This window comes from Micromonospora phaseoli (assembly GCF_900109115.1).
Lineage (GTDB): Bacteria > Actinomycetota > Actinomycetes > Mycobacteriales > Micromonosporaceae > Micromonospora > Micromonospora phaseoli.
This window is the reverse complement of record NZ_FNYV01000001.1, coordinates 1-115,104: the sequence shown is the minus strand read 5'-3', so window position 1 is coordinate 115,104 and position 115,104 is coordinate 1. Positions and strand designations below refer to the sequence as shown.

Genomic DNA, 115,104 nt, shown 5'->3' with positions numbered 1-115,104 from the left:
GACCTCCAGCACCAGTCGCTGCGGCGGGACGTGGTGAGCGCGCAGCGCCTCGGCGACCTGCACCACGTACTCGGGGGCGTGCAGCTCACGCGGGGACACGTTCACCGAGACCCAGACGTCGTGCCCCTCGGCCAGCCAACGGGACAGCTGGTAGCAGGCCTGGTGCAGCACCCAGGCACCGAGTTTGGCGATCATCCCGCACTCCTCGGCGAGGGGGATGAACTCGTCCGGGCGGACGTTGCCCAGCTCGGGATGGCGCCAGCGCAGCAGGGCCTCCGCGCCGACCGGGCGCACCGACGGCAGCGAGGCCACCGGCTGGAAGACCAGCCGCAGTTCGTCGCGCTCGATCGCGCCGCGCAGTTCGTGCTCCAGCGTGGTGCGCCGGCGCAGCAACTGGTCGTACGCGCCGTCGTACCGCTCGATCCGGTTCTTGCCGCGCTGCTTGGCGTAGCGCAGCGCGAGATCCGCGTGGCGCTGCAACAGCTCGACATCCGGTTCGTCCGCCCAGCCGGCGAGACCGATGCTGACCGAGAGGAAAACCGGTGCTTCGGGCTGCCCGTAGGAGCCGCCGAGCACTCGCAGCAGCCGCTCGGCGACCACCCCGGCCTCGGCCGGACCACCGTGCATGAGCACCGCGAACTCGTCGCCGCCGAGACGGGCGGCGAGGTCGCCGGGGCGCAGGTTGCCCCGCAACCGCTGGCCCACCTCGGCCAGCACCGCGTCACCCACGTCGTGGCCGCGCATGTCGTTGACGTTCTTGAAGCCGTCGAGGTCCAGGCCGAGCAGGACACAGGGCACCCGGGCCTCGGCGCACTGATGCAGCGCCTGTAGCAGCCCACGCCGGTTGGCCAGGCCGGTGAGCGCGTCGGTGTGCGCGAGCTGGCGGAAGTGCGACTCCCGCTCGGACAACCGCCGGGCGTACGCCCGGACGTCGTGCAGGGTGAGGTACTGCCGGGCCACCAGGGCGAACCCTTCGACGCTGCCGGCGGCGATGGCCAGCCCGTCGAAGCGGCCGTCCTGCAGGAGGTGATACATCGCCGAGGCGACCAGCGCGACCATCGGCACGAAGGCGTACTCGCCGTCACGCCGGATCACGTCGATGGCGAGCTGGCCCGGCGGGTCGATCCGGTAGGCCGCCACCGCGGCTACCAGCAGCCCCACGGCGAGCACCGCCGCGCCGGCCATCACCAGGCCCGGCCCGGCCTGGCAGAGCCCCGCCGCGACACCCAGCCCGCCGAACGACGAGGCGGTGATCCCGAAGCCCAGCACGGCGAGACAACGTCGGGGCGCGGGAGCGCGAAGGACCAGGATGGCGGAGAGGCCGGCGCTCAACGCCGCGCTGACCGAGGCGAGCAGGATCGACGGGCAGGCCGTCGGGGTCGCGTCCCCGAGCAGCCGGGTCGGCTCGGAGACCAGCACCCAGCCGACGAACCAGAGCGCCGTGCCCACGATCACCCCGTCGAGGGCGAGCCGCGCGGCCGAGGGCACCGAGCCGGTCACCCCGGGCAGGCGGAGCAGACCGAAGCAGAAGAGCAGGCCGCTGGTCGCCGTACCGAGCGAGATCAGGGTGGCCCACCCGGTGCGCTGCTGCTGCTCGTGTGCCCAGTGCGCGTTCGCGCTCACCGCGACGGCCACCCCGGCCAGCATGGTCACCAGCGCGACGGCACCGGCCACGGCCAGCACCGCGTACGCCTGGCGGTGGGCTGCGGTCCGGCGGCGGACGGCGGCGGCCAGCAGCACGCCGGCCGTGAGGGCGATCAGCGCGCTCAGCACCGCAACGCCGATCATGGCCGGGGGTGTGTGCACCCCTCAACTCTGCCGGATCGATGCCCGACGTGGGGATCTGGTGTGCATCTGTTGGGACACGGTGCGTGCGCCTGTCCGCTGCCCGGTCGACGGTGCCAGACTGGAGGCATGCCTGAGCTGCGGTCGAAGACCTCCACGCACGGTCGGACGATGGCCGGCGCCCGGGCCCTCTGGCGGGCCACCGGGATGACCGACGACGATTTCGGCAAGCCGATCGTCGCCATCGCGAACAGTTTCACCCAGTTCGTGCCGGGCCACGTACATCTCAAGGACATGGGTGGCCTGGTCGCCGACGCGGTGGCCGCCGCCGGCGGGGTGGGCCGGGAGTTCAACACGATCGCGGTCGACGACGGCATCGCCATGGGCCACGGCGGCATGCTCTACTCCCTGCCCAGCCGGGAGCTGATCGCCGACGCGGTGGAGTACATGGTCAACGCGCACTGCGCGGACGCCCTGGTCTGCATCTCCAACTGCGACAAGATCACGCCGGGGATGCTGCTGGCCGCGCTGCGACTGAACATCCCGACCGTGTTCGTCTCCGGTGGGCCGATGGAGGCCGGCAAGACGGTGGCGATCGAGGGGATCGTGCACAGCAAGATCGACCTGATCGACGCGATGATCGCTTCCTCGAACGAGGCGGTCACCGACGACCAGCTCGGCGCGATCGAGCGGTCCGCCTGCCCCACCTGCGGCTCCTGCTCGGGCATGTTCACCGCGAACTCGATGAACTGCCTCACCGAGGCGATCGGGCTGGCGCTGCCGGGCAACGGTTCGACGCTGGCCACCCACGCCGCGCGGCGGTCGCTCTTCGTCGAGGCCGGCAGCACCGTCGTGGAGATCGCCAAGCGGTGGTACGACGGCGACGACGCCTCGGTGCTGCCGCGGGCGTTGGCGTCCCGGGCCGCGTTCGAGAACGCCGTCGCCCTGGATGTGGCGATGGGCGGGTCGACGAACACGATCCTGCACCTGCTGGCCGCCGCCCGCGAGGCCGAGCTGGACTTCACGGTCGCCGACATCGACGCCATCTCCCGCCGGGTGCCGTGCCTGGCCAAGGTCGCCCCGAACTCCCCGCAGTACCACATGGAGGACGTGCACCGGGCCGGCGGCATCCCGGCCATCCTCGGCGAACTGGACCGCGCCGGCCTGCTGCACCGGGACGTGCGCGCGGTGCACTCCCCCTCGCTGGAGCGCTGGCTGGCCGACTGGGACGTGCGCGGCGGCTCGGCCACCGCCGAGGCGATCGAGTTGTTCCACGCCGCGCCGGGCGGGGTGCGTACCGTCGAGCCGTTCTCCACCACCAACCGCTGGTCGTCGCTGGACACCGACGCGGCCGGTGGCTGCATCCGGGACGGCGAGCACGCGTACACCGCCGACGGTGGGCTGGCCATCCTGCACGGCAACCTCGCGCCGGACGGCTGCGTGGTGAAGACCGCCGGAGTACCCGAGGAGTGCCTGACCTTCCGCGGCCCGGCGAAGGTCTACGAGTCGCAGGACGACGCCGTGACCGCCATCCTGGCCAAGGAGATCGTCGCCGGGGACGTGGTGGTGATCCGCTACGAGGGCCCGAAGGGCGGCCCGGGCATGCAGGAGATGCTCTACCCCACCTCGTTCCTCAAGGGCCGAGGGCTGGGCCGGGCCTGCGCGCTGCTCACCGACGGCCGGTTCTCCGGCGGCACCTCCGGGCTGTCCATCGGGCACGTCTCCCCCGAGGCCGCCTCCGGTGGGCTGATCGCGCTGGTCGAGCCCGGCGACGAGATCGTCATCGACATTCCGGCGCGCTCCATCGAGCTGAACGTGCCGGCCGACGTGCTGGACGCCCGCCGGGTCGCGCAGGAGAAGCGGGACCGCCCCTACACCCCGGTCGACCGGCAGCGTCCGGTCTCCGCCGCACTGCGCGCGTACGCCTCGATGGCCACCTCGGCCAGCGACGGCGCCTACCGCCGTGTCCCGGAGTGATCCGGTGAGGGACCACCTTCGGAAGGGTTGATCGATTCCGTTCCGCCGAAGTGGCGGGGTCCTCTGCTTGGTGATACCCCCATCCCGCCGTCCTGGCGTTCAGGAGCGCTGATCACCTCTTGGACTGTGGAGCGGACGGCCGCTGACTACCTGTAGTCAGCGGCCTACGAGTCGCACTCACCTCCGATAGTGTCCGTCCGACGACGCCACCATCGACCGCCCGCACGATGGTTCGTGGCGACCATGCCGCAAACGACGCGGTCGAGGCCCGACTTGACGCCGAAGGTTGGGACGGGCTCCCGCGCTTCCTCGCGGCGGTCTTCTTCCTCGCCGTCGATCGCCGCTTCGGCGAGACCGCCGGCCGTCCAGAGGTCATCGCGTTCGTCGGTGAACTGCCCGCCGGGCTCGCTGACGGCGGCCCGGAGATCAACGCCGAAGCCGCCGAACAGCTCATCATGTCGATGCACGTCTTTCTGCCAACGCGGGGCGACGCACCGACGACGAGCAGGGAACCTGTCGACCAGGGTTCACCCGGCCGCCATGCCGGCCCCGGTAACGTGGCGCTGGTCGATCGATGATCGGGAGGGTGTCGATGGGTACGATGCGGACGGTCCTCGCCGGGCTCACGGCGGCGCTGCTCGCCACGACGGCGACGATGACAGCGGCCGCCCCGGCCGGTGCCGGCGGGCAGCGACCCGACACGGTGCGGGTGGCGACCTTCAACGCCTCACTGAACCGGGGCACCGCCGGTGGGCTGGTCGCCGACCTGTCCCGGCGGGACAACGCCCAGGCCGGCAACGTCGCCGAGGTGATCCAGCGGGTACGCCCGGACGTGCTGCTGGTCAACGAGTTCGACCACGACCCGGGTGGCCGGGCGCTGGCGCTCTTCCAGGACAACTATCTCTCCGTGCCGCGCAACGGCACCCGGGGCATCCGCTATCCGTACCGTTATGCGGCCCCGTCGAACACCGGCGTGCCCTCCGGCCACGATCTCAACAACGACGGGGTCGTCGGTGGCCCGGATGACGCGTACGGATTCGGCCTCTTCCCCGGCCAGTACGGCATGGCGGTCTACTCGATGTACCCGATCGACCTGGCCAGGGTCCGCACCTTCCAACTGTTCCGCTGGCAGGACATGCCCGGGGCGCTGCTGCCCGATGACCCGGCCACCGCTGCGCCGGCCGACTGGTACTCCGCCGAGGAGTTGGCCGACCTGCGGCTGTCCTCCAAGAGCCACTGGGACCTGCCGGTCCGGCTGCCCGGCCGGACGGTGCACCTGCTGGCCAGCCACCCGACGCCGCCGGTCTTCGACGGCCCGGAGGACCGCAACGGTCGCCGCAACCACGACGAGATCCGCTTCTGGGCCGACTACGTCTCCCCCGGCCGGGCCGGCTACATCTACGACGACGCCGGACGGCGCGGCGGGCTGCGGCCCGGCGCGGCCTTCGTGGTCGCCGGCGACCTGAACGCCGACCCGTACGACGGTGACAGCGTGCCCGGCGCCGCCCAGCAGCTGCTGGAGAGCCCTCGGGTCAACGACCGGGTCGTGCCGGCCAGCGCGGGCGGTACCGCCGCGGCCCAGCGGCAGGGCGGCGCGAACCTCGACCACCGCGGCGATCCTCGCTTCGACACCGCCGACTTCGCCGACACCAGCCCGGGCAACGTGCGGGTCGACTACGTGCTGCCCAGCCGGGGCCTGCCGGTCCGCTCCACCGGGATCTTCTGGCCGGTGCCGGGTGACCCGCTGTTCCGGCTGGTCGGCGACTACGACCCGGCGTTGCCGGGCGGCTTCCCCACCTCCGACCACCGGCTGGTCTGGCTCGATCTGCGGAGATAGCCGCGGGGCGCTGGCCGCGCCGCCGCGAAAGCGGGCTGGATCATGAGTCGGGCGAGGCTGACCGCCTCGCCCGACGTGCCGATCCCTCAGGGGCGCTCGAACATCTGCCCGATCCGGATCCTGTTGCCGAACGGGTCGCGGATGCCGAAGTCGATCCCGTACGGCCGCTCCATCGGCTCGTCGGTGATGTCGACACCCTTGGCGACCAACTCCTCGTACGTCTTGTGGGCGTCGTCGGTGGTCATGAAGAGGAAGCCACCCGCGGCGCCCTTGGTGAGCAGTTCGCGTACCTGCTCGGCGGTGACCGGGTCCAGGTTGGGCGGGCCGGGCTTCTCCAGCAGGATTTCGCGCTCGCGGTCGCCGGGCACGTTGACCGTGAGCCAGCGCATGAAGCCGAGATCCTGGTCGGTGTTGAGTTCCAGGCCGAGTTTGCCGATGTAGAAGTCGAGCGCCTCGTCCTGGTCGAGGACGTAGATCTGCGAGCGGCTGATCGCGTTCATTGTCATGCCCGGAACGCTAGTGCAGCGCCGTGACCTGCTGCTTATCCAAAACTGCTGGGTCGGGTCCAGGCTTTGGTGAAGCAGCTCGGCACCGGCGCGGCGGGCATCGTCCGCCGCTTGCGGTAGTCGGTGGGCGACGCGCCGACGATCTGCCGGAAGGTGCGACTGAACGTGCCGAGGCTGCCGAACCCGACGGCGTAGCAGACCTGGGTCACGTCCTGGTCGGTGTGCAGCAGCAGGTACATGGCCCGCTCCACCCGACGGCGTTGCAGGTAGCGGTGCGGTGTCTCACCGAAGGTCGCCCGGAAGGTCCGGATGAAGTGCGCCTCGGAGACGTGCGCGATCTTCGCCAGCGTCGGGGTGTCGAGCGGCTGCGCGTACGCCCGGTCCATCGCGTCCCGGGCCCGCAGCATCGCCCGGTTCGTCTCCTCGACGGCCCTGCTCACCTGGCCCTCCTCCGAGCGGCTTGCCCACCCCAGAGGTTACGTCAAGCGTAGGTCGGGGACTTCGGCGAGGAGCCGTACGCCGTCGTCGTCGTGCCGGTGGACGGTGCAGCCAGTGCGGGTGAAGCGGACCGTCAGGGTCTGCCCGGCGTACCGGGCGGCCAGCCGCAGCAGCGCCGGCTCGGGGTCGGCGACCGGGTCACGCGGCCCGGAGCCGGGCACCGGGATCGGCACCACCGGGTCGGCCGGCGCGGCTTCGGCGACGGTGTCAGTCAGGCATGAACCCGCACGGCCCGACCCTCGCCTTCACCCCACCGCCTGGACCGCCTTCGTGGAGACCACCAAGGTTTCCCGCTGATGCGCCGGTGGGTGCCGGCTGGGCGGGCCGGTTGATCGACTCCGTTCCGCCGGACTGGCGCGGTTGCGACCGCGGCGATACCCCCATCCCGGCGAAACGGAGTTGACCAAGCTTGCCAGCGTGCGGCCCGGCACTAACCTTCACCCCCACCGCCTGGACCGCCTTCCTCATCACCACCTGCACCACCAACTGACCCACAAAACCCGGCAAGGCCTCTAGCCGCCGCCGCGCAGATCCACGCCCGCGTGCTGCGTGTCGGCCGGCGGTGGCCGCGCGTCAGCCGCCGCCCGGCGGGTCGAGTCGCTGGCCGGTGACGGCCTCGACCTCCTGCAGGCAGATTTCCAGTAGCGGCATGTCGTCGTAGTTGCTGAGGACGACACCGACCCAACCGGTGTCCGGGTAGATGGTCCAATTCGCGCCGCCGCCGCCGGTCCCGCCGCCGCGCCCGATGACCCACTGGCCGCCGATGATCGAGATCGGCATGGTGTACGCCTCGAACGAGGTGGGTCCGGGGCCGGGGAGCTTGGCCCCGGCGAACAGGTCGGCGTAGGGCCGGTCGAGCAGCGTGCCGTCGCGCAGCGCGTGCGCGAACCGGACCAGGTCCGGCGCGGTGGCGAAGCCGTCGGCCGAGGCGTAACCGATGAAGCTGCGGGCCGGGTTCCTGCCTCGGATGGGCGGGCTCACGCTGCCCCTGTCCAGGTTGCGGACGGCGTCCACCCGGCTGTCGTCGGCCTGACGCATGTACGGGTGCGCGATGTGCTCGTCGGTGAGCCACTGCTCCCTGGTGTAGAACGCCGAGCCGGTCATGCCGGCGCGTCCGAAGACATGCTCGTGCACGTAGTCCCAGAATGTCATGCCGGACACGGCCTCCACGATCTGCGCGGCCATGGCCAGGCCCACGCCGCCGCCGGGAAGGTGACCATTGGATCCCGAGCCGGGGACCCCCACCAGCGTCGCTCGCCGGGCCCACTGTTCGCCGGACTCGTGCACCTCTTCCCGGCTGTGGTAGACGCGTTGCCAGTCCGGCATCGGGGCGTCCATTCCGGAGGTGCCGGTGAGCAGGTGGTGGATGGTGACTTGCTCGGCGATGTCCGTGGCCAAGCCCTCCAGGTGGGTGCCGACCGTATCCGACAGCGACACCTTGCCTTGCTGCACCAACTGCAAGATCGCCACGGACAGGAACGGCAGGCTCGCCGAGGAGAGGTTGAACGCGACGCCCTCGTGGTTGCGGATGCCCTTCTCCTTGTCGGCCATGCCGTAGCTGCGCGACAACACCGTGCGGCCTCGGTAGGACAGCAGCACCACCCCAGAGAACTTGTCCTGTGCGGCCAGCTTCGCCACGAACCGGTCGTAGGCCCCTCCGGGCCGGGTGTCCGGCGGGATCCGGCCGTGCCCGGACGGCCCGGACGTGGCGAGTGCGTCGGGGCCGGTTGAGGCCGGGGTGGCGTGGGCGAGTTCGGCCCCCACCAGCGGCGCGCCGGCCGCAAAGCCGGCGGCCGCCAAGCCGCCCCAGCCGAGCAGCCGCCGCCGGTCGACACCATGTACGGAGTCCGAGCCCATGATCACGGTCCTTTCCTGATCGACAAATCGACCGCCGCCGGGTGTACGGGCGACCGAAACACCCACTTGTGTGGTCCGTACCTCCACTCAAGGCGGAAGAGTGTTGCAGCGACGTACGCGTTTTTCGATACGCCGACGATATGAGCCAACTCGTAGCATCGAGGGCGTGCGGGTGTTGATCGTCGAGGACGAACCGTTCCTGGCAGACGCGATCCGCGACGGTCTACGCCTGGAGGCGATCGCCGCCGACATCGCCGGTGACGGCGACACCGCTCTGGAACTACTGAGCATCAACGCCTACGACATCGCCGTCCTCGACCGCGACATCCCCGGCCCTTCCGGCGACGAGATCGCCGAAAGTATTGTCGCGTCCGGCAGTGGCATGCCAATTCTCATGCTCACCGCCGCCAGCCGGCTCGACGACAAGGCCTCCGGGTTCGGCCTCGGCGCCGACGACTACCTCACCAAGCCGTTCGAACTCCGAGAACTCGCGCTCAGGCTCAGAGCACTCGACCGGAGGCGCGCTCACCGCAGACCACCCGTGCGAGAGATCGCCGGCCTGCGGCTGGATCCCTTCCGCCGCGAGGTCTACCGCGACGGTCGATACGTCGCGCTGACCCGCAAACAGTTCGCCGTGCTGGAGGTTCTCGTCGCTGCCGAAGGCGGTGTGGTCAGCGCAGAAGAACTGCTGGAACGGGCGTGGGACAAAAACGCGGACCCGTTCACCAATGCCGTACGGATCACGGTCTCGGCGTTACGCAAAAGGCTCGGCGAACCCTGGATCATCTCCACCGTGGTCGGCGTCGGCTACCGCATCGACACCGCACCCGGGACCGGAGGTGAGGGAGAGGACCGTGGATAGGCGGCCTGGTGTGAGCGTACGCCTCAAACTCACCCTCAGCTATGCGGGGTTCCTCATGCTCGCCGCGGCCTTGCTGCTCGCGGTCGTGTGGGTGTTCCTTCTCCGTTATGTGCCCGATGGTGTGCTCACCTCGCCGGAGCCCGGACCTTCCCCCCGTCTTTTCATTCCCAACCAATCCGACCTGCTCCGCGCTTTCGCTCCGAGGGCGGCTGCGGTGTGGGCCTTCCTGCTGGTCTTCGGTCTGCTGGGAGGGTGGATTCTGGCCGGCCGGATGCTGGCTCCCCTGACTCGCATCACCGAAGCCACGCGCCTGGCCGCGGACGGCTCGCTCTCCCACCGGATCCGGCTACCCGGCCGCCAGGACGAGTTCCGCGAACTCGCTGACGCCTTCGACGCCATGCTCGAACGGCTCGAAGCACACGTCGCCGAACACCAGAGATTCGCAGCCAACGCCTCCCACGAACTGCGCACCCCACTGGCGACCACGCAGGCACTTCTCGACGTGGCCCGCAACGATCGCAATCTCGACACCGACGAACTCGTGGACCGTCTCCGCACCGTCAACGCCCGAGCGATCAACCTCACCGAAGCGCTGCTCCTGCTCAGCCGCGCAGGCCAGAGGTCCTTCACCCGCGAACACCTCGACCTGTCCCTCATCGCGGAGGAAGCCACCGAAACACTCCTCCCCCTCGCGGAGAAACGTGGCCTAACCATCGAGACTTCCGGCGACGTCACCCCCACCGTCGGCTCGCACACGCTCCTGCTGCAGATGACCACGAACCTCGTGCACAACGCGATCATCCACAACCGACCTGGGCAGGGCACAGTGTGGGTCACGACCAGCGTCCACCCCGGGGCTGTGGTGCTCGCCGTCGAGAACACCGGCGAGAAGCTCACCCCACACCTGGTTTCCACACTTGCCGAGCCGTTCCAGCGCGGCACCGAACGCGTACGCACCAACCACGCAGGCGTCGGCCTCGGTCTGGCAATCGTCAAGAGCATCACTGACGCGCACGACGGCACCCTCACCCTCATCCCCCGCCCCGCTGGCGGGCTCCGCGTCACGGTGCGGCTGCCCACCGCACCACCGACAGTCCGGAGGCCGTGACGTCAAAGCGTCAGAGTGATTTTTCCTTGGGTGGGTTCGGCCGGCTTGGCCGATCTCGTGGGCCCTGGCGACCTGTTCGAGGGGCAGCACCGTGTCCACCTCGACGCGGAGTTGCCCGGTGCCGACCAGACCGGTGAGGGAGGTGAGACCGCCCCGGTCCGGCTCGACGATCATGAATCGGGCACGCCTGCCCTGTCGCGTGGCCTCCTCCGGATCGGCGATGTCAGGGTCTACCGGCTCCTGCAGCGGGTGCCGGGAATGCGACCACCCGCCCGCTGGGTGCCGCCGGCTCTGGTCCACCCCAATTCTGGCCGACGACGAAGAGGCGCGGGTGCTGCTCGCGGCTGAGCGCGCAGCCGAAGGCGCCACGGTCTAGTTTCACGGTGGCCAGCACCTCACCACCCTCCCGTACCCGGACACAGCGTTGGTTACCGACGTCGGCATACCAGACGGCACCCTCGGCATCCACGCAGATGCCGTCGGGGTGATCGTCGGGCGTTTCCGCCCACACTCGCCGGCCGTGCAGGCCGCCGTCGCTGCGGATGTCGTAGGCGGTGAGCCGGTTCGCGTACGACTCGGCGACGATCAGGGTGGCACCGTCCGGGCTGATCGCCATGCCGTTGGGGAAGGCGAGGTCCTCGGCCACCTGCTCGACGTCGCCCTCCGGCGTCACCAGTACGACCAGCCCGGGTGCGAACTCCCCACCGGGGAAGTCGAAATTTATGCTGTTGACGTAGGCATTGCCATGATCGTCGACCACGATGTCGTTCCACGGCTTCTCCGAGACCGGGGCGAGGTCGGCATGCTGGACCAGCGAGCCGTCCGGCTCCCGGCGCAGCAACCGGCGCTGCGCCGAATCCACGACGAGCAGCCGCCCGTCGGGCAGGAAGTCGATGCACATCGGGAACGACGCGACGGTTGCCACCACCTCGTGGCTGCCATCGGCGTCGAGAGCGATCACTGTGTTCGCGCCCCAGTCGGAGAACCAGACTCGGCCGTCGTGCCAGCGCGGCGACTCGCCGAACACGACGCCTTCCATCAGGACCTCAGGTTCGCTCATCGGGTGCCCCCTGGCTCGGCTGACGGTCACCGTAACTCCGGTCCTCCGGTCGTGAACGAACGACGGCGGCGTGTTGGGTGCGGCGGCCCCTGGCCGGAACCGCCACACCCGTCGCAGCCGAGGTCACCCGGCGAACAGCACTCCAAGATCCTTGTACGCCTGGTCGAAGCGGGCCATCGCCGCCTCGATGTTGGGCTCCGGGTGCGGGTCGCCGAGCGCCTTCTGCATCAGCGCGAGCCCGACGACCAGGTTCTCCCCGCTCGCCACCAGCGACGGCTGCGGATCCGGGTCGCCGTGGAACTTCTCGTTCTTCAGATCCGCCCAACCGACCTGGCCGAGCTTCACCTCCGAGCCGTTCAGCAGCTTCGCCGCCGACCAGAAGTTCTCCGTCGCCAGTTCACGCAGCTGCTTCGCCTTGACCGGGTCCACCGCCTGGGCCGCCTCTCCCAGGAACGACAGCCCTCGGCCCAGCCGGTCCAGATACTCGAATCGCCACTCCGGATCGATCCGGTCCCACAGGTCGAAGACCGGCGGACAGGTCAGGCACTCGATCGGCCCGATCGGCACCGGCTTGAATTCCGGCAGCAGGATGGTGTGGCAGTCGAAGATCGGTCGGCCGCCGAACTCGCCCACCTTGAAGCAGACCGTAACCGGCCGGCCGCCGGCGCTGGCCGGGGCGGCCGGCACCAGCAGCGTCGCGCTGACGACGAGCGCCATCGCGAGCAGTATTCGCCGAGCAATGCCCATGTCGTACCTCCTGTGATAGTGGTCGATGCGTTCCGATCCTTTCCTGCCAGCGCAAGGAGGTCCCGGAGGAAATCCCTCCTGAGTTTCACCAGCCAGGCCGCTGCCACCAGGTCACAGCGTTGCTCCCAGCGCCCGACTGCCAGGGCCCCGGGCCTCGAAAGCCTCCGGAGGGTCCGGAATCCGACTCCGTCAGCCTCAGCGCTCGGCCGACCCACTCGTCTCGGCAGCGCCTCGACCGACCGCTTCGGCAGCCGCGACCCGCAGCGTTGCAGCCTGCCCGCGTCGGCCTTCCCGGTCGCCGGAGGTGGCCAGCGCGAGGGTGCGGGCGTACCCGATGGCGGACGGGGTGTCGGCGAAGACCAGGCCGTCGCGGCGAAGCTGGTCGGCCACGCCGAGCGTGTCGAGCACCTGCTCGTGGCCAGGCGCGACGCCGGAGAGCAGCACGGTGATGCCGCGTCCCTGCAACCGGCGGATGGCGTCGCCGAGGACGTGGGCACCGGTGGCGTCGATGGCCGAGACCCGGGACATCCGCAGGATGACCGCCCGGACGTCGGCGACGTCGGAGAGCCGGAGCAGGAAGTTGTGCGCGGCAGCGAAGAAGAGCGGCCCGTCGAGCCGGTAGGCCACGATGTGCTCGGCGAGCAGGGCCTGCTCCTCGGCGGTGTGTTCGCTGGAGTCGAGCGGGACCTGTTCGAGCTTTGCGCTGCGGGCGACGGCGCGCAGGGCCACGACGATGGCCACCCCGACGCCGACGGCCACGGCGGTGACCAGATCCCAGACGACGGTGACGGCGAAGGTGAGGACGAGGACCAGCGCGTCTCCCCGGGTGGCGCGGGCCAGTGCCCAGAGCGACGCGGCCTCGACCATCCGTACGGTGGTGGCGAGCAGCACGCCGGCCAGGGCGGCGAGCGGGATCCGGCCGACCAGGGGCGCGGCGACCAGCACGATCCCGGCGAGGGCCACCGCGTGGGTCAGCGCAGCCAGTTTCGACGCCGCACCAGCCCGCACGTTGACGGCGGTACGCGCGATGGCCGCGGTGGCCGGGATCCCGCCGAACATCGGGGACGCCAGGTTGGCCAGGCCCTGGCCGAACAGTTCCCGGTCCGGGTCGTGGCGCTGACCGACGGTCATCCCGTCGGCGACGGTGGCCGAGAGCAGGCTCTCCAGCGCGGCCAGCGCCGCCACGGCGAGCGCGGCGGGCAGCAGTACGCCCACCGCCCCGGGGTCGAGGAAATCCAGCGACGGTGCGGGCAGTCCCTGCGGCAGCGCGCCGATCCGAAGCAGGTCGACCGGCGCGAACTCCGCGAGCAGCGTGGCGGCCACGACCCCCAGCAGCGAGAACGGCAGCCCGGGACGCCACCGGGCACCGAGCAGCATCACCGCCGCGACAGCGAGGGCCACCGCGATGGCGGCCGGCTGGGGGTGTACGACGAAGCGGGTGACCGCGTCGGCGGCGACTGCCCAGACCCGATCGCCCTGCGCGTCGGTGACGCCGAGCGCGGCGGGTACCTGTTGCAGGGCGATGACCACGGCGATGCCGGCGGTGAAGCCCTCAATCACCGGCACCGGCAGGTACCGGACGAACCGGCCGAGGCGGGCGAAGGCCAGGGCGATCAGGATCAGCCCAGCCAGCGCGCCGACCATGAGCACCCCGGTCGGGCCGAACTGCGCCACGACCGGCACCAGCACCACGGTCATCGCGCCGGTCGGGCCGGAGACCTGGAGGTTCGAGCCGCCGAAGATGGCCGCCACCGCACCGGCGACCACGGCGGTGACCAGCCCGGCCTCCGCGCCGAGCCCGGAGGTGACCCCGAAGGCGAGGGCCAGTGGCAGCGCGACGATGGCAACGGTGAGCCCGGCGACTAGGTCCCGGCGGGGCGAAAGGCGTACCGAGTGCCAGTCGGCGCGGCCCGGCAGCAGGTCGCGAACCCGGCGCCAGGCGGCGGACAGGGTCGGTCCGGCCGGGTTGACCGGCCTGGTGTCGGTGGGCGTCACCGGTCCGGTCCGCCAGCGCGCAGCTCGTCCAGCAGGGCGTCCCGGTCGGTGAGCACCGCGCCGAGGATCCGCCGCCCCGCGGCCAGCAGGTCGGCAACGTCGGGCGTGCTCAGCGCGTACATCACCAGGGGGCCGTCGCGGTACGAGGTGACCATGCCGGCCCGGCGCAGTACGGCGAGCTGCTGGGAGAGGTTCGACGCCTCCACGTCGATGGCGGCCAGCAGGTCACGCACCGGTTTGGGGCCGTCCTGGAGCAGTTCCAGCACCCGGATCCGGACCGGGTGGCCGAGCGTGCGGAACAGCTCCGCCTTCGCCTGGTACAGCGGCACGGACACGCCACGCCCCTCTCTCCGGGTGCCGCCATCCCCAGCACCACAGTGAATACTTTAGCACTTGCGAAATCCTTCAACTCGGTACACCCGGGGCGCCCGTGCGGCGACCCTGGTCGGAACCGCCGTGCCTCCTGCCGGGGCCATACCTGCTCCTCGCGTCGCTCCGCGTGGACGCCGGCCTCAGCGGCGCGACCGGGGTGGGAACGGGCGTGAGCCGGGCGAGCGGTTCAGGGGATCGGTCTCACCTGGGTGGCGCCTCGCCAGCAGCCGGTCCGCGCCAGGGACGAAGCCCAGCCCTGACCGGAAAGCTGCACCTGTGCCCAGACACAGGTCCGTGTGCTGGTCAGCAGGTTGCCGAAGGTGGAGATGCCGGCGTAGTCCATCGCGAAGTCGGCCTGCCGGCCGGCATCGTCGCCGTCGAAGACGGTGAGCTGGATCCGGGCGGGCCGAGGCACCTCCACCGCTGCCGGCACCGGCACGAATCGCGGCCAACTCGCTCCGCAGGACGGCGCGTAGCGCAGCTCGACCATCCCGATCACCCGCTCGTCGAGCAGCACCGTGGCGCTGTCCACCGTGGTGACCGAAGGATCGACGGCGCAGCCGGTGTCCTTCGGATCGGCGCCGTCCCGGACTTCCCCGGTGCCCATCGCCGGCTCCAGCGGCCCGGATGGCGACACCGGTGGTGCCGTCTCGGTCGGCCCCCCGCCCGCCCCGAATCCCCCGGCCAGCCAGGGCAGGGTCGCGAACCCCGCCACCATCACCGCGGCCAGGGCCAGCGCGCCGGTGGTACGCCGGTTGCGACGCTCCGGTGCGTCCTCGTCCGGCTCCGGCGGCTCGCCATCGACCGGGTGCGCCTCACCTGCGGCGGTGGGCGGATCGCCGGCCGGCCGACCCGCCGCCCCATCGGTCGTCGTCGCGTCGGCGGTCGTCCGCCAGCGTTCGATCCACTCCGCCTCGTCGCCGCCGAGCGCCCGGACGTACGCCAGCGTGGTGTCCAGCGTCGGCAGCTTCCGCCCGCCAGCAGCCTCGGACAACGAGCTGGCCGACCGGTGTGCCCTGCGGGCGAGGGCCTCGTAGGTGGGCCGCCCTGCCGCGTCCCGCAGCCTGCGAAGCTCGGCCGCGAACGCCTGGAGGGGATCAGCGGTGGGGTCCAGGGGGCGTTCCGCCCGGGCCATGTGCCGCTCCTCGAATTGATTGACCATCGCCGCGATTCATTGTCCGACGCGACACAGCGTAGAGATCAGTGTCGACGGACGGTAGAGATGAAAAGCCGAATCCCGGGGCTGACACAGCCCACCAGAGGTCAGGAGAGACAATGTTCCGGAACGTCCGCCGATTGGCCGCCGCTGCCGCCGGCGCCCTCATCGCGGCCAGCCTCCTGGTCGCGACCCCCGCCATCGCCGCCCCCTGCAGCGGTCATGGCTGCGACGGCACCGACCCGATCGACACGGGTTGCTCGGCCAACGCCCGCAACGCCACGCAGTATCCGAAGTACATCATGCAGGGCTCGACCACCCTCGCCGTGGTGGAGCTGCGCTGGAGCGAGACCTGCAAGACCAACTGGGGCCGGATCTCCAACCGGGTCAGCCCGCACAACACCGTCCGGGTGCGGGTGACCCGGGCCAACCCGAGCGGCACCACCGAGTGGTACGGCGGCACGGGCAACCAGTACTACGGCGACCAGCTCTACGGCCAGAACATGACTGTCTGCGCGGTGGGCGAGGTCGTGACGGCGTCCGGCACGAAGTACACGAGCGATCCGCTCTGCGCCTGACACCTGCCGCTGTCGGCCCTGCGGTGCGAGCAGGACCGGCAGGTACGGCTACCGGGCCGGCGCGTCGTGGGACCACGCGCCGGCCCGGTACCCCCACCGCGCGGCCTACTCGGCGCGCAGGTGGTCCAGGTCGTGCACCCCGGGGCTGACCCAGATCAGGATGGCGCGGACGTCGGCCAGGGCCGAGGCGTCACAGGACATCTGGGTCAGCAGGTCGATCTCCACTGTGGTGGTCGTACCCTCCCCGACCCAGCCGAAGGCCGACTGGCACCAGGCCCAGCCGGCACCGGTCTGCACCGCGATCGACGTGGAGGTGCCCGCCGAGGCCGAGGTGCGCAGGTCGTAGCGGAGCACACCCTTCGCCGACAGGTCCACCGGCTCGGGCAGGCTCACCCCGAACCAGCCGCCGCCTGTCGCGCTGACCCGCAGGCCGTACGCGCCGGCCGTGGCGAAGGTGTCGGTCTGGGCCAGGGTGCCGGCGTCGGGCTGCCAGTCGCCGGGTGCCCAACCCTCCAGCCCGGTCTCCCAGGAGGCCAGCACGATCGGGGCGCCCGGTGCGGGCTTGACGGTGACTGTCATCTCGGCGACGTTCGACCGCCGGCCGGCGGTGTCCTGGACGGTGTACGGGGCGACGGCCCGGCCCTGGAACCCGTCGGCCGGGGTGAACTGGACCGAGCCGTCGGTGTTCAGCACGAGGCGGCCACCGGTGACGGACACGGCGCGCTGCTGTCCGCGTACGCCCGGATCGAGGTCGAGTGTGGACGGCCGCACGGTTGCCGCGTACGCGATGTCGTTGCTCGTCGGGGTGAGGGTGACCGGCGTGCCGGCCTCGGTGACAGTGGTGTCGTGATCGGCGACCGGCGGGCGCGGGCGGAAGCCGCGCCGGATGGTCTCGCCCGCGTTGCTCAGCGTGGTGCAGACCGGGCTCGGGCAGTAGACGGTGTAGCCGTCGTAGTCCGGGTAGAGGGTGCCGTCGTCCTGGATGCCGGAGAGGATCCAGTGCATCAGGCCGGTGCCGCCGGTGCGGATGAAGGTGTCGGTCCAGCGCTGGTAGACCGGGTTGCGGGTGGCCTTGTCGTGCCAGCCGAACTCGCCGAGCACCGCCGGCTTGCCGATCCGCCTCGCCTCCCGGTTGTGCCGCTCGATCCAGCGCACGCTCCAGTCGGCGTCGGTGCCCCAGTGGTTCGGGTACAGGTGGTAGCCGAGCACATCGACGGCGGGCAGCCGGCTCAGCGCGATCGAGTCGACGCCCTCGCCACAGTTGACGGTCCAGTGCCCGGCGTCCGGACCGTCGCAGAAGAAGCCCTCGTCGCCGACGCCGACCAGGTGCCGGCGGTCGACCGACTTGATGTGCCGGCTCATCTCATCGGCCCAGGTGGTGATGGTGTCGGTGGAGCACTCCGGTGACGCCGGGTAGACCCCGGAGCCCTTGCAGCGCGGCTCGTTCGCCAACTCCCAGGCCATGATGGTCGGGTCGTCCTTGTACGCCACCCCGGTCAGCGGGTTGACCCGGTTGAGCAGGTGCGACACCCAGTCGCGGTACCAGCCACGGATCACCGGGTCGGTGTAGAAGTCGTCGTGGTGCTCGGCGCCGCGCCAACGCACGTACTGATCGATGCCGCCGAAGTCGCGCCAGTTGTTGGTCAACGGGATGACCACCCGGACGCCCGCCTGGCGAGCCGAGTAGAGCACGTAGTCGAGGCGCTGGAGACCGTCGGGGCCGTCGTTGACCGCGGGCTTCTCGCCATCCCAGTGCTGGAACCACACGCCGTCGGCGGGGCCGTGCACCGAGTCGGAGCCGCCCGGGGTGCCGATGTCGAGGAACCCCCAGTGCCGCAGCACGGTGAACCCGGCGGCCTTCGCGTCGGCGAACACGTCGTCGACCATCGCCCGGGACTTGTACATCAGGTAGTAGTTGTTCGTCCCGGCGAACCGGAACGGCTTGCCGTCGACGAACAGCCGGTCGCCCTTGCGGACCACGAACCCCTGTGCCCGGCTGCCGGCAGCTGCCGTCACCGTCTCAGGCTCGGCAGCCGCCGGCACCGTCGCGGCAGCCGCCGGCACCGTCGCGGCGCCCGCTGTGGCCAGCAGGCCGGCCAGGGCCAGCAGTACGCCGGCCAGTCTCTTCCTCATCGGCTTCCCCTTCGGGTGGTGGTGTTAAGAAGGGGCCCCTTCTCTACCGGAGGCGTTAGAAGGGGGCCCTTCCTTGCAGGTCGTTGACGCAGCGCAGCACCGGCCGAGTGGTGAGGGCGGTGGGATCGAGGGGTACCGCCGACCGCACGGTGAAGGTCGCCGACTCGCCGGGAAGCAGGGTGACCAGCGCGGCGTCGACCTCGGCGGACGGGTCGAGCCGGTCCGGGTACAGCGTGACGTCGCGCAGGATGGTGCGGGCGGTGACGCGTACCCGTCGACCGCCGTCGGCTGGCTCCACCGTCGCGTCGAAGGCCGCCGCCGGCCATCGGACGTCGCGGTCCTCGGCGAAGAACCACCACGCCCGCCCGGTCGGGTCGCCGGTCTCGGCGACCAGCAGTTCGTCCCGGCCGTCGTCGGGCCGCGCCAGTTCGTCCGGCAGTGCCACGGTCACCGTCGAGTACGCGGGCACGTCCAGCTCCAGCGTGGTCTTCGCCTTCGGCTCACTGGCCAGGGTGAGCCGGGTGGCGGTGGCCGACGCCCGCCACGGTCGCCCGCCGTCGTTGACCGCGACCAGGGCCAGCCCACCGCCGCGGGGTTGCACGGTGAGCAGTCGGTCGGCGTACGCCCGGCGCAGCGCGTACCACAGTGGCTTGCGGCGACCGTCGCCGTCGATGGCGGCCCAGGAGGTGACCGGCCAGCAGTCGTTGAGCTGCCAGACGATGGTGCCCATGCACCGGCCCCGGTGGGAGCGGAAGTGCTCCACCCCGAGCGCGATGGCGCGGGCCTGGTTGAGCTGGGTCAGGTAGTGCCAGTCGTCGAAGTCGCGCGGCTCGGGCAGGTGTGCGTCCAGCCCTCGGCGCAGCTTCAGGTCACCGTCGGCGGCCTTCTGGTGGTGTGCCATGCCGGGTGAGTCGTGGGCGAGCGGCTCGTCGGAGAGCGCCCGGCGCAGCGTCGCGTACGCCGGCGGCCCCTGGTAGCCGAACTCGGCGACGAACCGGGGCAGATATTCGCGGTACTTGACGTAGTCGTCGGTGTTCCAGACGTCCCAGATGTGCATGGTGCCGTACGCCGGGTCGTTGGGGTGGATCTCCTCGCTGCCGGAGTACGGGCTGCTGGGCCAGTACGGGCGGGTCGGGTCCAGCTCGGCGACGATGCGCGGCAGCAGTTCCAGGTAGTAGCCCCGTCCCCAGCTCCGCCCGGCCAGGGGCTCCTGCCAGTCCCAGTCGTGCCAGCCCCAGATGTTCTCGTTGTTGCCCGTCCAGAGCACCAACGACGGGTGGCCGGCGAGCCGGGTCACCTGCTCGGTGGCTTCGGCCGCCACCTCGGTGGCGAACGGCTCCTCCTCCGGGTACGCGGCGCAGGCGAAGAGGAAGTCCTGCTGCACCAGCAGGCCGCGCTCGTCGGCCAGGTCGTAGAAGTCGGCCGACTCGTACCGGCCACCGCCCCAGACCCGCAGCAGGTTGATGTTCGCTGCCTGCGCCTGGTCGAAGCGCCGCGCCAGCCGGCCGGCGGTGACCCGGTTGGGGAAGGCGTCGTCGGGGATCCAGTTGACTCCCCGGACGAAGACCGGCACCTCGTTGACGTGCAGGGCGAACGGAACGCCGTGCGCGTCGGGTGTGGTGTCCAGGCGCACCGAGCGGAAGCCGATCCGGCGGTCCCAGGTGTCGATCAGGTGGCCGTCGGGCCCGTGCAGGGTCACCGTCAGCTCGTAGCGGCGCTGCGCGCCGTAGCCCCGGGGCCACCACAGCTCGGGCCGGTCGACGGTCAGGGTCAGCACCGCCGCCCGCTCCCCCGCCGGGATCGCCACGCAGGCGGACTGCCCCGCCACCTCCGCCCGTACGGTCAGCGGCACATCCGCAGCGCGTTCCACCTCGATGTGCAGCTCGACCCGCCCGTCGCCGCCGTCGACGGTGACCAGCGGGCGTACGGTCGCCAGCCGGGCGGTGGACCAACCGTGCAGGCCGATCTCCTGCCAGATGCCGGCGGTGACCACGGTGGGCCCCCAGTCCCAGCCGAAGTTGCAGGCCATCTTGCGGATGAACTGGAACGGCTCCGGGTACGCGTTGGGCCGGTCACCGAGCCGGTCGCGGTGCGCCTGCGCGTACCGGTAGGCGGAGTCGAAGCGTACGGCCAGGGTGTTGCTCTCGGCCCGCAGCAGCGACGTGACGTCGAAGCGGTAGCCACGGTGCATGTTCTCGGTGTGGCCGACCTCGACGTCGTCGACGGTGACGGTGGCCACCGTGTCCAGCCCGGCGCAGACCAGGTCGAGGCGCTGGAGGTCGCCGGCCGGCCGGCCGAAGGTGGTCTCGTAGACCCAGTCGGTGCGGCCGATCCACGCCAGGGCCGTCTCGTTGTCGTCCAGGTAGGGGTCGGGGATGAGCCCGGCCGCGAGCAGGTCGGTGTGCACACAGCCCGGCACGGTGGCCGGTATCGCCCGGCCGCTGATCTCGGCCGGTACCTGCGGACCGGGCACCGCCCGCAGGGTCCAGCCGTCGTGCAGCGCCTGCCGGTACGGACCGGCCCCCCGCGCGTCGCTCAAGATTTCACCGCGCCTTCCATGATTCCTCGGACGATTCGGCGACCGCCGATGATGAGTACGACCAACAGTGGCAGCGTCGCCACGAAGGCGCCGGCCAGCACCCGGCGGTAGATGACGTAGTTGCCGCTGGCCAGGTCGGAGATGGCCACCATCGAGGTGGGGTAGTCGGTGCCGTTCAGGGTGATCAGCGGCCACTGGAAGTCGTTCCAGGTGGCCACGAAGGTGAGCAGGCCGAGCACGGCCAGTGCCGGGCGTACCGCCGGCAGGACGATGTTCCAGTAGATCCGCATGGTGGTGGCGCCGTCCACCCGAGCCGACTCGACCAACTCGTCGGGCACGGTGTTGACGATGAACTGTCGCATGTAGAACACCCCGAACGCGGTGACCAGGCCGGGCACGATCACCGCCAGCAGGGTGCCGTTCCAGCCCAGCTTGCCCATCACGATGTAGAGCGCGACGACGCCGAGCTGGTTGGGCACGGTCAGGGTGAGGATCACGAAGAGCATCAACGGCTTGCTGCCCCGGAAGCGCAGCTTGGCGAAGGCGAAGCCGGCCAGCGAACAGAAGAACAGCACCGAGGCGGTCACCACGCCGGAGACGATGACGCTGTTCACCAGGGAGGCGGCGAAGTAGACGTCCTGGAGGGAGAAGACCTCGTCCAGGTTCACCAGGAACTGGTCGCCGGGCAGCACCACCGGTGGCAGCTGGGAGGTCGCCTCGTCGGTGCTGGTGGAGATGACGAACATCCAGTACAGCGGGAACGCCGCGAACAGGGCGGAGACCGCCAGGAACAGGTAGGTCCAGAACCCGGCCGGGGTGTCCTGCGGGGCCCGGCCCAACAGCACGGCCCGCTTGCGCCCGCCGCGCGGTGCGGGGGTCGACTCCCGGGGTCGTTCCAGCAGGCTCATTTGCGTCCCCCGGAGATGCGGTTGGTCAACAGGGTGTTCAGGGCGGCGACCACGAGGATGATGAGGAACAGGGCCCAGGACATCGCGGCGGCGTACCCGAGGTTGAGGTCCTTCCAGCCCACCTTGTAGATCAGCTGCGCGACGGTCTGCCACTCGCCGCCCGCGCCGCCCCGGGCGGTCTGGGCGTTGAGGTCGAAGAGCATCGGCTCGGTGAACAGCTGGAGCCCACCGATGGTGGACAGCACCACGGTGAAGATGACCACCGGGCGGATCATCGGCACGGTGATCCGCCAGAGCTGGCGCCACGGTCCGGCGCCGTCGAGCGCCGACGCCTCGTAGACGTCGCGCGGAATGGACTGCATCGCGGCCAGGTAGAGCAGGGCGTTGTAGCCGATCCACTTCCAGTTGACCATGGTGGCGATGGCGATCCAGGAGTGCAGCTTGTCCGCCCGCCAGTCGATCGGGTTCTCGGTGCCGATGCCGAAGAGGCCGAGCCCCCAGTTCGCCATCCCGAAGTCGCGGGAGAAGAAGACGTTGAAGACCAGCGTGGAGGCGGTGATCGGGGTGATGTACGGGAGCAGGGCGCTGACCCGCCACCAGGTCTGCGCCCGCAGCCGGCGGTTCAGCATCGACGCGATGATCAGCGCGAGCAGCAGCTGCGGGACGGTGGAGAGCAGGAAGATGCCGAAGGTGTTGTAGAGGGCGTTGCCGAAGTCGCTGTCGGTGAACAGCCGACTGAAGTTCTCGAAACCGGCCCAGCCGGTCAGATCCGGTTCGTCCAGGCGCCAGTGGCGCAGCGCCACCACCCCGTTGAAGATCATCGGGAAGAGCCCGAAGACGAAGAAGAGCAGGAAGAACGGCGCGATCATCAGGTACGGCATGTACCGCGCGTCGAAGCGGTGCAGGCGGTCACGCCAGGTCAACGACCGGCCGGAGGCAGGCCGGGGGCGGCGGGTGGCCGGTTCGGGGGCCGCGCGCGTGGTGGACATGGGGACACTCCAGGTACGGGGGCGACGGGTACGGGCACCGAGGCGGGGGATGGCGCGGGCACCCACACGCCCACGCCACCCCCGCTCGCACTACTTGCCGGCCTTCTCGGCTTCCTTGATCGCCTCGGCCCAGGCCGCGTCCGACTTCAGCGTGCCGTTCTGCACCCGGTTGATCACGTTCTCCACCGCGACCCGGGTCGGGCCGTTCTTCCTGCCCAGGTACTGCGGCGTCAGGCCCTGCGCCATTTTGGGGAAGATCTGGCCGACCGGCGCGGAGCTGAAGAACTCGTTCTTGAAGTCCGCGATCGCGGGATCGGCGTAGAGGGCCGGCTGCGAGGGCAGGTTGCCGACCGTCTTGAAGACCTCGATCTGCTGCTCCGGCTGGATCAGCCAGTCCAGGAACTTGTACGCCTCGTCGACGTTCTTGCCCTGCTTGGGGATGGTGAGGAAGGAGCCGCCCCAGTTGCCGCCGCCGCCGGGCACCGCGGCGATGTCCCACTTGCCCTTGGTGCCGGGCGCGGTGTTCTGGATGTGCCCGAGCATCCACGCCGGGCAGGGCAGCACGGCGAACGCGCCGCTGGTGAAGCCCTTGTCCCAGTCGGCCTGGAAGCTGGTGAGGTTCGCCGAGAGACCGGCGTCGGCGGCCCGGACCGCGTAGTCGAAGGCGACCTTGGGGCCGCCTTCCATCTGCAGCTGCTCGCTCTCGTCGTAGAAGCCCGCCTGCTGCTGGCCGAGGATCGGGTTGAACAGGTTTGTCGCGTTGTCGATGAACTTCTTCTTCGTCTTGGCGGTGTAGTCCTGGCCGACCTCCAGGAACCGGTCCCAGGTGGGCCAGAGCGCGGAGACCTGGTCCCGTTCGGTGGGCAGGTCGGCCGCTTCGAACAGGTCGGTGCGGTAGCACATGGCCAGGCCGCCGACGTCGGTGCCGAGGCCGATCTGGGTGGCGCCGTCGGCCGACAGCGACTGCTTCCACTTCCACGGCAGGTAGTGGTCCTCGTGCTTGCCGGCGCCGAAGTCGAGCAGGTTGACGAACTGGTCGGCCTGGCTGCGGAACTGGACGATGAAGCCCTCGTCGATGGCCGCGATGTCGGGCGCGCCCGAGCCGGCGATCAGCTTCTTCTGCAGGTCCTCGTGCTGGGCGTTGTACTCGCCCGAGTTGAGGGCGATCTTGACGTTGGTGTTCTCCGCCTCGTACCTCGCCTTGAGGTCCTGCAGGCCGAAGTCACCCCAGAAGTTGATTGTCAGGGTGACCTCGCCGTCGCCGCCGGAGCCACCTGTGGTGCTGCGCCCGCTGCACGCGACAACGAGCGAACCGACCGTCAGACCAACGGCTGCGACCCGCAGCCAACGAGGCGTAGACCGTCTCATGACCCATCCTCCGAGACCATTTGGGAACGCTCCAGATATCGAGGAACGTTGACTGAACCGGATAAGTGACGCCACCGTACGGGCGTGCTCCCGCAGTGTCAACGGCGGGTTAACGACGTGGCCGACCCGTAACCTGACACTCGTCCAGCCGAGCAGAAGCACCTGATATCGCGCTCTCTCGCACAGCTCGCAGCGGCAACGACCGCTGGCGCACAACGTGTCGCCCCACCGGCAGCCCGTAGACTGAACCGAACAAGTTGCGGTGCCGTTCGCCAGCGACCTGTCCCGCCCGGACCCGGACCGGGCCACCGGCGCGGACGACCAGTAACGTGTCCACCGCGGCCCGCGCCACCGGTGTGGGCTGCGCAGGAGACTGGTTCAGGAGGACGTACGCCGGTGAAGCGGCCCACGATCGCGGATGTCGCCCGGCGGGCGGGGGTGTCCAAGGGCGCGGTGTCGTACGCGCTGAACGGGCAGCCCGGGGTCTCCGAGGCGACCCGGCAGCGCATCCTCGCCATCGCCACCGAGATCGGGTTCAGCCCGAGCAGCGCCGCCCGGGCCCTGTCCGGGGCCACCGCCCGGGCCATCGGGCTGATCCTCGCCCGACCGGCCCGCACGCTCGGCATCGAGCCCTTCTTCATGGAGTTGATCAGCGGCGTCGAGGCGGAGCTCTCCGCCCGCTCGTACGCACTGACCCTGCAGGTGGTGGCCGACCAGGACGCCGAGGTCGCGGTCTACCGGCGGTGGTGGGGGGAGCGCCGGGTCGACGGCGTGCTCGTCTGCGACCTGCGCACCGACGACGTACGAGTGCCGGTGCTGGAACAGCTGGGCCTGCCGGCCGTGGTGATCGGCGGGCCGGAGGGCACCGGCGGGCTGCCCAGCGTCTGGTCGAACGAGGCGGCGGCGCTGGTGGAGACGGTGGAGTACCTGTACGCCCTGGGGCACCGGCGGATCGCCCGCGTCGGTGGCCTGCCCGAGCTCCTGCACACCGCGATCCGCACCCGGGCCTTCGCCGAGGTGTGCCAGCGCCTCGGCCTCCCCGAGGCGCTCACCACCCCCTCCGACTACACCGGCGAGGAGGGTGCCCGGGCGACCCGGCGACTGCTCAGTTCCCGGGTACGCCCCACGGCGGTGATCTACGACAACGACGTGATGGCGATCGCCGGGTTGTCGGTCGCCCAGGAGATGGGGCTCACCGTACCCACCGACCTGTCCATCGTGGCCTGGGACGACTCGGCGCTGTGCCGGCTGGTGCACCCGCCGCTGACCGCGCTCGGCCGGGACATCCCGGCCTACGGCGCGCACGCGGCGCGGCAGTTGTTGCAGGTCATCGAGGGTGCCCCGGCGGTCGGGCTGCAGGACGAGACCGCCCACCTGACTCCACGCGGCAGCACCGGTCCACCGCCCAGCGGGAAGTGAACCGGTTCAGCAGTTACTGCCCTCAGCGCGATGTGGAGGGGAACTCCTCGAAGTACGCCTCCACACGTTCCGCCGTCGCCGGGCGAGCCAGCTCGAACCCCTGGCCGTAACGGCAGCCGGCGCGCAGCGCCCCCTCGACCTGGTGGGCGGATTCCAGCTCCTCGGCGACCACCTCAAGACCCAACCGGTCGGCCACGGTGACCACCACGTCCAGCAGCGGGTGGTGCCGATCGCCGATCGCACCGACCGCCTCCGGCCCCACCTTGAGCAGGTCGATCGGCAGCCGCCGGAGCTGGGTGAGGGACGCCTGTTCGACCCGGAAGTCGTCCAGCGCGGTGCGGATGCCCATCGAGCGCAGCCCGGCCAGCCGGGCCGTCACCGTCGGCAGGTCCGCGGCCACCCGCGGCTCGGCGACCTCGACCACCAGTTGGTCCGGCCCCACCCCGTACGCCTCCAGCACGGCCGCGGTCCGGGGCACGAAGTCCGGTGAGGTGAGTTCGCGGGTGGTGACGTTGACGGCCATCCACAGCCGTCGACCGCCGACCGACCAGTCGGCCAGCTGTCGGCAGGCCCGGTCCAGCACCCAGGCGCCCAGCTCGCCCACCATGTCGAGATCCTCGGCCACCGGTAGCAGCTCCGTCGGGAACACGGTGCCCAGCACCGGGTTGCGCCAGCGCAGCAACGCCTCCGTGCCGACCGGCGACCGGTCGGCCAGCCCGAGCACCGGCTGGTAGACCAGGTCCAGCTCACCTCGGGCAACCGCGCCCGGCAGTTCCCGCTCCAGATCCAGCCGGCGGACCAACTGCTCCTCCAGGTACGCGTCGTACCACTCGACCCGGTCCCGGCCGAGCTGGGCGGCGCGTCGCCGAGCCAGGTCCGCCTGGCGGAGCAGATCCTCCGGCCGGCCGGGTACGAGTTCGGCGAGCCCGACGCTGGGACGCGCCCGCAGCACCGCCCCGGACACCTCGTACGGCCGGGCCAGTTCGCCGAGCAGCCGGGTACCCAGCGCGTAGGCCAGCACCGGTCCTGCCCTGGTGACCACCGCGAGGCCGGTTCCGGTCAGGTCGAACACCTCCTCGTCGGCGGTGGCCACCGCTCGGGCCCGGTGGACCGCCTCGGCGGCCACGTCGTCGCGCGCGACCGGCCCGGGCAGTTCGGTCAGGTGCAGGTCGACCACGAGCAACGCGCCGGAGGCCGGTTCGGGACGCGCCCCCAGCGCCAGCAGCAGGGCGGCGCGCCCGGCGGGGCCACCGCCGCCAGCGAACGCACCCGCCGCCGCTGTCGGCCCGGCCGCTGCCGCCGCTGCCATTGCCGTCGCTGATGCTGGCGCCGTCAGCGCGGCTGCTGTCGGCGCTGTCGGCGCGGCTGGTGCCGTCGGCGCGGTTGCTGTCGGCGCGGTTGCTGTCGGCGCGGCTTCGGGTGCGGGAGGGTCGCCCTGCCCCGCCCCACCGAGCAGCTCGCGCGCCACCAGCGCCGGCACCGCGGTCAGCGCGAGCAACACCGCGGTGCGGTCCGGCAGGAGCCCGGCCTGCAACTGCTGGACCACGGCCAGCATCACCGCGACCGCCGGCAGCACGGCCCGGGGCCAGATCCACGGCGCAGACCGGACCGTTCCGGCGTCGGCTTGCGCCACCCGCCGCACTCCGGCCGCGACCAGCAGCACACCGGTCACCAACGGGGGTACGGCCAGCAGCGCCGCCCGCCCGGCGTCAGGACCCGCCGGCAGCGCGGCCAGCAGCACCAGGGCGAGCAGGGTCAACGCGGCTCCGGCGCGGCAGCGGGCGATGCCGGAGTCCCGGTGCGGCCCGGTCGACACGGTCAACACGTCGACCGCGAGCACACCCAGGACCGCCGCGACAGCCAGCCGCACCGGTGCCGGGACATCGGCGTACGGCAGCAGCAGCCAGGCGACGAGCACCAGGCCGACGCCGGGCGCGGCGCCGTCGAGCAGGTGGCGCAGCCGGCTCCGAGCCGACGTGCGCGGCCGGTGGGGCAGGCTGAACAGGCCGCCGCCGAGCAGCGCGGTGGTGCCGGCGAGCCCCGCCAGGGCCGCCGTCGGCCGGTAGCCGGCGGAGGCCACCGGAAGCACCGCCGCGGTCAGCCCGGCGGTCACCACCGCGGCGTGCAGGAGGGCCGCGGCCCGGCGTGGTCGGGCCGCCCGACGACGGGCCAGCCGGCCGCCGACCAGGTTGGCTGCTGGCGAGTCGACACCGACGGCCAGCCGGGACAGGCGTACGCCGGCCAGCGTGGAGCCGGCCGCACCGGCGAGCGCCACCACGGCGAGCGCCGGCACCGGCCCGGTCACACCGAGCACGACCAGCACGGCGACCACCGCGAGGACACCGACTTCCGGCAGGATCGGACGATGGGCGGCGACAGGGAACACGGCGACACGAAACACAGACGGGACGGGCACGACGTTCGCCTTCGTGAGGGGGCACGGGGGCGGTGCGGCGGTGCACGGACGGCGGACAGATGGTCCACCGCCCACCATCGGTGAACGAGTCGACCCGCGAGAAGTGACGGCCAATCGACAGTGAGTCAGGCCACGGACACCGGCCGTGGGCGGTTGGCCGAGCTGGCCCGCCGCGACCCCGCGCCGACCAGGTGCGATCATCTGGTCATGCCTCGCTCCGACACCGTGCGATTCCGGCACCACCAGGCCATCCTGGTCGCGGCGATCGTCGCCACCATCGGCGCGCTGCCGCTGGCCAGCGCCCGCGCGTACCTGCTGCCGGTGCTGCTGGTGCCGGTGACGGTGGCCGTCTGGGCCTGGCGCGCCGGCACCGACGCCGACGACCGCGGACTGCGGCTACGGGCGCTGGCCGGACAGCGTCGGATCCCCTGGGAGCAGGTGGTCGAGCTGGGGTCCGACCCGCGCGGCCGAGCGGTCGCCCAGCTCGGCGACGGCCAGGTGCTGGTGCTTCCGGCGGTCCGCCGCCAGGACCTGCCCCGGCTGGTGGCCGCGGCCGGGCGCGGCGAACCCGAACCGGCTCAGTAGCCGTCCACCACCACGTTCCGCGGTGGCTCACCGGCCACGAAGCGCCGGATCTGTTGCCCGACCAGGCGGTACGCCCGCGGCAGCAGGCCCCGCACCGAGCCGGCGACGTGCGGGGTCATCAGCACGTTCGGCATCTCCCAGAGCGGGTGGTCGGCGGGCAGCGGCTCCGGGTCGGTGACGTCCAGAGCGGCGGAGATCCGGCCGGTGGCCAGCTCGGCGACCAGCGCGTCGGTCCGGGCCACCGGTCCGCGGGCGGCGTTCACCAGCAGCGCGCCGTCGCGCATCGCGGCCAGGAACTGCTCGTCGACCAGACCCCGGGTCTGCTCGGTCAGCGGCACCAGCAGCACCACGACGTCGGCCTGCGGCAACAGTCGCGGCAGCTCCACGACCCCGTGCACCTGCTGCTCCGGCCGGGCCGTGCGGGCCACCAGGGTGAACTCCACCTCGAAGGGCGTGAGGCGATCGCGCAGCGCGGTGCCGATCGAACCCGCGCCGATGATCAATACCCGCTTGCCGGCCAGTTCGTCGGTGGGCGCCACCTCGTCGTACGCCCACCGTCGCTGCGCCTGCGCGCGGGCCAACGCCGGAAAGGACCGCAGCTGGGACAGGATCGCGGCGACCACCCATTCGGCGGTGGACGGGTCGTGCACACCCCGGGCGTCGCAGAGGGTCACCCCCGGTGGAACTCGACCCACCCAGGCGTCCGCGCCGGCCGAGAGCAGCTGCACCAGCGCCAGGTCCGGCAGCTCGTGCAGCAGTGCCGTGGCGTCCACACCGGCCAGGAAGGGCGGCACCCAGAACCGGACGTCGGTGACCGGCGAGGGCAGCCTCGCCGGATCGTCCATCGTCTCGACGGTGACCTCCGGCGGCAGCTCACCGAGCAGGGCGTGGCCGGTCTCGTGCGGGATCCATACCTTCACGTCCGCCGACGATAGGCCCCCTGCCGGCGTACCAGCCGATAGGGGTCCGCCCGCGCCGAGCGCCACGGTCCCGCCCCCGGCGGGCTACCCTGGCTCGGGTGAGCGCTCCCCCGTACCTCCGCGCCCGTCAGGTCCGCATCGCCCTCGCGGCGTCCTGCGCGACACTGTTGCTCGCCGCCACCGGTTGCAGCCTCGGTGAACCGGAGCCGGATCCGGCCGGCGAGCCACCGAACCTGCCGACCCCCTCGGCCACGGCCGACGCCGGCGACCAGGAGGCCGTCGCCACCGTGCTCGCCCAGGGGTTGCGGGTGCCCTGGGGCATCGCGTTCCTGCCCGACGGCGGCGCCCTGGTGACCGAGCGGGACAGCGGCCGGATCGTCCAGGTCGGCCCGGAGTCTAGCCCGGACGGTTTGAAGGTCACCGAGGTGCAGACCGTCGACGACGTGGTGGCCTCGGGCGAGGGTGGCCTGATGGGCATCGCGGTGTCACCGGACTACGCCCAGGACCAGACGGTCTTCGTCTACTACACCGCCGAACGGGACAACCGGATCGCCCGGCTGCGGCTCGGCGAGCAGCCCACGCCGATCCTCACCGGGATCCCGAAGGCGGGCATCCACAACGGCGGCGGCCTGGCGTTCGGCCCCGACGGGCAGCTCTACGCCAGCACCGGCGACGCCGGGGACACCGACCAGTCGCAGGACCTCGATCAGCTCGGCGGCAAGATCCTGCGGATCACGCCGGAGGGGAAGCCGGCGCCCGACAACCCCTTCCCGAACTCCCCGGTGTGGTCGCTGGGCCACCGCAACGTGCAGGGCATCGCCTGGGAGGGCGACCGGATGTACGCCGTCGAGTTCGGTCAGAACACCTGGGACGAGATCAACCAGATCACCAAGGGCAAGAACTACGGCTGGCCCGAAGTCGAGGGCCGCGGCGACGACGAGAAGTACGTCAACCCGATCGTGCAGTGGTCGACCGACGAGGCGTCCTGCTCCGGCCTGGCCGCGGTGGAGCGGATGCTCGCCACGGCGTGCCTGCGTGGCCAGCGCCTCTGGTTGGTCGAGTTGACCGAGACCGGCACGGTGCTCGGTCAGCCCCAGGCGTTGCTGACCGAGCGGTACGGTCGGTTGCGGGCGATCGCCGCCGCACCGGACGGCTCGCTCTGGGTCGCCACCTCCAACCACGACGGGCGGGGCCGGCCGGCGCCCGAGGACGACCGGCTGCTGCGCCTGGTCTTCGCTGGTGGTGGCGCCGGCCGCAGCTGAACCGGGTGCGAAGCGGATCACCCCAGGTTTGCCAAGATCCATGGGCGGGCAGGTCAGAATCTCAACATGGACGGTCAGCAGAACGAGCAGCCGCGTCGCGGCCAGGACGGCGGTACACCCGAGGGCCGCCAGCGCGGCTTCCCCTCGTTGCGTCGCGCCGGCGCCGGCTCACGGGCGGCAACGCGCCGCAGGGGCGTACGGCGGGCGGCCGTCACCGTGGCCGTGCTCGTGGTCACCCTGGCCGGAGTGCTGCTCGGGCTCCTGGCCGGCGGGCAGGTGGGCACGGACATCGGTCCCTTCCGCGCCGAGCTGTCGGTCGAGCCGGCGGTCGGCGGCAGCACCACCGTCGACATCCCGCCGCTGGGCTCGCTGCTGCTGGACAGCCACGACGGGCCGACCCACCTGACGGTCGAGCTGGGCGCCCTGGACCAGGGTCGGACCGAGGCACTGCTGGGCGACCCGGCGGGCCTCAACCGGGCCACCCAGTCGGCGGTCGACGACGTCCGGATCGGGGTGCTGCGGCTGGGTCTGCGTACGCTCGGTTCCGTCGTGCTGGCGACCCTGGTGCTGGCCCTGCTGGTCTTCCGGGACACCCGGCGGGCGGCCTGGGCCGGAGCGCTGGCCTTCATGATCACCGCAGGTAGCCTGGGCACCGCCGCGGCGACGATGCGCCCCCAGGCGATCGAGGAGCCCCGGTACGAAGGGCTGCTCGTCAACGCCCCGGCGATCGTGGGCGACGTGCGCAAGATCGCCGACGACTACACCCGGTACGCCGAGCAGCTCCAGCGGCTCATCGGCAACGTCACCCAGCTCTACACCACGGTGTCGGCGCTGCCGGTCTACGAACCGGAGCCGGGCACCACCCGGGTACTGCACATCTCCGATCTGCACCTCAACCCGACCGCCTGGCAGCTGATCCGGACCGTGACGGAACAGTTCGGCATCGACGTGGTGATCGACACCGGCGACATCACCGACTGGGGCAGCGAGCCGGAGGCGTCCTACGTCGGGTCGATCAGCCTGCTCGAGAAGCCGTACGTGTACATCCGCGGCAACCACGACTCCGGGCGTACGGCGGCGGCGGTGGCCCGCCAGCCGAACGCGATCGTGTTGGACAACACGACGGTCACCGTCGCCGGACTCACCATCGCCGGTATCGGCGACCCCCGCTTCACCCCGGACAAGAGCACCTCGCCGGCCACTGGCGGGCTCAACCAGCCCACCGCCGACGAGCTGATCTCCACGGGCGACAAGCTCGCCGCCACGATCCGCAGCTCACCACGGCCGGTGGACATCGCGCTGGTGCACGACCCGGCCGCCGCCGGTCCGCTCTCCGGCACCTGCCCGCTGGTGCTCGCCGGGCACACCCACGACCGGCAGATCAACACGCTGCCGGAGGTGCCGGGCCAGCAGCCGACCACGCTGATGGTGCAGGGCTCCACCGGCGGTGCGGGGCTGCGCGGGCTGGAAGGCGAGGAACCGACCCCGCTGGCGATGACCGTGCTCTACTTCGACCAGGAGAAGCGGCTCCAGGCGTACGACGACATCACGGTGGGCGGCACCGGCCAGTCGCAGGTGAACCTCGAACGCACCGTGATCACCCCACCCGCGACGACCACCCCCCTGGGCGCCACCCCCACGCCGACGATCACCCCCACCCCAACCCCCACGCGCTAGCCGAGGCCCGCCCGCTGGCCCGAGGTGGATGGGCTCAGCGGAGGGAGATGGCGGCCAGGGCGGCGTTGACGATGCTGCCGGGGAGCAGGTCGTGCAGCTCGTAGAGGTCGTGGACGGTGCCGGACTGGCCGAACTCGTCCACCCCGAGCGGCACGGCGGGAGCGCCGACCGCCGAACCGAGCCAGGCCATCGCGTGCGAGGCGGCGTCGTGCACGGTCACCACCGGCACCCGGTCGGCGAAGGCGGCCCGCAGCGCGCCCGGCACGCTGGGCACGGTGGCCGTGCGTACGCCCTGCCGCAGGGTGCGCTGCCAGGCCCGGTAGAGGCGGTCCAGGCTGGTCACGTCGACGACGTGGGCGGCCACCCCCTCGTCGGCCAACTCCGCCGCCGCGGCCAGCACCTCCGGCAGCACCGCACCCGAGGCGGCCAGCTGCACCGTCGGGGCGTCGGCCAGGTGAGGGTGTGCCTGGTGGGCGTCCACCAGGCGGTACGCCCCGGCGAGCACCTGCCGGCGCAGCACCGCGTCGCCCAGCCGGGCGCGGGCCGCCTCGAACGGCGTCTGGTCCAGCGGCCGGGTGCTGAGCCGGAAGTAGTACGCCCCGTCCTCGGCCGGCGCGGCGGTCGGCGTCGGCTGCGGCGCCCCGGCGATGTGGCCGAGCGCGTCGCAGAGCAGCCAGTCCAGGCTGCCCGCGTACGCGGGCTCGACGAAGGTCACCCCGGGCAGCTCCAGGCCCACGCTCGCGGTGATCGTCGACTGGTGGGCGCCGCCCTCGGGAGCGAGGGTGATCCCGGACGGGGTGCCGGCGACCACGAACCGGGAGCCGGAGTAGGTGCCGTAGAGGAAGGCGTCCAGCCCGCGCAGCACGAACGGGTCGTAGACGGTGCCGACCGGCAGCAGCGGCTGCCCCGACAGGTCCCAGGCCAGGCCGAGCTGGCCGAGCAGCAGGAACAGGTTCATCTCGGAGATGCCCAGTTCGATGTGCTGCCCGTCGGGGCTCTCCGTCCAGCGCAGCATCCTGTCCTCCGACCAGGAGCGCTGCGCGGTCGGCGCGAAGACGCCGGTCTTGTTGATGAACCCGGCCAGGTTGGTGGAGGTCGCCACGTCCGGTGCGGTGGTGACGAGGTACCTGCCCACCTGCGGGTCGCGGGCCAGGTCGACCAGCACCCGACCGAAGACCTCCTGGCTGGAGATCGGCTTGTTCGCGCGTACTTTCGTGGTCTGTGGGACGGTGACCCGCAGCGCCCGCTCGCGGGGCGCGCGGGACAGCGCCTCCCGACGCTGCCCGGCCCGGATCCCGGCCGGCGACGCCGGGTCGAGGCGGTCCCACTCGGTGTCGCGGGTCAGCCCGTGCGCGGCGCGCAGCGCGTCGACCTGCTCGCCGGAGAGCAGCGCCGAGTGGTTGCGCGGATTGCCGGCGATGGGCAACCCCCACCCCTTGACGGTGTACGCGAACACCACGCTCGGCCGGTCGGTCACCGCGTCGCACTGGGCGTACGCGTCCAGCAGCGACGCGAGGTCGTGCCCGCCCAGGTCGGTGACGAGCGGGCCCAGCTCCTCGTCGGCGACGTCGGCGATCAGGGCCGCGATGCCGTCGGGGGCGCCGTCCAGGAACTGCTTGCGCAGCGCTGGTCCGGTCAGCCCGAACAGCGACTGGTACTGCTCGTTCGGCATCGCGTCGATCCAGTCGCGCAGCGCCTCCCCGCCCGGACGGGCGTACGCCTGCGCCAGCCGACGGCCGTACTTCACCTCGACCACGTGCCAGCCGGCGGCTTCGAACTGGCCGCGCCACTGGTCGATCCGCACGCCGGGAACGACCCGGTCCAGCGACTGCCGGTTGAAGTCGACCACCCACATCACGTTGCCGAGACCGGTGGTGGCCGGGTCGGCGACCGCCTCCCAGATGTTGCCCTCGTCCAGCTCGGCGTCGCCGATGAGTGCGACGAACCGGGAGTGCGGGCGCTCGCCGAAGTGCGCGTCGACGTAGCGTCGGGTCACCGCGGCGAACAGCGGAGCGGCGGCGCCGAGGCCCACCGATCCGGTGGAGAAGTCCACCTCGTCCGGGTCCTTGGTCCGCGACGGGTACGACTGCAGCCCGCCCCGCGCCCGCAGCCGGGTCAGGTACGACCGGTCCAGGTTGCCGAGCAGGTACGTGATGGCGTGGAAGACCGGGGAGGCGTGCGGCTTGACCGCCACCCGGTCCTCGGCGGTCAAATGGGCGAACCACAGCGCGGTCATCGCGGTGACCAGGGAGGCACTGGACGCCTGGTGTCCACCGACCTTCACCCCGTCGCCGGTGCCGCGGTCGTGGTTGGCCGCGTCCACGATCCGGGTGGCGAGCCACAGCACCCGTTGCTGGATCTCGTCGAGGACATCGAGGTCGTGCTGGTTCACGGTGCACTCCACAGGTTCGGCACGTCGTCGTTGACGGCCGGTCGGGGACGGGGGTGGCGTTACCGGCGGCTGGTGGTGTTAAGAAGGGGCCCCTCCTCTACCCGAGGCGTTAGGAGGGGGCCCCTGCTTGCATCTCAGGCGCCGAGGCGCTCCAGGATCAGGTCGCGGACGGTCTTGGCGTCGGCCTGACCCCGGGTGGTCTTCATGACCGCACCGACCAGCGCACCGGCCGCGGCGACCTTGCCGCTACGGATCTTGTCGGCGATGGCCGGGTTGGCGGCGATCGCCTCGTCCACCGCGGCGGTCAGCGCGCCGGTGTCGGAGACGACCTCCAACCCCCGGTTGGTCATGATCTCGGTCGGCGAGCCCTCGCCGGCGACCACGCCCTCCAGCACGGTACGGGCCATCTTGTCGTTGAGCTTGCCGGCGTCGACCAGCCCCTGCAGCTCCGCGACCTGCGCCGGGGTGGCGCCGATGTCGGCCAGCTCCACGCCCGTCTCGTTGGCCCGCCGGGACAGCTCGCCCAACCACCACTTGCGGGCGGCGGCCGGGGTGGCGCCGGCGGCGACGGTGGCCTCGATCAGCTCCACCGCGCCGGCGTTGAGCACCGACTGCATGTCGAGATCGGAGAGCCCCCACGCCTGCTGGAGGCGGCGACGGTGCAGCCGGGGCAGCTCGGGCAGGGCGGCCTTCAGCTCGGCCACCCAGGCCGGGTCCGGCGCGAGCGGCACCAGGTCCGGTTCGGGGAAGTAGCGGTAGTCGGTGGCGGTCTCCTTGGACCGGCCCGGCGTGGTGTCCCCGGTGTCCTCGTGGAAGTGCCGGGTCTCCTGGGTGATCCGCCCGCCCGCGTCCAGCACCGACGCCTGCCGCAGCATCTCGGAGCGCACCGCCCGCTCGACCGAACGCAGCGAGTTGACGTTCTTGGTCTCGGTGCGGGTGCCCCACTCCTCCCCCGGCAGGTTCAGCGAGGTGTTGACGTCACAGCGCAGCGAGCCCTCCTCCATGCGTACGTCGGAGACGCCGAGCGAGCGGAGCACGTCGCGCAGCTCGGTGACGTACGCGCGGGCCACGTCGGGGGCGAGCGCAGCGGTGCCCGGGATCGGCTTGGTGACGATCTCGACCAGCGGAATGCCGGCCCGGTTGTAGTCGACAAGCGACTCGGTGGCACCGTGGATGCGGCCGGTGGCACCACCGACGTGCAGCGTCTTGCCGGTGTCCTCCTCCAGGTGCACCCGCTCGATGCCGATCCGCACCGTCTCGCCGTTCACCTCGACGTCCAGGTAGCCGTCGACGCAGAGCGGCTCGTCGTACTGGCTGATCTGGAAGTTCTTCGGCATGTCCGGATAGAAGTAGTTCTTCCGGGCGAACCGGCACCACTGCGCGATGGAGCAGTTAAGCGCGAGGCCGATCCGGATCGTCGCCTCGATGGCCGCGGAGTTGGCCACCGGCAGCGAGCCGGGCAGGCCCAGGCAGACCGGGCAGACCCGGGTGTTCGGCTCGCCGCCGAAGTCGGTCGGGCAGCCGCAGAACATCTTCGTGTTCGTGCCCAGCTCGACGTGGGTCTCCAGGCCGATCACCGGCTCGTAGCGCGCGACGACCTCGTCGTACGCGGGCAGCGTCGTGGTCATGAGAACTCCAGCTTTCGGGCGGTAGCCGGCCCGGGGCGGCATCCGGACACAACGTTGCCCAGCCTAGCCGCTCGGCCTGTCCCGGCTCGGCCCGGCGTCACCGGGGCGTGGTGAAGCGCCGACGGCGCTCGTGGGCCAGGACGAAGAGGATCCCGGCGATGCAGAACGCCACCACGGCCAGCAACGCCAGGACGAGGACCGAGTTCGATCCGGTCATCGGCAGCCAGGACCCGGTTGTCCGGGTCGGCGCCGGCGCGGCCGGGGCCGGGGCCGGCGCGGCGGCGGTGGGCTGCGTCGAGGTCGGCGACTCCGGCGTCGGCGACGGCTCGGTGGGCGGGTCGGTCGGAGCCGGGCTGGTCTGGGTCGGTGCGGGAGCCGGCGGAGCGGCGGCGACGACCAGCGCCACCTCGCCGGTGACGCTGGTCGCCGTGCCGGTCGCCCGGACCGTGAAGGCGAAGCTGCCCGCAGCGCTCGGGGTGCCGCGCAGTCGGCCGTTCGCGGCGAGGGTGAGCCCGTCCGGCAGGCTTCCGGCCGACACGCTGAACCGGATGTCGGAGTCCCCGTCGGCGGTGAACCGGAACGAGTACGCCCGGTCGGCCGTGCCGGGCGGCGGCTCCCCCGAGGTGATGACGACGGCCGGGGCGGCGACAACGATGGTGACGTCCTGGTCGCCGTGGAAACCGTTCGCGTCGGTCATCCGGATGCCGAACTGGTGACTGCCCGCGACGGTCGGCGTACCGACCAGGACCCCCGCCGACGAGAGCGCCATGCCCACCGGCAGCGAGCCCGACCGCAGCGCGAGGCGGTACGGGGCGGTGCCACCCTCGGCGGTGAACCGGTGCGTCGGGTACGCCTGTCCGACGTACCAGGGTGAGGTGGGCGCGTCCGACGCGACGGTGATGAGCGGCTCGACCACCAGCACGGTCACCTGCTGGTCGACGAAATCCCCGCTCGGCGAGCCGGTCGCCCGGACCGTGAAGGTGAAACGGCTGGCCACGGTCGGCGTGCCGGTGAGGGTGCCGGTCTCCGCGGACAGCGCCAGACCCGGCGGCAGAGTGCCACCGGGCACCAGCGAGAACCTGATCGCCTCGTCGCCGGTCGCGGTGAAGGTGTGGCCCGGGTACGGCTGGTGGGCGGTCACCCCGGACGGCGGCGGAGCGGAGGTGAAGGTGATGGCGGCGGCAGCCGGCTCAGCGGTGGCCGGTGTGGCGGTGGCCGGTGTGGCGGTGGCGAGCAGCGTCACCAGGAACACCGAGAGGATCATGACCGGCCGCAGCGTCCTCATCGCACTTCCAGGGTTCGTTCGGGAGAAGCCTCGCTCGCATCCGCCAGCGGCTCGGACTATATCCAACCAGGGCTACTGACCAGGCGTAATAGTCCGATCGGTGACTGTGTGTCGCCGAACGAAATCATCGGGTAACGGTGAGGTCTCGGGCGCGGTCCGGACGGTCGCGGGGCGGCCGAGCCGCCCCGCGACACCGTCACAGGGCTGGCGGGGTGAGGGTGCCGACGGCGCTCTCCAGCGCTGCGGCGACCCGGTACATCCGGTCGTCGGCCATCGTCGGGGCCATCACCTGCAACCCGACCGGCAGCCCCTCGGAGAGCCCGCAGGGCACCGAGATGCCCGGCCCGCCGTAGAGGTTGGTCGGGATGGTGAACAGGTCGGCCAGGTACATCTGGTACGGGTCGGAGGTGCGCGCACCCAGCGGGAAGGCCACGAACGGGGTGGTCGGCGAGATCAACGCGTCGACCCGTTCGAACGCCGCGGTGAAGTCGCGGGTGATCAGCGTACGCACCTTCTGCGCCTGCCCGTAGTAGGCGTCGTAGTAGCCCGAGGAGAGCGCGTACGTGCCGAGCATGATGCGCCGCTTGACCTCGGGGCCGAAGCCGGCCTCCCGGGTCAACGACATGACCTCCTCCAGCGAGCGGTTGCCGTCGTCGCCGACCCGCAGCCCGAACCGGACACCGTCGAAGCGGGCCAGGTTCGAGGAGCACTCGCTGGGTGCGATCAGGTAGTACGCCGGCAGTGCGTACTGGAAGTGCGGGCAGGAGATCTCGACGATCTCCGCGCCCAGCTTGGTCAAGGTGTCGACGGCCTCGTTGAAGGCGGCCATCACCCCCGGTTCCGCCCCCTCGCCGCCGAACTCGGTGACGATGCCCAGCCGTACCCCGCCAAGGTCGCCGGTCGCGCCGAGCTTCGCCGCGGCCACCACGTCCGGCACCGGCGCCGGGATGGAGGTGGAGTCGCGCGGGTCGTGCCCGCCGATCGCGGCGTGCAGCAGCGCGGCGTCGAGCACGGTACGCGCGCACGGGCCCGGCGTGTCCAGCGAGGAGGAGAAGGCGACCAGGCCGTACCGGGAGGTGCCCCCGTAGGTCGGCTTCGCGCCGACGGTGCCGGTGACCGCGCCGGGCTGGCGGATCGAGCCGCCGGTGTCCGAGCCGATCGCCAGCGGCGCCTCGTACGCGGCGAGCGCCGCGGCGCTTCCCCCGCCGGAGCCACCCGGGATGCGGTCGGTGTCCCACGGGTTGCGGGTCGCCCCGTACGCCGAGTACTCCGTGGAGGAGCCCATCGCGAACTCGTCCATGTTGGTCTTGCCGAGCATCACCGTGCCGGCGGCGCGCAGCCGCTGCACGATCGTCGAGTCGTACGGCGGGCGCCAGCCCTCAAGGATCTTCGACCCGACGGTGGTCGGCACGCCCCTGGTGGTGAGCACGTCCTTGACCGCGACCGGGACGCCGGCCAGCGGGCCCAGCTCCTCGCCGGCGGCGCGGCGGGCGTCGACGTCCCGCGCGGCGGCCAGCGCACCCTCGGTGTCGACGTGCAGGAAGGCCCTGACCTGCTCGTCGACGGCCGCGATCCGGTCCAGGTGGGCCTGGGTGACCTCCACGGCGGAGGTCTCGCCGGCGGCGACGAGCCCCGCGATCTGCGTCGCGGTCATTGCGGTGACGTCGGTCATGAGGCCACATCCTCGTCCAGAATCCGCGGTACGCGGAACCGCTGCTGCTCCGCGTCGGGCGCGCCCGACAGCGCTTCCTCAGGTGTCAGGCAGGGCGTCACCACGTCCTCCCGGAGCACGTTGGTCAGCGGCACCGAGTGCGACGTCGGCGGGATGTCCGCGGCGGCGACCCCGCCCACCTGGGCGACCGCTTGGAGGATCACGTCGAGCTGCCCGGCGAAGGTGTCCAGCTCCTCCTCCGTCACGGCGAGCCGCGACAGTCGCGCCAGGTGCGCGACCTCCTCGCGGGAGATGGCGGCCATCGGTGCCCCCTTCGTGGCTGTCTACGTCTGTGTAACGCCCGCCGCACGGCCGACGGGTACGCGACGCGCGGTGACGGCAGCGAGTCTATTGTTCCGCGCCCGGCCGGCCGCTCCCGGCTCCCCGCGCCCCCGGCGCGAAGCGGGTCATCGCGCGTGCCGGCGGGGCACATCCGCCTCGTCGGGCCCGCCGATCGGGCGCAGCGGGCGGTAGCGGGCCAGCCAGGCGACCAACTCCTCGGCGGGCATCGGGCGGGCGTAGAACCAGCCCTGAGCGGCGTCGCAGCCGGCCGCGTGCAGCATCCGCCAGGTCCGCTCGTCCTCCACCCCCTCGGCGACCACCCGCAGCCCCAGCGCCTTGGCCAGCTCGATCGTCGACCGGACGATCGCCGCGTCGTCGCTGTCCTCGGCCATGCCGAGGACGAAGGACCGATCGACCTTCACCTCCGACAGCGGCAGTCGGCGCAGGTGCTGCAACGAGGAGTAACCCGTGCCGAAGTCGTCCAGCGCGATGCCCACCCCGATCCGGTGCAGCCGGGTGATGGTGGTCAGCACCCGCCGCGGGTCCGCCATCAACGCACCCTCGGTGATCTCCAGTTGCAGCCGGTCCGGCGCGACGCCGTAGCGGGTGAGCCGGTCGGCGATCTGGTCGGCGATCTCGCCGGTGTGCAGGTCCCGCACGCTGACGTTGACCGCTGCCCGCAAGCCGAGGCCGGTCGCCGACCACTTGGCGAGCTGCTCCACCACGTCGTCGACCACCCGACGGGTGAGCAGTCGCATCACCGCGCTCTGTTCGGCGACCCGGATCAGCTCCTCCGGGTCGACCATCCCTCGACGCGGATGGCGCCAGCGCAGCAGGGCCTCCACCCCGACCACCTCGCCGGTGGCGATGGCGATCTGCGGCTGGTAATACATCGTGATCTCGCCGGCGGCCCCGCCCGACTCGGCACCGGGCGGTGCCGCCTCAGCGGGCGGCACCGGATTCGGTTGGGCCGGCCGAACGGAACGGGCGGCCCGGCGCAGGATCGGATCCGCGCCGGTGACGATCCGGGCGAGCAACTCGTCGTCGTGGATGGCCAGCGCAGGTCGGCGTCGCCGGCGGCTCCACCAGCGGTCGCCGCCGTGCTCGTCCACCGGCGGGGAGGCGGGCAGCACCGCACCGTCCCCGCCGCGAACCACCGGCCCGTCGGCCGGCGGGTCGCCCTCGCCGGCCCGGACCGGCGATCCCACCTCCAGCACCCGGCGCAGGTCGGCCAGCAGACCGAGCCGCTCGGCGGAGTTGTGGTCGGACTCGGCGGTGTACACGGCGACCGTGTCGTTGCGGTGCTTCGCGTCGTACATCGCCACGTCGGCGTGGCGCATCAGGGTGGCGAAGTCCTCGCCGTGCTCCGGAAACATGGCGATGCCGATGGACCCGCCGACGTCCAGCGGCAGCCCGTCCAGCGGTACCGGCTCGGCGAGGGCCCGGACCACCTGGTCGGCCAGCGACCGGGCCTCGGTGACGTCGCTGAGCCCGGTCATCACGATCGCGAACTCGTCACCGCCGAGCCGGGCAACCATCTGCGGCGGCTCGACCACGTCGGTCAGCCGGGCGCTCACCTCCACCAGCAGCCGGTCGCCGACGGCGTGCCCGAGCGCGTCGTTGACGTTCTTGAACCGGTCCAGGTCGATCAGCAGCAGAGCCAGGCGGGCATCCGGCTCTGCGCGTGCCGCCCGCTCGGCGTGCCGGTACACCTGCTCGTTGACCTCGGCCAGCAGTGCCTTGCGGTTGGGCAGCCCGGTGAGTGGGTCGAGTGAGGCCAACTGGTGCTGCTCCACGGTGAGCCGGGCCATCCGGTAGACCGCGAACAGCGGTACCAGCACCAGCGGAACCAGCGCGGCGCTGGCTCGCGCGGCGGTCACCAGCACCGGTGCGAGCAGCAGCAGCGACCCGGTGGAGAGCAGCTCGAAGGGCAGGCCGCGCCACGCGTTGGGCCACCACCGTTCGCCGAAACGCAACCGCACGGCGGCGGTGACCAGCCCGTAGTTGACCACGAACCAGGCGACTCCGGCGCCGCCGATCGCCGCGATGTCGGTCCACCCCAGCGCTCCGCCGTGGAAGACGCCGCCCGGCCCCAACCGGGTGATTCCGTAGGCGGCGGCCAGCGAGCAGGCGTACTGGCCGGCGTTGAAGGCCGTCCGCCAGGGTGCGTGCCGCATCCGCACCCCGGACACCAGCACGGCGACCGCCTGCACCGCGACAGCGGGCCCGAGCCCCCAACCGAGCAGGATCGCGAAGGTGAAGCAGGTGGACGGGAACACCGCCGACGAGGACTGCCGGCGGCCGGGCGGAAGGAAGGGACGCGCGTCGCAGGCAACGGCGAGCAGCGCCATCGTCCAGAAGGCCGCCGGCAGCTCGGGCAGTGTCCCGGCGAGCGTCACCAGCGGACCGGCCGAGAGCAGCACGGCCACGGCCAGCACGGCGACCACGAAGGTCGAGAACTGCGCCGTCCGTCCGGGCGGGACGAGGTTGCGCGGATCGGGCGACGCCATCACACCTCCCGGCACGAGACCCGGTGCGTGGGTTCACGCACCGTGCCCCAATGAAACGCCCCCACCACCCGATTCCCGGCCGCGACAGTCACGAATCGGTCGTAGTCGTAATTAAGTTGGTATCCGGGCGAGTGCCCACAAGATCGACAGGGTGCCTCACTCCTCGACGCGGGCCACCTCACGGGCCGCGTCCGGACCGGCGTCGAGCAGCACCCGGAAACCGTCCTCGTCGAGCACGGGCACCTTGAGGCTGGCCGCCTTGTCCGCCTTGGACCCGGGGTTGTCGCCCACCACCACGAAGCCGGTCTTCTTCGACACCGAACCGCTCACCTTCCCGCCCCGAGCCTGGATCGCCTCCGCGGCCTGGTCACGGGAGAATCCGGCCAGGGTGCCGGTCACCACCACGGTCACCCCCTCAAGGGGGCGAGGTCCCTCCTGCACGGCCGCCTCGGCCATCCGTACGCCCGCGGCGGCCCACTTCCGCACCAGCTCGCGGTGCCAGTCCACGTCGAACCACTCGCGGATGCTGGCGGCGATCGTCGGCCCGACGCCCTCGACGGAGGAGAGCTCCTCCTCGGTGGCCGCCTCGATCGCCTCGACGGAGCGGAAGTGCCGGGCCAGCGCCTGCGCGGCGGTCGGCCCGACGTGCCGGATGGAGAGTGCGACCAGCACCCGCCACAGCTCCCGCTCCCGGGCCACGGCGAGGTTGTCGAGCAGCTTGACGGCGTTGCTGCCGAGGCTGCCGTCCTTGTTGACGAAGAACGGCGAGTTGGCCAACTGCTCCGCGTCGAGCGAGAACAGGTCGCCCTCGTCGACGATGGTCCGCGCGTCCAGCAGCGCCGCCGCGCCCTTCTCGCCGAGCGCCTCGATGTCGAAGACCTTGCGCCCCGCCAGGTGGGAGACCCGCTCGCGCAGTTGGGCCGGGCAACTGCGCGAGTTCGGGCAGCGGATGTCGACGTCGCCCTCCTTCGCCGGGGCCAGCGGCGTGCCGCAGGATGGGCAGTTGGTGGGCATGACGAAGGCCCGGGCGTCGGGGGGACGCAGGTCGACCACCGGGCCGAGCACCTCGGGGATCACGTCCCCGGCCTTGCGGATCACCACCGTGTCGCCGATCAGCACCCCCTTGCGCTCGACCTCACGGGCGTTGTGCAGGGTCGCGTAGGCGACGGTGGAGCCGGCCACCTTGACCGGTTCGAGCAAGGCTCGCGGCGTGACCCGCCCGGTACGGCCGACCTCGACCTCGATGTCGAGCAGCTTGGTGTTGACCTCCTCCGGCGGATATTTGAAGGCGATCGCCCAGCGCGGCGCCCGGCTGGTCGAGCCCAGCCGTCCCTGGATCGGCACCGGGTCGACCTTCACCACCACACCGTCGATCTCGTGCTCGACGTCGTGCCGGTGCGCGGCGTAGTGCGCGATGTAGTCCCGCACCCCGGCCAGGTCGGGCACCACCCGCCAGCGGTCGCTGGTGGGCAGGCCCCACGCCCGCAGCGCGGTGTACGACTCGGACTGGGTGGCCGGCTGGAAACCGCGACGAGCGCCGATGCCGTGCACCACCAGGCGCAGTGGTCGGGACGCGGTGATCCGGGGATCCTTCTGCCGCAGGCTGCCGGCGGCCGCGTTGCGCGGGTTGGCGAAGGGCGCCTTGCCCTGCTCGACCAGGCCGGCGTTGAGGTCGGCGAAGGCGGCGACCGGGAAGTAGATCTCGCCGCGTACCTCGATGAACTCGGGGACCGGACCGAATTCCGGTGAGTCGGTGAGCCGGTTGGGCACGTCCCGGATGCTTCGCACGTTGGCGGTGACGTCCTCACCGGTGCGGCCGTCACCACGGGTCGCCGCCCGGACCAGCCGGCCCGCGGAGTAGGTGAGGTTGATGGCCAGCCCGTCGACCTTCAGCTCGCACAGGTAGGGCACCGGCCCACCGGCGTCCCGCTCGACCCGCTCCGCCCAGGCGGCCAACTCCTCGTCGGCGAACGCGTTGTCCAGGGACATCATCCGTTCCGCGTGGGCGACCGGGGCGAAGTCGGTGGAGAAGGTGCCGCCCACCCGCTGCGTCGGCGAATCGGGGGTGCGCAGCGCCGGGAACTCCGCCTCCAGCGCCCCCAACTCGCGCAGCTGGCGGTCGAAGTCGGCGTCGGAGACGGTCGGCGCGTCGAGCACGTAGTAGCGGTACTGGTGCTCGGTGAGCTCCTGACTCAGCGTGGCGTGTCGTTCCCGCACCTGCGGGGTGGGCTCGGCGCCCGCCGCCGCCTCCTGCGCCGCGCTGACCTGCTGGGCACTCGCTTCCTCGGACACACCGCCGCCTTCGGACACCGCTGTGGACCTCCCGTGATCGTGTTACTCCCGCACCGTAGCCCCCAGGTGGGACAACCATGCCGTCAGCCGGCCCGACCAGACCCGCAGTCTGCTTGTCGGGCCGGACCACTCGCGGCCCGGTCAGTCGTGCGTGGCGGCGAGGGCGGCCAACTGGTCGGCGTACTCGATCCGGGTGGCCCAGTCCGCCGGCCAGGCGGCCATGCCCCGGGCCGCGCCGACGAACGCACCGGCGAGGGCGGCGATGGAGTCGGAGTCACCGGCGGTCCGCGCTCCCCGCGCCAGGGCGCCCACCGGGTCGTCGGAGTGCCGGATGGCGCAGTAGAGCGCCGTCGCCAGGGCCTCCTCGGCGATCCAGCCCTCCCCGGTGAGTCGGCACGGGTCATCGCCGTCGTCGGGCGCGGCGAGGGCCGCGTCGAGCCGGGCCAGTGCCCGCAGGCACTCGTCCCAGCCCCGGGCGACGAACTCTTCGCAGGTGCGCTCGCCGGGGCGTTGCCACAGGTCACCGAGCCAGTCGCCCCGGTAGACCAGGCGCTGGTCGTGCGCCCGGCCGGTGAGCAGGCCCGGTAGCTCGGCCAGCGCGGCGCCGTCGATCAGCAGCCGGACCGCGTACGCGGTCAGCTCACTCGCCGCCAGGCCGGTCGGATGCCCGTGGGTCAGACCCGCCTGGAGTTGAGCCAGCCCGGCCAGCGTGTCGAGGTCGACGTCGAGCAGCCCGACCGGGGTGACCCGCATGTTCGCTCCGCAGCCCTTCGAGCCCGCCTGGGTGGCCTGCTGCCACGGCAGCCCACGGGACAGCTCGGCGCAGGCCCGCAGGCAGGTCATGCCCGGCGCGCGGTTGTTGTCCGGGCTGGCCGCCCAGTCGAGGAAGCGCCGCCGCAGCAGCGGCTCGACGACCTCCGCCGTGTACGCGGGCGCGTCGTGCAACGCCCAGGCGACCGCGAGCGCCATCTGGGTGTCGTCGGTGACCAGCGCCGGGTCGCCGGCCAACTCCCGGGGACCGGCCGGGCCGTACTGGCGCTCGATCTCGGCGACGGTGCGGAACTCGGTGGGCTTGCCCAGCGCGTCGCCGTAGGCGAGGCCGTAGAGCGAGCCGGCGGCCCGGCCGGATACAGGGCTGTTCATGAGAAGGATCATGCCCGTTACCCACAAACAGGCCCGGTGGGTGTCAGTCCCAGCAGAGGCAGAACGGGTGGCCGGCCGGGTCGGCGTAGACCCGGAAACCCTCGCCCTCGCCGGGCAGCCGGCGGGCGCCCAGGGCCAGCGCCGCCTGCTCCGCGGACTCGATGTCGTCGACCGTCACGTCGAGATGGAACTGCTGGGGGCGCTCCGGGTCGGGCCACGCCGGCGGCCGCAGGTCTGGTGCCTGCTGGAAGGCGAGCCGCGGCTGGTGCCCGCGCGGCCCACCGAGCACCACCCACTCGTCGCCTTCGGAATCCTCCTCGACCACCGGCAGCCCGAGTAGCTCGGCGTAGAAGCCAGCCAACGCGCGAGGGTCAGGGCAGTCGATCACCGTGGTACGCAGCTGTCCAATCATGACCGGGATCCTGCCCCACGGGTACGACCGGAAACCTCACTCCTCGGACAACCGACGGCCGGCGTCCCGGCAGGCGGCGAGAACCGCCCTGGCGTACTCCGACGTGGCCCCGGCCAGGCCGCAGGCGGGGGTGACCACGACCTGCTCGGCGAGGCGGCGGCGCGGGAAGCCGAGTCGATCCCAGAGGGTGCGTACCCGGTCGGCGACCTCGGCGGAGGTCGGCGCGTGACCGGCCGACGCCGTGGTCGGCGCGGCACCGGCCAGCAGTCCGAGCCCGGCGTCGAGCGCCTCGCCCAGCGGGTCCAGCTCGGTGATCAGGCTCAGGTCCAGCGCGACACCGACCGCGCCGGTGGAGCGCAGCAGCTCCAGCGGTACGTCCGGTGCGCAGCAGTGCACCACGATCGGCACACCGGTCGCCTCGATGATCGTGCTCAGCAGCGAGCGCGCCTCGCCCGGCTCGACCGGGCGGTGGGTGCCGAGGCCGCTCTCGGTGGGTATCCGTCCGGCCAGCACCGCCGGCAGGGACGGCTCGTCCAGCTGGAGCAGCACCGAGGCGCGCGGCAGCCGGCGGGCCACCGCCTCGACGTGACCGCGCAGCCCCTCGGCGAGCGAGCCGGCCAGATCACGGACGGCACCGGGGTCGCGCAGCATCCGGCCGCCGATCGGCAGCTCGATCGAGGCGGCCAGGCTCAACGGGCCGGCTGCCTGGATCTTGAACAGGCCGGCGTACTCCTCGGCCTGCTCGGCGAGCTGGTCGAGGTCCCGCTCCATCAGGTCACGCGCCCGGCGCAGGTCTCTGCCGGGACGGGCCGCGACCTGCCAGCGCCCGGTGTACACCTGCACGGGCAGCTCCACCAGCAGGCCGCAGGTGCGCCCGATCAGGTCGGCGCCCGGCCCACGGGCCGGCAGCTCCGGCAGGTGGGGCAGGGCGGGCAACTCGCCGAGAACCACCCGCTGCGCCTCGGCGATGTCGATGCCCGGCAACGACCCGATGCCGGTCGCCACACCCGCCGCCCACGGCCAACCCTGATCAGTCACGCCCGAAGGCTACCCGCCACCACCCCCGCCCCTGTTGAACAAGAAGTTTTGGTCTCATCTCCGGCCATCCGTAGACGCAAACTTCTTGGTCAACTCGTGAAGAAGGGGGTGGTCAGTCGGTGATGGTGGCGGCGGCGAGGACGATGTCGCCCGCCGGGTCGGGGCGGTAGGCCACGATCGCCTGGCCGGCGGCGACGCCGCGGACCGGGCGGCGCAGGTCGGCGTGGAGGGTGGCGGCGTCGACGGTGACCGTGGCGGGCACCACGACGCCGTGCGCGCGCAGCTGCACCTCGCACTCGATCGGACCGCCGGGGCGCGGGCCACCGGTCCAGACCGGACGGGTGGCGCGCACCGTGGAGACCTCCAGTGCCTCGGCCGGTCCGACGGTCACCGTGTTGGTCGTGGGCGTGATGGAGAGCACGTACCGGGGCCGACCGTCCGGGGCGGGACGGTCCAGGTGCAGGCCGCGCCGCTGGCCGACGGTGTACGCGTACGCCCCGGCGTGCTGGCCCACCACCGTGCCGGTGCTCGCGTCGACCACGTCGCCGGGTGTCTCGCCGAGCCGCCGCGCCAGAAAGCCCCTGGTGTCGCCGTCGGCGATGAAGCAGATGTCGTGCGAGTCCGGCTTGTCGGCGACGGCCAGGCCCCGGTCGGCGGCCTCCTGCCGGACCTGGGCCTTGGTCGAGTCGCCGAGCGGGAAGATCGAGCGGTCCAGCTGCTCGCGGGTCAGCACGGCCAACACGTAGGACTGGTCCTTGGCCTCGTCGACGCTGCGGCGCAGCAGTCCGTCAGGGCCGAGCCGGGCGTGGTGGCCGGTGACCACGGCGTCGAAACCCAGGGCCACCGCCCGGTCCAGCACCGCGGCAAACTTGATCTTCTCATTGCAGCGGAGGCAGGGATTGGGGGTACGCCCCGCGGCATATTCGGCGACGAAGTCGTCGACCACGTCGGCGTGGAAGCGGTCGGCCATGTCCCAGACGTAGAACGGGATGCCGAGCACGTCGGCCGCGCGCCGGGCGTCGCGAGAATCCTCCTGGGTGCAGCAGCCCCGCGCCCCGGTGCGGTAGGTCTGCGGGTTGCGGGCCAGGGCCAGGTGCACGCCGGTCACGTCATGTCCCGCCTGCACCGCCCGCGCCGCCGCCACGGCGGAATCCACGCCGCCGGACATCGCCGCCAACACCCTCACCGGACCACTCTCCCTTCGCCAGTCGAGCCTATCTCCGCGCCGACCCCGACTCTTCGCGCCGGCCCCGACGATGTGCCGGCCAGCACCGCCCGAGGTCAGCGCGGGGTACGCAGGGCAGCCGCCCGACGGGCCCGGTCGACGGCCGCCGGCAGGGCGGCGATGAGCGCGTCGACGTCCGCCGCGGTGCTGGTGTGGCCGAGGGAGAAACGCAGCGAGGAGCGGGCCCGGTCGTCGTCGGCGCCCATCGCCAGCAGCACGTGCGAGGGCTGGGCCACCCCGGCCGAGCAGGCCGAACCGGTCGAGCAGGCGATGCCCTGGGCGTCCAGCAGCAGCAACAGGGCGTCACCTTCGCAGCCGGGGAACGAGAAGTGCGCGTTGCCGGGCAGCCGGTCGGTCGGATCGCCGTTGAAGACGACCTCGGGCACCGCCCGCCGGACCCGCTGCACCAGGTCGTCGCGGAGCGCGGCGACCCGGGCCGCGTACTCCTGCTGGTCCTTGACCGCGGCTTCGACGGCGACCGCGAAGGCGACGATGCCGGCGGCGTCGAGTGTGCCGGAGCGCACGTCGCGCTCCTGGCCGCCGCCGTGCAGCAGCGGCACCGCCGCGACGTCCCGGGCCAGCACCAGCGCGCCGACCCCGACCGGCCCGCCGAGCTTGTGGCCGGTAACGGTGAGCGCGGCGACGCCGCTGGCGGCGAAGTCGACCGGCACCTGGCCGACCGCCTGGATGGCGTCGGTGTGAAACGGCACGCCGTGCTCGGCGGCGACGGCCGCCAGCTCGGCGACCCGCTGGACGGTGCCGACCTCGTTGTTGGCCCACATGGCGGTGATCAGCGCCGCCCGGTCGCCGTGCGCGGCCAGCTCGGCGCGGAGCGCGTCGGGGTGCAGCCGGCCGACGCCGTCGGCCGGCAGCCAGCCCACCTCGGCGCCCTCGTGCTGGCAGAGCCAGTCCACCGCGTCGAGGACGGCGTGGTGCTCGACGGCGCTGCAGATCACCCGGCGCCGCCCGGCGTCGGCGTCCCGGCGGGCCCAGAAGATGCCCTTCACCGCGAGGTTGTCGCTCTCCGTACCGCCACCGGTGAAGATCACCTCGGATGGCCGGGCGCCCAGGGCGGCGGCCACCCGTTCCCGCGACTCCTCCACCCGCCGCCGGGCACGCCGGCCGGACGCGTGCAGGGAGGACGCGTTGCCGACCTCGCGAGCGGTGGCGACGTACGCCTCCAGTGCCCTGTCGAGCATCGGAGTGGTCGCGGCATGATCCAGGTAAGCCATCACGGTTCAGCCTAGCGACCGCGCCCGCCTCGACCGCAGACCGGATGACCCGGCATCGGCGGTCAGACCGGTTCCGCGGTCACGACGATGTTGTCCCGGTACCGGCGGGCGTCGGCGTCGAAGGGTCCGCCACAGGTGATCAGGGTCAGTCGGGGCCGCCCGTCACGCGCGAAGTAGCGCTCCAGGGGGATCTTCGTCTTGTCGTACTCCTCCCGGGCCACGACGCGGTACGTCCGCTCGGTCCCGTCGGCGCCGGTGGCCGTCAGGGTGTCGCCCGGGGCCAGGTCGCGTAGCCGGTAGAAGGCCCCTCTGCCCTGCTCGGCGCTGTCGACGTGGCCGGCGATCACCACCGAGCCGGCCTCGGCTTCGAGACCGGGACCATAGCGGTACCAGCCGATCTGGTCGACGCTGGGCGGCACCTCGAACTCCCCGGTGCGTTCGTTGACGCCGACGGGATTCACCCGCGCGGTGACTTCGATCTCGGGGATCCGCAGCCGGACCGGTGGCACCGGTTCGGCGTCGGCGGGCAGCACGCCGGGAGCCACCGCCACGGATGGTCCGCTGGCCGACGGGCTGGGACTGGCCAGCGCGGCGGCCTGCTCGGCACCGACGCTCCCCGTCGGCCGGGACGCCACGGCCACCACGGCCGCCACGGCGAGCGCGGCGGCGCCGGCGGCGACCGCCGCCAGCGCCCCACGGTTGACCACGGTCACCGGCGACCGGACCGGACGACAGCCGCCCGTGCCCCGCCCGCGACCAGCAGCAGGATCCCGGTGCCCGCCAACGCGTACCACCAGGTGCCCAGGCCGGTGTCGGCCTGCCCGCCGGTGCCGCTCGGCACGCCGGAGGGCGCCGAGTGCAGGCCGTCGATGGTCTGCGCCACGACGGCCAGGTTCTCCGCCTCGGCGGAGCCGATCGCGTAGACGATCGTCGCCGTGCCCTCACGCAGGTTGAGGTCGGCCGGACCGATCGCCACCGTGTCGGTGCCGGCGAGGACCACGTCCGCCGAGACGCTGCCCGCGTCGACGTCGGCCTTGGCCTCGTTCGGGTTGGTCAGGTCCTCGAAGACCGGGCTGCCACCGGCCCGCACGTCCACCGCAGGCGCGGCGGCGGTGTGCCGGACGATCAGCCGGGCCTTGCCGGCGTCGACCTTGGCGGTGTCGTTCACGAACGGGGTGATCGTTGGCTGACCGTCGGCGTCGAGGTGCGCGGCGATGCTGATGTTCGCTCCGCCGGGGACCTCGGCGTCGTCGGCGGTGAGGATGGCCTGCGCGATGGGCTCACCGGGCTTGGTCAGGGCGATGTCGTACTGCCCCTCGGCCAGGTCGAGCGGCCCGGCCACGTCGCCGGGCTCGAAGTTCTCCAGGGTCTTCTCCCCGTTGACGTAGACGTCGACCGGGGTGTCCGGGATGCCGTGCACGACGGAGACCTTCGAGCTGGCGGCGTACGCGGGAGTCGCCGTCGCGATGCCGGCGCCGACGAAGGTCAGCGCGGCGACCGCGCTGCCCGCGGCGACGCGGCGAAGGTACGCGAACTGCATGTCTGCCTCCTGGTGGTTCATGCTGTTTCGTCAGGCTTGCTGTGCACCTCGAGTTACGCCGGCACCGCGCCGTCCGGATGCGAGCGGAGGCGACTTTTCTTTTTCGGTCACCACCGCATCCAGCAGCCGCCGCACGGACGAACAGGTGCCGAGGAGCCGCTGGGCTGACAGAGGGGACGGTGCCGGTGCGAGCTAAAGTCGGGCATGCCCCCAACCAGGCGAGCCGTCGCGTGACCGGGACCCGGCAGGAGCCGGGCACCCCCGAGGATGAGCTGGCCCACCGTTTCCGGGCCGGCGAAGAGCTGGCGCTGCGCGAGGCGTACGACCGCTACGGCCGGGCCGTCCTCCACCTGGCCACCAGCACCCTGGTCAACCGCAGCGACGCGGAGGACGTGACCCAGGCCACGTTCGTCGCCGCCTGGCTCGGCCGGGACACCTTCGACCCGGCGAAAGGGTCGCTGATCGGCTGGCTGCTGGGGATCGGCCGGCGCAAGGTCATCGACCGGCTGCGCTCCTCCGCCCGGGAGAACCGGGTGGTCGAGACCGTACGCCAACTACCCGACCCGGCCCCCGCCGGCAGCGACCCGGACACCGTGGTCGACCGGTTGGTGGTGGCCGACGAGTTGGCGCGGCTGCCGGACGAGCAGCGACGCATGCTGGAATTGGCCTTCTTCGACGACCTGACCCACCAACAGATCGCGGCGGTGACCGGGGTGCCGCTGGGCACGGTGAAGAGTCACATTCGGCGCGGCATGGCGAGTCTGAAGCGCAGATGGGAGGTGGACGGTGCAGCACCTGGAGCACGACCGGCTGGTATTTCTGGCGCTCGGTGAGAGCGAGGCGGACAACTCCGACCGCACCCACCTCGACGCCTGCCCGCACTGCCGCAACGAGTTGGACAGCCTGCGCCACGTCGCCGGCCTCGGCGCCGCCACGCAGGGTCTGCGCGACCTGCCCGACCCGCCGGAGCACCTCTGGCAGAGCATCACGGCCGAGATCCGGGCCGCGGCGGAGCTGCCCACGCTGACCGGTCCCCGGCCGCGACCGGTGCCCGCCCAGGGAGCCGACGAGCCGGCCGCCGGTGCCGCGCCGGTGCCGCGCCGGCCTCGGCGCGGACGCTGGTCACGCCTTGCGGTGACCGCGGTCACGGCGGTCGCCGCCGCCGCTGTCGGAGTAGCCGGCACCGCCGCCGTGCTGCGCGAGGAGACGCCCCCGGAGCAGGCAGTGGTGGCCAGCGCCGCGCTCGCCGCCTACGGCTCGACCCCGGCACAGGCCCGAGGCGACGCCCGCGTGCTCGGCAGCGGCGAGCTGCATCTGCACGTGGTGAATCTCCCGGCCGTACCGGGGTACTACGAGGTATGGCTCATCAACCCGCGGAACATGGAGATGTTCTCGGTCGGCTTGCTCGGCAGCGGCTCTGACGTGCTGCTGCCGTTGCCACCAAACGTCGACCTGGGGCAGTACTCGGTCGTCGACGTCTCGGCCGAGGAGTTCGACAACAACACCGCGCACTCCGGCGACAGCCTGTTGAGGGGCTCCCTGACGGGCTGATCGGCGGGCCGGTTCAGCTCCCCGGCCCGCCGATCAGCTCCCTGGCAGAAACGCCGCAGCCGCCGCCCGGAACCGGACGGCGGCTGCGGCGCGTACGACTCACTTGCGCTTGCGGATCTCCTCGGCGGCCTGCGGGACGATCTTGAACAGGTCGCCCACCACGCCGAAGTCGGCCAGCTCGAAGATCGGTGCCTCGCCGTCCTTGTTGACCGCGACGATGGTCTTCGAGGTCTGCATGCCGGCCCGGTGCTGGATCGCGCCGGAGATGCCCAGCGCCACGTAGAGCTGCGGGGAGACGGTCTTGCCGGTCTGCCCGACCTGGAACTGGTGCGGGTAGAAGCCGGAGTCGACCGCGGCCCGGGAGGCGCCGACAGCGCCACCGAGCAGGTCCGCCAACTCCTCGACCAGCTTGAAGTTGTCCGCGTTGCCGACGCCACGACCGCCGGAGACGACCACACCGGCCTCGGTGAGTTCGGGGCGCGAGCCCTTCTGCTCGGCCACCCGCTCGACCACCTTGGCCAGCTTGTCGGTGTCGGTGACGGCGACGGTGAGCTGCTCGACCGCCGGGGTGGCCGCCGCCGGGGTCGGTGCGACCGAGTTCGGCCGGACGGTGACCAGCGGCAGACCACGGGTGACCTTGGAGGTGACGATGGTCGAGCCGGCGAAGGCCACCTGGGTGGCGGTGCCGTCGGCGGCCAGGGCGACCACATCGGTCAGGATGCCGTTGTCCAGCTTCACCGCCAGCCGGGCGGCGATCTCCTTGCCCTCCTGGGACGAGGCGAGCAGCACGGCGGCCGGCTGCACCCGCTTGACCAGGTCGGCGACCACGGTGGCCTTCGGCGCCACCAGGTAGCCGTCGATCTCCTCACCCTCGGCCGCGTAGATCTTCTCCGCGCCGTACTCACCCAGCCTGGCGGCGAGCGCCTCGGCGGCACCGGGCCCGCCGAGCACCACCGCCGACGGGCTGCCCAGCTCCCGGGCCAGGGTGAGCATCTCCAGGGTGACCTTCTTGACGCCGAACTCCCGAGTGGCTTCGACGACGACGAGAACCTCAGACATGTCCCACACCCCTCACACGAACTTCTCGGTGGCGAGGAACTCGACCAGCTGCACGCCGCCGGAACCCTCGTCGGTGACCTTCACCCCGGCCGAGCGCGGCGGGCGCTTGGTGTGTTCCACCACGGCGCTGGTCGCGCCGTCGAGGCCCACCTCACCCGCGGCCACACCCAGGTCGGTCAGGGCGAGGGTCTGCACCGGCTTCTTCTTGGCCGCCATGATGCCCTTGAACGACGGGTACCGCGGCTCGTTGATGGTGTCCCACACGGAGACGATGGCCGGGGTCGAGGCGGTGACCACCTCGTAGCCCTCCTCGGTCTGCCGCTCCGCGGTCAGCGTGGCCCCGTCGACGGTGAGCTTGCGGGCACCGGTCAGCGCCGCCACCCCCAGCCGCTCGGCGAGCATGTGCGGCAGCACCTGTACCCGGCCGTCGGTCGACTCGGCGCCGCAGAGCACCAGGTCCGCGTTCAGCTGGCCCAGCGCCGCGGCCAGCACCTTCGAGGTGGCCACCGCGCAGGAGCCGTGCAGGGCGTCGTCCACCACGTGCACCGCCTTGTCCGGGCCCATCGACAGCGCCTTACGGATCGACTCGGTCGCCCGATCCGGACCCATGGTCAGGATCGTCACCTCGCCGCCGTGCGCCTCCTTGATCTTCAACGCCTCCTCGATGGCGTACTCGTCCATCTCGTTGATGACGTTGTTCGCCGAACCGCGGTCGACAGTGTTGTCGTCAGTACGCAGGTTGCGGTCCGCGCCCGAATCGGGCACCTGCTTGACGAGTACGACGATGTTCATCGCGCTTCGACGACCCTCCTGCTGTGGTGGTGTGATCTCTTCGCCCTGTGCTGGGGCGCAGCCTCGCGCGTGCGTTGCCGTGCGGTCAACCGTGAGCGGTTGTGCAGTTGCCCACGACGCAAGGTTACCTGCCAGTAGCATCCTCGCCCAACACGCCCCTGATCCGCTCGACCACCTCGGCCTCGGCCGGGCTGACCCCGTTGTGGGCACGTGCCGTCCGATCGGCCGCCGTCAGCACCACCGCGCGGTAGACACCGACGTCCTGCGGGGCCTTCTCGGCCAGGATCTCAAGTGCCCGACGCAGCGCCGGCAGCACCACCGACTCGACCTCCAGCGCCGAGTCCCGCGGCAGCTTCGGCAGCGGCCCACCGGTCAGCGCCTCCTTCACCACGCCGCTGGCGTCAGCCATCGCCCCGGAGGCGGCGAAGCTCTCCCGGAACACGGCGAGCACCCCCGGATCGGCGTTCGAGACCATGAACACCGCGCCGAAGGCACCCGTCTTGAGAGTCAACTTCTCGTCGTCCGTCAGCTGCTCGGTCATGATCACGGAGTGTAGACGTAGGGGGTGGTGGTGGTGACCGGGACGAGCCCGAGTCGCTCCAGCACCGGACGGCTCTCGTCTCCGGCGTCGACCTGCACCAACGTCCGGCCACGCGGCCCGGCCAACCGGGTCCGGTAGCTGACCAGCGCACGGTAGATGCCCTTACGCCGCCACTGCGGCAGGGTCGAGCCGCCCCAGAGCGTGGCGAACGTGCTGTCGGCCGGGTACCGCACCCAACCGGCGCTCACCATCGTCTCGCCCGCCTCGGCCACCACGACCGTGATCGCCTGCGGATCGGCGGCGATCTCCCGTTCCAGCGCGTCGGCCAGTCCGGACAGGTCACGCCCCCACACCTGGCTCTTCAGCTGCGCGATCCGGTCCAGATCCGCCCGCCCGGTCACCTCACGCAGGCGTACGCCCTCGGGCACCACCGGCAGCGCGGAGGCCAGCGGGGCGATCGGGCCGACCACGACGGTCTCCTGGTCCTCCGGCACGAAGCCGGCGGCGCGCAGGCGCTGCGGCAGGTCCGCCGGTTCGTCGTGGCCGTGCAGCTTCCACTCCACCGGCTCGCCCCGCTCGCGGGACACCGCCACCTGCCGGGCGATCAACTCGTCGAGTTCGGCACCGGCCAGCCCACCGAGGTCACGGTAGGTCACCAGACCCCGCTGATCCAGGCCGAGCACCCGGAACAACGGACCGTCCGACTGCACACTCACGCCGTCGGGCACCGGGTCGGGCAGGTCCGGCCGCAGCTGGGCGTCGTACGCCGCACGCAAGGTGGTCACATCAAGATCCGTCATGTTTCCAGGCTATTCCCGCTGGGGCCCGGATAATCACCCCCGTGTGGCAGACGATCAGGAACTGGTTCGACCCGCAGGAGCTTCGTTCGGTGGGCACCACCCCCGACTACCGCTTCTCCCTGGCCAACGAGCGCACGTTCCTGGCCTGGCTGCGTACCGGGCTGGCGCTGATCGCCGGTGGGCTCGCCGCCGCCCAGTTCCTGCCCACCCTGCCGCTGGTCCACCTGCGTGAGGCGATCGCCGTGGCACTGCTGCTGCTCGGCGGCGCGGTGGCGATCCGGGCCGTCGACCACTGGGCGCGCACCGAACGCGCCATCCGGCTCGGCGAGGAGTTGCCCGCGTCCCGCTTCCCGGCCGTACTCGCCCTGATCGTCGGCCTCGGCGCGCTGTCGCTGGTGGTGGCGGTGCTGGCCGGCGCGATGACCTGATGACGGCCTCCCGCGACCCCGGACTGCAGCCCGAACGCACCCGGCTGGCCTGGCGGCGCACCGCCCTGGCGATGACGGTGGTCACGATGCTGACCGTGCGGCTCGCACTGCACGGCGGCCCGGCCGAACTGGTGTCGGCGGCGCTGGCCATCCTCGGCTGGGCGGCCGCCGTCACGCTCTGTTGGCGGCGGGCGACCGGCACCGGAGTGTCCCGCACCGGGGGGCGGATCCTCGCCGTGGTGGGCCTGACCACCGCCGGGTTCGCGCTGCTCGGCATCGCGCTGGTGCTGCGCGGACTGTGACCGCTGCGCCGGGTAGGCCATGATGGTCGCATGGCCCGGCTCTACATCCTCGTCTTCCTGGTGCAGGTCGTCCTCGCCGTCTGCGCCCTGATCAGCTGCCTCTCCGCCGAGGAGGACGGCATCCGCCACCTGCCCCGGATCGCCTGGGTGCTGATCATCCTGTTCTTCCCGCTGGTCGGCTCGATCGCCTGGTTCGTCGCCGGCCGGGACCGCAAGGCCGGTGGCACCTCGACGCCCTGGGCGACGGGTGGTCGCCCGGCGGCACGTACCCGTCCGGTCGCGCCCGACGACGATCCCGAGTTCCTCCGGTCGATCGAGGAACGCTCCCACAAGGAGGACCAGGAGCTCTTCCGCCGCTGGGAGGACGACCTGCGCAAGCGCGAGGACGACCTGCGCAAGCGCGACGGCGAGCCGCCGCGCGAGGAACCCCGCCCCGAGGTGTAGGACCGCCGGGGCGGGGCCGGCGGATCAGGCCAGATTCGAGGAACGGGGGTACGCGTCGGCCGGGTCGGTGAGCACGTTCACCAGGTACGGCACCCCGGCGTCGAACGCCCGCTGAAGAGCCCCGCCCAGGTCAGCCGCCTTCGCGACCGTCTCGCCCGCCCCGCCGAGCGCGCTGACCACGTGGTCGTAGCGCAGCTCGGGCTGGAGGTCGGCGGCCACGTCGTAGCCGTACATGGCCCGCATCGGGTGCTTCTCCAGACCCCAGATGCCGTTGTTGCCGACCACGATGACCACCGGCAGCTTCTGCCGGACCAGGGACTCCACGTCCATCAGCGAGAAGCCGGCCGCCCCGTCACCCATCAGCACGCAGACCTGCCGGTCCGGATGAGTGACCCGGGCACCCATCGCGTAGCCCATGCCGGTGCCGAGGCAGCCGTACGGGCCCGGGTCGAGCCAGGTGCCGGGCTGCGCCGGCTCCAGGTAGCGACCGGCGTACGAGACGAAGTCACCGCCGTCGCCGATGGTGACCGCGTCGCGGGCGAGGACCTTGCGCAGCTCGCCGTAGACCCGGGCCGGACGGATCGGGTCGGTCTCGGCGGCCATCTCCTCGGCGTCGCGTGCCTTCGCGGCGTCCTCGGCGCTACGCAGCTGCGCGACCCAGTCGCCGTGGTCGACCCGGCCGCCGGGGTGGTTGGCGAGGGCGGTGAGGATGCCACGCAGGTCACCGGCGGGCGCGGCGGCGGGCTGCAGATGACCGGCGCGCTGGCTGGGCGCGTCGACGATGTGCACCACCTTGGCGTCACCGAAGTCACCGAAGGAGAGCCGGAAGTCCAGCGGGGTGCCCACCACGACGACCACGTCGGCACCGGAGAGGGCCACCCGGCGGGCCTTGGCGAAGGCCAGCGGGTGCTCCGGCGGCAGCGCGCCCCGGCCCATGCCGTTGGTGAAGACCGGCACGGTCAGCGCCTCCGCCGCGGCCCGCAGGGCGTCCACGGCGTCGCCGGTCCAGACGTCCGAGCCGGCGATGATCACCGGACGCGCCGCGCCCGCGATCAGGCCGGCGGCGGTGGCCACCTCGTCTGGGTCGGCCTCGACCGGGGCGATGTCCGGACCGGCCGGCAGCTCCGCGTCACCCACCGAGAAGATCGCCTCGAGGGGGAAGTCGAGGAAGACCGGGCCACGGTGCGGGGTGAGCGCGGTGCTCAGCGCGGCGGCGACCGCCCGGGGGATGTCGTCGGCGCTGAACACCGTCTCGGCGTGCTTGGTGACCGGGGCGACCAGCGGCAGGTGGTCCATCTCCTGGAGGCTGCCCGAGCCCCAGCGGAACTGCGGGGCCCGTCCGCCCAGCACCAGCACCGGTGAGGCGTTGAAGTAGGCGCTGGTCAGACCGGAGATGCCGTTGGTCACGCCGGGGCCGGCGGTGAGCACGGCCAGGCCGGGGCGGCGCTGGAGCTTCGCCACCGCCTCGGCGGCGAAGACGGCGGACTGCTCGTGCCGTACGTCGTAGATCGGGAAGTCGTTCTTGTACGCGGCGTCGTAGAGCGGGAACACGTGCCCGCCGGAGAGGGTGAACATCTCCCGTACCCCGTAGGCGCGCAGCGCCGCGAGCGCGAGTTCCCCGCCGTGGCCTTCGATCCGCTCCGTCATTCCCGCTCCTTCTCGTCGGCTGACCGGAGTCACACGCTACTGGCCAGTAGGAGGAATGTGAACCGTTCTCAGGCTCAGCGGCCGGTGAAGTCCGGCTTTCGCTTCGCCACGAACGCCGTCATTCCCTCACGCCGGTCGTCGGTGGCGAACAGCGCCGCGAAGAGCTGACTCTCCCAGGCCAGGCCCGAATTCAGGTCCATGTCGAGACCGCCGTCGACGGCGAGCTTCGCCGCGCGCAGCGCCTGCATCGGACCGGCCAGGTACGGCCGCACCAGCGCCACCGCCGCGTCGTAGACCTCGGCGGCCGGGGCGACCCGGTCGGCCAGGCCGATCCGCAACGCCTCCTGCGCGTCGACCATCCGACCGGACATGATCAGATCCTTGGCGCGGGCCGGACCGACCAGCCGGGCCAGCCGCTGGGTACCGCCGGCGCCGGGGATGATGCCGAGCTTGATCTCGGGCTGGCCGAGCTTGGCGTCGTCGGCCACCACCCGCCAGTCACAGGCCAGCGCCAGCTCACAGCCGCCGCCGAGGGCGTAGCCGGTGATCGCGGCGACGACGGGCTTGGGGATCCGGGCGATCGCGCCGAGCGCGCTGGAGAGGTCGGCGGCCCGGTCGGCCATGTCCACGTAGGACATGTCCGCCATCTCCTTGATGTCGGCACCGGCGGCGAAGACCTTCTCTCCGCCGTACACGATGACCGCGCGGACCTCGGCGGCGGCGGTGGCGGCCGCGGCGGCGGCGCGCAACTCCTCCTGCACCTGGGTGTTGAGGGCGTTCATCGGCGGCCGCTCCAGCCGGATGGTGCCGATGCCGTCCTTGGTCTCCAGCCGCACGAACTCGCCCACGCTGAGCCTCACTTCCTCGTCGAAGTCGCGTGCCAACCTTACGACCCGACTCGTTCGGCACGTAGTGTGGTGCCAGTCCCGCGACCCGGAGTTCCCGTGATGGTCACGTACTACGACGACAGGTCCGTCCTGGTCACCTCTACCGCCGTGACGGTCGACGACCACACCTACCCGCTGGCCGAGATCAGCGAGGTCTGGCACCATCGGGGCAGCCTCTCCTGGCGGGTGCTGGCCGGCCGCGGCGCGCTCGGCGCGGCGATGATCGGCCCGCTGGTGGCTGCCGTGCTCGGCATCGCACTCGCCGTCTGGCTCGACGGCTCGGCGACCGTCACCGTCGCGGTCATCGGTGTCTCCATCCTGATCGGGCTCGCCGCAGCCCCGATCGCCGACCAGCTCTTCGAGTACTTCGACCGCTCCTACGCCCGGGGCAGCCGCCAACGGGAGGTCTGGATCCGCTGGCGCGGTCACCCGGTACGACTGCTGCGCACGCCGGACGCCCTACGCTTCGGGCAGATCTACCGCGCTGTGCAACGCGCCATGGAGGCCCGCCACCCCACCCCGCCGCGCCGCCCCTGACCACCGGCTTGGGCTCCGGGGCAAACCAGCAGCGAAACGACAGCCACCGGTTGCCCGCAGATGCTTAGGCTTAGTGATGGCGCTCTATTACCGGGACGACGCGGTGCAGGTGACCTCCGAGTCGATCCGGGCCGGAGGACACGTCATTCCGATCACCGAGGTCACCTACGTGTGGCATGCGAAGGGACGCACCACGCTCGCGGTACGCGGTCGGGTGCTCGGGCGCGGCGTGCTGGTCCTGCTGCTGTCCCTGCCCCCGCTGATCGGGTTGGTCTGCGTACTGTCGCTCGCCTGGTCCGCCCAGGATCGGGGCGAGTGGCTGCCGGCGCTGACCGTGCTCGCCGCATGCGTGATCATCACGTTGGCGCTGGTTCCGTTCCTGGAGATCCCCCTCGGCTGGCTGGACCGCTCGTACGAACGCGGCAACCGGGTGCAGGAGCTGTGGGTGCAGTACCGCCAGCAGGAGGTCATGCTGCTGCGGACACCCGACGCGCTGCGTTTCGGGCAGATCTACCGGGCGGTGCAACGCGCCGTGGAGCAGCAGGGCGACCACTGGTGAACCGTGGCCCGGCGCCGGTGGCCGGTCCGACGCACACTTGATCCCATGGCACTCCCCCTTCCCCGGCCCACGGCGGTCGTCGGTCTCACCCGTTCCGCACTCGACTCCGCCGCTTCCTTCGCCGCGATCCCGGCCCGCGCTTTCGCCGTGCTCGACGGCGTGGAGGCGCTGCTGACCAGGATCAACGGGGTGGTGGACCGGATCGAGGAGACCCTGGACCGGACCGACCGGGTGCTCAGCGACGCGGAGGTGGCGGTCCGCGAGGTGGCGGTGATCAGCGCCGCCGCCACCACCGCCGTGGACACCGCCACCGAGGTCGCCACCGCGGCGGCCGTGGTGATCGGCGAGGCCCGACAGGTCTCGACCGCCGCCTCGGTGGTGGTAGCCCAGGCCGATCGGGTGGCCCGGGTCGCGGCCGGCGTGGTGGACGCGGCGCAGTCGGTGGCCGGGCGGGCCGCCGAGACGGTGGGCACGGCGGCCGAGGCGGCGGCCACCGCCGCCGAACTGCTGGCGGCCTACGAGCCGGCGCTGCGGCGGGCCGCCCCGATGGCCAACCACTTCGTGGAGCAGCTCAGCCACGAGGAGCTGACCGCGGCGGTACGCCTCGTCGACGAGCTGCCGAAGCTGCGGGAGCACATCACCTCGGACGTCCTGCCGATCCTGGCCACCCTTGACCGGGTCGGCCCGGACCTGCACGACCTGCTCGACGTGACCCGGGACCTCAAGCTCGCCGTGGCAGGCATCCCCGGCCTGGGCATGCTGCGTCGGCGCGGCGAGAAGCTCAACGACGACGCCGGCTGACGGCGCGAGCCGGTCTCAGCAGTCGCAGCCGACGGCCGGTCGGGGGGCGGTCAGGTCGTCCACCGGCCGGCGGATCGACCCCGTGGTGGTGACCACCGCAAGACCCTCCCGGACCCAGTACTCGTAGCCGCCGCGCATCTCCTTGACCGGGTAGCCGAGCCGGGCGAACTCCAGCGCCGCCCGGGTGGCGCCGTCGCAGCCGGGACCCCAGCAGTACGTGACCACCCGGGCACCCGGCGGCACCGTCGCGGCGGCCCGCTCGGCGATCTGGGCGGTGGGCAGGTGCACGGCGCCCGGCAGATGGCCCTGTTCCCAGGCGACGTCGCCACGGGAGTCGACCACCACCAGGTCGGGCACCCCGGCGGTGAGGTCGGCGTGCACGTCGGCAACGTCGGTCTCGACCTGCAGCCGGGTGAGGAGGTGGGCCACGGCGGTGTGCGATTCGGCGGCCGGTACGGCGAAGGTTCGGGTCATGACACCGATCGTCGGCCAGCGCCGGCCGGCGGGCGAGTGGCGGCAACGCCGTACTCCGCTAATATCCGGCCATGGCCCCGGTCGACCGCAGTGTGGCCGTGCTCGCGTACCCCGGTATGTCGGTCTTCGAGACCGGGATCGTCACGGAGGTCTTCGGACTGCCCCGCCCCGAGCTCGGCGTGCCCTGGTACGACCTGCGGGTCTGCGCCGAGCGGCCCGGCCCGACGCCGGTGCTCGGCGGGGCCAGCCTGCACAGCCCGCACGGACTGGCGGAGCTGGCCGCCGCCGCGACCGTCATCGTTCCCGGAGTGCCCGACGTACACGGGGTTCCGTCACCGGAGCTGGTCGCCGCCCTGCGCCGGGCGCACCGGGCCGGCGCCCGGGTGCTGTCCATCTGCTCCGGTGCGTTCGCGCTGGCCGGGGCGGGGCTGCTGGACGGCCGACGGGCCACCACCCACTGGCGGTACGCGGAGCTGCTGGCCCGCCGGTACCCCCGGGTGCAGGTGGATCCCGACGTGCTGTACCTGGACGACGGGGACATCCTCACCAGCGCCGGCAGCGCCGCCGGCCTGGACCTGTGTGTGCACGTGGTCCGGCGCGACCACGGCGCGGCGATCGCCAACGCGGTGGCCCGCCGGCTGGTGATCCCGCCGCACCGCGACGGCGGCCAGGCACAGTTCATCGAGGCGCCGGTGGCCCTCGGCCCGGACGACGACCGGATCGCCGGCAGCATCGCCTGGGCACTGGCCAACCTGACGGAGCCGCTCACCGTGGCCCGGCTCGCCCGGCAGGCGCACATGTCGCCCCGCACCTATCTGCGGCACTTCGCCCGGGCCACCGGCACCAGCCCCATCCGGTGGCTGGTCGAGCAGCGGATCCGGACCAGCCTGGCGCTGCTGGAGACCACCGACGCACCGGTCGCGCAGATCGCCACGGCAGTCGGCTTCGACGCCCCGGTGACCTACCGCCACCACTTCGCCCGGGCGATGCGGACCTCACCGTCGGCGTACCGCCGGGCATTTCGAAGCGGCAGCGGTTGACCGGTCAGGGCATCGGCACGTAGAGCTCATCGATCTCGGCCCGCTGCGGCAGCGACACGCTGGCGCCGAGCCGGCGGACGCAGGCCGCGCCGGCCGCCGCCGCCCAGCGCACCGCGTCGACCAGGTCCCGGCCCTCGCCCCAGGCCACCGCGAGCGCAGCGGTGAACGCGTCCCCGGCGGCGGTCGAGTCGACCGTCTCGACGCCGACGGCGGGCACGTACACGGCGGTGCCGTCCCGGTCGCCGTACCAGGCGCCCTGCGCGCCGAGGGTGAGCACCGCCCGGGGCACCAGGTCGAGCAGTGCGTGCGGATCCTCCCGACCCCGGCCGGTGTACGCCTGCGCCTCGTTCTCGTTGACCACCAGCAGGTCCACGGCGGCGAGCAGCTCCGGCGGTAGCCCGACGGCGGGCGCCGCGTTGAGCACCACCCGGGTACCGGCGGCACGGGCGGCCACCGCCGCCTGCGTCACCGTCTCCACCGGGATCTCCAGCTGCGCGACCAGCACGTCGGCGTCGCGTACGGCGGCGATCTCGGTCTCGGTGAGCGCGGTCAGCGAGGCGTTCGCGCCCGGCGTCACCAGGATGGCGTTCTCGCCCTCGGCGTTGACCATGACCAGGGCCACCCCGGAGGCACCGTAGGTGGTACGCAGCTGGCTGGTGTCGACCCCGGCGGCGGTGATCCGGGCCCGCAGGGTCACCCCGAACGAGTCCGAGCCGATCGCGCCGAGGAAGGTGCTGGCGGCGCCGGCCCGGGCGGCGGCGATGGCCTGGTTGGCACCCTTGCCGCCCGGCACGGTGACGAAGTCGGTGCCGAGCATGGTCTCCCCCGGCCGGGGCAGTGCCGGCGCGATGGCGACCAGGTCCATGTTCGCGCTACCCACCACGACGATGCGGGTCTGTCGCACAGCGGCCTCAGGCGGCGCGGGCGGTGTACCGGTCGCCGTTGCGTTCCACGAGCAGCGGCAGGCCGAAGGTCTTGGTGAGATTGTCGGCGGTGAGCGTGTCGTCCAGCAGCCCCTGCGCCATCACGGTGCCCTCGCGCAGCAGCAGCGCATGGGTGAAGCCGGGCGGAATCTCCTCCACGTGGTGGGTGACCAGCACCAGCGCCGGGGCGTCCGGATCCTGCGCCAGCTCGGCGAGGCGGGCCACCAGGTCCTCCCGGCCGCCCAGGTCCAGCCCGGCCGCCGGCTCGTCGAGCAGCAGCAGCTCCGGGTCGGTCATCAACGCTCGGGCGATCTGCACCCGCTTGCGCTCGCCCTCCGAGAGGGTGCCGTACGTCCGGTCGGCCAACGCGCCGACGCCCAACTGGTCCAGCAGGGCACCAGCCCGGGCCGCGTCGGCGGGGTCGTAGTCCTCCCGCCACCGGCCGACAACCGACCAGGCCGCGGTCATCACCACGTCGGCGACCCGCTCCTCGGCTGGCAGCCGCTCGGCGAGCGCGGCGGTGGAGAGACCGATGCGGGTACGCAGCTCCGTGACGTCGGTGCGGCCGATCCGCTCGCCCAGCACGTGCGCGGTGCCGGTGGTGGGGTGCAGTCGGCCGGCGGCGAGGTTGAGCAGGGTGGTCTTGCCTGCGCCGTTGGGCCCCAGCACCACCCAGCGTTCGTCCAGCTCGACCCGCCAGTCTACGTCGTGCAGCAGGGCGGTGCCGGACCGGCGTACGACGACGCCGTCGAGGCTGACCACCAGATCCGCGTCCACGGGCGAGGGGGCGGGTGCGGCGCCGGCGGCACCGGGGATCAGGTCACCAGTCACCAGCCCATCCAACCACGCAACGCCGGGGTGCCCCCACGGGCGGGCACCCCGGCCGTAGGGTGAGGCGCCGTGTCGTTGCTCACCCCACCCGGAGGGGCCGTCCATGACCAGTGGGGTCATCGAGATCGAGGGTCTTCGCAAGACCTTCCACAGTCTGCGCCGGGGGCGACGGGTCGCGGTGGACGGTTTCGACCTGCTGGTCGAGGCCGGCCAGGTGCACGGCTTCCTCGGGCCGAACGGGTCGGGCAAGACGACCACGCTGCGGGCGCTGCTCGGGCTGGTACGCGCCGACGACGGGCGGATGCGGGTGCTCGGTGCCAGCGCGCCGGAGCAGTTGCCCCAGGTCGCCGGTCGGGTCGGCGCGATCGTGGAGAGCCCGCAGTTCTACGGCAACTTCACCGCGTACCGCACGCTGCGACTGCTCGCCCTGGCCGGTGGCGTACCGGTCGGCCGAGTCGACGAGGTGCTGGCGCAGGTGGGTCTGGCCGATCGGAGCCACGAGCGGGTCAAGGGCTACTCGCTGGGCATGAAGCAGCGCCTCGCGGTCGCCTCTGCCCTGCTCAAACGCCCCGAGCTGCTGATCCTGGACGAGCCGGCGAACGGGCTCGACCCGGCGGGCATCCGGGAGATGCGGGACCTGGTGCGCGGGCTCGCGGCCGACGGGGTGACGGTGCTGGTCTCCAGCCACATCCTGGCCGAGATCCAGCTGATCTGCGACCACGTGACGATCATCTCGCGGGGCCGGCGGGTGGCGGCCGGGCCGGTGACGGAGGTGCTGGCCGGTTTCGACCGCCACGAGTGTCTGGTCCGCGCCGACGACCTGACCCGGGCCGAAGAGTTGCTCACGGCCGCCGGGATGGCGGTCACCGGGCACGTCGACCACCTGGTCGTCGGCGAGGTGGCGGATCCGGCGACGGTCAGCCGGACGCTGGGTGAGCAGGGCGTCTGGGTACGCGAGCTGACCCCGATGCGGCCGGACCTGGAGAGCGTCTTCCTGGAGCTGACCGGCACCCCGGCGAGCCCTGCGGTGCCCCGACAGGTGGACGGGTCGACGCCGCACCACGATCCGGCCGTCGGCCGGCAGATCGACCTCGACGACTTCCGGGGAGTGACCTCGTGAACCTGATCCGGGCCGAGGTGGAGCGGCTGGCCGCCCGCCGCTTCGTGCAGCTCATGGTGGTGCTGCTGGTGTTCGCGTTCGGGGTGACGGCGGCGACGACGCTGGCCGGTTCGCACCAGCCGAGCGCGGTCGAGCTGGCCGAGGCGCAGCGGCAGGCCGCCGCAGACCGGCGCGGCATGGAGCTGCAGCACGAGCGGTGCCTGGCCCGGGATCGGGGCGAGCCGCGACCCACCGGCGAATACACCTACCTGCCGCCCGACTGCAGCGATATCGATCCGGGCCGGCGGGACCAGTCGCCGGTGGCCGCCGACTACCTGAGCGGCGTCTTCACCTTCACCAATCAGGCCCGGCCGCTGCTGTACTTCCTCATCGCGTACCTGGTGCTGTTCGGTTTCCTGGTCGGCGCGTCGTACATCGGCGCCGACCTGAACTCCGGCGGGGTGGTCAACCTGCTGCTGTGGCGACCACGTCGGCTCACGGTGCTCGGCGCCAAGCTCGGCACCCTGCTCGGGGCGGTACTGGTGCTGTCGGTGCTCGCCTCACTGGCCTACCTGGTCACCTTCTGGGTCATCGCCCAGGTCGCCGGCTACCCGGGCCCGACGAACGCGGCGTTCTGGGCGGAGCTGGGCGCGATCTGGGGTCGCGGCCTGACGCTGGTGCTGCTCACCGCGGCGGCGGGTTTCTCCATCGCCACGGTGGGCCGGCACACCTCGGCGGCGCTCGGCGCGCTGGCGGCGTACGTGGTGGTGTGGGAGCTCGGCGGGCGGATCGTGCTGCAGATCGTGGAGGTGGCCCGGCCGGATCAGCTCATGCTGTCCAGCTATGTCAGCGTGTGGCTGGCCGGCGAGGTCGGCTTCTGGGACAACAACGCCTGCGCGGGCCCGGTCACCGGCTACTGCGACGGCAGCTACACCCTGACCTGGCAGCCGGCGATGGCCGTGCTGCTGCTGCTCACCGCCGGGCTCACCGCGGCGGCCTTCACCCTCTTCCGGCGCCGTGACCTGATCTGAGCCGCGCGGCTCAGCCGACCGTGGAGCCGAAGACCTCGTCCCGGACGGCGTCCAGGGCCGTGCGCAACGCACCGTGCAGGATCGGTTCCTCGGTCAGCCCGGTGGGCACCACCCGGGGACGCACCAGCGTGATGGCGGCCACCTCGTGCTGTACCCGCTCGGCCAGCGCCGCCCCGCCGGCCTGGCCCACCTCACCGGCGAGGACCACCAGCGGCGGGTCCAGCACCACGCAGGTACTCGCCACACCGAGGGCGAGCCGGCGGGCCACCTCGTCGAGCATCGGACCACCCGTGGCGCCGTCGGCGATGGCGGCCCGCACCGCGTCGGCGGCGGTGCCGTCCGGGTAGCCGTTCTCGCGGGCCAGCGCGCGGATCGCGTCCGCCGCCGCCACCTGTTGGAAAGCCGGCTTGGCCCGTCGGGAGACGTCGCGCGGGATGGGTGCGCCGGGCACCGGAAGGTAGCCGATCTCGCCCGCCGCGCCGCTGCTGCCGTGGTGCAGCCGGCCGCCGAGCATGATCGCCAGACCGACACCGGCGCCGACCCAGACCAGCACGAAGTCCGACAACCCCTGGGCCGCGCCGGACTGTGCCTCGGCCACCGCGGCGAGGTTGACGTCGTTCTCGAAGACGACCGGGGTGTCCAGGTCGTCGCGGAGCGCGGCCAGCAGGCCACGGTGCCAGCGGGGCAGGTTGAAGGCGAAGGTGATGTCGCCGGTGCCCGGGTCGACCAGGCCGGGGGTGCCGAGCACGATCCGACGCACGCTCGACAACTGTGCCCCGGCGCTGCCGGCCACCTGGACCACCGCGTTGTGCACCACGCCGACCGGGTCGTCGGTGTCCTGGGTGGACTGCTCGACCCGGCCGATCACCGCACCGGTGATGTCGGCGCAGGCGGCCACCACCCGTTCCGGACCCACGTCGACGCCGACCACGTGGGCGCTGCCCGGACGGACCGCGTAGAGCTGGGCGTTCGGTCCTCGCCCGCCGGCCTTCTCGCCGACGCGGGTGACCAGTCCACGCTCCTCCAGCCGCTCCACCAACTGCGAGGCGGTGACCTTGGACAGGCCGGTCAGCTCGCCGAGCCGGGCCCGGGTCAGTGGCCCCTGCTCCAGCAGCAGTTCCAGCGCCGCGCGGTCGTTGAGGGCCCGCAACAGACGTGGGGTGCCGGGCAGCCGGGTCGCACTCATGCCATGTCCTCAAGTATTAGTAAACTTTGCTAACCTTTTAGCTTTTAACTAACTGTAAACCGACCTGCGAACGGGTAGCCGTAGCGTATCGGCCAGGTGGAAGCGCGGCTCTCCGCCGACCCGGTACGACATCCACGCCGGCCGGCACCGAGAGGAGAGATCACATGGGGCTGGATCCAGGACTGCGCCGGCTGGCGCTCGGCACCCTGCTGGCCGCGTACCCGGGCCCCGTCCCGCCCCCCTGGGCGATCGACCTGGTCGCCGACGGGCTTGCCGGGCACACCCTGTTCGGCACGAACATCCACGACCCGGCGCAGGTGTCGGCCAGCACCGCCGCCCTGCGCACCGGCCGAGACGACGTGTTGATCGCCATCGACGAGGAGGGCGGCGACGTCACCCGGCTGGCCCACGCCACCGGCAGCCCGTACCCGGGCAACGCCGCGCTCGGCGCGGTCGGCGACGTGGCCCTCACCCGACGGATCTACCAGGCCATCGGCGCGGAGCTGGTCGGTCTGGGCATCACGGTCGACCTGGCACCCACCGTCGACGTCAACAGCGCCGACGACAACCCGGTCATCGGCACCCGGTCGTTCGGCGCCGACCCGGTCGAGGTCGCCGCGCACGCCGCCGCGGCGGTCGCCGGCCTCCAGGCCGCGGGCGTGGCGGCCTGCGCCAAGCACTTCCCCGGCCACGGCGCGACGGTGGTCGACTCCCACCACGAACTGCCCACCCTGGACGTCGCCCCGGACGTGCTGCGCCAGCGCGACCTCCCGCCCTTCGCCGCCGTGGTCAGCGCCGGGACGAAGGCAGTGATGACCGCGCACATCCGGGTGCCCGCCCTGACCGGGGACGGGCCGGCCACCTTCAGCCGGACCGTGCTGGTCGACCTGCTGCGCGAGGAGTACGGCTTCGACGGCGCGGTGATCACCGACGCGTTGGAGATGAAGGGCGCCGCCCTCGCCGCCGGTGGCATCGCGCCCGGCGCCGTGCGGGCCCTCGCGGCCGGCGCCGACCTGCTCTGCATCGGCGCCAAGGTCGACGCCGACCTGGTCGAGCAGGTCGCCGCCGAGATCGTGGCCGCCCTCGGCGACGGCCGGCTCGAACTGGCCCGCGTGGAGCAGGCCGCGGGGCGCGCCGCGAAGCTCGCCGCCTGGACCCGGACCGCCGGCCGCACCACGGCCGGCCCCGGCCAGGAGGGGTACGCGGCGGCCCGCCGCGCGGTGCGGGTGGAGGGCGTGCTGGCCGGGCTGGACCGCCCGCTGGTGGTGCAGGTACACGCGGCGTCCACCATCGCCGAGGGGCGGGTGCCCTGGGGCCTCGGCCCACACCTTGTCGACGCCGAGCTGATCCGGGTGGTGGCCGCCGAGTCCGATCCGGCCGACCTGCGCCGACGCGCCGGGGACCGCCCGATAGTGCTCGTCGGCCGGCACCTGCACCGGTTGCCGGGCGGCCCGGAGCTGGCCACCGCGCTGGCCGCCACGCATCCGGTGACCGTGGTCGAGATGGGCTGGCCGGCAGGTTGGCGGCCGGCCGGCGCGCGGGCCTTCGTCACCACGTACGGCGCGAGCCACGCCAACGGCCGGGCCGCCGCCGAGGTGCTGGGCCTGACCGGCTGAGCCCGAACCCCTTCTTGAACGCGTTCAACTTTTCGCCTACGCTGATGCCCATCAAGTTGAACGCGTTCAAGATGGGGTGTCGGCATGGACATCAAGGTCTGGATGTACCTGGTCTACCTGGCGGTCAGCATCGGCCTGACCATCTGGGTGGCCCGGGCGCTCACCCGCAACGGGCTGGTCTTCCTGGCGGAGGTGTTCGCCGACGACCGCCTCGCCCAGGCGGTGAACAACCTGCTCGTGGTCGGGTTCTACCTGCTCAACCTCGGCTACGTGACGGTGGCGATGCGGCACTCCGAACCGGTCGGGTCCACCAGCGCGGCGATGGAGGAGCTGTCGTTGAAGATCGGGCTGGTCCTGCTCGTGCTCGGCGCCCTGCACTTCTTCAACGTCTACGCCCTCGGTCGGTACCGGCGCAGCCGGTTGCGTCAGTTCGCCACCCAGCCACCGCTCGCTCCGATCGGGCGGCTGCCGATGCAGCACACGTATCCGGCCGGGCCGCCGCCGGCCGGCCAGCCCGGACCGCCGGTCGGTGGATCGCCGGGTTCGACTCCACCCGCCCGATGACCGGATCCCAGACCGGCGGAGCAGGTGGGCTGCCGGATGCCACCGCACACGGGGGCGGTGGCATCCGGAGCCTCACCGTCCTCTACGACGCACACTGCCCACTGTGCCGGGCAGCTCGCGGCTGGCTGGCGTCGCGGGCTCAGCTCGTACCCCTGGAGTTCCTGCCGGCCGGCTCACCGCAGGCCCGGCAGCGCTTCCCCGGCCTGGACCACGAGACGACGTTGCGCGACCTCACCGTGGTGGCCGACACCGGCGACGTCTACGCCGGCGACGGCGCCTGGTTCGCCTGTCTCTGGGCGCTGGCCGACCACCGGGACACGGCCGAACGCCTGGCCCGCCCCCACCTGCTCCCGCTGGCCCGGCGGGTGGTGGCCGCCGCGTCGGCGGTACGCGAGCGAGTCCGCGAACCGTGGCCGGAGCCGACCGGCGACGCGCCGGGATACGGTGATCCGGATGACCGACCAGACTGTGCCGACGACCGCTGCGGGTGATCCGGCCACCGCCCGAGGCGAGCAGACGCGGCAGTTGATCCTGGAGACCGCGCTGCGGATGTTCCGCGAACGCGGTTACGCCCGCACCACCATGCGGGCCATCGCCCAGGAGGCCGGGGTCGCGGTCGGCAACGCGTACTACTACTTCGGCTCCAAGGAACACCTGATCCAGGAGTTCTACGCCCGCACGCAGGAGGAACACCGGGTGGCGACCCAGCCGGTGCTGGCACGCGAGTCCGACTTCGCCGCCCGGCTGGCCGGGGTGCTGCACGCGGGCATCGACGTGCTGACCCCGTCGCACGAGTTCGCCGCCACCTTCTTCAAGACCGCCGCGGAGCCCACCTCGCCGCTGAGCCCGTTCTCCGCCGAATCCTCCGCGCCCCGTCAGGCGTCCATCGACCTCTTCGCCGAGGTGCTGGCGGGCTCCACCGCCAAGGTCGACGCGGAGCTGCGCCCCCAACTGCCCGAGCTGCTCTGGCTGTCGTACATGGGGGTGGTGCTCTTCTGGGTCTACGACCGCTCGCCCGACCAGGCCAGGACGCGGCAACTGATCGACGGGGCGGTGCCGCTGGTCGACCGGCTGGTGGCGCTGTCCCGGCTGCGGGTGCTGCGCCCGGTCACGCGGCAGGTGCTCGACCTGGTTCGCACCCTGCGTCACTGACCGGCACAGACGGCGCCGGCACGTCGTTCCAGGTCAAGTCCACTATTGGACACCAGACAAGCCGCGTCGGCAGCTTGCCGGAGAGAATCTGGATACGTAGCGTGATCGGCGTCGAGCCTCACGCGGGCCTGGGGGGAGGCTGCGGACCGTGGATCCGGCCCGGGATCCACGGTCCGCGCCCTACCGTCAGCTCGGGTAGACGCCGTAGGACCCCCAACCTCGGTCCGGGAAACCGGCCGCCTCCGCGACCCGGGCCGAGGCGATGTTGCGCCGGCCGTGCAGGTAGGTCGGCACCGCGCCGTCGTCGAGCACCCGACGGGCGGCCTGGGCCACCAGCCGCCGGGCCAGTCCCCGACCTCGCGCGGCGGGCACAGTGCCCACCGCCAGCTCGTGTCCGTGCCGGTCGTGCCGCTTGATCCCGACGCCGGCCAGGTACCGACCCCGCTCGTCGCGCACCACCAGCACCGCCCGGTCGAACAGTCGCAGCCAGGAAGGCAGCCCGGCGGCGGTGGGCGGAACCCACTCACCCACGTCCGGCAGCGGCGTGGGCGCGACGCTCCACCGGAACACGTCGTCGTGGACCGTCCAGTCCGGGTGCCCGACCGCCGCCGGCAGCGCGGGGAGCAGGTCAGCCGACTGCCGCGCCAGCTCGCGTACGGCCGCGACCCGGTCCGGTGCCACCGAGAGCACCGTGCTCGCCCCGGCACGGACGGCGATGGCGGGGCGCAGCCGGCCGTCCCAGGCAGGGCGGGTCCGTCGGGCCGACCGTACGACGTGCAGGCCCGGACCGGCCGGCCATTGCCCAAGCCAGCTGGCCAGGTGCAGGTGGAGCCGCCGATCGAGCATCTCCACCTCCCGAGCCATCGCTACCGACGCCGCTCACGGTACGACGGACGGGTGCGACCGCGCCGCCCGTCCCGCAGGCAAGGTCAACGGGGCGGGGCCGGTTCGGGTGCGGGATGGGCGGGTAGAGGGAACCCGATCTATCGACCGACCGTCATATCCATTTCCATACATGGACAACTTTCTTTGGAACGGTGGGGTCATGCCGATTGAGCCGAACGACCGCTACCAGCAGGACGCCGCGCGGGTGTGGCGCAGCGTCACCACCGCAGGACGTTTTCCGGCCCAACCGCCGTACCGTGGCCACCGGAGGAGTGCCGGCAGGATTTCCTGGCACGCGCTGAACAACCTGCCGGCCGGCACCAACCTCCGGCGCCTCAACACCCACTGAACGCACCAAGATCGAGCAATTTCTGGTGCCTTATCCGGCGTCGCTTCGAGACGCTGCTGGCGGAGGGCCGCCTGGCGGCGTGCCACATGGCCGCGCTCGAATACCTCAACAACGCCCCGCACCCGAAGGGCTACGAGATTCTGTGGCGGGCACTGCGCGGGCACCGGTGGATGGATGTGACAACGGGCGCGATGGATCGAGCCCTCGCGGTACACCGCATGCTCGCCGCCGACAGCCAGCACCGCAACCTCCGGTTGCCCGATCTGGTTATCGCGGCGACGGCAGAGGCACACGGAGCAACGGTGCTGAACTATGACAGCGACTACGACCGGATAGCCGCGATCACCGGCCAGCCGACGGAATGGGTCGTTCCGAAGGGAAGCCTCTGAACGCAGGCGCGGCGGCGAGCCAGCGCGGCCTTTCGCACACCTGTCGGGTAACGTCTGCTGGTCCATCGACCAGGCCAGGACAGGAGCTAGCGCATCCATGGGCAAGAAGACGATCCACGTCTCCGACTTCAGCGGCACGGTGCTGGGCGCCGACGACGAGGCCATCCGCGTCGTCGTCATCGAGCATCCTGACCTGGTGGCCGGGCCCGTGCAGCTGGACGCGACCCCGGTAGAGGTGGAGAGCATCGACGACGCCGCGCTGGACGTGGCGGTGGTCGAGATCCACGACCGGCACGGCCACGGCGAGCCGCGCCGGGTGGTGCTGACCGCGAGCGAGTTCGACGCGATGGCCACCGACGTGCCGATGGCTCAGCTACTGAAGACCGCCGAGCGGGTACGCCCGCCCAAGGCCCGTCGGGCGGCGGAGAAGGTCGACTACGGCACCGTCGAGCACGCGGGCAAGCCGCACCGGGGGCGGGTCACCGAGGACGAGGCCCGGCTGGTGCGCGAGCAGCTCGACGAGGTGAACAAGCGCCTCGCCGACGCCGGCCTGCGCCAGATCGACCCGGCCGACCCGGAGCACGCCGCCCGGTACGGCTTTCCCACCACACCCTGACCGCTACTGCTGCTCTGCGGTGAACTGGGCGAGGGCCGCCGCGATGTTCGCCTCCATGGCGGCCTTGTCCACACCGAGACCGGCGAGCACCCCCTCGCCGCCCTCGTGCTCCAACAGCGCCAGCAGGATGTGCTCGGTGCCGATGTAGTTGTGCCCGAGCCGCAGCGCCTCGCGGAAGGTCAGCTCCAGGGCCTTCTTGCCGGCCGCGTCGTACGGGATCAGCTCCGGAACCTCGTCCGTCGCCGGCGGCAGCACGGCCGTGGCGGCGGCGCGCAGTGCCTCGACCGACACGCCCAGGGCGGTGAGCGCCTTCACGGCCAGCCCTTCCGGCTCGGCGAGCAGGCCGAGCACCAGGTGGGGCGGGCCGATCTCGGCGTTTCCCGCTGCCCGGGCCTCGTTCTGCGAGGCCATCACGACGTTGCGGGCGCGCGGGGTGAAGCGGCTGAAGCCCTGCTGCGGATCCAGCATCGCGGCGTCCGCCCGGGGCACGAAGCGCTTCTGGGCGGCCTGTTTGCTCACCCCCATGCTGCGGCCGATCTCGGTCCAGGACGCTCCGGAGCGCCGGGCCTGGTCGACGAAGTGGCCGATGAGGTGGTCGGCGATCTCACCGATGTGGTCGGCGACCATCACCGCGTCGGTGAGCTGGTCGAGCGCGTCGGTGTGGGCCTGCTTGATGGCCTGGATCAGTTCGTCGAGACGGACCGGGTTGTTCATCTGGACAGGATTCGTCATGCGTCAACCATAGGTTGACGCAGCCGCAACGTCAACCACTGGTTGACGGCGGCCTCCTGGGTCCACCCAGCGTGATGATCTGTTAACAACCTTGACTAATTTTCTCGAAATCGACACACTGCGATGTGGAGAGCGCTCTCCCCCAGGCTCGGTCACCCGGCGAGTCATCCCCTCCACCCCAAGGAGATCCATCGTGTACGCCATCTCCCGCAGGCTCCGGCGGGGAGCCGCCGTCCTCGCCGCGGCCCTCGTCGCCAGCGCCCTCGTCCTACCCCTGAAGTCCGCTCCGGCCGCCGCCGCCATCGGCGGGATCACCTGGCAGGACGAGTTCAACGCGCCGGCCGGCACCCCGGTCGACCAGTCCAAGTGGCGCTTCGACATCGGCGGCGGCGGTTGGGGCAACAACGAACGGCAGTACTACACCAACAGCACGAGCAACGCGGTGCACGACGGGCAGGGCAACCTGGTCATCACCGCCCGCCGGGAGAACCCGGCCAACTACCAGTGCCACTACGGCCGGTGCGAGTACACCTCGGCCCGGCTGCTGACCGCGGCCACCTTCAGCCAGGCGTACGGCCGGTTCGAGGCCCGCATCAAGATTCCGCGAGGCCAGGGCATCTGGCCGGCGTTCTGGATGCTCGGCAGGGACTTCGGCGACGTCGGCTGGCCGGCCTCCGGCGAGATCGACATCATGGAGAACGTCGGTCGGGAGCCGAACACCGTCCACGGCACCATCCACGGGCCGGGCTACTCCGGCGGCGGCGGGATCACCGGCAGTCGCACCATCGGGCAGCCGCTCGCCGACGCCTTCCACACCTACCGGGTGGACTGGGAACCGAACAGCATCCGCTGGTACCTCGACGGATCGGAGTTCTTCCGGGTCGACCCGAGCCGGCTCGGCGGTAACCGCTGGGTGTTCGACCACCCCTTCTTCATGATCCTCAACGTGGCGGTCGGCGGAAACTGGCCCGGCTACCCGGACGGCAGCACCCAGTTCCCGCAGCAGATGCTCGTCGACTACGTCCGCGTCAACGGATACGTCCCCGACGGCAACTCCGGCACCACCCGCCTGCGCGGCCTGCAGAGTGGCCGGTGCATCGACATCCCCGACGCCAACCCCGTCGACGGCGCGCCGCTGCGGATCTGGGACTGCAACACCACCGCCGCCCAGGCGTGGACCTTCGCCGCCGACGGCACCATTCGCGCGATGGGCAAGTGCATGGACCCGGCCTGGGCCGGCACCGCCAACGGCACCGAGGTCAACCTCGTCACCTGCAACGGCAACCCGGCCCAGCGGTTCACCCTGAACGCCGCCGGTGACCTGGTCAACCTCAGCGCGAACCGCTGCGTCGACGTACGCGAGAACAACCCGAACAACGGCGGCCGGCTCCAGTTGTGGGACTGCGCCGGTACCCCCAACCAGAAGTGGTCCCGGGCCTGACCGGAGCGTCCACGATCGACCGGTGGGCTCACCGTCGCCTCGGGCGGTGAGCCCACCGGGCTTTTCCCGCGTAAGAGTCGGTGACGGGCACGGTGGGTAGTAGTCCCACGGTCACCGAGGTACGGGAGGCGACGTGGAGAACGCACAGGCGGCCGGCGGCCGGCGGTTGTGGTGGTGGCTCGGCGCGGCGGCGCTCGCCGTCGTCGTGGTGGTGGTCGCCACCTGGACCTGGGTGACGGTCCGGGGTGACGGCCGAAACGGGCACGTCGTCACCGGAGCCACCGGCGACCTGCGGGAAGCCACCTTCGTGCTGCTCGACGGCGCCGACGTGGTCCGGCTGCGCACCGCCGACCTCGGCGACGACGCGTACCGCGTCTCCACGCCCCGCGACGCGAACGTCCGTCCCGCGGTCTCGCTCACCGACGGAAGCCTGCTGACCAGCCTGCGCGGCACCGACCGGGACGGCCCGGCCGTCGTCGAGGTGGTGCTGGGCGAATCGGTGCGCTGGCACATCCGGCTCAGCGGCGGCGCCAAGGAGCAGCACCTCGACCTGGGCAGCGCCCAGGTCGGCGACGTCGAGTTCACCGCCGGCGCCAACCGGATCGAGCTGACCCTGCCACCGCCACAGGGGACGCAGCGGACCCTGCTCAGCGGTGGGGCGAGCCAGGTCGTCGTCCGCCTGGCCGGAGACGCCCCGGTGCAGGTACGCGCCGGCGGCGGGGCCGGCTCGGTCACCGTCGACGGCACCACCCACTCCGGTGTGGCCGGCGGCACGACGTTCACCCCGCCGGCATGGGAGTCGGCGACGGAACGCTACGACATCGACGCGACCTCCGGGGTCTCCACCCTCACCGTAGAGCGCATCGACGCCAACTGACCGCCACCTGCGCGTGTCGCTCCGCTACGGCCGACCGGCCACCGGGCGGGACGGCGACGCAACGATGAACAGTCGGTCGATCTGGTAGCCCAGCAGGCTGATCGCCGCGTCGGGCGGGCGCATGTTCGCCATCACACTGTCGGCGAGGCCGGTCGCCAGGGCCAGCAGGTTGCCGGCCTCCGCCGCCACCTCCCGGTCAGGGGCCACCTCGCCGGCCCGCTGCGCGCCGGTGAGCAGGTCGCGGAGCACTCCTTCCAACTGGTGGGAGCCGTGGGTGTAGGACAACCCGGCCAGCGCCGGGTCCGTCAGGGCCAGGGCGTGATAGGCCGCGAAGACGGTGTACGCGGCACGCTGCTCCTCGTCGACGGGGATGAACTGGACCAGCCAGGCGTGCACGGTGTCGCGGGTCCCCGCCGCGTCGTTCGGCATCCCGGCGGCCGCCCGTCGCCCGACCCCCTCGGCCTGATGCTCCAAACCGGCGAGGAGCAGCTGCTCCTTCGTGTGGAAGTAGTACTGCACCGTGCTCACGGAGACGCCCGCCTCTGCGGCGACCGTCCGCATGCTCGCGGCGTGCAGTCCGCGGCTGGCGGCGATGCGCAGCAGTGCGGCGACGATCTGAGCCCGTCGCTCGTCGTGGTCGGCCAGCTTGGGCACCCGATCCTCCCGCCCCTCACGTTTGATAGTACGAGTGTACAATACGTTCGTACTAGCAAAGCACGATGGGAGGCACCTGTGGCAGCCGTCAAAGAGCCCGGCATCGGGCGCTTCGCTGATGACCGCGCGAAGGAGAAGTTCCTCCAGGCGTACGAGGTGGCGATGCGGTCGTGGCCGCAACCGCGACAGGAGTTCGACGTCGAGACGAGCTTCGGCACCATCCACGTGCACCGGTACGGCCCCACCGAGGGTTCGCCCATCGTGCTGCTGCACGGCGCCACCGGCAATTCCTCGAACTGGTATCCGCAGATCGCCACGCTGGGCCGACACCACCCGGTGTACGCCGTGGACACCATCGACGACCCGGGGCGCAGCGTGCAGCGCCGTCCGGTGGTCGGCACGGCGGAGAACGCGGCCTGGCTCGACGAGACGCTGACCGCGCTCGACCTGGATGGCGTGCATCTGGTCGGCATGTCCTACGGCGGCTTCCTGGCCTTGGCGCATGCCGTGCACCGGCCAGCCCGGTTGGCCTCGGTCACCCTGCTCGATCCGGGCGGACTGGAGAAGGTGCCCCTCAGGTTCTACGCCAACCTGATCGCCGGTGCGCTGGCGACGCTGGCCCCACGTCGCACCCGGCCCTGGTTCGCCGACAAACTGGCCAACCAGGCGCTGATCGAGCCCGCCGAGCAGCTGGCACCCATCATGATCGGGGCGCGTAGTTGGCGTACCCGCCGCCCGCCGGCCCGCCCCTACGACGACCAGGAACTGCGCGGGATCCGCGTACCGGTGCACCTTCTGGTCGGCGAACGCAGCTCGCTGCTGCATCCCCGGCGGGCAGTGTCCCGGGCGCAGCGGCTGATCCCCTCGGTACGGGCTGAGATCGTGCCCGGCGCCGGCCACGGACTCTCGCTGGAACGGCCCGAGCTGGTCAACCAACTCGTGCTCGACTTCATCGAGGACAACCCGGCACGGCGCGACCAGGCCGGTCACTGACCACGTGGTCCGGTCCACGATGCTCGCCGGGGTCGGCTGGGCTGCCGACTGCGCCCGGCGACGTCCGTATACGGTACGTCGGACCGCCGGCGTTCCGTCGCGGCGGAGGCGGCCCGGCCCCTGCGGGCAGGCACGGAGTCGGGCGGCGTGGACGAGGAGGGCTCGCAGCGATGCGGTTGCACGTCGGCTGTGCGATGTGGACACACCGGTCGTGGCAGGGGCGGCTGCTGGCCCATCCGCTGCCGGCGCACGAGCGGCTGCGGCACTACGCCGGCTGGTGCGACGCCGTCGAGGGCAACACCACCTTCTACGCCACCCCCGCCCGGGAGACGGTCGCCGGATGGGCGCGGCAGACCGGTCCGGACTTCCGGTTCGTGGTCAAGCTGCCGAAGACGGTCACCCACGAAGGTCGTCTCACCGACGTCGAGGCGCCGATGCGCGCCTTCCTCGACGCGATCGAGCCGCTCGGCCCGCGCACCCACGCCCTCTGGATCCAACTGCCCGGTTCGTTCGGCCCGGACGACGTATCCACGCTCGCCCGTTTCCTACGGCGCCTGCCCGACTCTCACCGGCCCGCCGTCGAGGTCCGTCATCCCGCCTTCTTCACCGACACCCGCGAGGCCCGGCTGCTGGAGGCGGCGCTCGCCGAGGCGGACGCCGAGTGGATCCCGTTCGACACCACCGCGTTCTTCACCAGCCCGCCGACCAGCGATGCCGAGCGGGACGCCTGGACCAAGAAGCCGAGGATGCCGCTGCGTACGGTCGCGCTCACCGACCGGCCGATCGTCCGGTACCTCGGCCGCGACGATCCGGCCCGCACCGTCGAGGGCTGGCAACGCTGGATCGACATCACCGCCGGGTGGTTGCGCGAGGGCCGCTCGCCGACCGTGTTCATCCACACCCCCGACAACGCCGACGCGCCGACGCTCGCCCGCCGCTTCCACGACGAGGTACGCGCCCGGGTACCGGGGCTGGCGCCGTTACCCGAGCCGATCCCGGTCGAGCCCACGACCCTCTTCTGAATTCTCGACCCGGTCAGCGGGTGGGGTTTGTTCCGCCGCCGGTCGCGGGGCGGCTCCGGGGCCTCGGGTGGTCGCCTTCCCGGGCGAATCGTCGCCCGGCCTGGTCACCCGGTACGAGCGGTTGAGCCGGGTGGGCCAACCGAGGAAGCGGTCGAACATGTCGGTCGCACTGCCGGTCACGCTGGGATCGAGCCGGTGCAGTTCGTCCATGGCGTCCTGCAGGCAGCCGGCCAGGTAGACGAAGAGGTTGACCGGGCTGCCGCCGTAGTCGGCCAGCAGCGCGAGCTTCGCGCGGGTGCACGGCCACGGCTGCCCGCACCGCCGGCACAGCCAGAGCGGACGCAGCGGCGGGTGATCTCCCGGCTCCGCCGCCAGCAGATGCTGCGGCTCCGGCTCCGGCTGCTCGTCGCCCGTCAGGTTCCTCACGCAGTAGAAGGCCGCGCGACCGTGGCCCGCATAACGGAAACTGTCCGCTTCGACGAAAAGTCCCGCGACGGTCCCGGCCGGACGCCGCTCCGAGGACGCGTCAGGCCAAGGGGGCACGGACGACGAAGGAGCTCTCGTCGCCGAACGACCGCGTACCGTCCGGTGGGTCGATCCACAACCCGCCGTCGCGGTGGCGCACCACCAGCGCCGGATAGTTGTGCGACCGCAGAGTCACCGACCTGGCGGCTGCCCCCGGCCGGGGGCAGAAGGTCGCGTCCGCGCGGAAGAGTTCGGTGCCCTCGTCGGGGCTCAACCGCAGCCGCAGCTCCGAGTGCCGCAGGTACCGGCCGTCGGCGGCGCGCAGCGTGATGCAGCGCCGGTCGGCCAACCCCCGGTTGACGATGAAGGTCGCCCGCCGTCGGTCCGGCCCGCTGCTGGACGCGGCCACCTCGCCGAGCGCGGCGAACTCGCCTTCGGTGCTCAGGTACGCCCCGGGCGTCGCCACGGACTCCAGTGACCAGGTGCCCAGCGGAATGGTGCCCGCCGGGACGGTGGGGCGTACCGCCGATGGTGACGCCGCCGGGGTGCTGGTGGCCGGCGGGGTGGTGGCCCGTGGGGTCGGCGGCGTGGTCCTGGGCGGTACGGCGGCGGGCGGACTGGGCGCCGCGACGGCGGCGGGCGGTGGGGCGGGCGCCGATTCTGGCTGAACCGCGACGGTGACGGTGCCACCGGCGACGAGCACCGCGCCGGCGGCGGCGCTGGCCACCGGATGTGCGGCCACCGCCTGGGTGAGCTTGCCGAGCAGCGACGTACCCTTCACGACCGCTCCCCCGCCGACAGCGGTGTACGCCGCGGCCAGCGCGGGTGCGTTCGTGGTCACGCCGGTCAGCAGGCCCTTGGCGGCCAGCGCGGCGGCGAGTCCGGCCGGCACCGCCAGCGGCGCGATGCTCAGCAGCAGCCGCTCGACCGGTACCCGGCCCTGCGCCTGCGCCGTGCAGTACCGGCAGTCGCGGGTGTGCCGGCCGATCCGCTTGCGCCACACCGGCGTGTGCCGACCGTCCCAGCCGGCGATGGTCGCCGCCAACTGCGCGCAGCGCGGGTCGGCAGCCAGCGCCGCGACGATGGTCCGGCCCAGGTCCAGCTGCCCGCGCATCCGATGTAGACGTACACCCGTGTGTGCGACGGTCATGCCGCAGGCGGCGGCGACCTCGCTACGGCTCAACTGGCCGGCGCACTCCTGCCACCACAGCGACAGGAGCGGCTGGAAGGTCGGGTCCAGCCAACGGCTTGCCTCTACCACCTGCCGGCGCTGGTCCGACACGTGCAGCCGCAGGATCGCCTCGTCCGCCACATCGCCGCCGTCCGGCAGGTGGTCGGCGACGTCGGCGACGGTGGCCCGGCCGGCGGCGGTGCGGACGTGCTGGCGGTGGGAGGCGATCTGCCGGAGCGCGATCGCCACCAGCCAGGAGCGGAAACTCTCCGGGGTACGCAGGGCGGGCAGGTCACGAACGACCCGCAGCAACGTCTCCTGCACCACGTCGTCGACGTCGGCGTGCCCGCTCAGCGCCCGGCCGACGACGTTGTAGAGCAACGGCAGGTGCGCGGCGACCAGCTCGTCGCGGGCCGACAGATCACCCTCCTGCGCCGCGACGACCAGCCCCGCGTGGTTCGCAGTGATCGTCATCCCGCACCGCCTAGGGAGGTCTCCCGCCGAGCACGACGCCACACCATAGCGACAACGTACGCGGCCCACCCAGCCCGAGCCGGCAGGCTGCTGTCCCGAGATCTGACGGTGACCCCGCCAGTCAGCAGTCCCGCGCGCGACGCGGCGGCACCGTCCCGGGCCGCGCCGCGGCGGTGATCGGACGGTGGTCGTGACGGGCCGGCGTCGAGACCCGGGTCAGGAGCCCTGGGCGACGAAGGCGGCGATGTCGTCGGCGATCTGTTCGGGCTGTTCGCCGCTGACGGCGTGGGAGGCGCCCGGGTAGAGCCGAACGGTGCCGCGGCGCAGTACGCGTTCGGCTGTCTGGACGGCGGCCGGCGGGTCGTGCATTACCGAGTCTCCGGCGATGACGGCCAGGACGGGCAGGTCGAGTGCGCGAAGGCGATCCTCGCTGATCCTGGCGGGTTGCGGCAGTCGCAGCCGGTAGTGCTGCATGCCGGCCTCGATCATGTCGGCGACCGGCACGTCCTCGACCGGCGCGCCGCCGGCGGTGTAGGAGTTGAAGCTGTCCCGCCAGGATCTCGGCAGCCAGGGCAGCGCGGCGGGAAGTGATCGCACGATGGTGCCGAGCGGCATGTCGGCGAAGACCTGGACCGGGTCGATGAGGGTGATCGACGCGATGTGGTCGGGCCGGTGCAGGGCGAGGTTCACCGCGGTCCAGCCGCCGATCGACAGGCCGACGAGGTGGAACTTCTCCGCCGGCAGCGCCCGGAGGGTCTGGTGCAGCCACTCCGCCTGGTCGCCGTCGTCGTCGATCGGGCGTGCCTGCACGCTCATGCCCGGCTCACCGAGCAGGTCGATCGTGTAGACGTCGCCGATCTCCAGCAACAGGGGAAGGTTGTCGGCCCACACCGGTGAGGCCGACGCGCGCCCCGGAAGCAGCATCAGCGGCGCGGTGCCGGTGCCGGTGCCGGTGCCGGTGCCGGTGCCGGCGAAGCGGTAGACCCGGACGATGCCGTAGTCGGTGCGTACGTCGATGCTCTCCTGCGGTTCGGGCATGTCCGCGAAGGCCCTGGTGTAGGCCCGCAGGAACCGGTCCTGTCCGTCGGCGCTGTCCCAGTGGCCGACCGGCGCGGGGGTACGCATCGCGAACGCGACGAGCAGCGCGATCAACCCGAGCCCGACCAGCACCAGGCGCAGTGGACGTGACCTGGGGCGCAGCCGGCTCAACGCATTTACGATCGACTGACGCATCGAACCTCCTAACCGATCGGTAGATTCTCTGACCGTACGGTAGGATCTGGCGGGTGGCAAGGAGACGAGAATCGGCCGCCGGTGACGGACGGCCCGAGCTGACCCTGACCGAACGCGCCCGCCGCGCCCAACTGATCGAGGTGACGATCGAGCTGGTGGCGGCCAAGGGCTACGCCGGCGCCTCGCTGGCCGCCATCGCCGAGCGCGCCGGCATCACGAAGGCCGCAGTGCTCTACCACTTCCCCACCAAGGCCGCGGTCGTCCGCGCGGCGCACGAGCACGCTCTGAGCGCGCTCGTCGGCGAGGTCGCCACCGCCGTCGAGGCGGCCGGCCCCGAGGACGGGCCGGCGGCCTACATCCGATCGATGGTGGGTCACCTGCGGAAGCACCCCCGGCACACCCGCATGATCATCGAGGCGATGACCCACGACGAGGGCGACCACGATCCCGCCGCCCGATGGCGCCCGCTGGCCGAGCTGATCACCGTTGCCGGCCACGCCCGGGGCGCCAGTGCTGACGGTGACGCCCGGACAACCGCGATCATCATCGGCGGCGCCATCGACGCGATCGTCTCCGAGCAGCTTCACGACCCCGACTACGACACCGCAGCGGCGGCCGACCTCCTCGTCGAGCTGCTCGGGCGCAAACTCTCGCCGTGACTGGCCCTGCCGCTACCCGGGGAGATGTGATCGCCGGCCCGGCCCGGCCCGACCTGCCCGACCACCCGGCCTCACTCCGCCTGCCAGCTGAGCCAGCACCGGTCGTGCTGGAAGCCCGCTCGCTGGTAGAGGGACACCGCCCGCTCGCTGGAGTGGACAGTGACGTGCTCCAGATCCAGCCGGCGCGCCCGGGCCAGCACGGCCTCCATCAGGGCCGCGCCGACCCCGCTGTCCCGCAACTCCGGCACCACGTACACCGACTGGACATCGCCGCAGCGCCGCACCGGCTGCGCGGGAGCGGGCACCCGCTCGGCGACCATCAGCCACGCCATGGCGACCGCCTCGCCGTCCGCCTCGGCGAGAAAGGCCAGATGGGTCGGGAGACGGTCGCCGACCCAGGCCGCGAAGAACTCCACGAAGGCGGCCCTCTCGGTCCCGGGATCGTCGCCCCCCTCGGTCACCCACCGCCACCGGAGGCTGCCCAACGCCTCGGCGTCGGCCGCCGTCGCCGCGCGTACGGTCACCCGCATCTCGACTCCCATGCCGGGAAGCGTTCAGGGCCGGCCGTCCCGACCTCCCTGCGAGTGTGACTCACCGGCCTGGATGCCGGCGGCGGGCAGCACCTGGAACACCGGGTACGCCGCGGCGGTCCGGGCGAACTCGACCATCGGCGCTCCCCGCCGGACCGGCAGATGCGGTCGAGCTCCCGGAGCCTTGTCCAGGTAGTGCCGCAGGATCGGTGCCCGCTGCGGGACGGGCACCTCCACCAGCAGCACCGGCCGGCGTCGGCCGCGCCGCAGCACCGCCCGCCCTGCGGCGGCCCGCACGTTACGCACCCAGTTCGCCTGCTCGCCGAGCATCGACACCAGGTACCGCCCGCCCTGGTAGTCGACAGCCACCACCGGGAACGACACGGTCCGGCCACTGACCCGACCCGCCACCTCCAACGTGACCCAGTTGGCGGGTGCGAGGAAACCCGTGGCGAACTGCCATGCCGAGAATCGGTTCATCACCCGGGCCAGCCAGTTCGGTCTGCCACCCCGATACATCCACCGCTTCAGGCGGTAGCGGCGGGAACCACTCACCCCGTCCATGTTCGGTCCTCTCCCGCGTCGGCCTGCATCGCCTCGACCGTACGAGGCCGGTGGCCGCGTTCGAAGAGGCGGAAGTCCCCACGTGGCATCACCGCCTCGAAGGAGGGCAGACGTTCGCTGTGCGGTCGCCGGCAGCCCGACTACCGCGGCGGACAGCCCCGGGCGCGGTAGAAGACGTGGCTGCCGAGGCGCCCGCGACCACGGCCGGCCTCAGCGATGTCGGTCAGGCCGGCGTCGTGCAGGGCGGTGAGCACCCGGTCGACGAGATCACTGGCCAGGCGTGGATGGTGACGGGCCAGGCGGGCGCTGAGTCCGTGTTCGTGCGCGGCACCGCCGGTGTCGACGACGTGCAGTTGCCCGTTGGGCCGCAGCACCCGCCGGATCTCCGCCGCGGTTCGCGCCATCTCCCGGTCATCGAGATGGTGCAGCATGAAAGAGGACAGGATCCGGTCGATGCCTCCATCGGGGAACGGCAGTTCACCGGCGTAGGCGCGGTCGAACCGGATCGGGACCTTGGCTCGGGCGGCCTTGCGTCGAGCCTTCCGCAAAGCCCCCGGGTCCGGGTCGATGCCAATCATCTGGACGTCGCGGCGGCGGCGGGCCAGCGCCAACAACAGATTTCCCGTGCCACAGCCGATCTCAAGTACCTGTTGACCGGGCCTAAGGTCGGCGCGATCGAGGAGTTGGTCGTGTACCCGCGTCACCCCGGCGAGGCGGCTGAGCGGGTCGTACAGGGGCAGTAGCCAGCTGCGGCCCATCGGTGGCAGGTACGGCTGCTCCTTGGCGGTGTTGGCGGGTCCAGTCATGTCGAGCTCCTGTCTGCGACCTGATCCGACGAAACTTGGTCGTACGATCAGCGTCATGCGGCGCACAGCAAGGAACAAGGTCGGATCTGTGGCCGAGATAAGACAATCCTTGGCTGGCGACGCGTACTGGTCACAGGCCCGGTCACCGGTTCCGGTCGCCTTCTTCGACCGCGCGCCAGGAGCTCCGGCGGTAGCGATCGCTCGCGTCACCGACGACACCCCGACGGGCAAGACCGGGGCCCATTCGCACGACTTTCTCGTCCTGTTCTATGCGCATCGAGGCAGCGGCACGGTGCTGATCGACGAAGCGGTCTGGACGGTGAACGAGGGAGACATATTCATCATCGCTCCTGGTCAGGTCGTCTCGGCGATCGACCCGCACCGAAAACTCGTCATCGACGGATGGGTGGTGTGGTTCCCGACCGACGTCATACGGCCCGGAACGGGCGGCCCGTACTCGTCGTGGCGGACCCATCCCCTGCTGTTCCCCTTCGCCCTGGGCGTCGAACGCGCGCAGCGGCTTCGGATTCCAGCCTCCGGGCGCGCCGAGTGGTGGCAGCGCTTCGTCGCCATCGACGCGGAGCTGCGAGGCCGGCGCGACGGCTACCACGAGGCCACCCATGCCCTACTGACCTTGCTACTCGTCGACCTGTCCCGGCTCACCACCGACATCACCGACACGCTGCGGGCTCGGGACGAACCGTTGCTCGCCGCAGTCTTCGACGCGATCGAGCGCCGATACCACGAGCCCATCTCGTTGGCCCAGATCGCCGCCGAGCTGGCACTCTCCCCCGGCCACCTCACCACGGTCGTACGTCGCAAGACCGGGCGGACCGTACAACAATGGATCACCCTGCGACGCATGCAGCAGGCACGGCTACTACTGACCGACACCGACCTGACCATCGCGACGATCAGCCGCCGGATCGGCTATCCCGACACCAGCTACTTCATCAAACGCTTCCGCACCGACCACGAGATGACGCCCGCACAATGGCGTAGCGCCGCTCTCCCGGACTCTCGAACGATCGACTGACCGGCCCTGCGCCATGCACGCGGCTGCGCCGGGCAGCAAGATGCACCTACACCCCTACCCGGGTCCTTTCCATCTCGATCGGACGGCGCAGCCTGGGCGTGAGGTAGGCGGTCACCAGCAGGGACAGCATGGCCATGATGACCATCGCCGTGGCGACCGGCACCCACTGCGCGAGGGCACCTGCGACCAACGCGGCAACCGCCTGCATGGTCAGTAGGCCGGCCGAGTGCAGGCCGAGGGCCTGGCCCGACAGCCGGCGGTGGTCGGCCCCGGGGGTCAGGCCGGCACGGGCCTGGCCCCCGGGGCTGTCCATCAGGCGCGTCGGCTCCACTGCTGGTTCGCGCCGCCGTTGCAGGACCAGAGAATGATCTTCGTTCCGTTGGCGGTGGCGGCGCCGTTGGCGTCGAGACAGAGTCCGGACTGGACGTTCGTGATGGTGCCGTTTGCGTTGATGTTCCATTGCTGGTTGAGGCCACCGTGGCAGTCCCAGATGATGACAGTGGTGCCGTTCGTGGTGCCCGCCCCGTTCGCGTCCAGGCACTTGTTGCCGTAGACGGTCAACTGCTTGCCGGCGGTGTAGGTCCACCGCTGGTGGACGCCGCCGGAGCAGTCCCAGAGCTGCATCTGGGTGCCGTTGGTGGTGGTGGCGTTGGGGGACTCGATGCAACGGCCGGACTGGCCGCCCACGATCTGTGCGTCAGGCGTGCTGCCGGTGCCCTGCCGTCGGACGAGAGACTTCGACTCGGCCGATCGGTTGCCCTGCGCGTCGATGACGTAGAGCCGGTAGTCACCCGACGACGTCGGCACCGCGATGGACGTGGCGTTGCCGTCCGCCCTGGTCATCGTGGGGCCTGCGGCAAAGGTGGTGGTGCCGGCGGGTGCCAACCAGAGGGACCCGGTCGGGTCGCCGCTGCTGCGGATCGGGATCGAGGACGTGCCGCTGCCGACGAACGTGCTGGCCGGTAGGACGTAGTCCTGCATGGGCAGGTTGCGCGGCTGGGTGATGTCCCGGAACGGGTCCTGGAGCCCGGAGTTGACAGCGATTCCATAGGCTGCCGCCGGCCAGACGTAGTCGGCGGAGACGAGGATGTCGTGGATCGTGCTGTTGGGCAGATTCTTCTGCGAGACCTTGTTGATCGGGCCGTACGTCTGCGTGATGCTCAGGTCGTGCTTACGTCCGAAGTCGTCGGAGTTGATCATCCAGGTGATGTTCTTGTCCACGCTCAGGACGTTGTCCCGGAAGGTGATGAACGCCGAGCCCTCGTCCGGGTGGAGTCCATACTTGTGGCCGGCCGGAACGCCGTGCAGATAGTTGTTGTGGATCGTGGTCCCCGGCTGGCTGCCGAGCGTATAGATCGGGGCCGTGTCGCTGAGTCGCTGCACCGTGTCGATGATGTGGTTGTGACTGATTGTGTTGTTCTTCGCCGTGGTGGTCGGCCGGTTGGGCGCGATCGACCCTGAGGATCCGTCGAAGTTCCACCACCCCCAACCCATCGTGATACCCGCCCACGGAGCCTTCTCGATGCGGTTGTTCTGCACCGTGAGGGTGTCGGCGAAGTACGCCGCGACCGCGCCGTGCCCGTTGAACAGCACCGCACTATCGTGGATGTAGTTGTTCCTGATTTCGATGTTCTTCGGAAGCCCCTCGACCTGCGGCGGGTACTTCTCCCGGTTGCTCGACGTGTGATCGCCGATGTAGACGTGCTGCGGGTGACCGACACTTATCGCCGAGCCGGCGATGTCGTTCGTGTAATTGCCGATCAGCTGCGTGTTCGTCACGTCGTTGATCATGTTGATTCCGTCCGCCCCGGTGTGCGCGATCCGGTTCCGTTCCAACCGGATTCCGCTGGCGTTCTGCATGTGGATGATGCCGGGGGTGACGTCGACATTGCGGTAGTAGTAGACGTGGAAGTTGCCGCGCGCGTACGCCTGCGCGCCGAGATTGCCCTGCTGCGCCTGCTTGTACACCGAACCGGCGACGTTGAACAGGTTCCAGTCGGAGTGCCGCACGGTCAGGCCGGAGAAGGTGATGTTGCGCGCGTGGCTGCTTGTCGAGGTGCCGGCGATCCGCAGCACCGTCGCCACGTTATTGGGCGCGAAGACGGTCGCGGTGGACATGTTGTCGGCGCCGGCCTTGTAGTAGTAAAGCGTCCGACTGGACTTGTCGAAGTAGAACTCCCCCGGCGCGTCCAAGAACTCGTAGGCGTTCATGACCTTGTGGCTACCGGCAATCTGGGCGTTGCCGTTGAACGCCCCCTGGGCGATGGCTGCCCCCGGTTGCTGGAACAGGGCAATACGGCTCTGACCGTCGCCGCTCGTGGTCACCTGTCGCACTCCCACGATGGCAGTGGTCCAGGTGGTCGCCGTTTCGATCTCGATGTCGTCCTGGTTTCGGGGAATCGCCGGAAAATCGGCAGTGCTGTATCTTGCGCCCTCACACTGCGAGCCTGATTCCCAGGCCCAGTCGGCCTGCCCCGCGGTGATGTTGTAGGTGCCGTGGCACCCAGCCGACGTAATCGTCTTGGCCGCCATAAAGGCCCGCTGGCCGTTGACGTAGAGCGCCCGCAGCTTGTTGGCCCGGTCCAGCGGCGCCTTCCAGATGTTGCCGCTGTGCTGGGTCCAGCCGGTCACCTGCACGCCGGCCTCAAGCACCGGCGTCTCGCCGGGGTACGCGGCGTAGATCACCCGGTAGCCGTTGGTGCCGGAGTCGCTCGCCCCGAACTCGATGGTGCTGGTCACCGGATAGCTTCCACCGCGCAACTGGACCTGGATGTCGCCGGTCATGGTCGCGGTCTTCGTACGGACCACGTCCCGGGCCCGCTGCAGGGTTCGAAACGGTGCTGCGAGCGTGCCCGGGTTCGCGTCGTTTCCACCGGGCGCGACATAGAGCGTCTCCTGGACCGCGGCCACAGCCGGAGCTTGACCTGCGATCACGGCCGGCACGGTGGCGGAGACGAGCACCGCCAGCGCCACCAGGGAACCTCTACCGGCATGGACAAAGGATCTCATCTCTGCTCCCTCCACTCCCCTCGACGAACCGTGCCTCGACGAGAGGGTCAGACCCCGCCATTCGACAGACGAGCCGCCGCCCGGAGACCATTGACCGTGGTGCGCCGTCGAATGGCGGTCACGGGCAGCACAGACCCGCCCGCCGGTCGACCGACGGACGCCGGAGGAGCGACACTTCTGCATGCCGACAGGGAACTTCCGCTGCCAGGTTGAAGACTTTCTTCCACAATGAGGAAAGTCTGCCTGTAGCGTATGCGGCGGCCACCCTCAACGCAATAAGGAATTGATGTCTCAGACGGTTACAAATGAGCAGGGTAAATCGCTCGGAAGGCATGGGTGTACGCAATTCGGCTACGGCCTCGGGCGCCAGCCGGAAGGGTGTCAGCAGGGCGGACGATCGATTCTTCGCCAATAACGGAACCAGCCCTGATGAATGCGGGGTCGGGTGTGCCGAGTCAGCCTTTCTGCACCTGCCACTTCTGATTGTCGCCACCCCAGCAGGCCCAGAGCTGAACCTTGGACGTCGTGGCGTTCACGTCCAGGCAGAGGCCGGACTGCGCGCTGCGGATCGTGCCGTCGCCGCCGACCGTCCACCGCTGGTTGTCGCCGCCGTTGCACGCGTACGTGCCGACGACCGTGCCGTTCGTGGTCCCCCGGTTGTACGCGTCGAGGCACCGCTGTCCGGCGAGGGCGGTGATCTGCCCGCCCGCCGTCACGGTCCACCGCTGGGCGGTGGTGTTGTTGCAGGCGTACACCTGGACCTGGATGTTGGCGGTGGTGGCGCCGGGAATGTCCAGGCACTGCCCGGTGCCGACGTTGCGGAGCAGGCTCACCTCGTCCGGCACACCGCCGTCGTTGAGCCCCCAGGCATGCCTGAGCCGGTTGAGCCCGCTCGCGTTGGGGGTGCTGAGGGTGAGGTTGGTGCCGGTGCCGTGCAGTTTCTGCATGGCGTACCAGTCGTCGCCCTGACCGGCGGTGACCTTGCCACCCAGGCCCGGCCAGTAGATCGAGCCGATCCGCAGTTCCCGCAGCACGTCGGCGGTGGCGCGGAAGTAGCGCACGAAGTTGTCGGTGCTTGAGGCGTCGAGGTAGTTGAGCCCGGTGTCCATCGGCGCGCCGAACTCGTCCATCACGGTACGGGCGGCGCAGGAGCCGATCGCGTCCCGCAGGAACGTCACCCACTGGTCGTAGGTCTTCGCGCCGCTGAAGAAGGTGTAGTGGTGCAGCGACACGATCGTCCCGTCGAGCCGGCGGTCGGCACACATCGACTTGATGTCGGTGTTCAGGCCGGCGCCGCTGACGAAGACCCGGTGGCGGGGGATCGACGGGCGGGCGGTGAGCCAGTTGTTCACCACGTTTGCCCAGTCCGCCGCGCTGTGCCCGCCCGGCTCGTTCATCGGCTCGAAGTACACCAGGTCGTTGCCGCCGTACCTGGCGACCACCGTGTTCCACATGGTGTCGAAGGCTGTGCTGTTGACGATCCGGCCACCGCTGGCGGCCACGCCGTCGTCCCAGTAGGAGAGGACGACCTTGAAGCCCTTCGCCGTGGCCGCGTCGATCGTGCCGGTGTACGCGTTCCACCAGCTCGTACCCACGGTGTAGGTGTTGATCGGCAGCCGGACCGTGTTGGCGCCCAGGTTGTTCTGGAAGCCGGTGTAGATCGCGTTGGCCTTGGCCACCACCGTCGCGTAGCTGTCGGAGCTGCTCAGGCCGTGCAGGACCAGTGGTCCACCGTGGAAGTTGTCACCCAACCGGGCCCAGTTGACCCCACGGAAGCCGGTGGTGTCCGCGGCAGCGGGCGAGACACCACCCAGCACGGCGGTCGGCACCGCAAGGAGAGCGGCCAGGGCACCTGTGAGTATCCGGCTCAGGTAACGATGCGAGCGGGAACTGGCCATTGTCGTTCTCCTTCCGTGCGGTGCCGACTGCCGTGCTCGTCAGCTCAGGCCCGTGACCAGCGTTGGTTGGCGCCGCCGTGGCAGCCCCACACGATGACCGCTGAGCCGTTGGCGGTGGCGGCGCCGTTGACGTCCAGGCACAACCCGGTCTGGGCGTTGCTGATCGTGGCGTTGCTGTTGATGACCCACTGCTGGTTCGCCCCGCCGTGGCAGTCGTAGATCTGCACCCGAGTTCCGGCGGCGGCGTTGTTCGGCACGTCCAGGCACTTGCCCATCACCTGCAACGCCCGCCCGTTCTGGGTGAACTGCTGGTTGGCATTGCTGTGGCAGTCCCAGATGATCATCTGGGCGCCGTTTGCCGAACTCGCCCCGTTGACGTCCAGGCACCTGCCGGATGCCTCGTTGCGGAACCTGTTGCCGGTCGGGGTCGGGCTGCTGCCGCCGTTGAGCGTGTCGAGGACCGCCGTGTACGCGGGCTTCTTGTTGCCCGCGCAGTCGAAGAGCAGGGCGTTGTCGCCGCCGCGCCACGAGTCACAGTCCCGTACGCCCCACACGGTGATGCCGGTGCAGCGCGACACCGCCAGGCAGGCGCGGGTGACGGTGGCGTAGATGTTGGCCTGGTTGCCGCCCTGGGTGACGTCCAGCTCGGTGATCTCCACGTCCACACCCAGGTCGGCGAAGCGTTGCAGGTTGGCCTGGTAGTCGCCGGCGATCGTGGTGCCCAGGTGGGACTGGAAACCGACGCAGTCGATGGGCACGCCGCGCTGCTTGAAGTCGCGCACCATGTTGTAGATGCCTGTCGACTTCGCGTTGATCCCGTCGGTGTTGTAGTCGTTGTAGCAGAGCTTCGCGCCGGGATCGGCCGCCCGGGCGGCCCGGAAGGCGGCCTCGATCCAGTCGTTGCCGGTGCGCTGCAGGTTCGAGTCGCGCCGCGCGCCGCTACCGCCGTCGGCGAACGCCTCGTTCACCACGTCCCACGAATAGATCTGCCCCCGGAAGTGGCTGGCCACCTGGGTGACATGGTTGATGGCGGCGTTGCGCAGGTCGCCGCCAGAGAGGCCCTGTGCCCAGCCCGGCTGCTGGGCGTGCCACAACAGGGTGTGCCCGCGTACCTTCATGCCTCGCGAGCGGGCGTGGTTGACGATGCGGTCGCCGGCGCTGTAGTTGAACACTCCCCGCTGCGGCTCGGTCGCGTCCCACTTCATCTCGTTCTCGGCGACGAGGCTGTTGAACTCACTGTTCAGCACTGACATGTACGTGTTGTCGGAGAACTTGTACGTCCCGACGGCGGCGCCGAAGTAACGACCCTTCTCCGCCGCCGAGGTGCCCAACGTGGTGCCCGCGTTGGCGATGCCGGTGGGCACCAGCGCCATGCCGGCCACCAGCAACCCGACCACCAGCACCCGCAGCGCGGCCCCGGTGGACCACCGTCGCCGCGGAGAACCGCTCGGATGTACGAGATTCTTCATGTTTCCCAGCACCTCCAGAGTCGCGTCGCTTCGACGAGTTAGCGCTAACACCACCGGTCGGCTCAGGCGCTCATCGGGCCAGGACCACAGGGGACGAGAGAACGCTACGCATCGATGAAGGTGAGGTTGCCACAAAGTTACGGGGCGCTCAAGAAGTTCCACCCAATGACCTGAAGAGAATCGAGTTCGTCAAGGTCACCGCACCGAGCGCGCGGATCGACCGCAGCGGTTTCGATCTAGAGAACCTGTGGTCGAGAGATCCACAAAGGTGAACCGCATCAGTTGCGTCCCCTACCATTCCGCGCCATGTGCACGCGAACATCGCGCGGGTACGGGTAGCCCTCGTGACCTCAATTCGACCGCGGCGGAGAACCCGCAGAACTGCGGCCGGGCTCGCTGGGCACCGGCGGCCGACCCCTGCGGCACCGGCCCGGAAGCACTACCCGAGCGCCTTCCGTCGCCGGTCCCGGGCCCTGCTTTGACATAGATAGCCACTGATGTATTGTGGGAACGCTCCCAGACTGCGTACCCACTCCACCTGCTCGAGGAGCCGAAACATGTCACGACGGCGTTGGCGCTCCGCCCCCGCCCTGGGCGGGTTGCTCGTTCTGGTCCTGTCCGCGCTCCTGCTGCCACCGGCGTCGGTGGCCGGCACCGCCACGGCCGGCGCACCCCGCCCCAGCAGGGTGCCACTCACCGAGCTGACCGTGGTCTCGGAACAGGTGGCCTTCGGCCTACAGCGCCCGATCGCGCTCACCGGGCTACCGGACGGCCGGATGCTGATCGCGGAGAAGAACGGCACCGTCCGCGCCTACCACCCCGACACCGGCCTGGCGGCCGAACCGGTGCTCGACCTGACCGCACGGGTCGACACGTCGGGCAACGAGCGCGGCCTCCTCGGCATCACCCCCGCGCCGAACTTCGCGCGGACCGGGATGCTCTACGTGGCCTACACCAGTCTCCCGGCCGGCGCGCTGACCCTGGCGCGACTGCCGATCAACGCTCCCGAGCGGCTACAGGTGCTGCTCACCCAGGAGCACGCCGAATACAACAACCACAACGGCGGACAGGTGGCGTTCGGCCGCGACGGCTACCTCTACTGGTCACTCGGCGACGGCGGCCACGCGAACGACCCGTACAAGGCCGGTCAGGATCTCGGCACCCTGCTCGGCAAGATCCTGCGGATCGACGTCAACCGCAGCTGCGGAGCGAAGCCCTACTGCGTACCCTCCGACAACCCCTTCGTCCGCACGCGCGGCGCACGTCCGGAGATCTGGCTCTACGGGCTGCGCAACCCGTGGCGGTTCTCCGTCGACCCGGTCGACGGCTCGCTGTGGATCGGTGACGTCGGCCAGGGCCTGGTCGAGGAGATCAACCACATCCGCCCGTGGCAGGGTGGGGCGAACCTCGGCTGGTCCTGCCGGGAGGGCACCCCGGTGTTCGACCCGGAGCAGTGCCGGCCGGGCGTGAAGTACACCGACCCGGTCTTCGAGTACGAACATTTCCTCACCGAGAACTGCTCCGTGACCGGCGGCGTGGTGTACCGAGGATCCGCCACCCCGGAGGCATGGGGCACCTACGTCGCAAGCGACTACTGCTCGACCCTCGCGTTCGCCGTACGTCCCAACCCCAGGGGCGGCTACGAGACCGCCACGATCGGCAACTTCCCCATCCAGCCGACGGCGATCGACACCGACGTGCACGGCGAGCTGTACGCGCTCAGTGACCTGCCCGGATGGCTGAGCCGGGTACGGTTCGAACGGGTCCAGCCGGCCCCGAGCGGCGGACCAGCGAACCGCTGAACCCCGGGCTAGGAGTTGACCGCCGCTCCGGTGCGATCCAGTTACCGGCAATTCCCCGCCGACCGCCGCTCGCTACCCGCCGCCGTCGCCTTGGTCGTCGCATCTCCTGTTCTCCGGCCGCGGTCTCGGCTTCGGTCAGCCCTCTTCACGGACGACGATGTTCAGAGCCTTGACCGCCATACGGGTCAGGTCGGAAAGCTGGCCGGCACCGAGAGCGACACGCTGCGGTGAGCCGCCGCGGAAGCCGCGTGCTCGCTGGCCTCGCCCAGCTACACCGCGCGGAAGCACACGCGATGCTCGGCCAGGTTCGAGACCGCTCTGAGGCCCTTGGAGCCGCTGAAGATCACTTCACCTCGATGGGCTCACAGGATCCGGCGTCAGCTCTCTACTGTCCCAGCCATCATGCCCGACTTGCGGGCTCTTGCTGGCTGTCGTTGAACAGGCCGGCCGACGCAATCAAGGCGTTGGAGAAGGCCCACCAACTTGTCGCCGCACGTCGCAAGTCGACGGCTGTCGTCCTTGGCAATCTCACCCTCGCCAACATCCGTCACCGCGACCTTGAAACAGCCATTTCCTACCTGCATCAAGCCATCAGTGCAGCCCGCCCCCGTCCAACGGCTCCCGACCACCGAGCCACCACCCACCACCGGCGTACGCGAAAAAGGTCCCGACTGGCAGAGTTCTACCAGTCAGGGCCTTGCTCGTTGGTGCGCCGCCAGGGACTCGAACCCCGAACCCGCGGTTACGGACCGTAGCGATCCGGACCTTGTCATCGACTATCAGAAATTGGCGGTGAGCTGCACAGATGCAATCAAGAATGATTGCTTCTTGTCACTGCCTGTCAGCCGCAGGCAGGGGTTTTCGGGGGTAAACGGGGGACGCCGACAGCCTGTCGCCAGGCGGATGGGGTGCCAAGCGGCCGGTCGCCGGCGAGCAGGAGACCTCCCGCCATCAGCTCAACTCAGCCGCCGGCTCCGGTAGGTAGGCGTTGTACAACTGCTTGACGAGCGAGTTGAAGGCGTAACCCCACAACCTGGTTCCCCGGAAGGTCCACACCTGGCCTGCCTTCACGTCCACGACTGCGGGTTGGGCCATCGCCGCGAAGCCGTTCACATTGAGACGGTAGGCCTTCTGAGTCAGTGCGACGGCGGCCGAGTCCACCGACTCGGTCACCAGGATGGGCAGCACGATGACGCCCGACTGCAGGCCGCGCCACTGGCCCTTGCGCTCCAGACCCAGGTTCACCACATCATCGACGTACGCCCGAAGGCTCGCCTCGTCGACCCGCTCCACCTCCGCAGCGACGGCAAAGATGTGGATCCTCGTCAGCGCCCGGATCCGCGCCCGATATCCGACCACCACCGGCATCGAGCGGATGGTTTCATCAGTCACCGCACACCCGTCGGCCGCCATCCGTTGCCGAACGACACCCATATAAGCATCCACAGATTCCACCTCAATGTCTTCTTTTCGCACAAACGGGTCTGAGTCGAAACCGCTCGATCAGGACTACCCAGCCATCATCCACAGGTCGCGAGGACCGCTCAACAAGAGGGTCGTACCGGCGATCGCTTATCAGCGATCGAGCACCGCCCGCCCCAAGCGATGCCAGCTCGCTTAGCACTCCAGCCGCAGTTGCCTGATCTGGAGTTTCGACGGGAGTGGTCGCCTTCGAGCCGCACAACCCAGCCCAACGCGCACACCAGAGGCACTGCGCGGCGACGTCAGACAGCCGAGTCGCAGGCCTGGATCGCGGACCAGAACGCACATCGTCCCGGCCGGGCGGGAGGCGGGGCTGTGACGGCGCAGATGCCGGGCAACGATGATAAGAGTTGACAACCCGCGGTTACCAAAAGTCACCCTGTCGAGCTTGTCGTCGCTGGTCGCATTTTGGCTTTGACCTGCACCAACGCTGTCCTGCATCAATCGCTGCTTGTCACTCGTAGTCAGCTCTGGGGAGGGGTTTCGGGGGTAAACGGGGGCACCCCTGCCCAGTGCCATCAACGAACAGATGCTGTCGCAGGCTGGTGCCCTGGGCTGGAGACAAACCTGCGTGGCTGATGGTGGTCACGTCCGGCTGACCTGCTGTGACGTCCGGCCTTAGCAGTGGTTAGGCCGTTAGCCGGTTGCAGATTGGTGGTTCGACCCGGCCTTTCCGACGGTATCGGCCCGTTGCCTGCCCTCCGTTTTCGAAGTCGCCACGGCCATCCTCGACAGCACCTCGTGAGGTGGTGGCCCACCCGGACGCCTCTGTGTACCGTAATAATGTACGCGTATAAAAAGGTGGGAGAGCGATGAGCGGCATCCACTCCGCTGTGGCGGGCGAGCAGTCCACGCCGTCGTCGGGAGCCCTTTCCGCGGCACTGCAGCCTGCGAGCACCGGACAGCTCCTGCGTCCACACGTCACTAGGTTCGCTGTCGTCGCCATCCTGCAGGTCATCGGTGCCGTCGCGGGACTGGCGCCGCTGCTGGCGGTCGTCGAGCTGGGCCGCGTCCTGCTGTCGCCTGGCGCGGTTGCCCGGGACCACGTCTGGACCGTCGTGATCCTGGGCGTGGTCGGCCTGTTCGTCCGGCTGTTGTTCACCGCCGCGTCGTCAGGGCTCGGCCACATTCTCGACGGCAAGGTGCAGCTCTCGCTGCGTCGGGAACTGGCCGCCCGCCTCGGGCGCGTGCCCATCGGCTGGTTCTCCCGCCGCCGCAGCGGCGAGCTGGCGAAGGTGGTCGGCGAGGACGTCAGTGCCGTGCACCCGTTCATCGCCCACGCCCCCGGCGAACTCGTCTCCGCGTTCGTCGTGCCGCTGGTGTCGCTGGTCTACCTGCTGATCGTCGACTGGCGACTCACCCTGATCACCCTGATCCCCGTGGTGCTGGCCATCGCGCACGTCCCGCTGCTGATGACCCCGTCGCGTATGCGTGAGCAGAAGGACTTCGACTCGGCGATGGGCCGGATCGCCAGTTCCGTCGTTGAGTTCGTGCAAGGCATCTCCGTGGTCAAGGCGTTCGGCGGTTCCGAGCGCGCCCACCGTAAGTTCCTCACCGCCGCCGACGACTTCGTCGACATCTTCACTTGCTGGGTGCGCGGCGTCTCCGCGGTCGCCGCCGGGATGCAGCTCGCGCTGTCGCCCCCCTTCGTGCTGGTGGTCGTGCTGATCGGCGGCACGATGCGGATCACGTCCGGCGGCATCGCCCCAGCCGACCTGCTGCCCTTCCTGCTGCTCGGACTGGGTCTGACCGCCCCGGTCGCGGCCCTCGGCCACGGCTTCGACGACATGCAGGCCGCCGGCCGCGCGGTCGGCCGCATCCGCGAGGTTCTCGGCACGGGAGCACTGCCGGAGCCGGCGCACCCCGTTGCTCCTCAGGACAACCGGGTCGAATTGCGCGACGTCCGGTTCGGCTACGACGACGGCCATGAGGTGCTGCGCGGGATCGACCTGACGCTCGAACCGGGCACGGTCACCGCCCTCGTCGGGCCGTCCGGCAGCGGGAAGTCCACGCTGGTCCAGTTACTGCCGCGGTTCTTCGACCCCACCGGTGGTTCGGTCCACCTCGGCGGCGTCGACCTGCGCGACCTCGGCAGCAAGGAGCTCTACCGCAGGGTCTCCTTCGTCCTGCAGGACGTCCGCCTGCTGCGCGCGTCCATCATGGACAACATCGCGCTGGCGGTCCCGCACGCGGACCTGGACGATGTGGTGCGCGCGGCCCGGCTGGCGCACATTCACGACCGCATCCTCGAACTGCCCTGCGGCTACGAGACCGTGATCGGCGAGGAGGTCAAGCTTTCCGGCGGCGAGGCACAGCGCATCGCGATCGCGCGCGCCCTGGCGGCCGACACGCCCGTCCTGGTGCTCGACGAGGCGACCGCCTTCGCCGACCCGCAGGCCGACCGGGCGGTGCGCCAGGCCCTGGCGACGCTGCGCGACCGGACCGTCCTGGTCATCGCCCATCGCCTGGAGACCATCGCCGAGGCCAACGCCGTCGTGATGCTCGAGGACGGGGTGGTGGTCGAGCGCGGCAGGCCGGCCGACCTGCTCGCCCAGGACGGAAAGTTCGCCGCGTTCTGGCGGACTCAGCGGCCGGCGGCTGCCGGCGACAGTGAAACCCGCGGTCGCGTACTGCAAGGAGACCAGCCCAGATGATCAGAATGCTGCTGCGCGTGCTCGGCGACGAGTACGCCAAGCCAATGCGCCGCACTGTCGCCCTGATGACCACGACCGCCGTAGTGGAGGGTCTGCTCTACGTGCTGCTGGTACCCGTGCTGCGGGCACTGTTCGGGAGCACACCGTCGGACGCCTGGCCCTGGCTGATCGCGTTCGCGGCCTCCGTGGCGGTCTACGCGGTGCTGCGCTACACCAGCGACCTGTCCGGCATGCGCGTCGGAACCACGATGCTGCGGGGCATGTACCACCACCTCGGCGAGCACCTCGCGCGGCTGCCCATCGGCTGGTACAACGCCGGCAGGGTCGGCGAGGTGTCCGTCATGGCCAGCCGCGGCCTGCTCGCGGCGATGGGCGTGTCGGCACACCTGTTGGGGCCGTTCATCTCCGCCTGCGTGACCCCGTTGACGATCATCGTGGTGGTGACGGCGATCAACTTGCAGCTGGGGCTGGCCGCGCTGGTCGCGGCGCCGCTCGTCGTGGCCATCCAGGTCTGGACCGCGCGGTCGATGGCCGCCAACGACGCCGAGAACACCCAGCGCAGCAACGAGGCCAGCGCCCGGGTCATCGAGTTCCTGCTGGCCCAGCCGGTGCTGCGGGCGGGTGGCCGCAGCAGCGAGCGGTTCTCTTTGCTCGACGACGCGTTACAGGGTGTCGAGCGGTCCTCCCGTCGCCAGACGCTGTCGGTGCTGCCCGGCGCGGTGGGCATGACGCTCACGGTGCAGGCCGTCTTCACCACGCTGCTGGTCCTGGGGACCTACCTCGCGCTCGGCGGCGGCATCGGCGTCGCGGAGATCCTCACGATCCTCGTGCTGGCCGCACGCAGCGCCGACCCGCTGCTGTCCCTGGCGGACATCAGCGGCAAACTCCGCGGCGCGCGCGCCGAGTTGGACCGGCTCGACAAGGTGCTGCGCACCGAGCCGCTTCCCGAGGCGACCCGGCCGGTCCGGCCGCAGCAGTCCGATCTGGAGTTCGACTCGGTCACCTTCCGCCACGGCGACCGCGTGGTGCTCGACGGCATGTCGCTGTCGGTACCGCAGGGCCTGCGGCTGGCCGTCGTCGGGCCGTCCGGCGCGGGCAAGAGCACCCTGCTGCAGCTACTCGCCCGGTTCTACGACGTGGACGCGGGCGCTGTGCGCGTGGGCGGGGTCGACGTACGCGACATCGACCCCGAAGTGCTGATGGCGCAGACCGCCATCGTCTTCCAGGACGTCTACCTCTTCGACGGCACCATCGAGGAAAACGTGCGGCTCGGCCGCCCCGACGCCGGCGAGGCCGAGGTCCGGGCCGCGGCGACCGCCGCGCGGCTGGACGAGGTCGTCGAGCGGCTACCCGGCGGATGGGCCACGAACGTCGGCGAGGGCGGTGCGCAGCTCTCCGGCGGCGAGCGCCAGCGGGTCTCGATCGCCCGGGCGCTGCTGAAGAACGCGCAGGTCGTGCTGCTCGACGAGGTGACCTCGGCGCTGGACCCGGCGAACGAGACGGCCGTGCACGACGGCATCGAGCGCCTGATGGCGGGCCGGACGGTCGTGATGGTCGCGCACCGGATGCGAACCGTCCAACGCGCCGACCGCGTCGTCTTCGTCAGCGGCGGGCAGGTCGTCGAGGAGGGCAGCCACGACGAGCTGCTGCGCCGCGGCGGCCGTTACGCCGACTTCTGGAACATCTCCCTGTCCCCCGTGGGGAGTGAATGAGCCGGTCGCCTACCGATCCTTGGGCTTCGCCGGGTCGGGGGTGGGCAGCAACCCGTTGACGATTGCCGTCAAGGCCTGCCGGTGGGTGTCCCGAGCGTTGAGTTCGGCCCAGCGTCCGGCGACGTCCGCCAGCCGCGGGTGCGTTGCGGTCGTCAGCCGGGCGACCACCTCGTCCTGGTAGACCGTGCCGGTCCGGGCGCGACGGCGGTTGCCGGTCACGCGGACGATCAAGTTCCCGACGATGTAGAACCAGATCGTGCGGTAGACGTGGACGGCCTCATCGGCGGAGTAGCCGTAGTCGACGGCGGCGCCCACCATCACCTCCACGATCCACAGGGCGGAGGGGGCGATGAGGTCGTCGCCGGTCAGCACCTCGATGATCCACGGGCGCTCCGCGAGCAACTCGTAGAGCAGAATCGAGGACGTGGCAAGCCGTTCCCGGGGATCGGCGGGGAACTCCGGCCGGGGCATGGTCCGGGCCTGCGACTCCAGCACATGCACGAGGAGTTCGTCCTTGTCGCGCACGTGGTGGTAAAGCGCCATCGGCGTGGTGCCCAGTTCGTTGGCCAGACGCCGCATCGACAGCTTCTCCATGCCTTCGGTCTGCAGGATCCGAGCTGCCGCGGCGATGATCGCGTCCAGGGACAGGCGCGGTGGTCGGCCGACGCGCCGTTTGCGGGGTACCTCAGCGGGCATGTCCCCATCCTTCAGTAGGCGGTCCGCACCGAGTGAAGGACCGGGCCCAGGGCGGGACTCCGGACTGGGGAGGACGAACGCCTCACGACCGGGCCGCCTACCCGGCAAGGCAAACGCGAGGATGCCCCGGCCTGACGGCCGGGGCATCCTGGTTTGTTTATGTGAGCATGAAGCGGCCTCTAAGATCAGTGATCTAGCAGGCGCGCTGCGCTTTTGCAGATCTGTGACGTGCCCCCCGGGTGGGGATGCTTGGATCAAGGAGCACCTCGTCGTGCGGATTCCGGACGTCGAGTGGTACGCGCCAGTCCTGCGTTCCTGGCCCGCACGGGTGCAGCTGGGTGCAACTCCTCGACAGGTATCGAGATCGGCGACTGAACGAGAAGCGCCGTTGTCAATACAAGTGGGCGCGGGTGGTGCATACTCGGCGGCGCCGTTTCGTCTTAGCGAGGAGAGGGGCGCCGTAGGTGGAGTTCCGCAAGGCAAAGCCGGTCAGCCTGCGGGTAACCCGCTGTTACGAGGGGCACTCCACGGTGGTGGGGGCTGTACGGAGCGTCCTGGCCGCACTGCGTCCCCACCACCGCCTTCGGTTCGGCTCAGTGGTGAGCCGCCTCGCTGAGAAAGTCGGTGATGAGGGCGGCGAGTTCTGATGGGCGTTCGGCGACCATCGCGTGGCTAGCGCCGGCCAGATGCAGCACCCGCAGGTACGGATTGCCCACGTCGGCGAGGCGTTCGGTGGTGGCCCGGCGGTAGGTGGCGTACAGCTCGTGGAACGGTTCTTGCTCGGGTAGGTCCTCGGTGGCGAGGACGAGAAGCAGGGGGCACCGAGTGTCCCGGTAGGCGGGGACCAGGTCGAGCGTTCCCATCGCCTCCCGCATCTGCCCGGTCAACTCCGGTCCGGGGCGTAGCCGGCTACTGCCGTCGTCGCACGGCACGAGGTTACGTTCGAAGGCCCCCACCCAGTCATCCGGATCGGCACCGTACCGTTGGGCCATCGCTTGCTGCCCTGCCAGGGCTGCGGTCAGCTGTTCGGCGGTGAGCGGCTCGGCCAGCATCGCGGCCATTCCGTCGAAGGCGGCACGCAGTTTGGCGAGTTCCGTCGCTGCCTGGCCTGAGTCCATCCCGGCGAGTTGCTCCGGGCGGCTCAGCGTTGGATTGCCATCCAGGCTGACGGCGCCGGGGCACTCCGGGTGGCGCTGTGCCCAGAGCGCGGCCAGAATCCCACCGAGGGAGACGCCGACCACTGCGGGACGGTCGAGACCGAGGCCGTCGGCGACGGCGGCCAGGTCGTCCAGCACATCGTCCCATTGCCACGGGCCGTCACCGGAGCGCCCGTGGCCGCGCAGGTCGACGGTGACCACCCGGTGCACCGGCCGTAACTCTTCGGCCAGCGTCGTCATCTGGACGAGGTTGCCACCCGCGCCGTGCAGAAGCAGCAACGGGCGTCCGGATCCGCCGAAGTCGCGGTATGCGATCGGCACGCGGCCGGAGCTGACGAGGGGGTCAAGCACGTCGGGTTCCTTCCTGGAGTAGTCGGTCGCGGACGGCGGCGGACAGCACGCCACCCTCGGCATGGCGGGCGAGCTTGCCGCGGGAGGCCAGGTCATGGACGCCCTGACGGGTGATGCCGAGCATGGCGCCGGCCACCGCGTACGACACCGATTCGGCGGTGGGGTGGCCAACCCTTCGCGCGACGATCTGGCCGAGTGGGGTGCGCCACCAGTCGAGAGGTGGGTTGAATGGGCCATCGCTGGGATAGAGCGTCGAGATCGCTCGGACGATCACGCCATAAGCTGCCTGATCGCCGCCGCTGACCATCGTGGTGGCCCACGAGTGCGCCTGCTCATGGACGACGGTCCGCAGCGAGTCGATGGCGTGGTGGCCGTCGACCAGGATCTCGAGCGGGTCGAGCAGCCGAATGTCGATCAACCTGATGAGCTGCCCGACAAGTTCCTCATTACCCGGTCGCACGCCGCCCCCCTTCACTTGACACCGATGGTCAAGCACTTGACGAAAGGTGTCAAGTAGTGAGTCGTCCTCATCCTGAGTAGCGGCTGGTCTCGACGGGGTGCACGACGACGGCCTGACGACCGATATCGCGGGGCGTCGCAGGGAGTGTCCGCGCCCCGGTTGGAATACTCGAGCTGTGGTGCAAAATCGGCGACGGGCCGGCGACAATGCGGTCCGGGCTGCTGTCAGCGGTGTCGCTGCGTATCTCGCCGACCAGGACGCCGACGTCAACAACTTCGCGGACGCTGCGGTGCGCAACGACGGGCCTGCCTACGCGTTGAACCTCACCGCTCTCCCCGCGACGGCGATCGCCGCTCTGGCTGCCAGAACCGGCCGCACGCCGATGGAGGTGCTGCGGTCGATGCCCGATGGCCGGGACTTGCGCCGTTAACGCGCAGGACCGCGCTCCATCGGCGGCAGATCAGCACGCCTGACCTTGGCGATGTACGGCCCGGCCTTCGGTAGCCCGGCCTTCGGTGGCGCAACCTTCAGGGTCCGACCTGCTCAGTGCCGGGGAGGCGAGGAGGCTCGATGCGCAAATCCGGATGGTCCTGCAGTAAACGGTGGTGGATCATGCCGGGGTGAGCTGGGTAGCGAACCTGATGATTCAGGCTGACATGGCGGACCACGGCAATGTGCTGTCATTGAGTGACTGGCTGGAACGCGACGCGCCACGCAGAGCGGAAGCCGTCCCGGACGTGTACCGCAACCAGGCTCGGGGAGTCGGCACGCTGGAGACGCTGACCGACCCAGAAGCTAACCACTGGGGTGGCTGGAAGAACCCGGAGTGCGAGGTCTGGGCCGGTGCCCTCAATCACGCGGACCTGGATGCGCTACTCGCCCAGCTTCGGGCGGTGCCCTGGCGCTATCCCCAGCAGGTGCAGGTGTTCCTGATGGACCAGGAGGAGTCCTACTTCCGGCTGTACATGTTCCGCGACGGCACCTGGCACCAGTACGCCCCACCGCCACCACCCGACGCCGACGATCAGCATGCCTGGTGAACCCAGCCGAGCACTGCACGCGCCGAGGGCAGCGCACGGCCGGCGGCAGATCCGGGCTCTCCATCGACCGCCGGACGTCAAGGGATACTGCCTCAATGATCAGGTTCCGGTTCGAGCTGTACCCACTGGACGAGGTGTCGCCGTGGGGCAGTGACCAGCCGAGGCTCCACTGGTTCGGGCTCACCGAGGGCTGGTACTGGCTCGAGGCAAGCGGGCAGGAGTTGCTGCGCCGCACCCGGCAAGTTCACCCGCATCCCTACATCGACTACTACCTGGCCCGGCTCTGGGAAGACGTCATTGTCCTTACTCCCGAAGTGCTGGAGCCGATACCCGACGATCTACAGCCGTTCATCGCCTCCGACGCCGCGCAGTGGACGTGTGACCCGCTCGAGTTCGTGGCCGAACCGGATGAGGAACGGACTGACGACGAGAACGCGGACGTGCCCGACCATCCAGTCGTCACGGCCGCGATTTGGTACGGCGAGCACTACCTGGACTTCGGTTACGTGCGCAATCCTCCCAAGATCCGGTTCTGGCGTACCACCAGCGGCGATCGCGACGAGATCACCATGGACTGGCGGCACGAGGACGATGGCGAGATCGGTTTCACCGCCGACCCCACCGTCCGGCTCGGCGTCCCGACCACCGCGTACCTTGAGGCCGTGCACACCCTCAACCGCGAGCTGATGGACACGGTGGGGCAGCGGATCGAGGAGTTGGAACGCCGCGGTGGACTACCTGGCGTGGACCTTGACCTCGTCCATCTGCGGCGGGAACACGAAGACCGGCGGCATTGGCTTGCCAAGAACCTTGACCGCTCCCCAAAGACCGACTGGAGCGTTATCCGCCACGGTGCCCGCCTGCTGCTCGGTGACGTTCAACGGGCCGACGCCCCGACGGGCTAGGCATTCCTTCGAGCACCTGACCGGGACAGCATCCGCTCTTCGGCATGATCGAACGCACTGACATCGGCAGATCCGGACGCCGAGGCGAGCGTCGTTAGATGGCCGGGCCGTCACCCAACGTTCCCAACCGGGACCTGGGTAGGGACCTACAGGCGTCAGGGCACTCGATCAGCGAGAGGTCAGGACCTATACAGCCTGTACGTCAGGTCGTACCTGTCTCGGTACCGGAGCTTGTACTCCTGCACCGGATTCTAATTCGAGGCCCGGATTTGTAATCCCCCAGTGTCAGCGCTCGTCGGCGGACGTGGCCCACACGCCCATGCCGAAGCCCCGCTCCACCGCACCCGGCGACCGGCCTCAGCCGGCACCAGTCGGGCTGTTCCTCCCCCTCTCGTGCCCGCCTGGGCGGCCTCCGCATCCGAGAGGCCAGCGCGGGGCGCCTCGACAAGCTCCTGCGCAAGATTGCCGAGGATCGCCCGTCGGCAGCCAAGAGCGCGAAGGTCGTCCTCGGCCAGATGTTGGCCCTGGCCGTACGTCGCGGCGCGCTCACCACCAACCCCATCCGCGACACCGGCCAACTACGAAAGCCGCGCAAGAAGGTGGTTGCCCTTGAACGGGAGCAACTGGACGACGTTCGCGCGGCGATCCGGAGGTGGCAGCAGCCGCTCCCCGGCAAGTCGGGGCCTCAACCCACCAGCGACCTGGCCGACATCGTCGATCTCATGCTCGCCACCGGCGCCCGCATCGGTGGATCCTGGCGCTGCGGTGGGAAGACCTGGACCTCGCCGCCGAACACCCGACCCTGACGATCTGCGGCACCATCATCTACGTCAAAGGCAAGGGCTTCTTCCGACAGGAGTGGACGAAGACCGACGCTGGCTACCGGTCGGTCGTCCTACCGCGCTTCGCGGTCGGGATGCTGATGGCCCGCAAGCTCGACGCCGCCGACAACCCCCACGACGCGATCTTCGCCTCCCGCCGTGGTACCTGGCTTTCCCCGCCGAACGTGCGCCGCCAGCGGCGGTCGGCCCGCGCCGACACCGGCCTCGAATGGGTCACCCCGCACACCTTCCGTAAGACCGTCGCCACTCTGATCGACAGGGAGGCCAACACCGACAACGCTGCCGCCCAACTCGGACACGGAAGCAAGGAGATCACCAAGAAGCACTACATCGTCAAGGCTGCCCTCGCCCCGGACAGCTCCGCCATCCTCGAACAGCTCGGCGGGCGGCCAGCGTCAGGTGATCCCGAGGAGCAGGCCCCCGGCCCGCCCCGGACCGCATAGACGCGGCGGGGGCAACGGCCCGCAGAGCACCCCCCCGGCCCGCCGAATGCGATCGCCCCTGGCGTTACTGAGGGGTTTTCGGGGGGCGGTTCAAAACTACATAGATAAACATCTAGGCCCTGGCCAGCTTCTTGCTGGTCAGGGCCTGATTGTGGTGCGCCGCCAGGGACTCGAACCCCGAACCCGCGGATTAAGAGTCCGCTGCTCTGCCAGTTGAGCTAGCGGCGCTCGTCGGCAACGGGACGAGACGCTAGCACGTCCCGCACGGCGCCCCGAACAGGCAGGGGTCCGCCTCACCGCAGCGTCAGCGTGACCTGCCCGGTCGCGACCCCGGACGGGTCCACCACCACTGTGTACGTGCCGGAGGTCGGCAGCACCGTCGGCTCGATGTCGCCAGCCCCGTTGATCACGCAGCCGCTGGTGATCGGGCTGCCGTCGGGGGCGCGTAGCTCCACCACGCCGCACTGGTCGGGTAGGTCGGAGGCGGTCGCGGTCACACTCACCGCCGTACCGGCGTTGGCGGTGAACCGGTAGGTGGTGACCGCGCCGGGTCGGTCGACGGTGGCGACGACCGGCGGACCGCCGACGGTGATCGTCGCCGCCTTGTCGCGGCTGCTGACCAGCCGCAGCGTGGTCGCGCCGGTGGTGCGTCCGGTCGGGTCGACCACCACTGTGTACGTCCCGTCGGCGGGCAGCAGGGTGCCGTCGATCTCGCCGACGCCGTTGATCACGCAGCCGCTGCTCAGCAGCCGGTCCTCGGCGTCGCGCAGTTCCAGCGGGGAGCACTGGTTGGGCAGTGTGCTCGTGGGCACCTCGACGAAGACGCGCTCACCCTGCTGCCCGGTGAACCGGTACCGGGCCCGCGCGCCGGGATGATCCACTGTCGCGGTGGCCTCCGGGCCGTTCGCTTGCAGCGTGCCGTCGACGTCCCGGGCCACGTACACCCGGACGGCTGCTCGTCCGGTGTCGCCGGGGGCGGCGGTGACCCGCACGGCGTACGTGCCGGTGGTGGTGAGGTCGACGCGGTCGATGTACCCGACGCCGTTGATCGCGCAGCCGCCACCGATGTACTGGCCGGTCGGGTCGGTGAGCGCGTACGGCGAACAGCGGTTGGCGATCCCGGGCGCGGTGGCGTCGACGAAGACGGCGTCACCGGCCCGGCCGGGGAACGTCAGTGGCGCCCCGCCGGGGGTCAGGCTGGCGGTCGCGACGGGTACGGCCGTGATCGACGTGGCGGCGGGCGGGGCGACCTGCTCGGTGGTGGCGCCGGCCACCGCGAACTCGGGACGGCCGCTTACCGCGACGTCGAAGACGCACTCGGCGAGCTGGGCGGGGGCGGTGATGCCGGCCCACCGGCAGATCTGCTCGGCGGTGGCACGGCGGGCCGGGTCGAGGTCGTCGACGGTGACCTCCCGTTCGGGGAAGGCACGGTCGGTGAACGTGCCGGTGTCCTGCCCGTCGTCGTAGTGCAGCAGCGACCGGTCCGGGGTGATGCGCCAACTGTCCGCGTACGCGGGGTAGAGCTGCGCGAACGGCACGGGTTGGGTGAGCGCGGTCCCGGAGGAGGGTGCGATGTCGTCGGCCGGGTCGCCGTCGAAGTCGCCGAGCAGGCCGCGGACCTTCCCGGCCCGGCCGTCGGCGAGCTTGACGAGCACCCGGTAGCCGTAGTGGCCGATCTCGTCCACCGCCGCCGCGGAGCCGTCCGGCCATGTCACGTCGTACCCGTCGGTGGGTCCGGTGTCGGAGGGGCGGCGGGTGAGGGTGCCGCCGCCGGGCAGTTCGGTGCGTTCCGGTGGCGCGGCCACCGGCGTGCCGTCGACGTGTACCCGGGTGCCGCCGTCGGTGAGCGTGAGCGCTACCCGGTGGGCGCCAACCCGGAACGCGACCGCCGAGTTGACCGAGGCGGTCCGGGTGCCGGCCATCGGCGTCTGCCGGACCTGCACCTCCAGCGGGTCGTTGCCGGTGGCGGTGACCAGCGTGAACTCGCCCACGGCCTGGAAGTCGTAGGCGACCCGGTCGAAGGTCACCAGGTGCGGGTCGCCGTTGCTGCCGCCGCAGTTGGCGCCCTCCTCGCAGAGCTTCACCGGACCCTTCTGCGGGGGCTTCTTCTTCGCCGGTTTCTTGCACTCGTCGAGGCTCTTCGGCAGCGTCTTCCCGTCGTACTCGGTGCGTGGTGGCAGGCCCTTCGCCGCCCGATACCGGTTCTCCGCGAGTGTCGCCTTCACCTCGGCGGTACGAATTTCGGTGCTGCCGCAGTCGCCCTGCGGGACCTTGTTCTGGGAGATGTCGTCGGCGTGGTTCAGCTCGTGGTAGAGCGCGGCGCAGGGGTCCCGGGCCACGCCGTCGCCGTACGGCTCGACGGAGGTCGGGTTCCAGGTGACAGTCGAGGAGCCCTTCCCGTCGGGGCTGTCCGGGGTCTCGAACGCGCCCGAGCCGCCGGTGGTCGGGATGATCCGCACCCGGGGAGACTTCTTGTCCCGCAGCCGCGGGAGCAGACCGGACGGGTCCCCGCCAGGCGCGGCGAATCCCTTCAGGCAGGTGTCGACAGCGCCCTGGAAGTCGACGCCGCTGACCGGCACGCCACCGGTAGGGTCCACCGCGTAGTCGGCCCGGGCCGGTCGGGGCCCGTCGACGACCAGGGCGCCGACGGCCACCAGCAGCAGTGCCACCGCGGCGGCGGCCGGCCGGCGGCGTCTCCGCCTCAGGACCACCACCAGCGCGACGGCGAGGAGCGTCAGCAGCAACGCTCCGCCGGCAAGCCACAGCCAGCGCTGGCCGGTCGCGCCGTCGCCGTCACCGACGGTGAAGGTGGTCGTCCGCAGCGTGGTCCCGCCCGTGCAGAGGCCGGCCGCGCCGGTCACCGGCAGTGGCAGGTAGCCGGCGGTCACCTCGTACCGGCCGGGCGCTCCGACCGGCCACAGCGTGTCCAGGCCACTGCCGTCCGGGGTTGCCGCCACCGAGCGGAGCAGCACCGCGTCGGGCGTGTCACCGTCGTGCAGGCGTACGCCGGTCAGGCTCACCGTCGTGGTCGCACCGGGTTCCACAGTGGTGAGCCCTGCGGTGGCGGCAGCACCGATGCCGTCGTCGTGGAAGCTGCGGGCCAGCGTCGGCGTGAGGTCGCGCCCGTCGAGGCGTACCCCGGTCACCTGGACGGTGCCGACGGCGCTGGTCGGCAGCGCGCACGCCGCGCCCGTGGTGTTCGTGACAGTAAGGTCGAGGCGGATCTGGTCGCCGGCCCGGTAGTCGGCCTGGCCGGGCCGCAGGGCCAGACCGAGGCCGCCGTCGGCGGGCGCCGCGGCGGCGCTCACCGCGCCGGCCGACAGGGCGGTGAGCAGTACGGGAATTATGGCCGCGAGTCGCACCGTCCACCTCATGGTGCGGACTGTAGGGGCGCGGCGGCCGATCTTCGCACGCTCTGTCGGGGACCGGTCCCAGTGAGTCTGGGCGCCGACCAGGCCGAACCACGGTCTGTACACGAAAAGGCCCCGACCAGGTGGTAACCACCGGTCAGAGGCTTGATCGTTGGTGCGCCGCCAGGGACTCGAACCCCGAACCCGCGGTTACTGAAAGTAACCGACCCGAGCTTGTCGCTGCTTGCCAAAAGTCGGCATTGAGCTGCATATACACGGCCAGGAGGTGATCTCTTCTTGCTACTGTCCGTCAACGTTCGGCCAGTGTTTTCGGGGGGTAAACGGGGGCTATCAGGATGCTTCCATGGGGACGCCGACAGCACGTCGCCAGGGTCCCACCGCACCCCCGCTCCCCTGTCGGGCACCATCGGTACGAGAGCGACGTGCGCCTACCCGATCGCGACCCGTCCCATGCGGTAGGCAAGGATTAGTGTCCAGAGCGAGAGCAGTGTCGGTTAGTCAGTTCATCGCTGCGGAGTGGCAACCGGGACGCGGGAGGAGACAATTTTCTCCTCCCGCGTTGTTCGCACGGTCACTCACTCGCGGTACCGAATGAAGCTCAGCTCCAGCACCTCCCGCTCTCCCCGAGCAATCTCAGCAGCCATATTTTCATCGATGTTCAAATATTCGCTGCGGGCGGGACCGATATCTAGCCTCGACAGGTAGACCAAGCAACGGGAATTCTCACCACGGATGCTCCCCTCCGCCAAAAACACGTCTCGGCCAATCGACCCGTCAGCCTTCTCAAGCCGCATCCCTGGGGCCTGCACGAGCTCCATCGGATCGTCACTCGGCGGGCCGACGTACGCCACTTCGAACTGCGACTTCTCCCAGCCCTGGTGAACTTCCTGATAATCGGTGATTGTCGCAGTCGATGCACATTCCATGACCTCGGACTGCCAGGCAGGGCGACTGATGACCCCACATCCACCCAGCACGAGAACGGCCAGCAGCAAGCCGGCCACCACTCGCGCGAAAGAATGAGCCTTGTCCACACGGCGGTGGCAGACGCCAGCGAGTCTCGACCACCCGTCCACACGACTCACATCTCTCCCCACCTCGGGTCGAACGGGACCCTCAACTCGCCCGTCGCGTATTGCGCTACGCCTCTGTGGAACACGTATCCCGGCGTCGTCCGACCGTAGAGGTAGGTGCGAGCATCTGGATTCAGCTCTCCCGATTTCGCAATGTCCCGCATGCCACCTTCCCCCTGATTATACCCTACGGCGGCGAGTTCATCGATCGATAGTGGAGAATTGTTGGTTAGAAGTTTGGCGGTTACGGTGAGATCTTTCAGGTGATAAGTCAGCGCCGTGAGCGCGAGCTCGTCGTCGAAAACAAATTCAGTCCAGGACCTCCCGGAGAATACCGCCGGATGTCTATCCTTAGTCGCCTGGAAGGTTCCTTCCTGCATTTGAACCAGCCCGATTGAAGGCGTCCCTGGATATTTACCAAGCCGGTCCAATAGGATTTGCGTCCCCTCCATCATCTTTGCGAATTTACCCCCAATTGTCCGCAGATTGCTTTCCCTGAGGAGGATGGCAAGGACAGGAGCCGGCGACATTCCAGCCTTCGCCGCGATTTCCTTGACCAGCGGCGTGAATCTCACGATCTGATCAACTCCCGGCAACCGAAGGTTGGGCAGCAGATGACGCCATCCGCCGTTCTTCGGCTTGCTCGGCGTTACCGGTTTCCCGGTGACCTTCACGTTGCTCTTTCCGGAAGAAGTCTTGGTGACGTAGCCGCGGCGGCCCTGACCGTCGTTGTTCTCTTCGAAGTAGAGGCCGCTGGGATCACTGAATGTCGCTGGGGAATTGTTGGCGTACGCGTATCCATGCATCTGCTGCGGGTCTGTGAGATCCATGATGGGGTCGATGCTGATGAAGCGGCCGATGAACGGATCGTACTCTCGCGCGCCGATGTGAGTCAGGCCGGTGGGATCACTGGTGCCGCCGACGAAGCCTTTGTCCATGGCAGCTGGCCAGGTCCCGGTGCCGTTTCCGCGGGTGTCGCCGTACGGCAAGGTGCGGCGCTTGGCGACCGCGAGGGTGGTGGCGTTGACGGTCACTTCGGCGGTGCCGTGGTGGTCGGCGACGATCCAATGGAGGCTGCTGCTGGTCCGTACGGCAACCGTGGCGCCGGCGTGGCTGTAGTAGCGGGTGGCGGTCTTGGCGGTGGTGGAGTTTGCGTAGCGGACTTCTAGGCCGCCGGGTAGGTAGAGGGTTTTGCCGGTGGAGTCGGTTCTGGTCAGGCGGTTGCCGTCGGCGTCGTAGCGGAAGCTGGTGGTGCTGGCGCCTTCGGTGATGCTGTCGACCCGTGCCTCGGGGTTCCAGGACAGGGTTTGGGTGGCGCCGCTGGTGGTGGGCCGGGTGATGGTGTTGCCGGCGTTGTCGTAGCTGTAGTTCCGGCTCCACGTAGCGCCGCCGGTGGCGGTGACGTTGGTGACTGTGTGCGGCCGCGCCGAACCTGCCTGCGGGTGGGTGTAGGTGTAGGTGGTGTTGGTCGTCGCGTGCCGGGTCTCGGTTAGCCGGTTGCCGGTGACGTCGAACGTCCAGGAGTGCCAGTACGGCGCCGGGCCGCCGAGCCCGGCCACGGTGGGGTTCGCCTGGCAGTCGCCCGAATTGGGTGTCCAGGCCCGGGTCAGCCGCCGCAGATAGTCGTGGTTGTAGCACTGCGTGTCCGCAGTCTGCCCCTGCGCCTGTTCCGTGATCTGAGTGACGTTCCCGGCGGGGTCGTGGTCATAGGTCCAGTTCGCCGCTTCCGGTTTCAGCTCGGGTACCACGTTGGTGGCCTTGAGTCGACGGGTGGGCTCGTCAAAGTCGGAGGTGACCGCGACCCGGTAGCCGTAGGCGCCGAACTCCCGCCCGGTCAGTTGACCCAGTTTGTTGTAGGTGACCGCTCCGACGTAGATCTGCGCCGCGGAGAGCAGACCGCCGGAGTCGTCGACGTCGTTGTAACCGACGATCAGCCGCTCCGACGGCAGGTCCGCCGCAGCCGGGAGGTTGATCTGGTGGACCTTGCCGTTGACCCGGTAGCTGGTGGTCGTGGTGTAAGTGCATGGGTTCGGTGCTGCCGCCGCACACAGCTGCGACTCCGACGACGGCACCACCACAGACGCGGACGTCGGGCGGCCGTACGCGTCGAAGGCGTCCGTCCGGTTGATCCATGCCTGCCCGCCGACGTAGCGGGTCGCGGAGGTGAGCTTGCCCTTGCCGTTCGGCAGGCTGTCGTAGACCCACTCGGCCCGCTTCGCGCCGGTCGGGCTGCCATCGCGCAAGGTGGTCTTACGGCCCAGCTCGTCATAGGTATGAGCAAGAGTCACGGTGCCGGTTCCCGTGCCTGACGGCGATGTGGTGGTCACCACGTTGCCCGCCGCGTCATACGTGGAGGTCGTCGTCCCCTTGTCCGGGTCCATCGTCTGGATTTCCCTGCCGCGCAGGTCGTAGCCGTAGGACCAGGTGTTGCCGGCCGGGTCCTGCACGGTTTTCTGTTGTCCGAGCAGAGTGTAGGTGTACTTAGTCTCGTCGTACTTGGCCGGATCCGTCGATCCTACGTCGGCCCGGTCCTTGTACTGGCGCAGCCTCGTGACCTGTCCCTTGGCGTCAAGAACCGTAGTGGTGGCAGTGGCACCGAGGGGTGGGGTGGTGTGGGTACGATCCCCGCCGTAGCTAGTCGTGGTGCTCCACTTGCTCGCCCCGAGCGCTTTGAGGATTTTCTCCGTCTGCCGGCCAGCGCCGTCGTACACGTTCTGGGTGATGGATGGGATCTGTCCCTGCGGTGTGCCGAGTGTCGTCGAGGGTGCGGCATTGGTGGTGTCGTAGTACGGGGCGGATGTCCACTCCACCTCACCGCGGGCGTTGTGGAACGTCTCGGTCAGCAGCCTTCCGCCGCCGGTGGCCTGGGTCTGGGTCTGCCGGGCCCGGAGGAAGCCGTCAAAGAGTTGAACCGACTTGCGGTAGCTGCCGCCAGTGACCAACAGCGTCTCGGTCGTGACCGCGGTCGGCCCACCGCTGTTGCGTACCAGGTAGCTAATCTTCATGCTCGGCGTCTGGTTAGCCTTGTTCCGTCCTGGCTGCCACACGTTGGTGACCCTGCCCAGCCCGTCGTAGGTCTGCTCGGCCACCGCCCCGTTCGGGTCGGTGACCTTCGTCGGCAGGTCCCACGCCGGTTCCCGATCGGTGGTCGTGGCCTGGCTAAGGGCGTTGGCCACCACGGTCTGGGTCACCAGTCCACCGTTGCTCGTGGTGTAGCTGGTGGTTGTGGTGTAGCCCCGGGCGTCGGTGGTCGAGGCGATCCGGCCGTTGTCGTCGTAGGTGTTCGTTGCGGTGCGGACGTATACCGGGGTGGAGCCGTTGAAGCGGTCCACGTCCTCGGTGCGGACCACGTTGCCTCGGGTCGGTGCGGCGCCGAACGACGAGTCGTTGGTGTAGCTGTCGTAGAAGGCCCGGCTCCGCTTCAGGACCGTGGTCGGATTCGCCGGCTTCGCCGCGGCGGCACACGTGCCGGAGAGCACCTCGGTCTGACTGACCCGGTCGAGCATCCATGCAGTCGCGTTACGGGCATAGCTGATCCGGGTGCACGTCTCGTCCCCCGTGGCTGACTCGTCGCCGAAATCGTCCACCTCCTCGGGGAAGCCGTCCGGATTGAAAGCGGTAGCGGTTTTGATGGTACGAAACCCGCCAGCGGCCAGCGCAGTGCGACTACGGGTCGAGGCCGTGTTCACTCGCCACGCGTTGGTGGTGACCCCGTTACGTTCCCGGGTAGCGGTCGGTCCCACCCGCACCGGCTCGTTCACCGTGGAGGTCACCTCGGCGCCGTTGACGCCGCTGCTACTTGCGCCGTTGTAGGTGATCTCCTGCCGGACGAAGCCCTGCAACGCCTCGTGGTCGGTGATCGATCCGCCCCAGGTGTCCGACACCTGCACGTTGCGGGTGCCGCTGGGCTGCTTGTCGCCGTGCATGCCGCGCAGGTAGCGGTACTCGACGGCGGTCTGCACGCCGTTGGTCGGGTCGCCCTGACGCACCCGGACCCGGCCGTAGCCGCGCCAGTCGCCCCAGGTGCGGTGCTTGTCCTTGGTCAACTCGTCGGTGTTGTAGGCCCAGGCCGGATCGTCCAGGTAGTCGTAGAAGGTGGTCTGGTTCGGCTGGTCGGTGACCAGGTCGTCCTGGTCGATGCGGGTGACCACGTACTTGTGGAACCAGTCCAGCGTCGGGTCACCAGTGCCCGGCCAGGAGAAGTACGCCGGCATGCAGCGTTTGGTGTTCGAGTGCGGCGTCGGCCGGGTGCTGCGGGTGCAGTCGTGCCCCGAGTAGGTGACCAGGATGTCGCCGCCGGACTCGGTGCGGATCTGCTTGATCCGCCACCGGTTCA

General features: G+C 70.9%; 100 protein-coding genes, 1 tRNA gene and 3 pseudogenes (1 of these 104 only partly in view). 41 read left to right on the top strand and 63 right to left on the bottom strand.

Annotated elements, in window-relative coordinates; translation table 11 throughout:
* Positions 1-1,806: the 5' portion of a putative bifunctional diguanylate cyclase/phosphodiesterase gene (locus tag BMY89_RS00520; protein ID WP_092373470.1), read on the bottom strand. The gene continues 555 nt to the left of window position 1, outside the view; only the first 1,806 of its 2,361 coding nucleotides appear in the window; the start codon lies at positions 1,804-1,806; its stop codon lies off the left edge, out of view.
* Positions 1,807-1,914: 108 nt separating this feature from the next.
* On the opposite strand from BMY89_RS00520, the gene ilvD reads away from it, so the two are divergent.
* The 3 genes from ilvD to BMY89_RS00505 all read left to right on the top strand — a co-directional run bounded on the left by ilvD (position 1,915) and on the right by BMY89_RS00505 (position 5,599).
* Positions 1,915-3,762, top strand: coding sequence for a dihydroxy-acid dehydratase (ilvD, locus tag BMY89_RS00515; RefSeq protein WP_092373468.1), 1,848 nt, complete (start codon positions 1,915-1,917; stop codon positions 3,760-3,762).
* 227 nt (positions 3,763-3,989) lie between these two features.
* Positions 3,990-4,340 carry a hypothetical protein gene (locus BMY89_RS00510; protein WP_232520989.1) on the top strand — a complete coding sequence of 117 codons (351 nt, stop codon included), beginning with the start codon at positions 3,990-3,992 and terminating at the stop codon, positions 4,338-4,340.
* A 14-nt stretch (positions 4,341-4,354) separates the two neighbouring features.
* Entirely contained in the window at positions 4,355-5,599 is a 1,245-nt protein-coding gene (locus BMY89_RS00505) for an endonuclease/exonuclease/phosphatase family protein (RefSeq protein WP_198413947.1), read from the top strand.
* A gap of 86 nt (positions 5,600-5,685) precedes the next feature.
* On the opposite strand, the gene BMY89_RS00500 is transcribed toward BMY89_RS00505, so the two are convergent.
* From BMY89_RS00500 to BMY89_RS00485, 4 genes are all read right to left on the bottom strand, one after another.
* Positions 5,686-6,105, bottom strand: a complete 420-nt coding sequence (locus BMY89_RS00500) for a VOC family protein (protein WP_092373466.1) — start codon at positions 6,103-6,105, stop codon at positions 5,686-5,688.
* A gap of 35 nt (positions 6,106-6,140) precedes the next feature.
* Positions 6,141-6,545 carry a helix-turn-helix domain-containing protein gene (locus tag BMY89_RS00495; protein ID WP_175510260.1) on the bottom strand — a complete coding sequence of 135 codons (405 nt, stop codon included), beginning with the start codon at positions 6,543-6,545 and terminating at the stop codon, positions 6,141-6,143.
* A 36-nt stretch (positions 6,546-6,581) separates the two neighbouring features.
* Positions 6,582-6,776 (bottom strand): hypothetical protein, encoded by a 195-nt coding sequence (locus tag BMY89_RS00490; protein ID WP_139217879.1) that lies wholly within the window; start codon positions 6,774-6,776, stop codon positions 6,582-6,584.
* A gap of 400 nt (positions 6,777-7,176) precedes the next feature.
* Positions 7,177-8,460: a serine hydrolase domain-containing protein gene (locus BMY89_RS00485; protein ID WP_092375251.1), complete on the bottom strand. Its 1,284-nt coding sequence runs from the start codon at positions 8,458-8,460 to the stop codon at positions 7,177-7,179.
* Positions 8,461-8,626: 166 nt separating this feature from the next.
* On the opposite strand from BMY89_RS00485, the gene BMY89_RS00480 reads away from it, so the two are divergent.
* Positions 8,627-9,322 (top strand): response regulator transcription factor, encoded by a 696-nt coding sequence (locus BMY89_RS00480; RefSeq protein WP_092373462.1) that lies wholly within the window; start codon positions 8,627-8,629, stop codon positions 9,320-9,322.
* 10 nt (positions 9,323-9,332) lie between these two features.
* Positions 9,333-10,430: a sensor histidine kinase gene (locus BMY89_RS00475; RefSeq protein WP_269766834.1), complete on the top strand. Its 1,098-nt coding sequence runs from the start codon at positions 9,333-9,335 to the stop codon at positions 10,428-10,430.
* Positions 10,431-10,475: 45 nt separating this feature from the next.
* Here BMY89_RS00475 and BMY89_RS31510 read toward each other — a convergent pair.
* The 6 genes and pseudogenes from BMY89_RS31510 to BMY89_RS00445 form a co-directional block, all read right to left on the bottom strand.
* Positions 10,476-10,730 (bottom strand): annotated as a pseudogene (locus tag BMY89_RS31510) (zinc-binding dehydrogenase); the annotation flags it as partial.
* Positions 10,654-11,490, bottom strand: coding sequence for an SMP-30/gluconolactonase/LRE family protein (locus BMY89_RS00465; protein ID WP_092373458.1), 837 nt, complete (start codon positions 11,488-11,490; stop codon positions 10,654-10,656). The pseudogene BMY89_RS31510 and the gene BMY89_RS00465, both read right to left, overlap by 77 nt.
* Before the next feature lie 123 nt (positions 11,491-11,613).
* Positions 11,614-12,237 carry a hypothetical protein gene (locus tag BMY89_RS00460; RefSeq protein WP_139217878.1) on the bottom strand — a complete coding sequence of 208 codons (624 nt, stop codon included), beginning with the start codon at positions 12,235-12,237 and terminating at the stop codon, positions 11,614-11,616.
* Between the two features lie 195 nt (positions 12,238-12,432).
* Entirely contained in the window at positions 12,433-14,187 is a 1,755-nt protein-coding gene (locus tag BMY89_RS00455) for a SulP family inorganic anion transporter (protein WP_092375248.1), read from the bottom strand.
* A 41-nt stretch (positions 14,188-14,228) separates the two neighbouring features.
* Entirely contained in the window at positions 14,229-14,567 is a 339-nt protein-coding gene (locus BMY89_RS00450; protein ID WP_092373454.1) for an ArsR/SmtB family transcription factor, read from the bottom strand.
* Between the two features lie 224 nt (positions 14,568-14,791).
* Complete coding sequence (locus BMY89_RS00445; RefSeq protein ID WP_111313777.1) at positions 14,792-15,766, bottom strand: helix-turn-helix domain-containing protein; 975 nt, start codon at positions 15,764-15,766, stop codon at positions 14,792-14,794.
* Between the two features lie 113 nt (positions 15,767-15,879).
* Between BMY89_RS00445 and BMY89_RS00440 the strand changes: the two genes are divergently transcribed.
* Entirely contained in the window at positions 15,880-16,338 is a 459-nt protein-coding gene (locus BMY89_RS00440) for a DUF2690 domain-containing protein (RefSeq protein WP_092373452.1), read from the top strand.
* Between the two features lie 105 nt (positions 16,339-16,443).
* On the opposite strand, the gene BMY89_RS00435 is transcribed toward BMY89_RS00440, so the two are convergent.
* The 5 genes from BMY89_RS00435 to BMY89_RS00415 all read right to left on the bottom strand — a co-directional run bounded on the left by BMY89_RS00435 (position 16,444) and on the right by BMY89_RS00415 (position 24,275).
* Entirely contained in the window at positions 16,444-18,471 is a 2,028-nt protein-coding gene (locus BMY89_RS00435) for a cellulase family glycosylhydrolase (RefSeq protein ID WP_092373450.1), read from the bottom strand.
* 55 nt (positions 18,472-18,526) lie between these two features.
* Positions 18,527-21,010 carry a glycoside hydrolase family 2 protein gene (locus tag BMY89_RS00430; protein ID WP_092373448.1) on the bottom strand — a complete coding sequence of 828 codons (2,484 nt, stop codon included), beginning with the start codon at positions 21,008-21,010 and terminating at the stop codon, positions 18,527-18,529.
* On the bottom strand, positions 21,007-21,918 hold the full coding sequence (locus tag BMY89_RS00425; protein WP_092373446.1) for a carbohydrate ABC transporter permease: 912 nt from the start codon (positions 21,916-21,918) through the stop codon (positions 21,007-21,009). Before BMY89_RS00425 ends, BMY89_RS00430 begins: the two co-directional genes overlap by 4 nt.
* Positions 21,915-22,907: a carbohydrate ABC transporter permease gene (locus tag BMY89_RS00420; RefSeq protein ID WP_092373444.1), complete on the bottom strand. Its 993-nt coding sequence runs from the start codon at positions 22,905-22,907 to the stop codon at positions 21,915-21,917. The genes BMY89_RS00425 and BMY89_RS00420 overlap by 4 nt, the downstream gene beginning before the upstream one ends.
* 90 nt (positions 22,908-22,997) lie before the next feature.
* Positions 22,998-24,275 carry an extracellular solute-binding protein gene (locus tag BMY89_RS00415; RefSeq protein WP_092373442.1) on the bottom strand — a complete coding sequence of 426 codons (1,278 nt, stop codon included), beginning with the start codon at positions 24,273-24,275 and terminating at the stop codon, positions 22,998-23,000.
* Positions 24,276-24,671: 396 nt separating this feature from the next.
* Between BMY89_RS00415 and BMY89_RS00410 the strand changes: the two genes are divergently transcribed.
* Positions 24,672-25,694, top strand: coding sequence for a LacI family DNA-binding transcriptional regulator (locus BMY89_RS00410; protein WP_092373440.1), 1,023 nt, complete (start codon positions 24,672-24,674; stop codon positions 25,692-25,694).
* A gap of 22 nt (positions 25,695-25,716) precedes the next feature.
* Here BMY89_RS00410 and BMY89_RS00405 read toward each other — a convergent pair whose 3' ends face one another.
* Positions 25,717-28,080, bottom strand: coding sequence for a bifunctional diguanylate cyclase/phosphodiesterase (locus BMY89_RS00405; protein ID WP_232520988.1), 2,364 nt, complete (start codon positions 28,078-28,080; stop codon positions 25,717-25,719).
* A gap of 237 nt (positions 28,081-28,317) precedes the next feature.
* Between BMY89_RS00405 and BMY89_RS00400 the strand changes: the two genes are divergently transcribed.
* Positions 28,318-28,695, top strand: a complete 378-nt coding sequence (locus BMY89_RS00400) for a PH domain-containing protein (RefSeq protein WP_092375242.1) — start codon at positions 28,318-28,320, stop codon at positions 28,693-28,695.
* Here the strand turns inward: BMY89_RS00400 and BMY89_RS00395 are convergent.
* On the bottom strand, positions 28,689-29,615 hold the full coding sequence (locus BMY89_RS00395; protein ID WP_092373436.1) for a 2-hydroxyacid dehydrogenase: 927 nt from the start codon (positions 29,613-29,615) through the stop codon (positions 28,689-28,691). The two genes, BMY89_RS00400 and BMY89_RS00395, sit on opposite strands and share 7 nt — an antisense overlap.
* A gap of 98 nt (positions 29,616-29,713) precedes the next feature.
* On the opposite strand from BMY89_RS00395, the gene BMY89_RS00390 reads away from it, so the two are divergent.
* Positions 29,714-30,877, top strand: a complete 1,164-nt coding sequence (locus BMY89_RS00390; RefSeq protein WP_092373434.1) for a PQQ-dependent sugar dehydrogenase — start codon at positions 29,714-29,716, stop codon at positions 30,875-30,877.
* Positions 30,878-30,943: 66 nt separating this feature from the next.
* Positions 30,944-32,554, top strand: a complete 1,611-nt coding sequence (locus BMY89_RS00385; RefSeq protein ID WP_092373432.1) for a metallophosphoesterase family protein — start codon at positions 30,944-30,946, stop codon at positions 32,552-32,554.
* A 34-nt stretch (positions 32,555-32,588) separates the two neighbouring features.
* On the opposite strand, the gene BMY89_RS00380 is transcribed toward BMY89_RS00385, so the two are convergent.
* From BMY89_RS00380 to BMY89_RS00315, 14 genes are all read right to left on the bottom strand, one after another.
* Positions 32,589-34,946: a transketolase-like TK C-terminal-containing protein gene (locus tag BMY89_RS00380; protein ID WP_092375239.1), complete on the bottom strand. Its 2,358-nt coding sequence runs from the start codon at positions 34,944-34,946 to the stop codon at positions 32,589-32,591.
* Positions 34,947-35,080: 134 nt separating this feature from the next.
* Entirely contained in the window at positions 35,081-36,574 is a 1,494-nt protein-coding gene (gene gatB / locus BMY89_RS00375; RefSeq protein WP_092373430.1) for an Asp-tRNA(Asn)/Glu-tRNA(Gln) amidotransferase subunit GatB, read from the bottom strand.
* 97 nt (positions 36,575-36,671) lie between these two features.
* Positions 36,672-37,859 carry an Ig domain-containing protein gene (locus tag BMY89_RS00370; RefSeq protein WP_092373428.1) on the bottom strand — a complete coding sequence of 396 codons (1,188 nt, stop codon included), beginning with the start codon at positions 37,857-37,859 and terminating at the stop codon, positions 36,672-36,674.
* Positions 37,860-38,055: 196 nt separating this feature from the next.
* Positions 38,056-39,531, bottom strand: a complete 1,476-nt coding sequence (gene gatA, locus BMY89_RS00365; protein WP_092373426.1) for an Asp-tRNA(Asn)/Glu-tRNA(Gln) amidotransferase subunit GatA — start codon at positions 39,529-39,531, stop codon at positions 38,056-38,058.
* Complete coding sequence (gene gatC, locus BMY89_RS00360) at positions 39,528-39,833, bottom strand: Asp-tRNA(Asn)/Glu-tRNA(Gln) amidotransferase subunit GatC (protein WP_092373424.1); 306 nt, start codon at positions 39,831-39,833, stop codon at positions 39,528-39,530. Before gatC ends, gatA begins: the two co-directional genes overlap by 4 nt.
* Before the next feature lie 144 nt (positions 39,834-39,977).
* On the bottom strand, positions 39,978-42,362 hold the full coding sequence (locus BMY89_RS00355) for a putative bifunctional diguanylate cyclase/phosphodiesterase (protein WP_092373422.1): 2,385 nt from the start codon (positions 42,360-42,362) through the stop codon (positions 39,978-39,980).
* A 156-nt stretch (positions 42,363-42,518) separates the two neighbouring features.
* Positions 42,519-44,654: an NAD-dependent DNA ligase LigA gene (gene ligA / locus BMY89_RS00350; RefSeq protein WP_092375236.1), complete on the bottom strand. Its 2,136-nt coding sequence runs from the start codon at positions 44,652-44,654 to the stop codon at positions 42,519-42,521.
* 141 nt (positions 44,655-44,795) lie between these two features.
* Positions 44,796-45,797, bottom strand: a complete 1,002-nt coding sequence (locus BMY89_RS00345; protein ID WP_092375233.1) for an ADP-ribosylglycohydrolase family protein — start codon at positions 45,795-45,797, stop codon at positions 44,796-44,798.
* Between the two features lie 43 nt (positions 45,798-45,840).
* Positions 45,841-46,209: a VOC family protein gene (locus BMY89_RS00340; protein WP_175510259.1), complete on the bottom strand. Its 369-nt coding sequence runs from the start codon at positions 46,207-46,209 to the stop codon at positions 45,841-45,843.
* Between the two features lie 36 nt (positions 46,210-46,245).
* A complete protein-coding gene (locus BMY89_RS00335; protein ID WP_092373418.1) occupies positions 46,246-47,247 on the bottom strand; it encodes a methionine synthase in 1,002 nt (333 codons plus the stop codon).
* A gap of 112 nt (positions 47,248-47,359) precedes the next feature.
* Positions 47,360-48,433: a tRNA 2-thiouridine(34) synthase MnmA gene (gene mnmA, locus BMY89_RS00330; protein WP_092373416.1), complete on the bottom strand. Its 1,074-nt coding sequence runs from the start codon at positions 48,431-48,433 to the stop codon at positions 47,360-47,362.
* A 95-nt stretch (positions 48,434-48,528) separates the two neighbouring features.
* Positions 48,529-49,704 carry a cysteine desulfurase family protein gene (locus BMY89_RS00325; RefSeq protein WP_092373413.1) on the bottom strand — a complete coding sequence of 392 codons (1,176 nt, stop codon included), beginning with the start codon at positions 49,702-49,704 and terminating at the stop codon, positions 48,529-48,531.
* A 62-nt stretch (positions 49,705-49,766) separates the two neighbouring features.
* Positions 49,767-50,417 (bottom strand): class F sortase, encoded by a 651-nt coding sequence (locus BMY89_RS00320; protein ID WP_092373411.1) that lies wholly within the window; start codon positions 50,415-50,417, stop codon positions 49,767-49,769.
* Entirely contained in the window at positions 50,414-51,244 is an 831-nt protein-coding gene (locus tag BMY89_RS00315; protein WP_092373409.1) for a DUF4397 domain-containing protein, read from the bottom strand. The genes BMY89_RS00320 and BMY89_RS00315 overlap by 4 nt, the downstream gene beginning before the upstream one ends.
* 230 nt (positions 51,245-51,474) lie before the next feature.
* Here BMY89_RS00315 and BMY89_RS00310 point away from each other — a divergent pair, with 230 nt between their 5' ends.
* On the top strand, positions 51,475-52,077 hold the full coding sequence (locus tag BMY89_RS00310) for an RNA polymerase sigma factor (protein WP_092373407.1): 603 nt from the start codon (positions 51,475-51,477) through the stop codon (positions 52,075-52,077).
* Positions 52,031-52,795 (top strand): anti-sigma factor, encoded by a 765-nt coding sequence (locus BMY89_RS00305; RefSeq protein ID WP_092373405.1) that lies wholly within the window; start codon positions 52,031-52,033, stop codon positions 52,793-52,795. The genes BMY89_RS00310 and BMY89_RS00305 overlap by 47 nt, the downstream gene beginning before the upstream one ends.
* 99 nt (positions 52,796-52,894) lie before the next feature.
* Here BMY89_RS00305 and BMY89_RS00300 read toward each other — a convergent pair whose 3' ends face one another.
* The 4 genes from BMY89_RS00300 to BMY89_RS00285 all read right to left on the bottom strand — a co-directional run bounded on the left by BMY89_RS00300 (position 52,895) and on the right by BMY89_RS00285 (position 55,987).
* The gene (locus BMY89_RS00300; RefSeq protein WP_092373403.1) at positions 52,895-53,854 is read right to left on the bottom strand and encodes an electron transfer flavoprotein subunit alpha/FixB family protein; all 960 of its coding nucleotides are present in this window, start codon (positions 53,852-53,854) and stop codon (positions 52,895-52,897) included.
* Between the two features lie 12 nt (positions 53,855-53,866).
* Positions 53,867-54,646, bottom strand: coding sequence for an electron transfer flavoprotein subunit beta/FixA family protein (locus tag BMY89_RS00295; protein WP_092373401.1), 780 nt, complete (start codon positions 54,644-54,646; stop codon positions 53,867-53,869).
* 124 nt (positions 54,647-54,770) lie between these two features.
* Positions 54,771-55,187 (bottom strand): hypothetical protein, encoded by a 417-nt coding sequence (locus tag BMY89_RS00290; protein WP_092373399.1) that lies wholly within the window; start codon positions 55,185-55,187, stop codon positions 54,771-54,773.
* A 2-nt stretch (positions 55,188-55,189) separates the two neighbouring features.
* Complete coding sequence (locus BMY89_RS00285) at positions 55,190-55,987, bottom strand: GNAT family N-acetyltransferase (protein WP_092373397.1); 798 nt, start codon at positions 55,985-55,987, stop codon at positions 55,190-55,192.
* 41 nt (positions 55,988-56,028) lie between these two features.
* Here BMY89_RS00285 and BMY89_RS00280 point away from each other — a divergent pair, with 41 nt between their 5' ends.
* From BMY89_RS00280 to BMY89_RS00270, 3 genes are read left to right on the top strand one after another with little or no spacing between them, the layout of a single operon-like run.
* Complete coding sequence (locus BMY89_RS00280) at positions 56,029-56,415, top strand: YidH family protein (protein ID WP_092373395.1); 387 nt, start codon at positions 56,029-56,031, stop codon at positions 56,413-56,415.
* A complete protein-coding gene (locus BMY89_RS00275) occupies positions 56,415-56,717 on the top strand; it encodes a DUF202 domain-containing protein (RefSeq protein ID WP_092373393.1) in 303 nt (100 codons plus the stop codon). The genes BMY89_RS00280 and BMY89_RS00275 overlap by 1 nt, the downstream gene beginning before the upstream one ends.
* 30 nt (positions 56,718-56,747) lie before the next feature.
* On the top strand, positions 56,748-57,161 hold the full coding sequence (locus tag BMY89_RS00270) for a PLD nuclease N-terminal domain-containing protein (RefSeq protein WP_092373392.1): 414 nt from the start codon (positions 56,748-56,750) through the stop codon (positions 57,159-57,161).
* A 24-nt stretch (positions 57,162-57,185) separates the two neighbouring features.
* Here the strand turns inward: BMY89_RS00270 and BMY89_RS00265 are convergent, their stop codons facing one another.
* Positions 57,186-58,808: an acetolactate synthase gene (locus BMY89_RS00265; RefSeq protein ID WP_092373391.1), complete on the bottom strand. Its 1,623-nt coding sequence runs from the start codon at positions 58,806-58,808 to the stop codon at positions 57,186-57,188.
* 74 nt (positions 58,809-58,882) lie between these two features.
* A complete protein-coding gene (locus tag BMY89_RS00260; RefSeq protein WP_092373389.1) occupies positions 58,883-59,656 on the bottom strand; it encodes an enoyl-CoA hydratase/isomerase family protein in 774 nt (257 codons plus the stop codon).
* Positions 59,657-59,755: 99 nt separating this feature from the next.
* On the opposite strand from BMY89_RS00260, the gene BMY89_RS00255 reads away from it, so the two are divergent.
* The 3 genes from BMY89_RS00255 to BMY89_RS00245 all read left to right on the top strand — a co-directional run bounded on the left by BMY89_RS00255 (position 59,756) and on the right by BMY89_RS00245 (position 61,592).
* A complete protein-coding gene (locus tag BMY89_RS00255; RefSeq protein WP_092373387.1) occupies positions 59,756-60,232 on the top strand; it encodes a DUF6232 family protein in 477 nt (158 codons plus the stop codon).
* 76 nt (positions 60,233-60,308) lie between these two features.
* Positions 60,309-60,791, top strand: a complete 483-nt coding sequence (locus BMY89_RS00250; RefSeq protein ID WP_092375230.1) for a DUF6232 family protein — start codon at positions 60,309-60,311, stop codon at positions 60,789-60,791.
* A 45-nt stretch (positions 60,792-60,836) separates the two neighbouring features.
* Positions 60,837-61,592, top strand: a complete 756-nt coding sequence (locus tag BMY89_RS00245; protein ID WP_092373385.1) for a hypothetical protein — start codon at positions 60,837-60,839, stop codon at positions 61,590-61,592.
* Positions 61,593-61,607: 15 nt separating this feature from the next.
* Here the strand turns inward: BMY89_RS00245 and BMY89_RS00240 are convergent, their stop codons facing one another.
* Positions 61,608-62,066 carry a rhodanese-like domain-containing protein gene (locus BMY89_RS00240; RefSeq protein WP_092373383.1) on the bottom strand — a complete coding sequence of 153 codons (459 nt, stop codon included), beginning with the start codon at positions 62,064-62,066 and terminating at the stop codon, positions 61,608-61,610.
* A 71-nt stretch (positions 62,067-62,137) separates the two neighbouring features.
* On the opposite strand from BMY89_RS00240, the gene BMY89_RS00235 reads away from it, so the two are divergent.
* Positions 62,138-63,106: a helix-turn-helix domain-containing protein gene (locus BMY89_RS00235; protein ID WP_092373381.1), complete on the top strand. Its 969-nt coding sequence runs from the start codon at positions 62,138-62,140 to the stop codon at positions 63,104-63,106.
* Between the two features lie 4 nt (positions 63,107-63,110).
* On the opposite strand, the gene BMY89_RS00230 is transcribed toward BMY89_RS00235, so the two are convergent.
* Complete coding sequence (locus tag BMY89_RS00230) at positions 63,111-64,010, bottom strand: ribokinase (protein WP_092373379.1); 900 nt, start codon at positions 64,008-64,010, stop codon at positions 63,111-63,113.
* Positions 64,011-64,017: 7 nt separating this feature from the next.
* The gene (locus BMY89_RS00225) at positions 64,018-64,860 is read right to left on the bottom strand and encodes an ABC transporter ATP-binding protein (RefSeq protein WP_092373377.1); all 843 of its coding nucleotides are present in this window, start codon (positions 64,858-64,860) and stop codon (positions 64,018-64,020) included.
* Positions 64,861-64,963: 103 nt separating this feature from the next.
* Here BMY89_RS00225 and BMY89_RS00220 point away from each other — a divergent pair, with 103 nt between their 5' ends.
* Positions 64,964-65,980 carry an ABC transporter ATP-binding protein gene (locus BMY89_RS00220; RefSeq protein WP_092373375.1) on the top strand — a complete coding sequence of 339 codons (1,017 nt, stop codon included), beginning with the start codon at positions 64,964-64,966 and terminating at the stop codon, positions 65,978-65,980.
* The gene (locus tag BMY89_RS00215) at positions 65,977-66,990 is read left to right on the top strand and encodes an ABC transporter permease subunit (RefSeq protein WP_092373374.1); all 1,014 of its coding nucleotides are present in this window, start codon (positions 65,977-65,979) and stop codon (positions 66,988-66,990) included. The genes BMY89_RS00220 and BMY89_RS00215 overlap by 4 nt, the downstream gene beginning before the upstream one ends.
* A gap of 10 nt (positions 66,991-67,000) precedes the next feature.
* Here the strand turns inward: BMY89_RS00215 and BMY89_RS00210 are convergent, their stop codons facing one another.
* The gene (locus tag BMY89_RS00210) at positions 67,001-68,176 is read right to left on the bottom strand and encodes an ROK family transcriptional regulator (protein ID WP_092373372.1); all 1,176 of its coding nucleotides are present in this window, start codon (positions 68,174-68,176) and stop codon (positions 67,001-67,003) included.
* A gap of 164 nt (positions 68,177-68,340) precedes the next feature.
* Here BMY89_RS00210 and BMY89_RS00205 point away from each other — a divergent pair, with 164 nt between their 5' ends.
* The 4 genes from BMY89_RS00205 to BMY89_RS00190 all read left to right on the top strand — a co-directional run bounded on the left by BMY89_RS00205 (position 68,341) and on the right by BMY89_RS00190 (position 71,508).
* Entirely contained in the window at positions 68,341-69,792 is a 1,452-nt protein-coding gene (locus tag BMY89_RS00205) for a glycoside hydrolase family 3 N-terminal domain-containing protein (protein WP_092373370.1), read from the top strand.
* A gap of 84 nt (positions 69,793-69,876) precedes the next feature.
* Positions 69,877-70,356 carry a hypothetical protein gene (locus BMY89_RS00200; protein ID WP_092373368.1) on the top strand — a complete coding sequence of 160 codons (480 nt, stop codon included), beginning with the start codon at positions 69,877-69,879 and terminating at the stop codon, positions 70,354-70,356.
* Positions 70,353-70,847: a thiol-disulfide oxidoreductase DCC family protein gene (locus BMY89_RS00195; RefSeq protein WP_092373367.1), complete on the top strand. Its 495-nt coding sequence runs from the start codon at positions 70,353-70,355 to the stop codon at positions 70,845-70,847. The genes BMY89_RS00200 and BMY89_RS00195 overlap by 4 nt, the downstream gene beginning before the upstream one ends.
* Positions 70,810-71,508: a TetR family transcriptional regulator gene (locus BMY89_RS00190; RefSeq protein ID WP_092373365.1), complete on the top strand. Its 699-nt coding sequence runs from the start codon at positions 70,810-70,812 to the stop codon at positions 71,506-71,508. Before BMY89_RS00195 ends, BMY89_RS00190 begins: the two co-directional genes overlap by 38 nt.
* A gap of 186 nt (positions 71,509-71,694) precedes the next feature.
* On the opposite strand, the gene BMY89_RS00185 is transcribed toward BMY89_RS00190, so the two are convergent.
* Positions 71,695-72,354, bottom strand: coding sequence for a GNAT family N-acetyltransferase (locus BMY89_RS00185; protein ID WP_092375227.1), 660 nt, complete (start codon positions 72,352-72,354; stop codon positions 71,695-71,697).
* 199 nt (positions 72,355-72,553) lie between these two features.
* Here BMY89_RS00185 and BMY89_RS00180 point away from each other — a divergent pair, with 199 nt between their 5' ends.
* The 3 genes from BMY89_RS00180 to BMY89_RS00170 all read left to right on the top strand — a co-directional run bounded on the left by BMY89_RS00180 (position 72,554) and on the right by BMY89_RS00170 (position 73,747).
* Positions 72,554-72,742: a hypothetical protein gene (locus BMY89_RS00180; protein ID WP_092375224.1), complete on the top strand. Its 189-nt coding sequence runs from the start codon at positions 72,554-72,556 to the stop codon at positions 72,740-72,742.
* Positions 72,743-72,828: 86 nt separating this feature from the next.
* Positions 72,829-73,131, top strand: coding sequence for a PIN domain-containing protein (locus tag BMY89_RS00175; RefSeq protein WP_092373363.1), 303 nt, complete (start codon positions 72,829-72,831; stop codon positions 73,129-73,131).
* A gap of 97 nt (positions 73,132-73,228) precedes the next feature.
* Complete coding sequence (locus BMY89_RS00170; RefSeq protein ID WP_092373361.1) at positions 73,229-73,747, top strand: hypothetical protein; 519 nt, start codon at positions 73,229-73,231, stop codon at positions 73,745-73,747.
* Positions 73,748-73,750: 3 nt separating this feature from the next.
* Here the strand turns inward: BMY89_RS00170 and BMY89_RS00165 are convergent, their stop codons facing one another.
* The gene (locus BMY89_RS00165; protein WP_092373359.1) at positions 73,751-74,479 is read right to left on the bottom strand and encodes a Clp protease N-terminal domain-containing protein; all 729 of its coding nucleotides are present in this window, start codon (positions 74,477-74,479) and stop codon (positions 73,751-73,753) included.
* 193 nt (positions 74,480-74,672) lie between these two features.
* Here BMY89_RS00165 and BMY89_RS00160 point away from each other — a divergent pair, with 193 nt between their 5' ends.
* Together BMY89_RS00160 and BMY89_RS00155 are read left to right on the top strand one after the other, a co-directional pair.
* Complete coding sequence (locus tag BMY89_RS00160; RefSeq protein ID WP_092373357.1) at positions 74,673-75,920, top strand: glycoside hydrolase family 16 protein; 1,248 nt, start codon at positions 74,673-74,675, stop codon at positions 75,918-75,920.
* 133 nt (positions 75,921-76,053) lie between these two features.
* The gene (locus BMY89_RS00155; protein WP_092373355.1) at positions 76,054-76,797 is read left to right on the top strand and encodes a hypothetical protein; all 744 of its coding nucleotides are present in this window, start codon (positions 76,054-76,056) and stop codon (positions 76,795-76,797) included.
* A gap of 24 nt (positions 76,798-76,821) precedes the next feature.
* On the opposite strand, the gene BMY89_RS00150 is transcribed toward BMY89_RS00155, so the two are convergent.
* Positions 76,822-77,451 (bottom strand): TetR/AcrR family transcriptional regulator, encoded by a 630-nt coding sequence (locus BMY89_RS00150; RefSeq protein ID WP_092373353.1) that lies wholly within the window; start codon positions 77,449-77,451, stop codon positions 76,822-76,824.
* Between the two features lie 78 nt (positions 77,452-77,529).
* Between BMY89_RS00150 and BMY89_RS00145 the strand changes: the two genes are divergently transcribed.
* Positions 77,530-78,444: an alpha/beta fold hydrolase gene (locus tag BMY89_RS00145; RefSeq protein ID WP_092373351.1), complete on the top strand. Its 915-nt coding sequence runs from the start codon at positions 77,530-77,532 to the stop codon at positions 78,442-78,444.
* Between the two features lie 194 nt (positions 78,445-78,638).
* The gene (locus BMY89_RS00140; RefSeq protein ID WP_198413956.1) at positions 78,639-79,466 is read left to right on the top strand and encodes a DUF72 domain-containing protein; all 828 of its coding nucleotides are present in this window, start codon (positions 78,639-78,641) and stop codon (positions 79,464-79,466) included.
* Between the two features lie 66 nt (positions 79,467-79,532).
* Here BMY89_RS00140 and BMY89_RS00135 read toward each other — a convergent pair.
* The 3 genes and pseudogenes from BMY89_RS00135 to BMY89_RS00125 all read right to left on the bottom strand — a co-directional run.
* Positions 79,533-79,844 (bottom strand): annotated as a pseudogene (locus BMY89_RS00135) (hypothetical protein); the annotation flags it as partial.
* A 148-nt stretch (positions 79,845-79,992) separates the two neighbouring features.
* Entirely contained in the window at positions 79,993-81,576 is a 1,584-nt protein-coding gene (locus BMY89_RS00130) for a sigma-70 family RNA polymerase sigma factor (RefSeq protein WP_092373348.1), read from the bottom strand.
* Between the two features lie 216 nt (positions 81,577-81,792).
* The gene (locus BMY89_RS00125) at positions 81,793-82,809 is read right to left on the bottom strand and encodes an alpha/beta fold hydrolase (RefSeq protein WP_092373346.1); all 1,017 of its coding nucleotides are present in this window, start codon (positions 82,807-82,809) and stop codon (positions 81,793-81,795) included.
* A gap of 53 nt (positions 82,810-82,862) precedes the next feature.
* Between BMY89_RS00125 and BMY89_RS00120 the strand changes: the two genes are divergently transcribed.
* The gene (locus BMY89_RS00120) at positions 82,863-83,468 is read left to right on the top strand and encodes a TetR/AcrR family transcriptional regulator (protein WP_198413946.1); all 606 of its coding nucleotides are present in this window, start codon (positions 82,863-82,865) and stop codon (positions 83,466-83,468) included.
* A 71-nt stretch (positions 83,469-83,539) separates the two neighbouring features.
* Here the strand turns inward: BMY89_RS00120 and BMY89_RS00115 are convergent, their stop codons facing one another.
* The 3 genes from BMY89_RS00115 to BMY89_RS00105 form a co-directional block, all read right to left on the bottom strand.
* On the bottom strand, positions 83,540-84,010 hold the full coding sequence (locus BMY89_RS00115; RefSeq protein ID WP_232520987.1) for a GNAT family N-acetyltransferase: 471 nt from the start codon (positions 84,008-84,010) through the stop codon (positions 83,540-83,542).
* Between the two features lie 12 nt (positions 84,011-84,022).
* Positions 84,023-84,562 carry a nitroreductase/quinone reductase family protein gene (locus tag BMY89_RS00110; RefSeq protein WP_092373344.1) on the bottom strand — a complete coding sequence of 180 codons (540 nt, stop codon included), beginning with the start codon at positions 84,560-84,562 and terminating at the stop codon, positions 84,023-84,025.
* A 140-nt stretch (positions 84,563-84,702) separates the two neighbouring features.
* Complete coding sequence (locus BMY89_RS00105; protein WP_092373342.1) at positions 84,703-85,368, bottom strand: class I SAM-dependent methyltransferase; 666 nt, start codon at positions 85,366-85,368, stop codon at positions 84,703-84,705.
* A 55-nt stretch (positions 85,369-85,423) separates the two neighbouring features.
* On the opposite strand from BMY89_RS00105, the gene BMY89_RS00100 reads away from it, so the two are divergent.
* Complete coding sequence (locus BMY89_RS00100; RefSeq protein WP_092373340.1) at positions 85,424-86,404, top strand: AraC family transcriptional regulator; 981 nt, start codon at positions 85,424-85,426, stop codon at positions 86,402-86,404.
* 46 nt (positions 86,405-86,450) lie between these two features.
* Here the strand turns inward: BMY89_RS00100 and BMY89_RS30215 are convergent, their stop codons facing one another.
* The 4 genes from BMY89_RS30215 to BMY89_RS00080 form a co-directional block, all read right to left on the bottom strand.
* Positions 86,451-86,717: a hypothetical protein gene (locus tag BMY89_RS30215; protein ID WP_175510258.1), complete on the bottom strand. Its 267-nt coding sequence runs from the start codon at positions 86,715-86,717 to the stop codon at positions 86,451-86,453.
* A complete protein-coding gene (locus BMY89_RS00090) occupies positions 86,717-89,413 on the bottom strand; it encodes an RICIN domain-containing protein (protein WP_092373338.1) in 2,697 nt (898 codons plus the stop codon). Before BMY89_RS00090 ends, BMY89_RS30215 begins: the two co-directional genes overlap by 1 nt.
* A 455-nt stretch (positions 89,414-89,868) precedes the next feature.
* Positions 89,869-91,311: a ricin-type beta-trefoil lectin domain protein gene (locus BMY89_RS00085; RefSeq protein WP_092373336.1), complete on the bottom strand. Its 1,443-nt coding sequence runs from the start codon at positions 91,309-91,311 to the stop codon at positions 89,869-89,871.
* A 44-nt stretch (positions 91,312-91,355) separates the two neighbouring features.
* Complete coding sequence (locus BMY89_RS00080; RefSeq protein WP_232521049.1) at positions 91,356-92,684, bottom strand: endo-1,4-beta-xylanase; 1,329 nt, start codon at positions 92,682-92,684, stop codon at positions 91,356-91,358.
* Between the two features lie 653 nt (positions 92,685-93,337).
* Here BMY89_RS00080 and BMY89_RS00075 point away from each other — a divergent pair.
* Complete coding sequence (locus BMY89_RS00075) at positions 93,338-94,582, top strand: PQQ-dependent sugar dehydrogenase (RefSeq protein WP_092373332.1); 1,245 nt, start codon at positions 93,338-93,340, stop codon at positions 94,580-94,582.
* A 951-nt stretch (positions 94,583-95,533) separates the two neighbouring features.
* On the opposite strand, the gene BMY89_RS00070 is transcribed toward BMY89_RS00075, so the two are convergent.
* Positions 95,534-96,016 (bottom strand): hypothetical protein, encoded by a 483-nt coding sequence (locus BMY89_RS00070; RefSeq protein ID WP_092375215.1) that lies wholly within the window; start codon positions 96,014-96,016, stop codon positions 95,534-95,536.
* 860 nt (positions 96,017-96,876) lie between these two features.
* Here BMY89_RS00070 and BMY89_RS00065 point away from each other — a divergent pair.
* Both BMY89_RS00065 and BMY89_RS00060 read left to right on the top strand, forming a co-directional pair.
* Positions 96,877-98,718 carry an ABC transporter ATP-binding protein gene (locus BMY89_RS00065; RefSeq protein WP_092373330.1) on the top strand — a complete coding sequence of 614 codons (1,842 nt, stop codon included), beginning with the start codon at positions 96,877-96,879 and terminating at the stop codon, positions 98,716-98,718.
* The gene (locus tag BMY89_RS00060; protein ID WP_092373328.1) at positions 98,715-100,430 is read left to right on the top strand and encodes an ABC transporter ATP-binding protein; all 1,716 of its coding nucleotides are present in this window, start codon (positions 98,715-98,717) and stop codon (positions 100,428-100,430) included. The genes BMY89_RS00065 and BMY89_RS00060 overlap by 4 nt, the downstream gene beginning before the upstream one ends.
* Positions 100,431-100,439: 9 nt before the next feature.
* Here the strand turns inward: BMY89_RS00060 and BMY89_RS00055 are convergent, their stop codons facing one another.
* From BMY89_RS00055 to BMY89_RS00045, 3 genes are all read right to left on the bottom strand, one after another.
* Positions 100,440-101,126 (bottom strand): TetR/AcrR family transcriptional regulator, encoded by a 687-nt coding sequence (locus BMY89_RS00055; protein WP_092373326.1) that lies wholly within the window; start codon positions 101,124-101,126, stop codon positions 100,440-100,442.
* 593 nt (positions 101,127-101,719) lie between these two features.
* The gene (locus BMY89_RS00050) at positions 101,720-102,634 is read right to left on the bottom strand and encodes an alpha/beta fold hydrolase (protein WP_232520986.1); all 915 of its coding nucleotides are present in this window, start codon (positions 102,632-102,634) and stop codon (positions 101,720-101,722) included.
* Positions 102,627-103,130 carry a hypothetical protein gene (locus BMY89_RS00045; protein ID WP_232520985.1) on the bottom strand — a complete coding sequence of 168 codons (504 nt, stop codon included), beginning with the start codon at positions 103,128-103,130 and terminating at the stop codon, positions 102,627-102,629. Before BMY89_RS00045 ends, BMY89_RS00050 begins: the two co-directional genes overlap by 8 nt.
* 61 nt (positions 103,131-103,191) lie before the next feature.
* On the opposite strand from BMY89_RS00045, the gene BMY89_RS00040 reads away from it, so the two are divergent.
* From BMY89_RS00040 to BMY89_RS00025, 4 genes and pseudogenes are all read left to right on the top strand, one after another.
* Entirely contained in the window at positions 103,192-103,524 is a 333-nt protein-coding gene (locus BMY89_RS00040; protein WP_198414516.1) for a hypothetical protein, read from the top strand.
* A 190-nt stretch (positions 103,525-103,714) separates the two neighbouring features.
* On the top strand, positions 103,715-104,134 hold the full coding sequence (locus tag BMY89_RS00035; RefSeq protein ID WP_232520984.1) for a squamosa promoter-binding protein 15: 420 nt from the start codon (positions 103,715-103,717) through the stop codon (positions 104,132-104,134).
* Positions 104,135-104,229: 95 nt separating this feature from the next.
* A complete protein-coding gene (locus tag BMY89_RS00030; RefSeq protein WP_092373318.1) occupies positions 104,230-105,039 on the top strand; it encodes a DUF5984 family protein in 810 nt (269 codons plus the stop codon).
* A 401-nt stretch (positions 105,040-105,440) separates the two neighbouring features.
* Positions 105,441-106,324: pseudogene (locus BMY89_RS00025) on the top strand (tyrosine-type recombinase/integrase); the annotation flags it as partial.
* Between the two features lie 152 nt (positions 106,325-106,476).
* Here BMY89_RS00025 and BMY89_RS00020 read toward each other — a convergent pair.
* The 4 genes from BMY89_RS00020 to BMY89_RS00005 form a co-directional block, all read right to left on the bottom strand.
* Positions 106,477-106,552, bottom strand: a tRNA-Lys gene (locus BMY89_RS00020).
* A gap of 65 nt (positions 106,553-106,617) precedes the next feature.
* Entirely contained in the window at positions 106,618-109,698 is a 3,081-nt protein-coding gene (locus tag BMY89_RS00015) for a VWD domain-containing protein (protein WP_092373315.1), read from the bottom strand.
* Between the two features lie 572 nt (positions 109,699-110,270).
* On the bottom strand, positions 110,271-110,690 hold the full coding sequence (locus BMY89_RS00010) for a hypothetical protein (RefSeq protein WP_139217877.1): 420 nt from the start codon (positions 110,688-110,690) through the stop codon (positions 110,271-110,273).
* Positions 110,691-110,776: 86 nt separating this feature from the next.
* The coding region (locus BMY89_RS00005; RefSeq protein WP_139217876.1) for an RHS repeat domain-containing protein at positions 110,777-115,104 on the bottom strand (4,328 nt) is incomplete at its 5' end.

Coding starts and splice junctions, on each gene's coding strand:
- BMY89_RS00015 (WP_092373315.1), bottom strand. CDS start 109,698: ATGAGGTGGACGGTGCGACTCGCGGCCATAATTCCCGTACTGCTCACC.
- BMY89_RS00300 (WP_092373403.1), bottom strand. CDS start 53,854: ATGTCTGAGGTTCTCGTCGTCGTCGAAGCCACTCGGGAGTTCGGCGTC.
- BMY89_RS00385 (WP_092373432.1), top strand. CDS start 30,944: ATGGACGGTCAGCAGAACGAGCAGCCGCGTCGCGGCCAGGACGGCGGT.
- BMY89_RS00440 (WP_092373452.1), top strand. CDS start 15,880: ATGTTCCGGAACGTCCGCCGATTGGCCGCCGCTGCCGCCGGCGCCCTC.
- BMY89_RS00400 (WP_092375242.1), top strand. CDS start 28,318: ATGCCTCGCTCCGACACCGTGCGATTCCGGCACCACCAGGCCATCCTG.
- BMY89_RS00270 (WP_092373392.1), top strand. CDS start 56,748: ATGGCCCGGCTCTACATCCTCGTCTTCCTGGTGCAGGTCGTCCTCGCC.
- BMY89_RS00105 (WP_092373342.1), bottom strand. CDS start 85,368: ATGACTGGACCCGCCAACACCGCCAAGGAGCAGCCGTACCTGCCACCG.
- BMY89_RS00265 (WP_092373391.1), bottom strand. CDS start 58,808: ATGACGGAGCGGATCGAAGGCCACGGCGGGGAACTCGCGCTCGCGGCG.
- BMY89_RS00240 (WP_092373383.1), bottom strand. CDS start 62,066: ATGACCCGAACCTTCGCCGTACCGGCCGCCGAATCGCACACCGCCGTG.
- BMY89_RS00060 (WP_092373328.1), top strand. CDS start 98,715: ATGATCAGAATGCTGCTGCGCGTGCTCGGCGACGAGTACGCCAAGCCA.
- BMY89_RS00290 (WP_092373399.1), bottom strand. CDS start 55,187: ATGACCGAGCAGCTGACGGACGACGAGAAGTTGACTCTCAAGACGGGT.
- BMY89_RS00355 (WP_092373422.1), bottom strand. CDS start 42,362: ATGGCGTCGCCCGATCCGCGCAACCTCGTCCCGCCCGGACGGACGGCG.
- BMY89_RS00235 (WP_092373381.1), top strand. CDS start 62,138: ATGGCCCCGGTCGACCGCAGTGTGGCCGTGCTCGCGTACCCCGGTATG.
- BMY89_RS00185 (WP_092375227.1), bottom strand. CDS start 72,354: ATGCTCGATCGGCGGCTCCACCTGCACCTGGCCAGCTGGCTTGGGCAA.
- BMY89_RS00250 (WP_092375230.1), top strand. CDS start 60,309: ATGGCGCTCTATTACCGGGACGACGCGGTGCAGGTGACCTCCGAGTCG.
- BMY89_RS00435 (WP_092373450.1), bottom strand. CDS start 18,471: ATGAGGAAGAGACTGGCCGGCGTACTGCTGGCCCTGGCCGGCCTGCTG.
- BMY89_RS00275 (WP_092373393.1), top strand. CDS start 56,415: ATGACGGCCTCCCGCGACCCCGGACTGCAGCCCGAACGCACCCGGCTG.
- BMY89_RS00075 (WP_092373332.1), top strand. CDS start 93,338: ATGTCACGACGGCGTTGGCGCTCCGCCCCCGCCCTGGGCGGGTTGCTC.
- BMY89_RS00285 (WP_092373397.1), bottom strand. CDS start 55,987: ATGACGGATCTTGATGTGACCACCTTGCGTGCGGCGTACGACGCCCAG.
- BMY89_RS00245 (WP_092373385.1), top strand. CDS start 60,837: ATGGCACTCCCCCTTCCCCGGCCCACGGCGGTCGTCGGTCTCACCCGT.
- ilvD (WP_092373468.1), top strand. CDS start 1,915: ATGCCTGAGCTGCGGTCGAAGACCTCCACGCACGGTCGGACGATGGCC.
- BMY89_RS00165 (WP_092373359.1), bottom strand. CDS start 74,479: ATGACGAATCCTGTCCAGATGAACAACCCGGTCCGTCTCGACGAACTG.
- BMY89_RS00100 (WP_092373340.1), top strand. CDS start 85,424: ATGCGGCGCACAGCAAGGAACAAGGTCGGATCTGTGGCCGAGATAAGA.
- BMY89_RS30215 (WP_175510258.1), bottom strand. CDS start 86,717: ATGGACAGCCCCGGGGGCCAGGCCCGTGCCGGCCTGACCCCCGGGGCC.
- BMY89_RS00090 (WP_092373338.1), bottom strand. CDS start 89,413: ATGAGATCCTTTGTCCATGCCGGTAGAGGTTCCCTGGTGGCGCTGGCG.
- BMY89_RS00200 (WP_092373368.1), top strand. CDS start 69,877: ATGGACATCAAGGTCTGGATGTACCTGGTCTACCTGGCGGTCAGCATC.
- BMY89_RS00420 (WP_092373444.1), bottom strand. CDS start 22,907: ATGTCCACCACGCGCGCGGCCCCCGAACCGGCCACCCGCCGCCCCCGG.
- BMY89_RS00445 (WP_111313777.1), bottom strand. CDS start 15,766: ATGGTCAATCAATTCGAGGAGCGGCACATGGCCCGGGCGGAACGCCCC.
- BMY89_RS00175 (WP_092373363.1), top strand. CDS start 72,829: ATGGCCGCGCTCGAATACCTCAACAACGCCCCGCACCCGAAGGGCTAC.
- BMY89_RS00110 (WP_092373344.1), bottom strand. CDS start 84,562: ATGGACGGGGTGAGTGGTTCCCGCCGCTACCGCCTGAAGCGGTGGATG.
- BMY89_RS00080 (WP_232521049.1), bottom strand. CDS start 92,684: ATGGCGCTGGTGCCCACCGGCATCGCCAACGCGGGCACCACGTTGGGC.
- BMY89_RS00130 (WP_092373348.1), bottom strand. CDS start 81,576: ATGACGATCACTGCGAACCACGCGGGGCTGGTCGTCGCGGCGCAGGAG.
- BMY89_RS00505 (WP_198413947.1), top strand. CDS start 4,355: ATGGGTACGATGCGGACGGTCCTCGCCGGGCTCACGGCGGCGCTGCTC.
- BMY89_RS00125 (WP_092373346.1), bottom strand. CDS start 82,809: ATGCGTCAGTCGATCGTAAATGCGTTGAGCCGGCTGCGCCCCAGGTCA.
- BMY89_RS00345 (WP_092375233.1), bottom strand. CDS start 45,797: ATGAACAGCCCTGTATCCGGCCGGGCCGCCGGCTCGCTCTACGGCCTC.
- BMY89_RS00415 (WP_092373442.1), bottom strand. CDS start 24,275: ATGAGACGGTCTACGCCTCGTTGGCTGCGGGTCGCAGCCGTTGGTCTG.
- BMY89_RS00070 (WP_092375215.1), bottom strand. CDS start 96,016: ATGGGTGTCGTTCGGCAACGGATGGCGGCCGACGGGTGTGCGGTGACT.
- BMY89_RS00180 (WP_092375224.1), top strand. CDS start 72,554: ATGCCGATTGAGCCGAACGACCGCTACCAGCAGGACGCCGCGCGGGTG.
- BMY89_RS00115 (WP_232520987.1), bottom strand. CDS start 84,010: ATGGGAGTCGAGATGCGGGTGACCGTACGCGCGGCGACGGCGGCCGAC.
- BMY89_RS00295 (WP_092373401.1), bottom strand. CDS start 54,646: ATGAACATCGTCGTACTCGTCAAGCAGGTGCCCGATTCGGGCGCGGAC.
- BMY89_RS00465 (WP_092373458.1), bottom strand. CDS start 11,490: ATGAGCGAACCTGAGGTCCTGATGGAAGGCGTCGTGTTCGGCGAGTCG.
- BMY89_RS00500 (WP_092373466.1), bottom strand. CDS start 6,105: ATGACAATGAACGCGATCAGCCGCTCGCAGATCTACGTCCTCGACCAG.
- gatC (WP_092373424.1), bottom strand. CDS start 39,833: ATGGCCGCCATCTCCCGCGAGGAGGTCGCGCACCTGGCGCGACTGTCG.
- BMY89_RS00325 (WP_092373413.1), bottom strand. CDS start 49,704: ATGGCTTACCTGGATCATGCCGCGACCACTCCGATGCTCGACAGGGCA.
- BMY89_RS00460 (WP_139217878.1), bottom strand. CDS start 12,237: ATGGGCATTGCTCGGCGAATACTGCTCGCGATGGCGCTCGTCGTCAGC.
- BMY89_RS00315 (WP_092373409.1), bottom strand. CDS start 51,244: ATGCAGTTCGCGTACCTTCGCCGCGTCGCCGCGGGCAGCGCGGTCGCC.
- BMY89_RS00085 (WP_092373336.1), bottom strand. CDS start 91,311: ATGGCCAGTTCCCGCTCGCATCGTTACCTGAGCCGGATACTCACAGGT.
- BMY89_RS00220 (WP_092373375.1), top strand. CDS start 64,964: ATGACCAGTGGGGTCATCGAGATCGAGGGTCTTCGCAAGACCTTCCAC.
- BMY89_RS00030 (WP_092373318.1), top strand. CDS start 104,230: ATGATCAGGTTCCGGTTCGAGCTGTACCCACTGGACGAGGTGTCGCCG.
- BMY89_RS00065 (WP_092373330.1), top strand. CDS start 96,877: ATGAGCGGCATCCACTCCGCTGTGGCGGGCGAGCAGTCCACGCCGTCG.
- BMY89_RS00485 (WP_092375251.1), bottom strand. CDS start 8,460: ATGGGCTCGGACTCCGTACATGGTGTCGACCGGCGGCGGCTGCTCGGC.
- BMY89_RS00425 (WP_092373446.1), bottom strand. CDS start 21,918: ATGAGCCTGCTGGAACGACCCCGGGAGTCGACCCCCGCACCGCGCGGC.
- gatB (WP_092373430.1), bottom strand. CDS start 36,574: ATGACCACGACGCTGCCCGCGTACGACGAGGTCGTCGCGCGCTACGAG.
- gatA (WP_092373426.1), bottom strand. CDS start 39,531: ATGACCGACGTCACCGCAATGACCGCGACGCAGATCGCGGGGCTCGTC.
- BMY89_RS00340 (WP_175510259.1), bottom strand. CDS start 46,209: ATGATTGGACAGCTGCGTACCACGGTGATCGACTGCCCTGACCCTCGC.
- BMY89_RS00195 (WP_092373367.1), top strand. CDS start 70,353: ATGACCGGATCCCAGACCGGCGGAGCAGGTGGGCTGCCGGATGCCACC.
- BMY89_RS00510 (WP_232520989.1), top strand. CDS start 3,990: ATGGTTCGTGGCGACCATGCCGCAAACGACGCGGTCGAGGCCCGACTT.
- BMY89_RS00370 (WP_092373428.1), bottom strand. CDS start 37,859: ATGAGGACGCTGCGGCCGGTCATGATCCTCTCGGTGTTCCTGGTGACG.
- BMY89_RS00170 (WP_092373361.1), top strand. CDS start 73,229: ATGGGCAAGAAGACGATCCACGTCTCCGACTTCAGCGGCACGGTGCTG.
- BMY89_RS00140 (WP_198413956.1), top strand. CDS start 78,639: ATGTGGACACACCGGTCGTGGCAGGGGCGGCTGCTGGCCCATCCGCTG.
- BMY89_RS00055 (WP_092373326.1), bottom strand. CDS start 101,126: ATGCCCGCTGAGGTACCCCGCAAACGGCGCGTCGGCCGACCACCGCGC.
- BMY89_RS00255 (WP_092373387.1), top strand. CDS start 59,756: ATGGTCACGTACTACGACGACAGGTCCGTCCTGGTCACCTCTACCGCC.
- BMY89_RS00190 (WP_092373365.1), top strand. CDS start 70,810: ATGACCGACCAGACTGTGCCGACGACCGCTGCGGGTGATCCGGCCACC.
- BMY89_RS00205 (WP_092373370.1), top strand. CDS start 68,341: ATGGGGCTGGATCCAGGACTGCGCCGGCTGGCGCTCGGCACCCTGCTG.
- BMY89_RS00210 (WP_092373372.1), bottom strand. CDS start 68,176: ATGAGTGCGACCCGGCTGCCCGGCACCCCACGTCTGTTGCGGGCCCTC.